At 59.0% G+C, this 114,602-nt stretch carries 115 protein-coding genes and 1 pseudogene (1 of these 116 running past the window's edge); 78 read left to right on the forward strand and 38 right to left on the reverse strand.

Translation table 11 applies throughout. The annotated features are described in order from the left end of the window. A partial coding sequence (locus TU86_RS20700; protein ID WP_048366193.1) for a beta strand repeat-containing protein occupies positions 1–4,085 on the forward strand: 4,085 nt, incomplete at its 5' end. Between the two features lie 168 nt (positions 4,086–4,253). On the opposite strand, the gene TU86_RS20705 is transcribed toward TU86_RS20700, so the two are convergent. Next, positions 4,254–4,652 carry a YbaN family protein gene (locus tag TU86_RS20705; protein WP_162207813.1) on the reverse strand — a complete coding sequence of 133 codons (399 nt, stop codon included), beginning with the start codon at positions 4,650–4,652 and terminating at the stop codon, positions 4,254–4,256. A 7-nt stretch (positions 4,653–4,659) separates the two neighbouring features. After that, positions 4,660–5,247 (reverse strand): UPF0149 family protein, encoded by a 588-nt coding sequence (locus TU86_RS20710; protein ID WP_048366194.1) that lies wholly within the window; start codon positions 5,245–5,247, stop codon positions 4,660–4,662. A gap of 271 nt (positions 5,248–5,518) precedes the next feature. Between TU86_RS20710 and recQ the strand changes: the two genes are divergently transcribed. Both recQ and TU86_RS20720 read left to right on the forward strand, forming a co-directional pair. Continuing rightward, positions 5,519–7,648: a DNA helicase RecQ gene (recQ, locus tag TU86_RS20715; protein WP_048366195.1), complete on the forward strand. Its 2,130-nt coding sequence runs from the start codon at positions 5,519–5,521 to the stop codon at positions 7,646–7,648. Between the two features lie 117 nt (positions 7,649–7,765). Next, a complete protein-coding gene (locus TU86_RS20720; protein WP_048366196.1) occupies positions 7,766–8,200 on the forward strand; it encodes a MarR family transcriptional regulator in 435 nt (144 codons plus the stop codon). A gap of 49 nt (positions 8,201–8,249) precedes the next feature. On the opposite strand, the gene TU86_RS20725 is transcribed toward TU86_RS20720, so the two are convergent. Then, positions 8,250–10,433, reverse strand: coding sequence for a patatin-like phospholipase family protein (locus tag TU86_RS20725; RefSeq protein WP_048366197.1), 2,184 nt, complete (start codon positions 10,431–10,433; stop codon positions 8,250–8,252). Positions 10,434–10,504: 71 nt separating this feature from the next. Here TU86_RS20725 and TU86_RS20730 point away from each other — a divergent pair, with 71 nt between their 5' ends. Next, positions 10,505–10,792 carry an Rdx family protein gene (locus tag TU86_RS20730; RefSeq protein ID WP_048366198.1) on the forward strand — a complete coding sequence of 96 codons (288 nt, stop codon included), beginning with the start codon at positions 10,505–10,507 and terminating at the stop codon, positions 10,790–10,792. On the opposite strand, the gene TU86_RS20735 is transcribed toward TU86_RS20730, so the two are convergent. The 3 genes from TU86_RS20735 to TU86_RS20745 all read right to left on the reverse strand — a co-directional run bounded on the left by TU86_RS20735 (position 10,786) and on the right by TU86_RS20745 (position 14,069). Next, positions 10,786–11,676: a DMT family transporter gene (locus TU86_RS20735; protein WP_048366199.1), complete on the reverse strand. Its 891-nt coding sequence runs from the start codon at positions 11,674–11,676 to the stop codon at positions 10,786–10,788. The genes TU86_RS20730 and TU86_RS20735 overlap by 7 nt on opposite strands. Before the next feature lie 76 nt (positions 11,677–11,752). After that, positions 11,753–12,505 carry a helix-turn-helix transcriptional regulator gene (locus tag TU86_RS20740; protein WP_048366200.1) on the reverse strand — a complete coding sequence of 251 codons (753 nt, stop codon included), beginning with the start codon at positions 12,503–12,505 and terminating at the stop codon, positions 11,753–11,755. Positions 12,506–12,614: 109 nt separating this feature from the next. Then, positions 12,615–14,069 carry a TrkH family potassium uptake protein gene (locus TU86_RS20745; protein WP_048366201.1) on the reverse strand — a complete coding sequence of 485 codons (1,455 nt, stop codon included), beginning with the start codon at positions 14,067–14,069 and terminating at the stop codon, positions 12,615–12,617. A gap of 119 nt (positions 14,070–14,188) precedes the next feature. Here TU86_RS20745 and TU86_RS20750 point away from each other — a divergent pair, with 119 nt between their 5' ends. Further along, on the forward strand, positions 14,189–14,749 hold the full coding sequence (locus TU86_RS20750; RefSeq protein ID WP_048366202.1) for an NAD(P)H nitroreductase: 561 nt from the start codon (positions 14,189–14,191) through the stop codon (positions 14,747–14,749). 80 nt (positions 14,750–14,829) lie between these two features. Here the strand turns inward: TU86_RS20750 and TU86_RS20755 are convergent, their stop codons facing one another. The 6 genes from TU86_RS20755 to TU86_RS20780 all read right to left on the reverse strand — a co-directional run bounded on the left by TU86_RS20755 (position 14,830) and on the right by TU86_RS20780 (position 18,920). Further along, positions 14,830–16,164, reverse strand: coding sequence for a sensor histidine kinase (locus TU86_RS20755; protein WP_048366203.1), 1,335 nt, complete (start codon positions 16,162–16,164; stop codon positions 14,830–14,832). 79 nt (positions 16,165–16,243) lie between these two features. Continuing rightward, entirely contained in the window at positions 16,244–16,675 is a 432-nt protein-coding gene (locus tag TU86_RS20760; RefSeq protein WP_048366204.1) for a Spy/CpxP family protein refolding chaperone, read from the reverse strand. A 135-nt stretch (positions 16,676–16,810) separates the two neighbouring features. Continuing rightward, positions 16,811–17,488, reverse strand: coding sequence for a response regulator transcription factor (locus TU86_RS20765; RefSeq protein ID WP_048366205.1), 678 nt, complete (start codon positions 17,486–17,488; stop codon positions 16,811–16,813). Between the two features lie 12 nt (positions 17,489–17,500). Next, the gene (locus TU86_RS20770) at positions 17,501–17,908 is read right to left on the reverse strand and encodes an SH3 domain-containing protein (RefSeq protein ID WP_048366206.1); all 408 of its coding nucleotides are present in this window, start codon (positions 17,906–17,908) and stop codon (positions 17,501–17,503) included. Between the two features lie 114 nt (positions 17,909–18,022). After that, entirely contained in the window at positions 18,023–18,322 is a 300-nt protein-coding gene (locus TU86_RS20775) for a YciI family protein (RefSeq protein WP_048366207.1), read from the reverse strand. A gap of 1 nt (position 18,323) precedes the next feature. Next, the gene (locus TU86_RS20780) at positions 18,324–18,920 is read right to left on the reverse strand and encodes a septation protein A (protein ID WP_048366208.1); all 597 of its coding nucleotides are present in this window, start codon (positions 18,918–18,920) and stop codon (positions 18,324–18,326) included. An 84-nt stretch (positions 18,921–19,004) separates the two neighbouring features. Here TU86_RS20780 and TU86_RS20785 point away from each other — a divergent pair, with 84 nt between their 5' ends. The 8 genes from TU86_RS20785 to arfB all read left to right on the forward strand — a co-directional run bounded on the left by TU86_RS20785 (position 19,005) and on the right by arfB (position 26,451). Next, entirely contained in the window at positions 19,005–19,868 is an 864-nt protein-coding gene (locus TU86_RS20785; protein ID WP_048366209.1) for a PHP domain-containing protein, read from the forward strand. A gap of 13 nt (positions 19,869–19,881) precedes the next feature. Continuing rightward, the gene (locus tag TU86_RS20790) at positions 19,882–20,511 is read left to right on the forward strand and encodes an L-threonylcarbamoyladenylate synthase (protein ID WP_048366210.1); all 630 of its coding nucleotides are present in this window, start codon (positions 19,882–19,884) and stop codon (positions 20,509–20,511) included. A 128-nt stretch (positions 20,512–20,639) separates the two neighbouring features. Further along, on the forward strand, positions 20,640–21,338 hold the full coding sequence (locus tag TU86_RS20795) for a segregation and condensation protein A (protein WP_165599927.1): 699 nt from the start codon (positions 20,640–20,642) through the stop codon (positions 21,336–21,338). 12 nt (positions 21,339–21,350) lie between these two features. Further along, positions 21,351–22,244, forward strand: coding sequence for an SMC-Scp complex subunit ScpB (scpB, locus tag TU86_RS20800; protein ID WP_048366212.1), 894 nt, complete (start codon positions 21,351–21,353; stop codon positions 22,242–22,244). A gap of 74 nt (positions 22,245–22,318) precedes the next feature. Next, positions 22,319–22,510, forward strand: coding sequence for a DUF1289 domain-containing protein (locus TU86_RS20805; RefSeq protein WP_048366213.1), 192 nt, complete (start codon positions 22,319–22,321; stop codon positions 22,508–22,510). Positions 22,511–22,654: 144 nt separating this feature from the next. Next, positions 22,655–23,851 carry a 23S rRNA pseudouridine(2605) synthase RluB gene (gene rluB, locus TU86_RS20810; RefSeq protein WP_048366214.1) on the forward strand — a complete coding sequence of 399 codons (1,197 nt, stop codon included), beginning with the start codon at positions 22,655–22,657 and terminating at the stop codon, positions 23,849–23,851. 673 nt (positions 23,852–24,524) lie between these two features. Beyond that, positions 24,525–25,946 carry an amino acid permease gene (locus TU86_RS20815; protein ID WP_048366215.1) on the forward strand — a complete coding sequence of 474 codons (1,422 nt, stop codon included), beginning with the start codon at positions 24,525–24,527 and terminating at the stop codon, positions 25,944–25,946. A gap of 91 nt (positions 25,947–26,037) precedes the next feature. After that, the gene (arfB, locus tag TU86_RS20820) at positions 26,038–26,451 is read left to right on the forward strand and encodes an alternative ribosome rescue aminoacyl-tRNA hydrolase ArfB (protein WP_048366216.1); all 414 of its coding nucleotides are present in this window, start codon (positions 26,038–26,040) and stop codon (positions 26,449–26,451) included. A gap of 28 nt (positions 26,452–26,479) precedes the next feature. Here arfB and TU86_RS20825 read toward each other — a convergent pair whose 3' ends face one another. The 6 genes from TU86_RS20825 to phhA form a co-directional block, all read right to left on the reverse strand. Next, the gene (locus TU86_RS20825; protein ID WP_048366217.1) at positions 26,480–27,658 is read right to left on the reverse strand and encodes an MFS transporter; all 1,179 of its coding nucleotides are present in this window, start codon (positions 27,656–27,658) and stop codon (positions 26,480–26,482) included. Between the two features lie 18 nt (positions 27,659–27,676). Continuing rightward, entirely contained in the window at positions 27,677–27,853 is a 177-nt protein-coding gene (locus tag TU86_RS23110; RefSeq protein ID WP_087148781.1) for a hypothetical protein, read from the reverse strand. An 88-nt stretch (positions 27,854–27,941) separates the two neighbouring features. After that, complete coding sequence (locus TU86_RS23530; RefSeq protein ID WP_255163946.1) at positions 27,942–28,073, reverse strand: hypothetical protein; 132 nt, start codon at positions 28,071–28,073, stop codon at positions 27,942–27,944. Between the two features lie 192 nt (positions 28,074–28,265). Next, entirely contained in the window at positions 28,266–29,465 is a 1,200-nt protein-coding gene (locus TU86_RS20830) for an amino acid aminotransferase (protein WP_162207814.1), read from the reverse strand. Continuing rightward, the gene (locus TU86_RS20835) at positions 29,462–29,818 is read right to left on the reverse strand and encodes a 4a-hydroxytetrahydrobiopterin dehydratase (RefSeq protein ID WP_048366218.1); all 357 of its coding nucleotides are present in this window, start codon (positions 29,816–29,818) and stop codon (positions 29,462–29,464) included. The genes TU86_RS20830 and TU86_RS20835 overlap by 4 nt, the downstream gene beginning before the upstream one ends. A gap of 64 nt (positions 29,819–29,882) precedes the next feature. Then, positions 29,883–30,674: a phenylalanine 4-monooxygenase gene (gene phhA, locus TU86_RS20840; protein ID WP_048366219.1), complete on the reverse strand. Its 792-nt coding sequence runs from the start codon at positions 30,672–30,674 to the stop codon at positions 29,883–29,885. Between the two features lie 350 nt (positions 30,675–31,024). Between phhA and TU86_RS20845 the strand changes: the two genes are divergently transcribed. The 23 genes from TU86_RS20845 (at position 31,025) to fliJ (ending at position 57,521) form a co-directional block, all read left to right on the forward strand. Then, the gene (locus TU86_RS20845) at positions 31,025–32,584 is read left to right on the forward strand and encodes a sigma-54-dependent transcriptional regulator (RefSeq protein WP_048366220.1); all 1,560 of its coding nucleotides are present in this window, start codon (positions 31,025–31,027) and stop codon (positions 32,582–32,584) included. A 235-nt stretch (positions 32,585–32,819) separates the two neighbouring features. After that, positions 32,820–33,560, forward strand: coding sequence for a flagellar basal body rod protein FlgF (locus TU86_RS20850; RefSeq protein WP_048366221.1), 741 nt, complete (start codon positions 32,820–32,822; stop codon positions 33,558–33,560). 44 nt (positions 33,561–33,604) lie between these two features. After that, the gene (flgG, locus tag TU86_RS20855) at positions 33,605–34,390 is read left to right on the forward strand and encodes a flagellar basal-body rod protein FlgG (protein WP_048366222.1); all 786 of its coding nucleotides are present in this window, start codon (positions 33,605–33,607) and stop codon (positions 34,388–34,390) included. 49 nt (positions 34,391–34,439) lie between these two features. Then, entirely contained in the window at positions 34,440–35,135 is a 696-nt protein-coding gene (gene flgH, locus TU86_RS20860; RefSeq protein WP_048366223.1) for a flagellar basal body L-ring protein FlgH, read from the forward strand. Between the two features lie 43 nt (positions 35,136–35,178). Beyond that, positions 35,179–36,288: a flagellar basal body P-ring protein FlgI gene (locus tag TU86_RS20865; protein WP_048366224.1), complete on the forward strand. Its 1,110-nt coding sequence runs from the start codon at positions 35,179–35,181 to the stop codon at positions 36,286–36,288. A gap of 10 nt (positions 36,289–36,298) precedes the next feature. Beyond that, positions 36,299–37,567, forward strand: a complete 1,269-nt coding sequence (gene flgJ, locus TU86_RS20870; protein ID WP_048366225.1) for a flagellar assembly peptidoglycan hydrolase FlgJ — start codon at positions 36,299–36,301, stop codon at positions 37,565–37,567. 10 nt (positions 37,568–37,577) lie between these two features. Further along, a complete protein-coding gene (gene flgK, locus TU86_RS20875; RefSeq protein ID WP_048366226.1) occupies positions 37,578–39,623 on the forward strand; it encodes a flagellar hook-associated protein FlgK in 2,046 nt (681 codons plus the stop codon). Positions 39,624–39,637: 14 nt separating this feature from the next. Then, positions 39,638–41,215, forward strand: coding sequence for a flagellar hook-associated protein 3 (locus TU86_RS20880; protein ID WP_048366227.1), 1,578 nt, complete (start codon positions 39,638–39,640; stop codon positions 41,213–41,215). 361 nt (positions 41,216–41,576) lie between these two features. Then, positions 41,577–42,503: a ketoacyl-ACP synthase III gene (locus TU86_RS20885; protein ID WP_048366228.1), complete on the forward strand. Its 927-nt coding sequence runs from the start codon at positions 41,577–41,579 to the stop codon at positions 42,501–42,503. 232 nt (positions 42,504–42,735) lie between these two features. Further along, on the forward strand, positions 42,736–44,481 hold the full coding sequence (locus TU86_RS20890; protein ID WP_048366229.1) for a flagellin N-terminal helical domain-containing protein: 1,746 nt from the start codon (positions 42,736–42,738) through the stop codon (positions 44,479–44,481). A gap of 71 nt (positions 44,482–44,552) precedes the next feature. Beyond that, positions 44,553–44,897: a flagellar protein FlaG gene (locus TU86_RS20895; protein ID WP_048366230.1), complete on the forward strand. Its 345-nt coding sequence runs from the start codon at positions 44,553–44,555 to the stop codon at positions 44,895–44,897. Positions 44,898–44,979: 82 nt separating this feature from the next. Then, positions 44,980–46,341 (forward strand): flagellar filament capping protein FliD, encoded by a 1,362-nt coding sequence (fliD, locus tag TU86_RS20900; protein ID WP_048366231.1) that lies wholly within the window; start codon positions 44,980–44,982, stop codon positions 46,339–46,341. A 138-nt stretch (positions 46,342–46,479) separates the two neighbouring features. Further along, positions 46,480–46,869 carry a flagellar export chaperone FliS gene (fliS, locus tag TU86_RS20905; protein ID WP_048366232.1) on the forward strand — a complete coding sequence of 130 codons (390 nt, stop codon included), beginning with the start codon at positions 46,480–46,482 and terminating at the stop codon, positions 46,867–46,869. Between the two features lie 27 nt (positions 46,870–46,896). Beyond that, a complete protein-coding gene (fliT, locus tag TU86_RS20910) occupies positions 46,897–47,190 on the forward strand; it encodes a flagellar protein FliT (protein WP_048366233.1) in 294 nt (97 codons plus the stop codon). 178 nt (positions 47,191–47,368) lie between these two features. After that, complete coding sequence (locus TU86_RS20915) at positions 47,369–48,844, forward strand: sigma-54 dependent transcriptional regulator (protein ID WP_048366234.1); 1,476 nt, start codon at positions 47,369–47,371, stop codon at positions 48,842–48,844. Between the two features lie 160 nt (positions 48,845–49,004). Next, the gene (locus TU86_RS20920) at positions 49,005–50,189 is read left to right on the forward strand and encodes a sensor histidine kinase (protein ID WP_048366235.1); all 1,185 of its coding nucleotides are present in this window, start codon (positions 49,005–49,007) and stop codon (positions 50,187–50,189) included. 5 nt (positions 50,190–50,194) lie between these two features. Beyond that, positions 50,195–51,598, forward strand: coding sequence for a sigma-54-dependent transcriptional regulator (locus TU86_RS20925; RefSeq protein WP_048366316.1), 1,404 nt, complete (start codon positions 50,195–50,197; stop codon positions 51,596–51,598). 200 nt (positions 51,599–51,798) lie between these two features. Then, entirely contained in the window at positions 51,799–52,128 is a 330-nt protein-coding gene (gene fliE, locus TU86_RS20930; RefSeq protein ID WP_048366236.1) for a flagellar hook-basal body complex protein FliE, read from the forward strand. Positions 52,129–52,143: 15 nt separating this feature from the next. Next, complete coding sequence (gene fliF, locus TU86_RS20935) at positions 52,144–53,928, forward strand: flagellar basal-body MS-ring/collar protein FliF (RefSeq protein ID WP_048366237.1); 1,785 nt, start codon at positions 52,144–52,146, stop codon at positions 53,926–53,928. Beyond that, a complete protein-coding gene (fliG, locus tag TU86_RS20940; RefSeq protein ID WP_048366238.1) occupies positions 53,921–54,943 on the forward strand; it encodes a flagellar motor switch protein FliG in 1,023 nt (340 codons plus the stop codon). The genes fliF and fliG overlap by 8 nt, the downstream gene beginning before the upstream one ends. Continuing rightward, positions 54,944–55,717: a flagellar assembly protein FliH gene (gene fliH / locus TU86_RS20945; RefSeq protein WP_048366239.1), complete on the forward strand. Its 774-nt coding sequence runs from the start codon at positions 54,944–54,946 to the stop codon at positions 55,715–55,717. Continuing rightward, positions 55,707–57,065: a flagellar protein export ATPase FliI gene (fliI, locus tag TU86_RS20950; RefSeq protein WP_048366240.1), complete on the forward strand. Its 1,359-nt coding sequence runs from the start codon at positions 55,707–55,709 to the stop codon at positions 57,063–57,065. The genes fliH and fliI overlap by 11 nt, the downstream gene beginning before the upstream one ends. 6 nt (positions 57,066–57,071) lie before the next feature. Beyond that, positions 57,072–57,521, forward strand: a complete 450-nt coding sequence (gene fliJ, locus TU86_RS20955) for a flagellar export protein FliJ (RefSeq protein WP_048366241.1) — start codon at positions 57,072–57,074, stop codon at positions 57,519–57,521. Here the strand turns inward: fliJ and TU86_RS20960 are convergent. Beyond that, entirely contained in the window at positions 57,515–58,423 is a 909-nt protein-coding gene (locus TU86_RS20960; RefSeq protein WP_048366242.1) for a DMT family transporter, read from the reverse strand. The genes fliJ and TU86_RS20960 overlap by 7 nt on opposite strands. Positions 58,424–58,783: 360 nt before the next feature. Between TU86_RS20960 and TU86_RS20965 the strand changes: the two genes are divergently transcribed. The 27 genes from TU86_RS20965 (at position 58,784) to TU86_RS21100 (ending at position 83,362) form a co-directional block, all read left to right on the forward strand. Then, on the forward strand, positions 58,784–59,089 hold the full coding sequence (locus tag TU86_RS20965; protein WP_048366243.1) for an STAS domain-containing protein: 306 nt from the start codon (positions 58,784–58,786) through the stop codon (positions 59,087–59,089). Beyond that, positions 59,086–60,801, forward strand: a complete 1,716-nt coding sequence (locus tag TU86_RS20970; RefSeq protein WP_420850459.1) for an ATP-binding SpoIIE family protein phosphatase — start codon at positions 59,086–59,088, stop codon at positions 60,799–60,801. The genes TU86_RS20965 and TU86_RS20970 overlap by 4 nt, the downstream gene beginning before the upstream one ends. 31 nt (positions 60,802–60,832) lie before the next feature. Continuing rightward, entirely contained in the window at positions 60,833–61,195 is a 363-nt protein-coding gene (locus tag TU86_RS20975; RefSeq protein ID WP_048366245.1) for an Hpt domain-containing protein, read from the forward strand. A gap of 77 nt (positions 61,196–61,272) precedes the next feature. Beyond that, entirely contained in the window at positions 61,273–62,607 is a 1,335-nt protein-coding gene (locus TU86_RS20980; RefSeq protein ID WP_048366246.1) for a flagellar hook-length control protein FliK, read from the forward strand. Between the two features lie 247 nt (positions 62,608–62,854). Next, the gene (fliL, locus tag TU86_RS20990) at positions 62,855–63,346 is read left to right on the forward strand and encodes a flagellar basal body-associated protein FliL (protein WP_048366248.1); all 492 of its coding nucleotides are present in this window, start codon (positions 62,855–62,857) and stop codon (positions 63,344–63,346) included. A 9-nt stretch (positions 63,347–63,355) separates the two neighbouring features. Then, positions 63,356–64,324 carry a flagellar motor switch protein FliM gene (fliM, locus tag TU86_RS20995; protein WP_048366249.1) on the forward strand — a complete coding sequence of 323 codons (969 nt, stop codon included), beginning with the start codon at positions 63,356–63,358 and terminating at the stop codon, positions 64,322–64,324. Between the two features lie 56 nt (positions 64,325–64,380). Beyond that, positions 64,381–64,848: a flagellar motor switch protein FliN gene (gene fliN, locus TU86_RS21000; protein WP_048366250.1), complete on the forward strand. Its 468-nt coding sequence runs from the start codon at positions 64,381–64,383 to the stop codon at positions 64,846–64,848. Further along, positions 64,849–65,289, forward strand: a complete 441-nt coding sequence (gene fliO / locus TU86_RS21005; protein WP_048366251.1) for a flagellar biosynthetic protein FliO — start codon at positions 64,849–64,851, stop codon at positions 65,287–65,289. Further along, a complete protein-coding gene (gene fliP, locus TU86_RS21010; RefSeq protein WP_048366252.1) occupies positions 65,289–66,032 on the forward strand; it encodes a flagellar type III secretion system pore protein FliP in 744 nt (247 codons plus the stop codon). The genes fliO and fliP overlap by 1 nt, the downstream gene beginning before the upstream one ends. 23 nt (positions 66,033–66,055) lie before the next feature. Next, positions 66,056–66,325 (forward strand): flagellar biosynthesis protein FliQ, encoded by a 270-nt coding sequence (gene fliQ / locus TU86_RS21015; RefSeq protein WP_047275932.1) that lies wholly within the window; start codon positions 66,056–66,058, stop codon positions 66,323–66,325. After that, a complete protein-coding gene (gene fliR / locus TU86_RS21020) occupies positions 66,326–67,108 on the forward strand; it encodes a flagellar biosynthetic protein FliR (RefSeq protein ID WP_048366253.1) in 783 nt (260 codons plus the stop codon). Positions 67,109–67,110: 2 nt separating this feature from the next. Further along, positions 67,111–68,247 (forward strand): flagellar biosynthesis protein FlhB, encoded by a 1,137-nt coding sequence (gene flhB, locus TU86_RS21025; protein ID WP_048366254.1) that lies wholly within the window; start codon positions 67,111–67,113, stop codon positions 68,245–68,247. A 104-nt stretch (positions 68,248–68,351) separates the two neighbouring features. Further along, positions 68,352–68,921: a hypothetical protein gene (locus TU86_RS21030; protein WP_048366255.1), complete on the forward strand. Its 570-nt coding sequence runs from the start codon at positions 68,352–68,354 to the stop codon at positions 68,919–68,921. 162 nt (positions 68,922–69,083) lie between these two features. Further along, positions 69,084–71,213: a flagellar biosynthesis protein FlhA gene (flhA, locus tag TU86_RS21035; protein WP_048366317.1), complete on the forward strand. Its 2,130-nt coding sequence runs from the start codon at positions 69,084–69,086 to the stop codon at positions 71,211–71,213. Between the two features lie 10 nt (positions 71,214–71,223). Next, positions 71,224–72,537, forward strand: coding sequence for a flagellar biosynthesis GTPase FlhF (gene flhF, locus TU86_RS21040; RefSeq protein ID WP_048366256.1), 1,314 nt, complete (start codon positions 71,224–71,226; stop codon positions 72,535–72,537). A 120-nt stretch (positions 72,538–72,657) separates the two neighbouring features. Beyond that, on the forward strand, positions 72,658–73,491 hold the full coding sequence (gene fleN, locus TU86_RS21045; protein ID WP_048366257.1) for a flagellar synthesis regulator FleN: 834 nt from the start codon (positions 72,658–72,660) through the stop codon (positions 73,489–73,491). After that, a complete protein-coding gene (gene fliA / locus TU86_RS21050; RefSeq protein ID WP_048366258.1) occupies positions 73,488–74,228 on the forward strand; it encodes an RNA polymerase sigma factor FliA in 741 nt (246 codons plus the stop codon). Before fleN ends, fliA begins: the two co-directional genes overlap by 4 nt. Before the next feature lie 204 nt (positions 74,229–74,432). Continuing rightward, complete coding sequence (locus TU86_RS21055) at positions 74,433–74,807, forward strand: chemotaxis response regulator CheY (protein WP_162207815.1); 375 nt, start codon at positions 74,433–74,435, stop codon at positions 74,805–74,807. A 21-nt stretch (positions 74,808–74,828) separates the two neighbouring features. Next, positions 74,829–75,617 (forward strand): protein phosphatase CheZ, encoded by a 789-nt coding sequence (locus TU86_RS21060; RefSeq protein WP_048366260.1) that lies wholly within the window; start codon positions 74,829–74,831, stop codon positions 75,615–75,617. A gap of 11 nt (positions 75,618–75,628) precedes the next feature. Then, entirely contained in the window at positions 75,629–77,788 is a 2,160-nt protein-coding gene (locus tag TU86_RS21065) for a chemotaxis protein CheA (RefSeq protein WP_048366261.1), read from the forward strand. A 49-nt stretch (positions 77,789–77,837) separates the two neighbouring features. After that, positions 77,838–78,977: a protein-glutamate methylesterase/protein-glutamine glutaminase gene (locus tag TU86_RS21070; RefSeq protein WP_048366262.1), complete on the forward strand. Its 1,140-nt coding sequence runs from the start codon at positions 77,838–77,840 to the stop codon at positions 78,975–78,977. After that, positions 78,977–79,717 (forward strand): flagellar motor protein, encoded by a 741-nt coding sequence (locus TU86_RS21075; RefSeq protein ID WP_048366263.1) that lies wholly within the window; start codon positions 78,977–78,979, stop codon positions 79,715–79,717. The genes TU86_RS21070 and TU86_RS21075 overlap by 1 nt, the downstream gene beginning before the upstream one ends. A 15-nt stretch (positions 79,718–79,732) precedes the next feature. Then, positions 79,733–80,623: a flagellar motor protein MotD gene (gene motD, locus TU86_RS21080; RefSeq protein WP_048366264.1), complete on the forward strand. Its 891-nt coding sequence runs from the start codon at positions 79,733–79,735 to the stop codon at positions 80,621–80,623. A gap of 51 nt (positions 80,624–80,674) precedes the next feature. After that, positions 80,675–81,463, forward strand: coding sequence for a ParA family protein (locus tag TU86_RS21085; protein ID WP_048366265.1), 789 nt, complete (start codon positions 80,675–80,677; stop codon positions 81,461–81,463). Between the two features lie 84 nt (positions 81,464–81,547). Further along, the gene (locus tag TU86_RS21090; protein WP_048366266.1) at positions 81,548–82,405 is read left to right on the forward strand and encodes a CheW domain-containing protein; all 858 of its coding nucleotides are present in this window, start codon (positions 81,548–81,550) and stop codon (positions 82,403–82,405) included. Positions 82,406–82,489: 84 nt separating this feature from the next. After that, complete coding sequence (locus TU86_RS21095) at positions 82,490–82,969, forward strand: chemotaxis protein CheW (RefSeq protein ID WP_048366267.1); 480 nt, start codon at positions 82,490–82,492, stop codon at positions 82,967–82,969. Continuing rightward, entirely contained in the window at positions 82,970–83,362 is a 393-nt protein-coding gene (locus TU86_RS21100; protein WP_048366268.1) for a DUF2802 domain-containing protein, read from the forward strand. Between the two features lie 87 nt (positions 83,363–83,449). On the opposite strand, the gene TU86_RS21105 is transcribed toward TU86_RS21100, so the two are convergent. Next, positions 83,450–83,713, reverse strand: coding sequence for an NUDIX domain-containing protein (locus TU86_RS21105; protein ID WP_053076078.1), 264 nt, complete (start codon positions 83,711–83,713; stop codon positions 83,450–83,452). Beyond that, entirely contained in the window at positions 83,710–85,059 is a 1,350-nt protein-coding gene (locus TU86_RS21110) for an FAD-dependent oxidoreductase (protein WP_053076079.1), read from the reverse strand. The genes TU86_RS21105 and TU86_RS21110 overlap by 4 nt, the downstream gene beginning before the upstream one ends. A gap of 396 nt (positions 85,060–85,455) precedes the next feature. Here TU86_RS21110 and TU86_RS21115 point away from each other — a divergent pair, with 396 nt between their 5' ends. Then, positions 85,456–85,758, forward strand: a complete 303-nt coding sequence (locus tag TU86_RS21115) for a hypothetical protein (protein WP_048366269.1) — start codon at positions 85,456–85,458, stop codon at positions 85,756–85,758. A 14-nt stretch (positions 85,759–85,772) separates the two neighbouring features. On the opposite strand, the gene TU86_RS21120 is transcribed toward TU86_RS21115, so the two are convergent. Next, positions 85,773–86,093 (reverse strand): EscU/YscU/HrcU family type III secretion system export apparatus switch protein, encoded by a 321-nt coding sequence (locus tag TU86_RS21120; RefSeq protein ID WP_048366270.1) that lies wholly within the window; start codon positions 86,091–86,093, stop codon positions 85,773–85,775. Further along, the gene (gene fliK, locus TU86_RS21125; protein WP_048366271.1) at positions 86,090–87,661 is read right to left on the reverse strand and encodes a flagellar hook-length control protein FliK; all 1,572 of its coding nucleotides are present in this window, start codon (positions 87,659–87,661) and stop codon (positions 86,090–86,092) included. Before fliK ends, TU86_RS21120 begins: the two co-directional genes overlap by 4 nt. Positions 87,662–87,852: 191 nt before the next feature. Here fliK and ccmA point away from each other — a divergent pair, with 191 nt between their 5' ends. From ccmA to TU86_RS21180, 11 genes are all read left to right on the forward strand, one after another. Further along, positions 87,853–88,488: a cytochrome c biogenesis heme-transporting ATPase CcmA gene (gene ccmA, locus TU86_RS21130; RefSeq protein ID WP_048366320.1), complete on the forward strand. Its 636-nt coding sequence runs from the start codon at positions 87,853–87,855 to the stop codon at positions 88,486–88,488. After that, entirely contained in the window at positions 88,485–89,153 is a 669-nt protein-coding gene (ccmB, locus tag TU86_RS21135) for a heme exporter protein CcmB (protein WP_048366272.1), read from the forward strand. Before ccmA ends, ccmB begins: the two co-directional genes overlap by 4 nt. Positions 89,154–89,238: 85 nt before the next feature. Then, positions 89,239–89,997: a heme ABC transporter permease gene (locus TU86_RS21140; RefSeq protein WP_193387795.1), complete on the forward strand. Its 759-nt coding sequence runs from the start codon at positions 89,239–89,241 to the stop codon at positions 89,995–89,997. Then, a complete protein-coding gene (gene ccmD / locus TU86_RS21145; protein WP_048366274.1) occupies positions 89,994–90,170 on the forward strand; it encodes a heme exporter protein CcmD in 177 nt (58 codons plus the stop codon). The genes TU86_RS21140 and ccmD overlap by 4 nt, the downstream gene beginning before the upstream one ends. Further along, complete coding sequence (ccmE, locus tag TU86_RS21150) at positions 90,167–90,640, forward strand: cytochrome c maturation protein CcmE (protein ID WP_048366275.1); 474 nt, start codon at positions 90,167–90,169, stop codon at positions 90,638–90,640. Before ccmD ends, ccmE begins: the two co-directional genes overlap by 4 nt. Next, on the forward strand, positions 90,640–92,628 hold the full coding sequence (locus TU86_RS21155; protein ID WP_048366276.1) for a heme lyase CcmF/NrfE family subunit: 1,989 nt from the start codon (positions 90,640–90,642) through the stop codon (positions 92,626–92,628). The genes ccmE and TU86_RS21155 overlap by 1 nt, the downstream gene beginning before the upstream one ends. Then, positions 92,625–93,161 (forward strand): DsbE family thiol:disulfide interchange protein, encoded by a 537-nt coding sequence (locus TU86_RS21160; RefSeq protein ID WP_048366277.1) that lies wholly within the window; start codon positions 92,625–92,627, stop codon positions 93,159–93,161. Before TU86_RS21155 ends, TU86_RS21160 begins: the two co-directional genes overlap by 4 nt. Further along, a complete protein-coding gene (locus TU86_RS21165) occupies positions 93,158–93,631 on the forward strand; it encodes a cytochrome c-type biogenesis protein (RefSeq protein ID WP_048366278.1) in 474 nt (157 codons plus the stop codon). The genes TU86_RS21160 and TU86_RS21165 overlap by 4 nt, the downstream gene beginning before the upstream one ends. Further along, positions 93,624–94,826, forward strand: a complete 1,203-nt coding sequence (ccmI, locus tag TU86_RS21170) for a c-type cytochrome biogenesis protein CcmI (protein WP_048366279.1) — start codon at positions 93,624–93,626, stop codon at positions 94,824–94,826. The genes TU86_RS21165 and ccmI overlap by 8 nt, the downstream gene beginning before the upstream one ends. Positions 94,827–94,897: 71 nt before the next feature. Next, positions 94,898–95,299: a hypothetical protein gene (locus tag TU86_RS21175; protein WP_048366280.1), complete on the forward strand. Its 402-nt coding sequence runs from the start codon at positions 94,898–94,900 to the stop codon at positions 95,297–95,299. 292 nt (positions 95,300–95,591) lie between these two features. Next, a complete protein-coding gene (locus TU86_RS21180) occupies positions 95,592–95,885 on the forward strand; it encodes a hypothetical protein (RefSeq protein ID WP_048366281.1) in 294 nt (97 codons plus the stop codon). Positions 95,886–95,984: 99 nt separating this feature from the next. Here TU86_RS21180 and TU86_RS21185 read toward each other — a convergent pair whose 3' ends face one another. From TU86_RS21185 to gcl, 7 genes are all read right to left on the reverse strand, one after another. Further along, positions 95,985–97,925, reverse strand: coding sequence for a DNA topoisomerase III (locus TU86_RS21185; protein ID WP_048366282.1), 1,941 nt, complete (start codon positions 97,923–97,925; stop codon positions 95,985–95,987). Positions 97,926–98,135: 210 nt separating this feature from the next. After that, the gene (locus TU86_RS21195) at positions 98,136–99,137 is read right to left on the reverse strand and encodes a sulfate ABC transporter substrate-binding protein (protein ID WP_048366284.1); all 1,002 of its coding nucleotides are present in this window, start codon (positions 99,135–99,137) and stop codon (positions 98,136–98,138) included. A gap of 93 nt (positions 99,138–99,230) precedes the next feature. Next, positions 99,231–100,052, reverse strand: coding sequence for an ion transporter (locus tag TU86_RS21200; protein ID WP_048366285.1), 822 nt, complete (start codon positions 100,050–100,052; stop codon positions 99,231–99,233). Positions 100,053–100,091: 39 nt separating this feature from the next. Continuing rightward, complete coding sequence (locus tag TU86_RS21205; RefSeq protein ID WP_048366286.1) at positions 100,092–100,991, reverse strand: urea transporter; 900 nt, start codon at positions 100,989–100,991, stop codon at positions 100,092–100,094. 76 nt (positions 100,992–101,067) lie between these two features. After that, complete coding sequence (locus tag TU86_RS21210) at positions 101,068–101,958, reverse strand: 2-hydroxy-3-oxopropionate reductase (RefSeq protein WP_048366287.1); 891 nt, start codon at positions 101,956–101,958, stop codon at positions 101,068–101,070. Between the two features lie 121 nt (positions 101,959–102,079). Beyond that, complete coding sequence (hyi, locus tag TU86_RS21215; protein ID WP_048366288.1) at positions 102,080–102,862, reverse strand: hydroxypyruvate isomerase; 783 nt, start codon at positions 102,860–102,862, stop codon at positions 102,080–102,082. A gap of 54 nt (positions 102,863–102,916) precedes the next feature. Next, positions 102,917–104,692: a glyoxylate carboligase gene (gcl, locus tag TU86_RS21220; RefSeq protein WP_048366289.1), complete on the reverse strand. Its 1,776-nt coding sequence runs from the start codon at positions 104,690–104,692 to the stop codon at positions 102,917–102,919. A 266-nt stretch (positions 104,693–104,958) separates the two neighbouring features. Between gcl and TU86_RS21225 the strand changes: the two genes are divergently transcribed. Next, entirely contained in the window at positions 104,959–105,399 is a 441-nt protein-coding gene (locus tag TU86_RS21225; RefSeq protein WP_048366290.1) for a GlcG/HbpS family heme-binding protein, read from the forward strand. 91 nt (positions 105,400–105,490) lie between these two features. Here the strand turns inward: TU86_RS21225 and TU86_RS21230 are convergent, their stop codons facing one another. Further along, entirely contained in the window at positions 105,491–106,096 is a 606-nt protein-coding gene (locus TU86_RS21230; protein WP_048366291.1) for a TetR/AcrR family transcriptional regulator, read from the reverse strand. Positions 106,097–106,227: 131 nt separating this feature from the next. Between TU86_RS21230 and TU86_RS21235 the strand changes: the two genes are divergently transcribed. After that, a complete protein-coding gene (locus tag TU86_RS21235; protein ID WP_048366292.1) occupies positions 106,228–107,169 on the forward strand; it encodes a DUF808 domain-containing protein in 942 nt (313 codons plus the stop codon). Positions 107,170–107,173: 4 nt separating this feature from the next. On the opposite strand, the gene TU86_RS23790 is transcribed toward TU86_RS21235, so the two are convergent. The 3 genes and pseudogenes from TU86_RS23790 to TU86_RS21245 form a co-directional block, all read right to left on the reverse strand. After that, positions 107,174–107,557 carry a CZB domain-containing protein gene (locus tag TU86_RS23790; protein WP_420865101.1) on the reverse strand — a complete coding sequence of 128 codons (384 nt, stop codon included), beginning with the start codon at positions 107,555–107,557 and terminating at the stop codon, positions 107,174–107,176. 9 nt (positions 107,558–107,566) lie between these two features. Further along, positions 107,567–107,845, reverse strand: a pseudogene (locus TU86_RS23795) (methyl-accepting chemotaxis protein); the annotation flags it as partial. Positions 107,846–108,404: 559 nt separating this feature from the next. After that, positions 108,405–109,610 carry an MFS transporter gene (locus TU86_RS21245; protein ID WP_048366293.1) on the reverse strand — a complete coding sequence of 402 codons (1,206 nt, stop codon included), beginning with the start codon at positions 109,608–109,610 and terminating at the stop codon, positions 108,405–108,407. A gap of 136 nt (positions 109,611–109,746) precedes the next feature. Between TU86_RS21245 and TU86_RS21250 the strand changes: the two genes are divergently transcribed. After that, entirely contained in the window at positions 109,747–110,358 is a 612-nt protein-coding gene (locus tag TU86_RS21250; protein ID WP_048366294.1) for a TetR/AcrR family transcriptional regulator, read from the forward strand. Positions 110,359–110,368: 10 nt separating this feature from the next. Here TU86_RS21250 and TU86_RS21255 read toward each other — a convergent pair whose 3' ends face one another. The 4 genes from TU86_RS21255 to TU86_RS21270 form a co-directional block, all read right to left on the reverse strand. Next, positions 110,369–111,154, reverse strand: coding sequence for an outer membrane protein OmpK (locus tag TU86_RS21255; RefSeq protein WP_048366295.1), 786 nt, complete (start codon positions 111,152–111,154; stop codon positions 110,369–110,371). A 348-nt stretch (positions 111,155–111,502) separates the two neighbouring features. Continuing rightward, complete coding sequence (locus TU86_RS21260) at positions 111,503–112,288, reverse strand: outer membrane protein OmpK (protein ID WP_048366296.1); 786 nt, start codon at positions 112,286–112,288, stop codon at positions 111,503–111,505. 126 nt (positions 112,289–112,414) lie between these two features. Then, positions 112,415–113,779 (reverse strand): nucleobase:cation symporter-2 family protein, encoded by a 1,365-nt coding sequence (locus TU86_RS21265; protein ID WP_048366297.1) that lies wholly within the window; start codon positions 113,777–113,779, stop codon positions 112,415–112,417. Positions 113,780–113,937: 158 nt separating this feature from the next. Beyond that, positions 113,938–114,602, reverse strand: the 3' portion of a protein-coding gene (locus TU86_RS21270) for a urate hydroxylase PuuD (protein WP_048366298.1). Its footprint extends 625 nt past the window's final position; 665 of the gene's 1,290 nt are visible here — the last part of the coding sequence; the start codon falls outside the window, past its right edge — the gene reads right to left on this strand; the stop codon is at positions 113,938–113,940.

Below are 114,602 nucleotides of genomic sequence, written 5' to 3' on the forward strand. Positions count from 1 at the left end.
CGCCAAAAACCACACCGGGTGCCGATAACGGCGCCAATGTGATTGATGGCCAAGAAAGTTTCACCTACCAAGCCACCGACGCACTGGGCAACACCACCACCGGCACGATCAAAATCAGCATCGTCGACGATGTGCCGCAGGCCACCAACGACACTGGCACCCTGATCGAAGGCGGCACCTCGACCCTCAACGTACTGGCCAACGACATCCTCGGCGCAGACGGCGGGGCGGCAGGCGGCGCAGTAGTGGCCATCAAAGCAGGCAGCAACGCAGCAGTCACCGTCACCAGCGGCGGTAGCACGGTGATCAACGGCACCTACGGCACCCTGACCATCTCGGCGGATGGCACGGCGGTGTACAAAGGCACACCGAATCTGGTGACGACGCCGACCGCCACCGACACCTTTACCTACACCATTCGCGATGGCGACGGTGACCAAAGCACCGCCACGGTGACCTTCACCCTGACCGACAGCGGCCTGAAAGTGGTCAGCGATGCGCAGGCTACCGTGTTCGAAAACGCGCTGGATTTGGTCAAAGATGGCGCCGATCTGGCGCAGGGCACCGTCATTGGCAGCACCCCGGCATCAACCGCTGAAACCGTGACCGGCAACCTGACGGCCAACACTTCGGGCGGTTCGGGTGCTGTGACGTTTGCCTTGCTCGGCAGCACCACGGGTGCCTATGGCCAAATCCAACTGAATGCCAACGGCCAATACACCTACACCCTGACCTCGGCGCCAAAAACCACGCCGGGTGCCGATAACGGCGCCAACACCGTGGCCGGTCTGGAGAACTTCACCTACCAGGCCACCGATGCACTGGGCAACACCACCACCGGCACGATCAAAATCAGCATCGTCGATGATGTACCGCAGGCCACCAACGACACTGGCACCCTGATCGAAGGCGGCACCTCGACCCTTAACGTACTGGCCAACGACATCCTCGGCGCAGACGGCGGGGCGGCAGGCGGCGCAGTAGTGGCGATTAAAGCCGGTAGCAACGCGGCGGTGACCGTGACCAGTGGTGGCAGCACGGTGATCAACGGCACCTACGGCACCCTGACCATCTCGGCAGATGGCACGGCGGTGTACAAAGGCACACCAAACCTGGTGACCACACCGACCGCCACTGACACCTTTACCTACACCATCCGCGACGGCGACGGCGATCAAAGCACCGCCACGGTGACGTTCAATTTGACGGACAGTGGACTAAAAGTAACCAGTGCGTCACAGACGACCGTCTTTGAAAATGCGCTGGATTTGGTCAAAGATGGCGCCGACCTGGCGCAAGGCACGGTGACGGGCAGCACGCCTGCGTCAACGGCAGAAACGGCTACCGGTGATTTGACGACCACCACCACCGGTGGCGTAGGGCCATTGACCTTCACCTTGCAGGGCAGTACCACGGGCACTTATGGCGTATTGCAACTCGGCAGCGATGGTAAATACACCTACACCCTGACCTCGGCCCCGAAAACCACGCCCAATGCCAATGACGGTCCCAACACGGTTGTGGGCGAAACGTTTAACTATCAGGCCAAAGACTCACTGGGCAACACCACCACCGGTACGATCCAGATCAACATCGTTGATGACGTGCCCAAAGCCGTCGCCGCCGAACGTTCGGTGACCACGGTCAAGGTGGATTCAAACCTGTTGCTGACCATTGACGTGTCCGGGAGCATGGGCGATCCGTCCGGTGTGCCGGGCTTGAACCGTTTGCAACTGGCCAAGCAAGCCATTAACGCGCTATTGGATAAATACGCAGGCATGGGCGATGTGATGGTGCAAGTCGTAGCCTTCAGCAGCTCGGCGACGGATGTCAGCGGTGGCTGGGTAACCGTGGCGCAGGCCAAGGCATTTGTGGCCTCGCTAAGCGCTGGCGGGGGCACTAACTATGATGCCGCCGTGGCAACCTCGCAGACGGCCTTCAATATGGGCGGCAAGCTGACAGGTGCGCAAAACGTCGGGTATTTCTTCTCTGATGGTGCGCCGACGGCAGGGCAGAACATCAGTGCCAGCGATGAAGTGGCCTTGAAAGCTTTCCTGGATGCCAACAGCATCAAAAACTACGCCATCGGCCTGGGCACCGGGGTCAGCAACGCCAACCTCAACCCGCTGGCGTATGACGGCAGCACCCACACCGACACCAACGCGGTGGTGGTAACGGATCTGTCGCAACTCAACTCGGTGTTGGCAGGCACCGTGATTGCACCGACGGTGACCGGCACGTTGCTGGAAGGCGGCTCATTTGGCGCCGACGGTGGTTTTATCAAGTCGATCACGGTGGACGGCGCCACCTACACCTATGATCCCAAAGCCAGCAATGGTGCGGGCGGGCTGACGTTTACGGGTACGGTGAACCACGGGACGTTCAATACGGTCGACAACACCCTGACCATCGCCACCAACAGTGGCGCCAATCTGGTGATTAACCTGGACACTGGCGCGTACTCTTACACGCCGCAAACTGTCGCGGCGACGCCGTTCAACGAAACCATCGGTTTTGTGGTCAGCGACAATGATGGCGATCTGGCAGGTTCCAGCGTGGTCATTCATGTCAATCCAAACGTCGCCCCCGTGGCGGGCAATGACAACATCATCACCAACATTCTGGCGCCGACGATTGCGGTGCCCGGTGATGTGTTGCTGGCCAATGACACAGACGCTAATGGTGATCCTTTGTCGGCAACACCTACCACGTTCACCACGCTGTGGGGCGCGAAGGGGGCAGGATTCACCAGCACCACGGGCACATTGCCTACAGGCACGTTCAACGCAACGGCGAATGCGCTGGCCAACCAGCAACTGACCGTTGATCGTTCGTCCTTCAAGATCAACACCAGCACCATGACCGCCGCGTTGTTGGTGAGCGGTTATTTGGGGGCCGTCACCAATGCGGCCGCTAACCCCAATGCCGAGGACGTGATCAGCGTCAGCCTCAAACAGGGCGAGACGCTCAATCTGGACCACAACCTGTTGGCTGGCAGGATTGGCATGGAGTACTCGTTCAACGGCGGTGCCTACACGGCCATCGCAGACGGCGGGACGTTTACCGCAGGGCAAACTGGCACTTATCAAATCCACATCACGAACATAACCAACCCTGATAACAGTAATGCGGCTGAAACCTACAACCTGAACATGACCATTGGTTACGGCAACACCACCGTGTCGCCGAACTTTTCGGGCAGTTACATCGCCAGCGATTCCCACGGTGGCAGTGACAGCGGGGGTGTAACGCTCACGTATCAAGCCGGGACATCATTGACCGGCACGGCGGGGGATGACGTGATGCTGGTGGCTGCCGGCAATAACACGGTGCATGGCGGCGACGGCAATGACGTGCTGTCAGGGACCACCGGCAACAACAACTTCTATGGCGATGCGGGCAATGACCTGTTGTTCAGCGGCTCGGGCAACGACCTGCTCGATGGCGGAACGGGCAATGACACTGCCAGTTATGCCCATTCGGCGGCCGGGGTCACGGTCACGCTGGCAAGCACGGCGCAGCAAAACACCGTCGGCGCGGGACTGGATACGCTGGTGTCGATCGAAAACCTGACCGGCTCCAACTTCAATGACGTACTGACGGGCGATGGCAATGCCAACGTGATCAATGGTGGCCTGGGTAACGACACCCTCAACGGCGGCGGCGGTGACGACATTCTGATTGGCGGGATGGGCAACAACACCCTGACCGGCGGCGCGGGTAATGACACCTTCCTTTACCAGCAAGGCAACACGGGGCGTGACACCGTGACCGACTTCACGTTTGGCTCGGACAAACTCGACCTGTCGCAATTGTTGCAAGGCGAGAATGCTACGGCCGCCTCGCTGGATGATTACCTGCACTTCAAAGTGACGGGGTCTGGAGCCACGTTGGTGAGCAGCATCGACATCAGCGCGGTCGCCGGAGCCACGCCGACCCAGACCATTGATCTGGCCGGGGTCAATCTGGCGACTCAGTACGGGGTCACACCGGGTGCGGGCGGGCTTATAGCGGGTGGGGCCGATACGGCCACCATCATCAACGGCATGCTCAATGATCATTCGTTGAAGGTGGACACGGTGTAATCGGCTACGCAGCTGCTAGGAGGTGGCGAGCCTGCGCTGCCGTTGGCGCAGGCGACGTGCGATTGCGCGGCGATCGTAAAAGCGGGTAATTGCGTGTTGCCAGAATGTCGCGAACCCAGGCGCTACGACGCCGTTGTCGCCTGCGGCAGTGGTTACGGGGTTTACAGCTCAGGGCTTTTCGAGGGTCTTTTGCCGAAGGATGTAAAGGCTCACCAGCACGGCACTGATCAGCATAAACCCGCGTGCCCACGGTAATGGCACCAGGTAACACGACACGCCAATGCTCAACCACATCAAGCCGATGGCGTAGACCTTGCCCTTGAGGGGGATGCCGTTGCCGTCCAGATAGTCGCGAATCCACGGCCCCAGGCGCGGGTGTTCAACCAGCCACTGATAAAAACGCGGCGAGCTGCGGGCAAAACAGGCGGCGGCCAATAGCAGAAAGGGTGTGGTGGGTAAAACGGGAAGGAAGATACCGATAACCCCCAGCGCTACACTCAGCCAGCCGATGGCGAACAGTGTGTAGCGCAGCAACCGGGGCCGGTTGCCGGGTAAGGGGTTAGTCACTGAACACTCAGTGATGGCGAGGCTTGAGAATCGCCGGTTTTTCGTCAGGTGCCTGGCACAGCAGATACAGAGCGGTCAGGGCTTCGGGGATTTGTACGATCATGTCGTCCATCAGGTTGGCATCTTTGGCGATGTCTTCGAATTCGGGCTGGTCATCGAACAGACCCGAACCGACCATGACGGGCAGCAGCATTTCGCTGACTTCGTCTTCGGCGGTTTCGAACCAGGCGGCTTCGCGCATAAACACGCCTTCCATGAACCCGATGCACCAGCCGCGCAAATCGGAGTCATCCGGTTCGTCGCCCAGGTCCAGATCACACGGCAGCTCGAACTCTTCGTCGGACGCCAGTTGGCGTGCGATGTGAGCTTTAAGTTGAATCAGTGTTTCTTCGATCTCTTTGCGTTGAGCGTCGTCAGCGTAGTGCGGCGGCTCGGAGAAGATCGCATCGATCCATTCACGCTCAGGCACTTGTTCGGAACAGATGGACAGGGCGGTCAGAAAACCGTGGGTGGCCACGTAGTCCAGCGCCTCGTCATGCAGTTCGTCAGCGTCGAGGAAGACTTGCAGGCGGGTTAGTTGCTCAGCGAAGGACATTAAGGACTACCTAGAAAATATACGATGCCGAATTCTAGGCTTTCTTGAGGCTACAGGCCAGCCGCAGGGTGCATTTGCCATCACTTCCCGGTGATCGGTCATGCAATCACAAGGCCCTGCGCAACAGAACGCTCGGGTATACTGCCGCGTTTTGTGATGCCCTGCGCTTAATGCAGCGGGTCCTGCGCCCTGCGCCCGAGCCTTTAACCAGGCTTGAGGCCGCGCCGGATACCGCCTGCGCAGGGGTGTTTCGGCGATTTCTGGAGTTTCTATGCTCGAACAGGCTCAACGCGTACTCAAAGACATCTTCGGCTACGACAGTTTCCGTGGCCGCCAGGGTGACATTATTGAGCGCGTGGCCAAGGGTGGCGACGCTTTGGTGCTGATGCCCACGGGCGGTGGCAAGTCCTTGTGCTTCCAGGTGCCTGCGCTGCTGCGTGACGGCCTGACGGTGGTGGTGTCGCCCTTGATCGCCTTGATGGATGATCAGGTGGCAACGCTTGAGGAGCTGGGGGTGGCCGCCGCCGCGCTGAACTCCACGCTCAGTGCCGACCAGCAACGCGAGCTGGCTAACCGGATCAAGCGCGGCGAAGTGAAAATGCTCTACCTGGCGCCCGAGCGTCTGGTACAGCCGCGCATGATGGCGTTTTTGCAGAGCCTGGACATCGCCCTGTTTGCCATTGACGAGGCGCATTGTGTGTCGCAGTGGGGCCATGATTTCCGCCCCGAATACCTGCAACTGGGGCAGTTGGCCGAGATGTTCCCCCATGTGCCGCGCATTGCCCTGACCGCCACTGCCGACAAGCGTACCCGCGAAGAAATCGTCACCCGCTTGCACCTGCAAAACGCCGAACGTTTTTTGTCGAGCTTTGACCGGCCCAATATTTTTTACCGCATCGTGCCTAAAGAGCAGCCGCGCAAGCAATTGCTGGCGTTTCTTTCGGAGCGGCGCAGCGATGCGGGCATCGTCTATTGCCTGTCGCGCAAAAAAGTCGACGAAGTGGCCAAGTTCCTCTGCGATCAGGGCTTCCCGGCCTTGCCGTATCACGCAGGCTTGCCGAGCGAAACCCGGGCCGCCAACCAGAAGCGCTTCCTCAACGAGGAAGGGCTGATTATGGTTGCCACCATCGCCTTCGGCATGGGCATCGACAAATCCAACGTGCGTTTCGTGGCACACCTGGACCTGCCTAAATCCCTTGAGGCCTATTACCAGGAAACCGGCCGCGCAGGGCGTGATGGCTTACCGGCGGACGCGTGGATGGCCTACGGCCTGCAAGACGTGGTGATGCTCAAGCAAATGCTGCAAAACTCCGAAGGTGACGAGCGCCACAAGCGTCTTGAGCATCACAAGCTCGACGCCATGTTGTCCTTGTGCGAAGAAACCCGCTGCCGCCGTCAGACCCTGCTGGCCTACTTTGATGAAGAGATGCCGCAACCGTGTGGCCATTGCGATAACTGTGTCGATGGTGTGCAAACCTGGGACGCCACCGAGCCTGCGCGTCAGGCGTTGTCGGCTATCTATCGCACCGGCCAGCGCTATGGCACGGGGCATTTGATCGATGTGTTGTTAGGGCGCGACAACGAAAAGGTGCGCAGTTTTGGGCATCAGCATTTATCTGTGTTTGGTGTGGGTAAAGACCGCGCAGAAGGTGAGTGGCGCACATTGTTCCGGCAATTGGTGGCGCGCGGTCTGGCGGATATTGATATCGAGGGCTACGGCGGTTTGCGCCTGAGCGACAGCTGCCGCCCCCTGCTGCGCGGTGAAGTGACCCTTGAACTGCGCCGTGAGCTCAAGCCACAAACCACGGTCAAAAGCAGTTCTGCCAGCCCGGCCAGCCAATTGGTGCGCGGCGAAGAGCGCGAGCAGTGGGAGGCGCTGCGTGCGCTGCGGCGCAAACTGGCCGAAGAGCATGGGGTGCCGCCTTACGTCATCTTCCCCGATTCAACGTTGCTTGAAATGCTGCGCAGCCAGCCGACATCGTTGTCGGACATGGCCAAGGTCAGCGGCATTGGCGCACGCAAACTGGAACGTTATGGCGAGGCGTTCCTTGAAGTGCTGGGCGGTCAGGCTGAGACCCCCAAAGTGGTGGCCGACATTCGTCACGAGTTGATCAGCCTGGCCCGTGCAGGTATGACGCCCATGCAAATTGCCGGTCAATTGCAATGCTCGGAAAAAAATGTGTACACGATGCTGGCCGAAGCCATTGGTCGTCAGGAACTGTCGCTGGAACAAGCGCTGGACTTGCCCGAAGAGCTGATGGAAGAAGTGCAGGATGCCTTCCTTGATGGCGAAGGCGAGCTGCCGAGCGTGGCCAGCATCGCCGAGCAATTCAAGGGGCGTGTACCAGAAGGTGTGCTGTATTGCGTGCGCGCTGCACTGCAATCGGAGTTCGAAATTTAAACGAAATGGCGATATGTAACGTTTCAGTGACTTTAGGGTCTTGCCTATTGACAAACTCCATGCTTAGCTGGCTAACAATTCCTATCACTCTATTTCAGTCTAATCATTGAGTTTTTTATGCCTTTAACCGATCAACACCGTTTCGGTATGCAATTGGCCCAAATGTCGCGGGGTTGGCGGGCTGAGCTGGATCGGCGCCTTGCTGGTTTGGGTCTGTCGCAGGCGCGGTGGCTGGTGCTGCTGCACCTGGCCCGTTTTGACGAGGCGCCCACTCAGCGCGAACTGGCACAAAGCGTCGGGGTAGAAGGGCCAACGCTTGCGCGCTTACTCGACAGCCTTGAGGCGCAGGGGCTGGTTCAGCGTCATGCAGTGGTTGAAGACCGCCGTGCGAAAAAAATCATCCTGAGTGAAACCGCGCGTCCATTGATCGCACAAATTGAAGCGATTGCCACGTCCCTGCGCCAGGAATTGTTTGTGGGCATTACCGAAGAAGAACAGCGCATCTGCATGCGCGTTCACAAGCGGATTCTGGACAACCTCGAAAAAAACTGAGGCTCCCTGTTTCGTAGGCGCTCGCGCAGGCTGCGCCTACTGTGGGAGGTCAGAATGTCTGGCCCAAATTCAGATACAGCGCCTTTTGATCATCATCGTTAAAGCCATAGCTGAAGTTGAGCGGGCCCAGGGGTGTGTCGAATCCAATGAAAATACTGGCCGCATTGATGTAGCCGCTGTCGAACTCGTTGTTGTTGTTCCAGGCGCGCCCGCGCTCAAGGGAGGCACCGGCATACAGCGGGAAGTCGAACGGCAAGTACGAGCGGGGGGTCAGGCGACGGTAATACACCGCGCGCATCAAACTGATGTTTTGCCCGGAGATGGCGTCTTGGCGGAACCCTGACAGTTGGCGCGCACCCCCCAGCAAGAAACTTGACGTCACGACCTCGGCCTTGTCCAGCGTACGGCCGTATCGCCCGCCTAAAATCCAGGTGTTTGGCCCGGCACTCAGCGCCTTGTCCAAGTGGAATTCCCATTGGCGGTAGCGATCATCAGAACCCAGCCCCGGCTCGAATTGCCGCACGCTGAGGCTGATGTCTTCACCTTCGTGGGGGAAATACACGTTATCCAGTGAGTCAAACGAGTACTTAATGTCATAAAAAGCCTCGTTGAAACTGGTGCTGGGCAAGTCGCGTTCGCCAATTCTGACGTCTGCCTTGCCCCATGCCTCGCCCACACCAAGACGAATCTCGCCGCTATTGCCGATCTGTCGGCCCAGGTTCAAGCCAAAGCCGTAGCGTTCCAGTCGATATTCGGCAATCGGGTCATTGTCGAGAATGGCTTCGACGTTCTGCGACTGAGCATGCAGGTAAGGCGCGATAAAGTAGCGCGAACCCGCGTCCAGCGGCTGATAGAACTCACTGTACAACTCTTGTTGATCGCCGATTTGCACCCGCGTCAGCCATTCTGCGCCCAGTGTATTAATGCCGTTGACCCGGTAACTGGCGCCGATGTTGAAAGCGCTGTCGCCGCGCATGTCGTCAGACAAGTTCAACCCAAGCCGCAGGTAATCGGTACCGCTGCGCTTGCCACGGGCACTGATCACCAGGGTTCGATCATTGCCTTTATGCACCACGCGGTATTGCACCTGCTCGAAGTAGTCCAGGCCGTACAGCGTGCCCATGTCGCGCTGCAAGCGTCCCAGGTCCAGCGGTTCACCCACCGGTTGGCGAATGTAATAGCGAATGACCGAGTCACCGATTTTTGAGTCGTTTTCAATTCTAATCGCCGTGATCACAGGGGTGCGCTCCTCGGGTGAGCGTGCTGCATTGAGCTGTGCATCTGACGGCTGGCGCAGGCTGCTCAAGCGATTGGCGAGGATCTGCGTGGCGCGGTAGCCTGCGTCGATGATTTCTTGCGAGCGGCCAAAGTCTGTGACGCCATAGCTGGCCAGCGCGGGCTGGATCAGCACGTCATCGGGCTTCAAGGAGGCCAGTTGCACTTCGGAGTTGCTGCGCGTCATGAGGGTGATGGACTGGTTGAGGATGTCGAACACGGTATTGAGCTGCTTGCGGCCGCGCAGCGGGGTGCCGATGTCGACCACAATGACCATGTCGACGCCCATTTCGCGGGCAACATCCACCGGAATGTTGTCGACCATGCCGCCGTCGACCAGCAACTGGCCGTTGATTTCCACGGGGGCAAATACGGCGGGGATCGACATGCTGGCGCGGATCACTTGCGGCAGATGCCCTTTGCGAAACACGACTTTTTCGCCGCTGACAATGTCGGTGGCTACTGCACGAAACGGGACCGGTAGCTTGTCGAAATCACGTACATCGCTGCTGTGCGCCAGCAGGCTTTCGAGCAACAACGACAGGTTTTGCCCCTGAATCACCCCCAATGGCAGGCCGAGGCTGCCGTCGTCGCGAAAGCTCAACTTTTGTTTGACCAGAAAATCACGGTCGTCCTGTTTACGCCTGAAGGGCACGTCTTCACGAGCAGGCGCATCGGACAACGCCTCTTGCCAATCGATGCCGAGGGCGAGTTTTTCCAGTTCGTCGATTTTGTAGCCCGAGGCATACAGCCCGCCAATCACCGCGCCCATGCTGGTGCCCGCGATGGCATCAATGTGAACGCCTTGCTCCTCCAATGCTTTGAGCACGCCGACGTGGGCCAGGCCGCGGGCAGCGCCACCCGACAGCACAAGGCCGATTTTTGGCTGCGGTGTTTGGGCTGCAAACAGCATCAGCGGGCACAGGCAAAGCAGTAGACAACAAAGCAGGCGGCGCATCTTGAATCTCTGGGCAAGCGACAAAGGCGGCTATTATAGCGGCGCCTTTCTCTTCAAGAGCTTTTGAAATCATGTCAGTCAGTAAGCCACACATTGTCATCACCTATTGCACCCAATGCCAGTGGCTGTTGCGCGCCGCTTGGCTGGCTCAGGAACTGCTCAGTACCTTCGCCGATGACCTGGGGCGCGTGGCGCTGGAGCCAGGAACAGGCGGGGTGTTTCGCATTACCTGTGACGAGGTGCAGATCTGGGAGCGTAAGGCCGATGGCGGCTTCCCGGAGGCCAAAGTGCTCAAGCAGCGCGTGCGTGACCAGATTGACCCCCAGCGCGACCTTGGGCATAACGACCGGGTTCAGTGAGCGGCGTCCAGCGCCGGTTTAACCGGTGAAGCGCCGCGGGCCATACGGCTTGACGCCACAATCGCGACGATGATCAGCGCGCCGCCCAGCAGCATGCGCAGCGTCGGGGTTTCGTGAAACAACAGCCACGCCAGGGTGATGCCATACACCGGCTCCAGGGCGAAGACGACCGCCGCCGTGCGGGCTTTGATCACCGCGAGGCTGGCGACGAACAGGCTGTGCGCGACGCCGGTGCACAGCACGCCAAGCAGGCCGATCCAGACCCAATCGAGCGGGCGCACGCTGCTGATCTGCGGCGCAGCGAAGGGCAACAGGCACAGCGCAACCACAGCGTTTTGCCACATGGCAGCCTGCACGGCGGGGACTCGTCCTGCGTTGGCGCGGTTATTGAGAGACAACAGGGAAAAGGTCAGGCCACTGGCAATCGCCCACAGCAGCCCTTCGGTGGCCTGGCTCGCCAGATCAAAGGTCGGGGTAACCAGAATCAGGCCGACGCTGACGAGCACCACCAGCATGATTTCGTTGAGGCGGATGCGTTCGCGAAAGATCAGCCCTTCAAGCAGCACGGTAAACGCCGGAAAACTGGCAAAGCCCAACGTTGCGATCGCCACGCCGGCGACTTTAACTGCGATGAAAAAGCTCACCCAATGCCCGGCCAGCAGCAAGCCGCTGACCAGCAGGCTGCGCACATCGCGCCGGTTCAACGCATGCCAGGGCGAACGGCGGGACACGGCGGCAAAGCAGGCGAGCGCAATGACCGCAAAACCTGCGCGGCCAAACACAATCACACTGGCTGAAGCTGCCGCGAGCTTGCCGAACACGCCGGTCAGGCCAAACAGTAAGGCGCCGATATGCAGGGCGCCCAAGGCGTTACGCGCAGTCATTGCAGTCCTTGGGGTGAGTCAGTCTGGCGTGCAGTCTAAGGCGTTCGGCGAGGCGCTGTCTGTCGCCAAACGGGCCTCAGTTGTCGCCAGACTCGCGGCGCAACACGCTGGGTGATGCACCGAACTCGCGCAACATGGCCGCCGAAAACGCGCTTTGCGAGGCGTAGCCAACGCGGCTGGCGATTTCGCCTACCGCGAGCGTGGTGTGACGCAACAGGTTCAAGGCGCTACGCAAACGGCGTTGGCGGATGTAGTCCATCGGCGTTTGGCCGCACTCGCTGAGAAAGCGACTGTGCAAGCGAGCGCAGGACAGGTCGGCAACGCGCGCCAGGTCGGCGACTTGCACAGGGTAGGCGGCGTGCTGGTCGATGTAGGTATCGAACTGAGGGAAGGGCAGGCGTTTACGCGGTACGGCTTGAGGGGTATTCAAGCTGGCCAGCAGCAGGATTGCCCCTTGCTGATCGATCAGCGGATCGGTCGCCGGGCTGGCCGCGAGCCAATCGACCAACTGGTGCTGGCGCGGGTCGAGCCGATGCTGCCCGACGGTATTGAGCCATCGGCGGCTGTGCTCGGCGTGGGCGCCCAACGTTTGCCCCAACCAGTGTTCGCTCGGCACATCCAGCACCAGGCACTGGCTGCCCTGTGCGCTGGCGCAGGTATGGTGTGCGCCAGCGGGGATGACCATCAGTTGCTGTTGGCGCAACAGACTGGCGCGGCCTTCAACCTCGACGTCGAGCGAGCCGGATAAGTTGATCACCACCTGCGCGTGCTCATGGCTGTGAGCAATCACCTCATCACGGTAGTGGCGCAGCGAAAGGAGGTGGCTCATGGTGATGCCCTCACGTAGGCGCTGGCGAAAGCTGAGGCCTTTCGATTTGTACGTAAAATCAAAAGCGCCCAGCCTTCGGCGGCGGCTACAGGTTTAGCCCGTGTGTATCTCAGTGCCGCCAGAATGCCGGGATGCACAACACGAACACGGTAATAATTTCCAGCCGCCCCAGCAACATGCCCAGCGACAGGATCCACTTGGCAGCATCCGGCAGCGTCGAGAAGTTGCCGGAGGGGCCAATGGTTTCGCCCAATCCAGGCCCCACGCCCGACACGGTACTCGCCGCGCCGGTGAGGGCGGTCATCCAGTCCAGTCCCAGCAGCGACAACGCCAGCGCAATCACGCAAATGGTGATGGCGAAGAAGAACGAGAACGTCAGAATCGAGCGAACGATTTCTTCGTCAAGGCGATGGCCGTTGTACTTCTGCTTGATCACTGCCCGGGGGTGAATCAACTGGTTAAGGTTGGCCTTGAGCAGGATATAGGCGACCTGGAAGCGGAAGATTTTGATCCCGCCCGCCGTCGAGCCGGAGCAACCGCCAATAAAGCCCAGATAGAAAAACAGCATCAGTGAGAAGTTGCCCCAAAGGCTGTAATCCCCAAGGGCAAAACCGGTGGTAGTGACCACCGAGGTCACGTTCAGTGCGACATGGCGGAACGCATCCCACCACGCCATGTTGGTGGTCCACCACAGCCAGGCGCTGAGCACCAGCCAGGTCACCAGCAGCAGGCCGAGCAATCCTTGCACCTGCTGGTCTTTGATCAGCGCCTTGCGATGGCCGCGCAGGGTGGCCACGTACAGCGTAAAGGGCAGGCTGCCCATGATCATCACCGCGATGGCGACCCAGTGCACCGCCGGTTGTGACCACTTGGCCAGTGACTGGTCGGAGGTCGAGAACCCGCCCGTGGAGATGGCCGACATGGCGTGGTTGATGGCATCGAACACGCTCATGCCCGCCCACCAGAACGCCAGGCTGCCGAGGATGGTGATGCCGACATACGTCGCCACGATCAGGCGCGCCACCATGTGCGAGCGTGGCATGACTTTTTCGGAGCGGTCTGACGATTCGGTCTGGAACAGGCGCATGCCACCGATACGCAGCAAAGGCAAAATCGCCACCGCCATACCGATAAAGCCGATACCGCCGAGCCAGTGCAGCATGGAGCGCCACATCAAAATGCCGGGCGACATGGTGTCCAGCCCGCTCAAAACGGTGGAGCCGGTGGCGGTGATACCCGACATGCTTTCAAAAAAGGAGTCGGTGTAACTGATGTGTTGGGTGAGCAAAAACGGCAACGCGGCGAAAATACACACGATCACCCAGCTCGACACGGTCAGCAGGTACATGTCGCGTGGTCGCAGGTGCACTTGTTCCGGGCGACCGGGGAGCACCAGCGCAAGGCCCGCGACAAACGTGATCAGGCTGGCCCACAAAAAGGACGGCAGATCGCCCAGATGGTCGTAAATCACCAGCGTGAGCATGGGCACGGCCATGCTGATCGCCAACGTAATCAGGAAGATGCCGATTACAAAACCGATGATGCGTAGGGTCGGCAACGCCATGAAGTCAGCTCGGGCATGAAAGAGGGGCGCCATTCTACCTGTGGGCCGGGGTATGTAAACCGCCAAGCCTTCGGCAGATACCGTTAGAATAGCCGCACATTTTCTTCAGGAGGTGGCCAATGGAGGCTCTCGACGCTTTGCTCAACCGTGTTTCTGCCCCGCGTCTGGTTGAACCGGCCCCCACGAGGGAGCAACGTGAAGTACTTTTTGCAGCCGCCCTGCGCGCACCAGACCACGGGCAACTGCGGCCTTATCGTTTTTTGAGCATTGAAGGGCAGGCCCGCAACCAGTTGGGTGAAGTGCTCGCGCAGGCCGTGCAGGCCCAAGGCGGTGATGTCACCGAGGCCGCGCTGGACAAAGCCCGCGCCATGCCGTTGCGGGCGCCGTTGGTCGTGGTGGTGATTGCGCGTTTGCAGGAGCACTTCAAAGTGCCGAAATCCGAACAGCTCATTACGGCGGGTTGCGCAGCCCATGCCATTGAGCTGGCCGCGTATGCCCAAGGGATTGGCGCGGTGTGGCGCACCGGGGAGCTGTCCCATGCGCCACGGGTGACGGCCGCTCTGGGACTGCAAGCGGGTGAAGAGATTATTGCGTTCCTGTACTTGGGCACACCGCTCAAAGAAATGCGGGATGCGCCCAAAGTCGACAGCGCAGAGTTTGTACAGGTGTGGTCCGCCTGAGCCACGGCAGTCGGTCTCTGTGGGCGGTCAGGCATCGTGCAGGTAAATCCTCTTACACAGTGCACGGTGCTTTGCCCGCGTTAAAGATTGCCATCCGGGGTGAGAGGGAGTTCAAGCGCGGCAATAAAGCCACCGTCGGGATGATTGGCCAGTGTCAATCGTCCGCCATGACGCTCTGCCGCGCGCCGCGCAATGGCCAGCCCCAGGCCGTGGCCCGCAGCCGTCTGGCCGGGCGCCCGGAAAAACGGTTCGCCTAACTGCGCCAAATGCTCCTCGGCCGCACCCGGCCCGTGATCGCGCACGCTGAGGGTGATGTGCTCGCCTTCACGCTGTGCTGTGAGTTCAATCGGTTGACCCGGCGGGTTGAACCGTTGCGCGTTACGCAGCAGGTTGTCGACGGCGCGCTCAATCATGGTGGGCCAGCCACTGAGGGCCAGGCCCGGTTCTGCATTCAGCTGTACCGGCTGCTCGGGCGCGCTGAGTGAGGCGTCTTTTTGCAGGTTATTGAGCAGTGCATTGAGTTCAACGTGCTCGGCGCTCGCCTGGTCGGCATCGACCCGCGCCAGTGTCAGGATTTCACTGATCAAAGACTCCAATCGGTCACATTCACGGGTCAGGCGCGGCCAGAGCTTTTCACGCGCCTCGGGGCTGGCGCGTTCGGCCAGTGCCAGAGCGATGCGCAGACGGGCCAGGGGAGAACGCAGTTCGTGGGAGACATCGCGCAGCAACTGGCGTTGGCTGCTGATCAAGCTTTGCAAACGCGCGCCCATGCGGTTGAAGTCAGTGGCCAGCACGCCAAATTCATCCCGTCGGGAGGCCAGTCGCGCCAAGCTGTTTTGTTGATAGGTGGTTTGCCCCAGATCATGCACGGCCACGCGCAAGCGGCTTAGCGGGCGGGTAATCGACAGCGTCACCAGCAAACTGAACAGCGTCAACACCACCAGCGCAATGCCCAGCGCACTCAGTGGCCAGATCAGGCTTTGTCGGTGCCAGGCATCCAGCTCGGGGTGCGGGATGCGGTAAATCAGCAGGTAGGTGTCGGCCGTCTTGGGGCTGGTGTACTCCACGGTCAGGCGTCGCCACGGCAGCGTGTCTTGTCCTGGATGCTGGCGCGCCTCCCAGGCGGCAGCCCGGCGCGGAAAGGTGCCGCGCACCAGCGGGTCGCCACTTTCGTTAAGCACTTGCACGTCAATGTGGTAACGGCGTTTGCGCCGCTCCAGAAAATCTTGGGCAGCGTCCGCGCCCTGGGTTTCATAGCGTTCGGTCCATTGCTGGGCCAGGTTTGAAATACCCGGATGACGGCTCAGGATCCAGGCGTCCTGATTAAGCATGTGTCCGAGCAGTATCGACAGCCCTGCGACCAAGGCTATCGCCAGCCAAAAGCTGGCCAGAATGCGCCAAAACAGTGATCGCACGGCAAATCCTCACGCTAAATGGGTTCAAACGAGCAAAGCCCAACGGCTGGGGGGCCGTTGGGCTGGGTGAATGTGCAGATTATTGCGCTTTTGGCGCCTGCTGTGCTTTCCAGTCTTTGAACTCTTGCCATTCAGCTTTACGTTCGGCGCGTTGTTTTTGCATCTCGTCGAAGCGCTTTTGCTGTTCTGGCTTGAGCAGCGCACGAATGTCTTTCTGGGTTTTTTCGTGCTTGGCGGCGATTTCGTCTTTCAACGCTTTTTGATCAGCCGCGGGCAGTTTTTGCAGGTACTTGTCGACCAGCTGCTTGCGCTCGTGCATTTGTTCGCCCATCAGCTTGCCGATTTGTTGGCGCTGCTCGCGGGTCAAGTCCAGTTGGCTGTAAGGCGCGTCGCCGCGACCATGGTGCTCACCGCCGTGACGTGGACCCATTGGGCCATCGCCACCGGGCATGGCCATTGCGACGGTTGGCAGAGCAGCAGCAAACATCAAAGCAATAAGAGTCTTACGCATGGTGTGTCTCCTTGTAGTACGTTCCGGTGAATCCGGATGCGCCCAGTTTAGGGAGATCAAGGTCAAGCGCTGTCAATCAAGCGTAAAGCTTAGGTAAAGAGGGGCGTGGCGCGGCTTTACACAGGCTGCGTCCCTTCAGGCGCTGTAGAAGTAGCCACGGCTGCGCAGTGCAACGATGCGCGGACGGCCATCGGGGTGCGGGCCGATCTTTTTGCGCAGGTTGCTGACGTGCATGTCCAGGCTGCGGTCGTACAACGTCAACTTGCGGCCCAGCGCCAGTTGCGCCAGCGCCTGTTTGTCCAGTGGCTCGCCGGGTTGACGCAGCAAGGCGTCGAGGATGCGGCTTTCGGAGACGGTCAGGGTGATGTCGTGCTCATTGATGGTGGCCACACCGCGCATCGGGCTGAAACACAGGTCGCCCAATTCGATCTGGCTGGAGGTGGCGGGCGGATGGCTGCGGCGCAGCACAGCGCGCAGGCGGGCGGTCAGCTCGCGGGGGTCGCAGGGCTTGGCCAGGTAATCGTCGGCGCCCAGTTCCAGCCCCAGAATGCGGTCCAGCGGCTCACCCCTGGCCGAGAGCATCAGCACCGGCAAGTCGGGGTGATCGCTGCGCAACTGCTTGAGCAGTTCCAGGCCGCTGCCATCGGGCAGCATCACGTCCAGCACTACAGCGTCAGGGCTGGACTCGGCCAGCGCGTTGCGGGCGCTCACGCCGTCGTAACACGCACGCACCTGGAAACCTTCCTGGCTCAGCCAACTGCTCAGGAGTTCACACAACTCCTGGTCATCATCTATCAGTAACAGGTCGCTCATGACTCACTCTATTTATAGCCATTGCCGACGCTGTTTACGTCCGCCGCTGGCGAAGATACCGCAGAGTAGGGCCAATAGGGCAACTGCGCCACCAATCACAAACCACTGTTGTGAGTCGGTCAGCAGGTGAAAGCCGGGGTTGGACTGCGCTTTGTCGAGCTGTTGCTTGAGGCGCAGGTTCTCTTGACGCAGTTGGCTCAACTGGCTGCTTTCGCGGGTGGCGTCGGCGTCTTTCAGGGCTTGGCTCAGTTCGCCGCGCAGGCGTTCACTCTCGCCAAGGCGTTGTTGCAAGTCCGTAATGCGCGCACCGGCGCTCAGTGACAATGGCACTGAGTTATCAGAGGAAGGAGCGTCTTCAGCGTGGGCGAGAGAGCCCAGCGATAACATGATTAACAGCAGACACAACAAACCTTGACGCATCGCAACTCCTCATTCCTGATGGGATTCGCAGAGGTTGTCGGCCGCTAAACCAGAATAATGAGCCATGCAGCGACGCGACGAACCCGATGAGCGGTTCCGTCGCGCAGCGAGGCTTTAAGGCAGGACTTGCTTGAACGGTTTGACCATGACATTTGCGTACACGCCAGCAGCGACGTACGGGTCCTCATCGGCCCAGCGTTGAGCATCGGCCAGCGAGTCAAACTCGGCGACGATCAGGCTGCCGGTGAAACCGGCTGCGCCCGGATCATTGCTGTCGATGGCCGGGTGCGGGCCGGCCAGCACCACGCGGCCTTCCTGTTTGAGTTGCTGCAAACGCTCAAGGTGTGCCGGGCGAGCAGCCAGGCGGGCTTCAAGCGAGTGGGCGACGTCAGTGGCAATGATTGCGTAGAGCATGTCAGTCCTCGGTTTTGGAGGTTGGAGTGTCGGAATCATGCAAGTGGCGCGACAGGTAAATGCCTTGGCCTACCAGAAACAGAACAGTCAGGCCCAGGCTGCCGAATACCTTGAAGTCGACCCAGATGCTTTGAAAGGTGAACGCAACAAACAGGTTGGCCGCCCCGCAGAACAAAAAGAAGGCGATCCAGGCCAGGTTCAGGCGCGTCCAGACCGCGTCAGGCAGGGTCAGTGCGTGGCCCATGACACGTTTGATCAGCAGCTTGTCACCGATAAAGTGGCTACCGGCAAACACCAGCGCAAACAGCCAGTTCACCACCGGCGCTTTCCACTTGAGGAAGGTTTCGCTGTGGAACGCCAGGGTCAGGCTGCCGAACACAATGCAGGCAATCAGGGTCAGCCATTGGCTCTTTTCAAGTTTGCGTTGCTTGAAAAACAGAATGCCGTAGACCACCACAGAACTGAGGATCAGCATCGCCGTAGCGCTGAAAATCCCGCCGAAGGTCAAGCTATGGCCTGCGATTTCGACGATACGGGGTTCGATTTTGTAGACGATGAAAAACAGTAACAGCGGGATGAAGTCGATGAATTGTTTCACAGTGGCAGCCAGAAGCAGGATGTGGCGGCATAATAACAAACATCAATGACAGCGAAAGCGTCAGCTAGAGGTTATTAAATCCCCGTGGAAATTGACTTGCATTGCCATAGCACCGCTTCCGATGGCGCTTTGGCGCCAGCGGTACTGGTAGCGCGTGCGTTCGAGAAAGGTGTGCGAGTCCTGGCCCTGACCGATCACGACACACTTGAAGGCCTGGAAGAAGCCCGCTCGGCGGCGCAGTCGCTGAACATGCAACTGGTCAACGGCATCGAACTCTCCTGCACTTGGGGGGGCGCGACCATTCATGTGCTCGGTTACGGTTTCGATACTCAGGCCCCTGCACTGGTTGGTGCCATCGCCGCACTGCACGATGGCCGCTGGCTGCGTGCCGAAGAAATCAGCCGCAAGCTGGCGCTCAAGGGCATGCCGGGCGCGCTTGAAGGTGCGCGGGCAATTCAGCAAGCGCTGGGTGACAGTGGCAATGCGCCAGCGCGCCCGCACTTTGCGGATTTTTTGGTCGGTGCCGGTTACGTCAAGGATCGCGCCGAAGCGTTCCGCAAGTGGCTGGGCGCGGGCAAGTTGGGCGACGTCAAACAGCATTGGCCCACCCTGGAAGACACCGTCGCCACGTTGCGTGCAGCAGGTGCCTGGGTCAGCCTGGCGCATCCATCGCATTACGATTTCACCCGCAGCAAGCGCCGACGCCTGATTGGCGACTATATTCAAGCGGGGGGGCACGCGATTGAGGTAGTCAATGGTTATCAGCCTGCAGAACAAGTAGGCGGCTTGGCGATTCTGGCGCGTGAGTTTGGTTTGCTGGTGACTGCCGGCAGTGACTTTCATGGCCCTGGCGGCTGGTCCGAGATTGGCGAGTACCGCGCGATCCCGGACGATCTGCCGCCATTGTGGCGTCGGTTCAAATTAGATCCGCCCATCGCCAACGTCTGAACAGGTAAATAACGTGAGTCAATTTTTCCAGATTCATCCGCAAAACCCGCAACCGCGTCTGATCAAGCAGGCGGTTGAGATCATCAAAAAAGGCGGGGTGGTGATCTACCCCACCGACTCGTCTTACGCCGTCGGTTGCCAGATGGGCGATAAGAGCGCGATCGACAAGATCAAGCGCTTGCGCAATCTGGACGACAAACACAACTTCACCCTGATGTGCAGCGACCTGTCGCAGTTAGGGCTGTTCGCCAAGGTCGACACCGGCACCTTTCGCTTGCTCAAAGCGCATACGCCGGGGCCGTACACCTTCATTCTCAATGCCACCCGCGAAGTGCCGCGCCTGCTGCTGCACCCCAAGCGCCGCACCATCGGCATGCGTGTGCCCCAGCACCCTCTGGCGCTCGCACTGTTGGCTGAACTCGGTGAGCCGCTGATGAGCGTGACCCTGATCCTGCCGGGCGAAAGCGAACCGCTTGAAGACCCGTACGCGATTCGCGATGCGCTGGAAAAACAGGTCGACCTGATCATTGATGGCGGTGATGGTGGGCGCAAGGCCAGCACTGTGATCAACCTGACGGGTGATGAGCCTGAAGTCGTACGTGTGGGCTGTGGTGATCCGACGCCCTTTATGGTCGAGGCCTGATGTCTGACGTAGAAGTGATTGACGCTGTAGACCCGCAGGCCGGTGCCCAGCAAGAACTGCCGTTTGCGATGGTGTATGGCCAGGCCGTCATCGAAATGCCGCAAGACCTGTACATCCCGCCGGATGCGCTGGAGGTGTTTCTCGATGCGTTCGAAGGCCCGCTCGACTTGCTGCTGTACCTGATTCGCAAACAAAATATCGACATTCTTGACATCCCGGTGGCTGAAATTACCCGCCAATACATGGGTTATGTCGAATTGATGAAGACGGTGCGCCTTGAATTGGCGGCCGAGTATCTGGTGATGGCGGCCATGCTGGCCGAGATCAAGTCGCGCATGCTGCTGCCGCGCTCGGTCGAGATCGAAGAAGACGAAGGCGATCCGCGTGCTGAACTGATTCGCCGCTTGCAGCAGTACGAGCGTTTCAAGGCTGCGGCTGAAGGCATCGACGGCCTCGAACGGGTCGGACGTGACGTGTTCGTGCCCAAGCTGGACGCTCCCCAGGCCCGTGCGCGCAAATTGGTGCCGGATGTGGCGCTGGAAGAGTTGCTGATGTCGATGGCTGAAGTGCTGCGTCGCTCTGACATGTTCGAAAGTCACCAGGTCAGCCGCGAAGCGCTGTCCACCCGTGAGCGCATGAGTGATGTGCTGGAACGCCTCAAAGGCGGCGGTTTTGTACCCTTTAGTGAGCTGTTTACCGCAGAAGAGGGGCGTTTGGGGGTGGTGGTAACCTTTATGGCCATCCTTGAGCTGGTCAAGGAGTCCTTGATCGAGTTGGTACAGAACGAGCCCTACGCGGCGATCCATGTGCGGGCGCGAGCCGAATAAAGAGCTGAAACCATGAATTTGACTGATCCCCGTGAGCTGGCCACGTTGCTTGAGGCCTTTCTGTTGGCCTCGGGAAAGCCTCAAAGCCTTGAACGGTTGTTTGAACTGTTTGAAGAGGGTGAACGCCCGCAGCCTCCGGTGTTCAAGAAGGCCCTGGAGTTGCTGCGCAAATCCTGCGAGGGCCGTTCGTTTGAACTTAAAGAAGTCGCCTCTGGCTATCGCCTGCAAATTCGCGACGCGTTTTCGCCGTGGGTGGGGCGTTTGTGGGAAGAGCGCCCGCAGCGTTACTCGCGGGCAATGCTCGAAACCATGGCGCTGATTGCTTATCGTCAGCCCATTACCCGGGGCGAAATTGAAGATGTGCGCGGTGTGGCGGTCAACAGCCATATTGTTAAAACCCTGCTGGAGCGCGAGTGGATTCGCATCGTCGGCTATCGCGAAGTGCCAGGGCGACCCGCAATGTTTGCCACCACCAAAGGTTTTCTCGATCACTTCAACCTCAAAAACCTCGACGACCTGCCGCCGCTTGCTGAACTGCGCGAGCTTGAGCCCGATCCGATTCTCGACTTCGACGATGCCCCGGTGCCTGATCACATTCAGGCGCTGGCGGATGAAAGCGCCGAGCCTGAGGAGCCGAAAGACGAAACCAGCTTCCGTAGCTTGCTCACGGAACTGGACTCGATGGAAGAAGGTCTTAAAACCGACTTCGATGATTTGCTGCGTGAAGACTTGGTTAAAGAGGCGCCCGCGCCTGAGGTGCCGGCGACCGATGCCGAACAGGCACGTAGCCAACTGCTGGCAGCCGTGGCGGCGCTTGAGCTGGCGCCTGGCATGAGCGATGAAGAGTTGGAAGCGCAAGCCCTGGCTGACGCCATCGAGCAAGAGCGACTTGAGCGCGAAGACTGACGTTGCCCACAGGCGCTGGCGCAGCCTGCGCCAGCGCCTACGGTATTTGCGTATTTTTCTGGAGGTCTCAAAGCATGAGTGCCCTCAAAGATCCCTGTATTGGCGTGTGTAAATTTGCCGATGACGTTTGCCTCGGCTGCGGACGTTCTAAGCGCGAAATCAAGGCCTGGAAGACACTCGACAAAGATGAAAAGCGTGCGGTACTGGCGCAAGCCGACTTGCGTTTGCTGACACTTGGCGCCACCGGTCGGCGGAAAAACAAGTAAGCCTGGCAGAACACGACTCGCCTTTGATGCGAAATGCGCAACATCAGCGTATGATTCGCGACCCTTTGCGGCGCAACTGCGTCACAAGGCCCATTTTTTACAGCTCAGGCGCTCGCCTGAATTGACACACCGGGAGGTGCCCAGATGAAAGATCTAGACCCTAAAGACAGCCAGGAAATTGGCCCAGCAGGCGAGAAACTGCAAAAAGTACTCGCCCGCATCGGCGTTGGCTCGCGTCGCGACGTAGAAAGTTGGATCAGCCAGGGCCGCATCAAGGTCAATGGCAAGGATGCAACCCTGGGTCTGCGCGTTGACCTGCACGACGCCATCTCCATTGATGGCAAGGTGATCAAGCGCGAAGAGGCCGCCGAATCGGTGCGCCGCGTGATCATGTACAACAAGCCTGACGGCGAAATCTGCACCCGTGACGACCCTGAAGGCCGTCCAACCGTATTCGACAAGTTGCCGCGCCCTAAAGAAGGTCGCTGGATCAACATCGGTCGTCTCGATATCAACACCACCGGCTTGCTGATGTTCACCACTGACGGTGAGCTGGCGAACCGTCTGATGCACCCCTCCTACGAAATGGACCGTGAATACGCGGTACGTGTACGTGGCGAAGTGGATGACGAGATGATCGAGCGCCTCAAGGCGGGCGTGGTGCTGGAAGACGGCCCAGCGCGTTTCACCGACATCAAACAGGCGCCGGGCGGCGAAGGCTTTAACCATTGGTACCACTGTGTGGTGATGGAAGGCCGTAACCGTGAAGTACGTCGTTTGTGGGAATCTCAGGGTCTGGTGGTCAGCCGTCTGAAGCGCGTGCGTTTCGGCCCGGTGTTCCTCAACTCTGACCTGCCGATGGGTCGCTGGCGTGAAATGGGTCAGTACGAGGTGGACATTCTCAGCGCTGAAGTCGGCCTCACGCCGGTTGCCATGCCAGAGATGAATGCCAAGAACAAAGACAAGCTTGAGCGTTTGCAGCGTAAGTCCTCGCGCCCTGTGGCCCGTGCCGACCGTGTTGCACGCACTGTGCGTCCGGCCGAGGGTGCGCCATTGGCACCGCGTCCAGCGCGCCAGCCGCACATCGAAGGTGAGCGTCCAGCACGTCCGGCGCGTGATGAAGCCGCGCGCCCGGCACGCAAGCCAGCGGGCCGTACTGACCGTGTGCCAGCAGGTCGTGGTGCACCGGTTGCCGAGCGTCCAAGCGAAATGAACAAGCGCCCGGGCAAGCCGACGCGTCAAGGCCCCAAGCTGGTTGACGATGCACCGTCCGGCAAGCGCCGCGGCGCACCGGCCGGTTCCGGTCAGCGTCCAGGCTTCGGTCGTCGCAAGCCGCAGTAAGCGTGTAGCGCGGTAAACAAAACGCCAACCCTCGGGTTGGCGTTTTTTTATGCGTGTAAAACCTGATGGCGTCGTCAGCGCAGCCTGCGCATCTTGTCAGGGGCTACAGATACTCATTCAAAATCAAAGGATTAGGGCTGCGACAATCAGTCGCCCGCGTGCATGTAGTGTTTATGGTGGAAATAATTCTTTACGCTTAGTCAATAAATCGTGACGAATACTGCCTCTTTTACCCCTTGGAGCGAGGAAAGCACGGTTGTGTATAGAAAGTTTTCCGCGTTTTACAGATTTGTGACGTTTACGGGCCGAACTGCGGCTTGTTTCGTCTTGCTATCGGCTGTGTGATGGGATCTTGCCTACGAGCGGGTGTACAATGCGCGGCGTTTTAACTGTGACTCAATGGCGTAACCGCGCTTTTTGCGCCGCTCGGCGATGTGCTGATTGGCCAAAACCTCAAGGCTAACCCGCCTTGTTAACTCCGCAATGCCATAAGCCTTGCGGGTTCGATTCCGTCACAGATAAAAACAAACAGGTGACGCATGACTCGTGAAACAACCATGGATTCCTGGCGTCTGCGCTGGGGTTTGATTTGTGTTGTAGACCCTTCGATCACTGCCGGTGCTCAAGCGAAAACGCACTGAATGCCATCAAACCTTGTGTGGAACCCTTTTTAATGAGTGGACAAACCTCGCATTCGGGCGAGCTTAAACGCGGCCTGAAAAATCGCCATATCCAGCTGATTGCCCTGGGTGGCGCGATCGGTACTGGCTTGTTCCTCGGCTCGGCCGGGGTACTGAAATCTGCCGGCCCGTCGATGATTCTGGGCTATGCAATCTGCGGCTTCATTGCCTTTATGATCATGCGCCAGCTCGGCGAAATGATCGTTGAAGAGCCGGTAGCCGGCTCCTTCAGCCACTTCGCGCACAAATACTGGGGCGGCTTTGCCGGCTTCATGTCGGGCTGGAACTGTTGGGTGCTGTACATCCTGGTCGGCATGTCGGAACTGACGGCCGTGGGTAAATACGTGCACTACTGGTGGCCCGAGATCCCGACCTGGGCGTCGGCGGCGGCGTTCTTCGTGCTGATCAACGTAATCAACCTGACCAACGTCAAAGTGTTTGGCGAGGCCGAGTTCTGGTTCGCGATCATTAAAGTGGTGGCCATCGTGGGCATGATCGCCCTGGGCAGCTACTTGCTGGTCAGCGGCAGTGGCGGCCCGCAAGCATCGGTCAGTAACCTGTGGGAGCACGGGGGCTTCTTCCCGCATGGCATTACCGGCCTGGTGATGGCAATGGCCTTCATCATGTTCTCGTTTGGCGGTCTGGAGATGCTCGGTTTCACCGCAGCAGAAGCCGACAAGCCGCGCACGGTGATCCCTAAAGCGATCAATCAGGTGATCTACCGCATCCTGATTTTCTACATCGGCGCTCTGGTGGTGCTGTTGTCCCTGACGCCGTGGGATGCGTTGCTCGAAACGCTCAACGCCGGTGGCGACAGCTACAGCAGCAGCCCGTTTGTGCAGGTGTTCTCCATGCTGGGCAGCAACACTGCTGCGCACATCCTCAACTTTGTGGTCTTGACCGCGGCATTGTCGGTGTACAACAGCGGCACCTACTGCAACAGCCGCATGTTGCTGGGCATGGCGCAGCAGGGCGATGCTCCCAAAGTGCTGGCCAAAATCGACACGCGCGGCGTGCCGGTAAACTCGATCCTGGCCTCGGCCGCGGTGACGGTGATTGCTGTGCTGCTCAACTATTTGATGCCGCACGACGCGCTGGAACTGTTGATGTCGCTGGTGGTGGCCACCTTGGTGATCAACTGGGCGATGATCAGCTTCTCGCACTTCAAGTTCCGTCAGCACATGGACAAAACCGCACAAACCCCGCTGTTCAAAGCGTTGTGGTACCCGTACGGCAACTACATCTGTCTGGCGTTTGTGGCGTTCATTCTGGTCATCATGCTGATGATCCCGGGCATTCGCGTGTCGGTGTACGCGATTCCGGTGTGGGTGGCCTTCATGTGGGTGTGCTTCTTGATCAAGGGCAGGCGCGAAGCGCACGCTTCGACCGCAGCTTACGGCTCGGCCGGCAAGTAAGCGTTACCCTGACTAACAACCAACCCGGCCATGGCGCCGGGTTTGTTGTTTGTGGGGTATCCTGCACGCCCTGAAAACGGACCCTTTTGTAATGCTGGTGATTTCCAACAACGTGCACATCCCCGACGCCGAGATCGAACTCACGGCGATTCGCGCCCAAGGCGCGGGCGGTCAGAACGTCAACAAAGTCTCAAGCGCCATGCACTTGCGCTTTGACATCCCCAACTCGTCGTTGCCGCCGTTTTACAAAGAGCGGCTGCTGGCGCTGCGTGACAGTCGCATTACCAGTGATGGCGTATTGATCATCAAGGCGCAGCAATACCGCACCCAGGAGCAGAACCGCGCCGATGCGCTGGAGCGTTTGCTGGCGTTGATTGTGAGCGCGACCAAGGTCGAGAAAAAGCGCCGTCCCACCAAGCCGACGCTGGGGTCAAAAAAACGTCGGCTCGAATCCAAAACCAAGCGCGGCAACATCAAGGCGGGGCGCGGCAAAGTGGATTTTTGATCCCGTTGCCGGGGTCGACGTAGAGACCCTAGGTTGCGCGGGCCTGGCGGTAGAGGTACACGCTCAGCATCAGCCCGCTAAACGCGGCCAGTGCGGCGAACAAGAAGATCGAGGCAAAACCAAAGCCTGCCGCCACGGCGCCCACCAGTGGCCCGGTGATACCCAGCGATAAATCGATAAACAACGAATACGCCCCCACGGCGGCCCCGCGGCTTGAGGCAGGCACCAGATTCACCGCTTCAACCCCCAGCGCCGGGAAGACCAGCGAGAAGCCAAATCCGCTCAGCGCCGCACCGGCCAGCGCCAGTTGCGGGTTGGGTGCCAGCCATAACCCCAGCAGACCCACGGTTTCGACGCTCAAGCAGGCAATTGCAACACGGAAGCCGCCGATGCGATTTATCAGGTTGCCGAACAGCAGTCGCGCACCGATAAAACTGGCGCCGAACAGGCTGAGGCACAGCACGGCGTTTTCCCAATGCTGGGTTGCGTAGTACAGGGTGATGAACGTGGCGATGGTGCCAAACCCGATAGAACCCAGCGCCAGCCCGGTGCCGTGGGGCAGGACGCGGCCCAGAACATGCAAAAACGGCAGGCGCACGCCACTGACGATCGGCGCCGCCAGCTTGGGCCACGCCAACAATAAGCCCAGCACCGCCAGCGCAATGATGCTGGCACCCATGCTCCACATGCCCCAGTGGTTGACCATCAGCACGCCCAGCGGAGCGCCGATGGCGATTGCCCCGTAACTGGCGATGCCGTTCCACGAGATCACTTTGGCGGTGTTGTGCGCGCCTACGCGGCCGATGCCCCAGCCAATCGAGCCTGAGCCGACCAGGCTTTCGGCGCTGCCCAGCACCAGTCGCCCGAGCAGCAGGCTGGCAAGGCTCAGGGCGGGCATCGCCGACAGCCAACTGGAGAGCAGCATAAATACGCCGCTCAGACCGCACCCGGCCAGGCCGTACATGACCGCGCGCTTGCTGCCCAGGTTGTCGATGATGCGGCTGGCGTACGGGCGACTCAGCAGCGTGGCCAGGTATTGCACGCTGATCACCAGCCCGGCGATGACGGTGCCGTAACCCAGGTGGTTGTGAACGTAGCCGGGTAATACCGCCAGCGCAATGCCGATGTTCAGATAGCCAATGAAGGTAAACAGCACGATGGACATCACTTGCAGCGTGATTGCCAGGGGGCGTTGTGTTTCAGGCATGGGCGCAGGTCCTGCGGATTAAAGCGGTGCAACCAGGCGGGTTGCAATCAGGGCGGCCAGGGCGTTTTCCTGGGTGCCGAAACGCTGGAGCAGGGTGGCTTGTTTTTCGGGGGTCAGGCGCTCCCACAGCTCGATCATTTTTTCGGCTGTGCCGATCAGTACGCTGGCTTGGGTGTCGCTGAAAGAATCAGTCACGCGGGAATCCGGGGTTGAGAACGGTGCGGCGATTGTGTCAGGCGGTATGAAAAGCTGAAAGCTTTTCGCACCGCCTGAGTGCGAACCGTCAGTCTTCGCTGTCGGCCTTGAGGCTTTCAGGGGCCTCGTCCAGTGCGGGGTTTTCGCCACTGGTGTGTTGCGGGGTCGGCTGCTGAGTTTCATGCAGGCTTGGGAAGGGGAGGTTTGGGATTTCGTGCATCGTCGCGCTCCTCGCAAGGTGTGTTTTTAAATCGCTGGGTACATCGGCGCTTTTAAAAAGCTTGGGCAGGATACATGACCGGGTGTGACAATTTGTCTTTTTTTACGTCTGGCGGGGCTTTGTGGCGAACTTTTCATGTTGCTGTTGTCGTGCAAGCAGGCGCGAGCAAGCCCGCGCCTGGCGTTGCCACCGTTAGTGCGTACACACCTGCGCAATCGCCTTGGCCAGCAGGCTCAGGCGGGTGCCGTCGACGCCTGCCATGTTGGCGCGGCCTGAACCGACCATGTACACGCTATGTTTCTCGCGCAGCAATTGCACTTGTTCGGCGTTGAGGCCGGTGTAGGAGAACATCCCGCGCTGTTGGTTGATGTGGGCAAAGTGTTCGGCCAGACCAAACGGCGTCAGCGCTTCGACCAAACCGCTGCGCAGTTGCGCGATACGACTGCGCATGGCTTCCACTTCGCCGGCCCACAACGTCTTGAGTTGCTCATCACCCAGGATGGTCGCCACCACAGCCGCGCCGTGGTCCGGCGGATTGGACCACAGGTTACGGGCCAGATAGGCCAGTTGGCTGCGGATGTCCGTCAGTTTTTCGGCGTCGCTCGCGCACACGATCAACGCCCCGACACGTTCGCGGTACAGGCCGAAGTTCTTTGAGCAGGAGCTGGTGATCAGCAGTTCGGGCAGTTCGCTGGCAAACAGGCGCGTAGACCACGCATCCTGCTCCAGGTCGTCACCAAATCCCTGGTAGGCAAAGTCGATCAGCGGCAACAGCTCGCGGCGCTTGACCACATCCAGCACCTGGTGCCAGTCCTCCTGTGACAAGTCAAACCCGGTCGGGTTATGACAGCAGGCATGCAGCAGCACCACATCGCCTTTAGGGGCTTGTTCCAGGGCAGCCAGCATCGCGGCGACGTTGAGCGTGTTGTCGCTGCCCACGTACGGGTAGTGGCTGATCTTCAAACCGGCTGCCGCGAAAATGGTTTCGTGGATCGGCCAGGTAGGATCGCTCAGCCAAATGCCGCGCCCCGGCAGGCACTGTGCAATAAAGTCGGCACTTAAGCGCAAGGCGCCTGTGCCGCCGGGCGTCTGTGTAGCGCCCGCACGTTTGTCGGCCAGCAAGGGCGACGCCTCACCCAGCACCAGTTCGCTGATCAGTTGCCCAAAACGGCTGTCGCCATGACCGCCGATGTAGGTTTTGGTCTGCTGCTGCTCAACCAAGCGCTGTTCGGCCTGTTTGACCGATTGCAGGATCGGCGTCAGGCCCTTGGCGTCCTTATAGACGCCCACGCCCAGGTCGAATTTGTTCGGGTTGGTGTCCTGATTGTAGGCGTCCATCAGGCCCAGAATCGGGTCGCCCGGCACCCGGCCAATGGCCGCGAAGTGCTTCACTTGCGACCTTCGGCGGTTTTGGCTACGTCGTCAGTGCGCGCGGCCATGATGAAGTCATTGCGATGCAGGCCCTTGATGGAGTGGCTCCACCAGGTAACGGTCACTTTGCCCCACTCGGTGAGCAAACCCGGGTGATGGCCTTCGGCTTCAGCGATCTCGCCAACGGCGTTGGTGAACGCCAGTGCAAATTTGAAGTTTTTGAACAAAAAGACCTTTTCCAGCTGCATCACGCCGTCGCGCACTTCGATGTTCCAGTCCGGGATCTGTTTGATCAGCACCGGCAGTTCTTCGTCGCTGACCTGGGGGGCATCGGCGCGGCAGGCTTCGCAGTGGGCTTGGTTCAGTGCGTTCATGGTGTGTTCCTGAAGTCAGTTTTTCTTATGGGTACAAAAGAAAGAAGGTTTCAAAAAAGACGTGTTACGCCGCTTTGGGTTTAGGCGGGAACTTGGGCGCATGCAGGCCCATCTTCATGCCTGTTTCGACCATGCCCATGATGTCTTCGTGGGCCAAATCGAACAGTCGCTTCAAGTCCGGCAGGACAAAATACAGCGGCTGCAAAATATCGATGCGGTACGGGGTGCGCATGGCTTCTAGTGGATCGAAGGCGTGATGTTCCGGTTCTGAAGACAGGCTGTAAACCGTTTCTTTGGGCGATGAAAGAATACCGCCGCCGTAGATGCGCTGGCCTTCTGGGGTGTCGACCAGCCCAAACTCGATTGTCATCCAGTACAGGCGGGCCAGATACACGCGCTGTTCCTTGGTGGCTTGCAGGCCGAGCTTGCCGTAGGTGTGGGTAAATTCAGCGAACCACGGGTTGGTCAGCAGTGGGCAGTGGCCGAAAATCTCATGGAAAATATCCGGCTCTTGCAGGTAATCGAGTTCTTCGGGCGTGCGAATAAAGGTCGCTACCGGGAACTGCTTATTGGCCAGCAATTCGAAGAAGGTTTGAAACGGGATCAGTGCCGGTACGCGGGCCACTTGCCAGCCGGTGGTTTCAGCCAGCACTTTGTTGATCTCGCCCAGCTGCGGAATGCGGTCATGGGGCAGGCCCAGCTTGTCGATACCTTCCATGTATTCAGGGCAGGCACGCCCTTGCAGCAGCTTGAGTTGGCGGGTAATCAGCGTGTTCCACACCGCGTGCTCGGCCGGTGTGTAGTCGATAAAGCCATCAGCATCAGGCTCGCGGGCGACGTATTTCGTTTGCTTCATGGGACTCTCCGCAAGGAAATCGTTTTTATTATTCGGTGTGTGGCGATGACTAAGTGATACCTCAAGCGATTGCGTCGTGCAGCTAGCCTAAAGCCACTAATGCTGGGATGATGCGTCATATTCGTAAACTATTCGTTACGACTTGCGGGCCATGCTGAGAGTATTGCTGTCGACGAAGGTCAAACTGTCACAAAAACGTGACATTGAAATGCGCGGCCCGCTAAATATCCGCTCTTTGCAAGCGCTGGCACGGGTTGCGAGCGTTTAGCGGTCAGCGGTCAGCGGATCGCAGCCTGTGGCAGCTCCTGCGGGAGGTGTGTGGTGTTTAATTCTTTTTTGAGCCTTTCCCCATGCGTATCAAGGTCCATTGTCAAAACCGGATTGGCATTCTGCGCGACATTCTCAATCTGCTGGTCGCCTATGGCATCAACGTCAAGCGTGGTGAGGTGGGCGGCGATCAGGGCAACGCGATCTATCTGTATTGCCCCAACCTGATCAATTTGCAGTTCCAGGCCCTGCGCCCCAAGTTTGAAACCATCGCCGGGGTGTTCGGTGTCAAGCGTGTAGGTTTAATGCCTAGCGAACGTCGGCATATGGAACTCAACGCCTTGCTGGGTGCGCTGGAATTTCCGGTTCTGTCCATCGACATGGGTGGCTCCATCGTGGCGGCCAATCGCGCTGCGGCGCAATTGCTCGGTGTGCGTGTGGATGAAGTGCCGGGCATCGCGCTCGCGCGTTACGCCGAAGACTTTGACTTGCCGGAGTTGGTGCGGGCCAACAAATCGCGCATCAACGGCATGCGGGTCAAAATCAAAGGGCACGTGTTTCTGGCCGACATCGCGCCGCTGCAACTGGACAGCGATGACAGTGAGGCCATGGCGGGGGCGGTACTGACATTGCACCGTGCCGACCGTGTAGGCGAGCAAATCTACAACGTGCGCAAGCAAGAGCTGCGCGGTTTTGACAGCATCTTCCAAAGCTCCAAAGTGATGGCTGCCGTGGTGCGCGAAGCGCGGCGTATGGCGCCGCTGGACGCCCCTCTATTAATAGAGGGCGAAACCGGCACCGGCAAAGAATTGCTGGCGCGCGCTTGCCACCTCGCCAGCCCGCGCGGGCAGTCTCCTTTAATGGCGCTCAATTGCGCAGGCTTGCCGGAGTCGATGGCCGAAACCGAACTCTTTGGTTACGGGCCGGGGGCTTTCGAAGGGGCGCGGGCCGAGGGCAAGCTCGGGTTGTTGGAGCTGACGGCTGGCGGCACGTTGTTTCTCGACGGCGTGGGAGAGATGAGTCCGCGTTTGCAGGTCAAACTGCTGCGCTTTTTGCAGGACGGCTGCTTTCGTCGCGTGGGCAGCGATGAAGAGGTGTACCTCGATGTGCGTGTGATGTGTGCCACGCAGGTGGATTTGTCCGAGCTGTGTGCCAAGGGTGAGTTCCGTCAGGATCTTTACCATCGCTTGAACGTGTTGTCGCTGCACATTCCGCCGCTGCGTGAATGCCTGGACGGATTGGCGCCGTTGGTCGAGCACTTTCTGGATCAGGCCAGCCGCCAGATCGGTTGCCCGCTGCCGCGTCTGGCGCCTGCGGCGATGGACCGTTTGAGTCACTACCATTGGCCGGGCAACGTGCGCCAGTTAGAAAACGTGCTGTTTCAGGCGGTGTCGCTGTGCGAGGGCGGGGTGGTCAAGGCTGAGCATATTCGCTTGCCCGATTATGGTGTGCGCCAGCCCTTGGGCGAGTTTTCAATGGACGGCGGACTGGACCAAATTGTCGGCCGCTTCGAGAAAACCGTGCTTGAACAGCTGTATGCCGAGTACCCGAGCAGCCGATTGCTGGGCAAGCGGCTCGGTGTGTCTCACACCACCATCGCCAACAAGCTGCGCGAGTACGACATTCTCAAGCCCACACATTAATCCGTAACAGCCTGCCAGCCTGGCGGGCCCGTCGCCTGACAGGCCACGCCTTGCCGCCTTCGGCCTGTTCGCGCCGTTTTTACGTCTTTTACGCCGTCCGACGTTTCCTCTGATGGGCCTCAAAACCCCGCAAAGCCGGGGTTTTTCGCCGTCAAAAAAAAGTTGGTGCGCAAATTGCTTAGAGGACTTCAGTACAGCGGTGGGCGGCAAACGTCCGTCAGGCAGAGGAAAGACTGTGGACAAGTACCTTTATGTGGCAATGACCGGCGCCAGCCAGAACGCACTGGCGCAGAAGGCGCATGCCAACAATCTGGCGAACATCTCAACCAATGGTTTTCAGCGTGACCTGGAGCAGGCGCGTTCGATGCCGGTGTTCGGTGACAGCTTTCCGGCGCGTGCCTTTGCACTGTCGGAACGCCCGGCCACGGATTTCACCGCTGGCGCGTTGGTCGAAACCGGTCGTGACCTGGACGTAGCCGTGCAGGGCGATGGTTGGTTGGCGGTGCAGGCGCCTGACGGCAGCGAAGCTTACGTGCGCACCGCGAGCATGAATGTGGATGCCTTGGGCATTCTGCGGGCCGGTAACGGCATGCCGATCATGGGCAATGGCGGGCCGATTGCCGTGCCGCCGCAGCAGCAGATCGAAGTCGGTGAAGACGGCACCATCAGTATCCGCGCCATGGGCGAAGGCCCGCGGGTGATGGCCGAAGTTGACCGGATCAAGATGGTGCAGCCAGACCTCAAGAACATGACCAAGGGCCTCGACGGTCTGATTCACACCAAAGACGGCCAACCGGCTGTGGCCGACGCCAACGTGCGTGTGGTCTCGGGCTTTCTGGAAGCCAGCAACGTGAACGCGGTGGACGAGATGACCTCGGTGTTGGCCCTGGCCAAGCAGTTCGAGTTGCACATCAAGATGATGAACACCGCCAAAGAAGACGATCAGGCCATGACGCGCGTCCTGTCCATCAGCTAATTATTTAACGCGGCGCCGAAAAACCGGCGCGCGAGGAGAACTGCATGCTTCCGGCACTCTGGGTTGCAAAAACAGGTTTGGCTGCACAAGACACCAACCTGACCACCATTTCCAACAACTTGGCCAACGTGTCGACCACCGGTTTCAAACGTGATCGTGCCGAGTTCCAGGACTTGCTCTACCAGATCAAACGCCAGCCAGGCGCCCAGTCGACTCAGGACAGCGAGCTGCCATCGGGCCTGCAAGTGGGTACGGGTGTGCGCATCGTCGGCACGCAAAAGAACTTCGCGGCCGGTAGCCTGCAAACCACCGAGCAGCCGCTGGACCTGGCCATCAATGGCCGTGGGTTCTTCCAGATCATGCAGCCGGACGGCACCACGTCCTATACCCGTGACGGTACTTTCCACCTGGACTCCAACGGCCAGATCGTGACCGCCAATGGCTTTGCCCTGGAACCTGCCATTGTGGTGCCTGCGGATGCGCAGACCTTCACCGTGGGGCAGGACGGCACTGTGTCGGTGACCATCGCCGGCAACCCGGCGGCCCAGGTCATCGGCAACTTGCAGACGGCGGACTTCATCAACCCGGCGGGTTTGCAGGCGCAGGGCGGTAACCTGTTCCTTGAAACCGCGTCCAGCGGTGCGCCACAAATCGGCACGCCGGGCCTCAATGGCTTTGGTCTGACCATGCAAAGCATGCTCGAAAACTCGAACGTCAGCACCGTGGAAGAAATGGTCAACATGATCACCACGCAGCGTGCCTACGAGATGAACTCCAAAGTCATCTCCACCGCTGACCAAATGCTGTCCTTCGTCACGCAAAATCTGTAATCACGTCGACAAGGCGGCCCCAAGGTCGCCTGCAACTGCGGGAGAGGTCATGAAACGCTTGTTTTCTGTTCTGGTACTGGGCGGTATCACCGTATTGGCGGGCTGTGTCAGCCCGCCACCACGGGCCAACGATCCGTACTACGCGCCGGTGTTGCCGCGCACGCCGTTGCCGGCGGCGGCCAATAACGGTTCGATCTATCAGGCAGGCTTTGAGCAGAACCTGTACAGCGACCGCAAGGCGTTCCGGGTGGGTGACATCATCACCATCACCCTGAATGAGAGGACGCAGGCGAGCAAAAACGCCAACTCGCAGATCGGCAAGAACAGCAACACCAGCATCGGCCTCACGTCGTTGTTCGGCAGCGGCCTGACCACCAACAACCCGCTGGGCAGTGGTGATTTGAGCTTGAATGCCGGTTACAGCGGCAGCCGCGCCAGCAAAGGCGACAGTAAAGCCGGGCAGGGCAACAGTTTGACCGGCTCGGTGACCGTGACGGTGGCCGATGTCTTGCCCAACGGCATCATCGCAGTGCGCGGCGAGAAGTGGATGACCTTGAACACCGGTGATGAGCTGGTGCGTATTGCCGGTTTGGTGCGCTCGGACGATATTTCGACCGACAACACCGTGTCTTCGACCCGTGTGGCAGATGCGCGCATCACCTACTCGGGCACCGGTTCGTTTGCCGATGCGAGCCAACCGGGCTGGTTTGACCGTTTCTTCCTGAGTCCGCTGTTCCCGTTCTAAGCGAACCCTTTTTAAGTGCTCCTCTTTAAGTGATGGCCCCACCATGTTCAACCTCAAGCATCTGCTGGCAGCCGTACTGCTACTGTCCACAACCCTTGGCGCCCACGCCGAGCGGTTGAAAGACATTGCCAGCATTTCGGGCGTACGGACCAACCAATTGATTGGTTATGGCTTGGTGGTCGGGCTTAACGGCACGGGCGACCAAACCACGCAAACCCCGTTCACCCTGCAAACGTTCAACAACATGCTCTCGCAGTTCGGCATCAAAGTGCCGCCAGGCTCGGGCAACGTGCAGTTGAAAAACGTGGCAGCGGTGTCGATCAGCGCCGATTTACCAGCGTTTGCCAAGCCGGGTCAGGTGGTGGACATCACCGTGTCCTCCATTGGTAACTCCAAAAGCCTGCGCGGCGGCACGCTGTTACTGACCCCGTTAAAAGGCATTGATGGCAACGTCTACGCCATTGCGCAGGGCAACCTGGTGGTCGGTGGTTTTGATGCCGAAGGCCGCGACGGTTCCAAAATCACCGTTAACGTGCCCTCGGCCGGTCGCATCCCCGGTGGTGCCTCGGTTGAACGTGCGGTACCGAGTGGCTTCAATCAGGGCAACAGCCTCACGCTGAACCTCAACCGTTCGGACTTCACCACTGCCAAGCGTGTGGTCGACAAAATCAACGACCTGCTCGGCCCTGGCGTGGCGCAAGCCATTGACGGCGGTTCGGTGCGTGTCACCGCGCCACTGGACCCAAGCCAGCGGGTCGATTACCTGTCGATTCTGGAAAACCTCGAAGTCGATCCGGGGCAGGCGGTGGCCAAGGTCATCATCAATTCGCGCACCGGCACCATCGTGATTGGGCAAAACGTCAAGGTGTCGCCTGCTGCCGTGACCCACGGCAGCCTGACCGTGACCATTACCGAAGACCCGATCGTCAGCCAGCCGGGGCCTTTGTCCAATGGCCAGACGGCAGTGGTGCCGCGTTCGCGGGTTAACGCTCAGCAAGAAGCCAAGCCGATGTTCAAGTTTGGTCCGGGCACCACGCTGGACGAAATTGTGCGTGCAGTGAATCAGGTAGGCGCAGCGCCAGGTGACTTGATGGCGATTCTTGAAGCACTCAAACAGGCCGGCGCCTTGCAAGCCGACCTGATCGTGATCTGAGGCCTGCGTCATGGATATACGTAAGAGTGGTGTGGTCAGTGGCAGCGATTCGGGCGCGTATACCGACCTCAATCGTCTGAATAACTTGAAGGTGGGCGACCGCGAAAGCGAAGGCAATATGCGCAAGGTTGCGCAGGAATTTGAGTCGTTGTTCCTCAACGAAATGCTCAAGTCCATGCGTTCCGCCAACGAAGTGCTGGGTAAGGACAATCCACTCAACACCCCGGCCGCCAAGCAGTATCAGGAAATGTACGACCAGCAACTGTCGGTGACGTTGTCCCGTCAGGGCGGAGGCATTGGTCTGGCTGACGTATTGATGCGGCAAATGTCGAAAAACAAGTCAGCCGTGCCGGGCGATACGCCGCCTGCCACGGCGCTCACGGCCGAGGCCAAAGCGGCCACGCCGACCGCCGCTGTGACTCCGGCAGACAGCCCGTTCGTGCGCTCCAACGGTCAGCGACCGCTGTGGGCCTCGCGTGTGGCGCTGGCACCGAGCGCCGCGCAGGGCGGGCATCAGAATGACATGGCGCTGCTCAATCAGCGGCGTCTGGCGTTGCCGACCAAGCTCACGGACCGCTTGCTGGCTGGCATCGTGCCATCGGCTGACCCGGCGCGCTCCACGCTCAATACCGATGCGGTGCCGGGGCGCACCAGTGCCTCGATGGACGCGGTGCTTAAAGGCAGTCGCCAGCCGATGCTCAGTGCAGCGGGTGCTCAAGGGCGGATGCAGGTCTACGGCCGTGCCGTGGCCCAGCCGCCGTTGGCACCGGCGAAAAAAGCCTTCGAGTCGCCAGACGCCTTCGTGGCCACCATGTTGCCGATGGCGCAGCAAGCGGCCGCCCGCATTGGTGTCGATCCGCTGTACCTGGTGGCACAAGCTGCACTGGAAACCGGTTGGGGCAAGTCGGTCATGCGTCAACAAGATGGCACCAGCAGTCATAACCTGTTCGGCATCAAGGCCACGGGCAGTTGGCAGGGCGCTCAGGCGCGCGCCATCACCAGTGAGTTCAAAGGCGGGCAGATGGTCAAGGAGACGGCGGACTTCCGTTCCTACGATTCGTATCAAGACAGCTTCCACGATTTGGTGACGCTGTTGCAGAGCAACAATCGTTATAAAGAAGTGCTGAACGCGGCCGATAAACCAGAACAATTTGTACGCGAGCTGCAAAAGGCCGGTTACGCAACCGATCCGGCGTACGCCAGCAAGATTTCGCAAATAGCCAAACAGATGAAGACCTACCAGAGCTATGCCTCGACAGGTTCTCTCACGCATTTATAAGGTTTGAACCATGGCGAGTTTGATCAACATCGGGATGTCGGGGCTGAACGCCAGCCAAGGGGCATTGGCCACGGTCGGCAACAACATTGCCAACGCTAACGCGGCGGGTTACTCGCGCCAGCAAATCGTGCAGGGCACGGCGGGTTCGCAGCAATCGGGCGGTGTGTTTATTGGCACCGGCACCACGCTGGCGGACGTGCGCCGTGTTTACAACGCCTACCTCGACGCCCAGTTGCAAACCACCACCTCGCTCAATGGCGACGCGCAAGCCTATCTCGATCAGATCGGCCCTATCGACAAATTGCTGTCGGATAAAAGCACGGGTGTGTCCGCGGCCCTGAGCAGCTTTTTCGCCTCGCTGCAAGCCTCGGCGGGTGCGCCGGGTGATGCGTCCGCGCGTGATTTGCTGCTGGGCAACGCCAAAACCTTGAGCAACCGTTTCAATTCGATTGCCAGCCAGCTCAATCAGCAAAACGAAGGCGTCAATAGCCAGCTTGAAACCTTGACCTCGATGGTCAACCAGCACTCGGCCACCATTGCCTCGCTGAACAAGCAAATTGCCCAGGCGACCACGTCGGGTAACACCCCCAATGACCTGCTGGATGCGCGCAACGAGGCGGTTCGCTCGCTTAATGAGCTGGTCGGCGTGACGGTTCAAGAACACGACAACGTGTACGACATTACCCTGGGCACCGGTCAGGCACTGGTGCTGGGCAATACCAGCAACACCTTGTCGGCGGTGCCGGGTAAAACCGATAAAAGCCAATTTACGATCCAGATCAACACCCCGTCTTCGAACTCGGACGTCACCTCTGCGTTGTCCGGTGGCAAGATCGGCGGCCTGATTCGCTACCGTGACGAGGTGCTCGCACCGGCGATCAATGAGCTGGGGCGCACCGCTCTGGTGGTGGCAGACGCCATCAACAAGCAGTTGGGACAGGGCCTGGATGCCAACGGCGAGTTCGGCGCCTCGCTGTTCAACAACATCAACAGTGCCAAAGCCATCAGCGAGCGCAGCCTGGCTGCCACCGGCAACAGTGCTGGCTCGGGCAATCTGGATGTCACGATCACCGACAGTGGCGCGTTGACCACCTACGACTATCAGGTGACGTTCAGCAGTAACAATGACTACAGCGTACGGCGCTCCGATGGCACCGACATGGGGTCGTTCAAGCTGGATCAGAAGCCTGCGCCCCAGATTGACGGCTTCACCATGAGCCTCAACGGCGGTGCGCTGGACAAGGGCGACAGCTTCAAAGTCAGCCCCACCCGCAGCGGCGCGACCAACATCGGCGCGCAGATGAGCGACTCCAGCAAATTGGCGTTTGCCGGGCCGTTGGTGGCGAGCAAGGGCGGCTCAAACAGCGGCACGGGCGTGGTCAATGGCCTGGACCTGACGCAAGCACTCAACATCTATGGCGGCGCGGGCCTGGGCCTGGCGCAAAGTGAAATCGAGGGTGCCATGCCCGTGCGCATTGCCTTCGACGAAGCGGTCAACGGTGTGCAGGGTTATCGCGTGCTGAACGAGCAGGGCGACGAAATCGGCAAGGGCACCGTGGTGCCGGGGCAGGACAACAAGGTCACGATCAACGTGCCCGTGCTGGACGCTGCCGGTCAGCCGGTGTTGAACCCGGACGGCTCGAAGAAAACCGTCGATTTCAATACCACCATCAGCGGTTCGCCGGGCAAGGGCGACACGTTCGACATCAAGTTCAACAAAGACGGCAAGTCGGACAACACCAACGCCAACAAGATGCTGGATTTGCAGACCAAACCGACCGTGGGCGTAAACAGCGGCGGCGGTGGCGTGAGCATGGCCACCTCGTACAGCCAGTTGGTGTCCAAGGTCGGCGGCAAGGCCAGTCAAGCGGCGGTTGATGGCACGGCCACCAATGCGGCGCTGTCTTATGCGGCTGCCAGCCGCAGCTCGGTGTCTCAGGTCAACCTGGATGAAGAAGCGTCCAACCTGGTCAAGTTTCAGCAGTACTACACGGCTTCGTCGCAAATTATCAAAGCGGCGCAAGAAACTTTCAGCGTGCTGATCAACAGCCTTTAAGGGAGTCGCCGACGATGCGTATTTCTACTGCCCAGTTCTTTGAGACCAGTGCGTCCAAATACCAGAACAACTTCGCTTCGGTGATCAAGACCCAAACCCAGATCGACTCCGGCGTGCGCATTCAATCGGCCGCGGATGACCCGGTGGGTGCCGCGCGTTTGCTGCAATTGCAGCAGCAAAAAGACATGTTGGCGCAGTACACCACCAACATGAACGGCATTAAATCGTCACTGGCCAACCAGGAGTCAGTGTTGACCAGCATCGACAACGCCATGCAGAAAGCCTACGAGCTGGCATTGCAGGCAGGCGGTGGCGTGGTCAGTGATGCGGATCGCACCTCGATTGCCAATGAGCTGGGCAACATTGAAGAGCAGGTGTTCAGCCTGCTCAACAGCAAAGACGCCAACGGCGACTACATGTTCTCCGGTTCCAAGACCGACACCCCGCCGTATGCGCGTAACAATGACGGCACTTACACTTATCAGGGCGATGACACGCAACTGAACCTCAAAGTGTCTGACACGCTGACCATTGCGGGCAGTGACACCGCAAAAAGTATCTTCGAAGGCGCGACCAACACCGGTCGCACCCAGGCCGAACTCACCACCAAGCCGCCCTTGGCCGCTGATGGCACGGTTTCGGTGTCGGCAGGTTTGATCACCTCAAGCCCAGTGTTTAACAAGAGCTTTGCTGACGGTCAGCCGTACGAGCTTGAGTTCACCAGCAGCACGCAGTACATCCTGCGCGACCGGACCGGCAAAGACGTGACCTCTGAAGTGCCCGGCACCGGCACTTTCGATGCTACCAAGGAGGGGGCGCACAGCATCAGCCTGCGCGGTGTGCAGTTTGACATCAACCTGAACCTCAAGGATATCGCGCCAGCGGATCAGGACGATGCGGTCAAGGGTCACATCTTTACCCTGCAAGCCAAGCCGGACTCGTTCAGCGCAGCGCGCAGCCCTGGCAATAACTCCACGTCGCAAATCACCAGCAGTACCGTGGATGACGCCAAGGCTTATGGCGACAGCTTCCCGGCCAGTGGCGCAGTGATCAAGTTCACCAGCGACACCGAGTACGAGATTTATGCCCAGCCAGTGACGGCCAACAGCAAATCGATTGCCAAGGGCACCATGACCGGCGATTCGATCACCGCGATGGGGGTCAAGTTTGACTTCACCGGCGCGCGCGAGGCGGGCGACCAGTTTGTGGTCAAGGGCAATAACCACCAGAGCCAGAGTGCGCTGGACACCATCAGTCAACTGCGCCAGGCATTGGCTACACCGACGGATGAAAACCCGGCCGCCAAGCAAAAGCAGACGGACATTATCAATGCGTCGGTGGGCAACCTTAAAAACGCCATGGCCGGTGTGGATAACGCACGCGGTTCAATCGGTGCGCGATTGAAAGCGGTGGATGTACAGACCAACGAAAACGAAAGCATGCGCCTGGCCAACGACTCCACCACGGCCGCCATCGGCAACACGGACATGGCGGGTGCATCTATTGACCTGGCCTTCCAAAAGGCCATGCTCGAAGCCTCGCAGCTGGCGTTCGTGAAAATCTCCCAGTTGAGCCTGTTCAACAAAATCTGATCCCGCTCTGAACCCTGCGCCAGACACCTTCGGGTGCGCTGGTGCAGGGCTTCGCTCGCAACGACCACCTCTGTTTTCAGCGCCTGCACAAGCCCGCTACGCAGCTTTGTGTTCGCTTATCTGAAAGTCGGCTTGAAACGTTTTGTATAAACCACACAAAATAGAGTGACCTATGGGTCATAATGCGCATCTTCACTGTATCGTGTGCAACGTTCGGGCGGATGCCGGGCCTTTTAAGGCTGTTTTGGGTATTTTCAGGCATCCACTTTCGCCGCTTTTATGCGCGACGAAGCCCTTTTATTGTCAGCGCCCCTCGTTCGTGAGCGGGTGATCTCCAGCTATTGAGTATTGGGAAGCCACAATGATTGGCATTAAAAGCATCGCCAGTTACGTGCCGGCAAACGGCGTAGACAACTACGCCCAAGGCGCGAAGTTCTCCAAGGACGAAGAATTTATTCTGGGCAAGATTGGTTCGGCATTCCTGCCGCGCAAAGATGCTGACCAGGAAACCTCGGATCTGTGTGTCGAAGCCGTCAACGCGCTGTTCGCCAACAACCCGCAGCTCAAGCGCGAATCCATCGACGCGCTGATCGTCATCACCCAAAACGGTGATGAAGAAGGCTTGCCTCATACCTCGGCCATCGTGCAGGACAAACTCGGCCTGCCGACCCACGTGGCTGCGTTCGATATTTCGCTGGGGTGCTCGGGCTACGTTTACGGCCTCTACGCGATGAAAGGCTTCATGGAGGCCACGGGCCTGAAAAACGGCCTGCTGATCACGGCTGATCCGTACTCCAAAATCGTCGACCCTGAAGACCGTAACACCACCATGTTGTTTGGTGACGCCGCCACGGCCACCTGGATGGGTGAAGACGCGCTGTGGCAGTTGGGCAAAGCCAAGTTCGGCACCGACGGTTCGGGTGCGCCGCACCTGAAAGTCAGCGACGGGGTGTTCTTCATGAACGGCCGTCAAGTGTTCAACTTCGCGCTGCTCAAAGTCCCTGCGCACCTGCACGAGTTGATTGACGAATCTGACCTTAAAGCCGAAGACATCGACGCGTTCTGCATTCACCAGGGCAGTGCGGCAATTGTTGACGCGGTGGCGCGCCGTTTTGAAGGCGAGCCTGAGAAGTTCATCAAGGACATGGTCGAGACCGGCAATACCGTGTCGTCGAGCATTCCATTGTTGCTCGAAAAACACGCGCTGGACACCACCTGGAAGCGCGTGGCACTCAGCGGCTTCGGTGTGGGCCTGTCGTGGGGTTCGGCGATCATCCATCGCCCGTAAGCTTTTTCACGCAATCCTCAAGCGCCCGTGGCCTAAAGCCATGGGCGTTTTGCATTCTACGGGGTGTGTAAACCCCTGAAATGCAAGGGATGGCACCCGGCCAGTAAAAAATTTCAAAAAAGCCCTCAAGCAACTTGCTTTCACGACGATAACTATTACGAAGGTTCTCTAGGCCACACCCGGCGGTTGCCAGGGCCGGAAGCCGCAGTACTCAATCCACGAGGAATTCGTCATGTCCATGTCAGTAAACACCAACATCACTTCGTTGAGCGTTCAGAAGAACCTGAACAAAGCCGGCGATGCCTTGAGCACCTCGATGAACCGTCTGTCCTCCGGCCTGAAAATCAACAGCGCCAAAGACGACGCTGCCGGCATGCAGATCGCCAACCGTCTGACCTCCCAGGTTAAAGGCATGACTGTTGCTATCGCGAACGCCAACAACGGCACCTCGATTGCTCAGACTGCTGAAGGCGCAATGCAAGAGTCGACCAACATTCTGCAACGTCTGCGTGAACTGGCTCTGCAGTCCGCTAACGGTGACAAAAGCGACGCTGACCGTGCATCCCTGCAACAAGAATTCACAGCCAAAACCGGTGAGCTGACCCGTATCGCTCAAACCACTACTTTCGGTGGTCGTAACCTGCTGGACGGTTCGTTCCAGAACGTTGGCTTCCAGATCGGTTCTGACGCCAACCAGACTATCTCGTTCGGTATGACCGACATCAGCGCCACGGGCCTGAAAGGTACTTACAGCGAAGCCAGCGTCAAGGGTGACACCACTCAGCTGTCGGCCTCTGTGACGGCTAAAGCGATCGAACTGCCAGGCGCCAAGCCAGCAGTTATGACCACCAGCAACTTTGTTCAGACCGGTGCTAATTACACGGCTCCAACGGGTACTGACCAGACCTTCCAGATCAATGGTAAAGATGTAACCGTTAAAGTCGGTGACGACATCGACGCCGCACTGCTGGCCATTCAAGGTGCAGGCATCACCGGCGTAACTGCTGCTAAAGCAGGTACCACGCTGACGCTGACTTCTGCTTCCGCTATTGATATCACCGGTACTAACACTGTATTTGGTGCTGCAACGGCTTCGGGCGGCGTAACGACGATTGCTACTCCTGCCGTGACTGGCAAGCTGGACGCTGCTGCATCGATCAACATCAATGGCACCAACGTCAAATTCGCAGCGGGCGAAGACCTGGCCGCTATCGCGGGCAAAATCAACACGGCAAACACGGCTAGCAAGTTCGGCGTGACCGCCGCTGTATCGTCCGAAGGCCGTCTGGAACTGACGTCGACTGACGGTAAAGCTGTCAAGTTGGGTAACGGTACAGGTCCGGTTGCTGAAGGCGGCGCTGGCGCACTGGCTAAGTTGGGTCTGTCGGCGGGTACCACTGAAGCCAAGCTGGCTTCGGACACCTCTATCAACCTGAACGGTACTGAAGTCAAGTTCACCGCTGGCTCGACCATGGCTGACATCGTGTCGTCCATCAACAGCGCAAGCACCGGTGTGACTGCCAGCGTTGATAAGTCGGACAACAGCCTGAAGCTGTTCTCCACCAAAGACATCACCATTGCTGATGGTAGCTCGGGCAAAGGCTTGGCCACTCTGGGCCTGACCGCTGCTGCTGCTGCACCGACTACCGCTGTGAAAATGGACACCTCGGTTGCTGATCTGAGCATCCTGAAGTCCGAATCGGCTCAACAAACCATCCAGGCTCTGGACGGCGCGATTCAGCAGATCGACACTCAGCGTTCGCAGCTGGGTGCTGTACAAAACCGTTTCACCAGCACTGTGTCTAACCTGCAAAGCATCACCGAGAACTCGACGGCTGCCCGTAGCCGTGTTCAAGATGCTGACTTCGCTTCCGAAGCCGCTGAACTGACCAAGCAACAAACCCTGCAACAGGCTTCGACTGCAATCCTGTCCCAGGCTAACCAACTGCCATCCGCTGTACTGAAGCTGCTTCAGTAATCTAGCGCTTGGTTGATAACGGAAGGGCGCGTTTACGTGCCCTTTCGTTTTTTCAGTGTTGAGGTGATGACATGGACATGAGCATCAAGCTGAATGCGGCCTATCCGGCCACAGCAGGGCAATCCAACCCGACGCCTGCGCACGTTGCACCCCCCAAGGCTGACGTTGACGCCGAGCCAGGTAAACAACCTGAGCGCGCAGAGCTTGAAAAGGCCGTCAACGATATACGCGAATTCGTACAGTCTACTCAGCGCAAGCTGGATTTTTCGATTGATGACACCACGGGCGTGGTTGTGGTCAAGGTGATCGCCACCGATAGTGGTGAGGTGATTCGCCAGCTCCCTTCTGAAACGGCATTGAAACTGGCGCAGAGCCTGACAGACGCTAACAGTCTGTTGTTTCGTACCAATGCCTGAAGGTGGCATGAATTGTGAAGCTGTCTGCGGACTCGGCGTTGTGCGCCAATAAAGCGGCAGCCAGCGGAAAAGGAGAAAACAGATGGCTAGTTCAACGATTACCGGCATTGGGTCGGGCTTTGACACTCAAGGTATTGTGAAAGCGCTGGTGGCGGCGGAACGCGCACCCAAAGACTCGCAAATCCTCAAGCAGCAAACCACGGCCACCACGCAGCTGTCGGCTGTGGGGACGGTAAAAGTCGCGCTGGAAACCTACCGTGCTGCGCTGACCAAGCTCAACACCGCGACCAGTTTCAGTGGTTTGACCGGTACCTCGTCTGAAGAAAAAACTGCCAAGGTCACCATTGATGACGCGGCGTCGACCGGTAAATACCAGCTGGAAGTCACGCAGCTGGCCACGGCAGCCAAAGTCAGCTCTGCGGTGTTTGCAGGCGGCAGTTCGGCCAAGGTCAACCCGAGCGATTCGGCGACCACGTTGACCATTTCCCAGTCGGGCAAGGATTACAACGTGTCGATCCCGGCCGGGGCGACCATGCAGGAAGCGCGTGAGGCCATTAACACGCAGCTGGAATCCAAAGGCATCAGCGCCAACGTGTTGAGTGATGCCAAAGGTGCGCGCCTGGTCATTACCTCGACCGACACTGGCGAAGGTTCGGACATCACCCTGAGCGGTGAGTCAGAGTTGGCCAAAGGCTTTACCACCGGTGATCCGCCGCAGAATGCCAAGTTCAAGATTGATGGCTTCGAAATGGAGTCCAAGAGCAACAAGGTCACCGCAGCGATCAGTGGTGTGACGCTTGAGCTTAATCGCGTCGACAAAGACCCGATCACCATTAACGTGGGCGTGAACAACGACACCTTGAAAACCTCGGTGCAGTCGTTTGTCTCGGCCTACAACGCGTTGATGACCACAATTAACGCGCAGACCAAAGTCACGGCCACAGGCGATGCGTCGACCACCACCGCAGGTGCCTTGACCGGGGATGCCTCCATGCGTCAATTGGTCAACAGCATGCGCGGTGAGTTGGTGCAGGGCAGCGGCTCGTTCAATGTCATGGCTTTGTCGCAAATGGGCATTACCACAGACCAGAAAACAGGTTTGCTGAGCCTGGAGGACAAAGCCTGGAACAAGGCAATGGAGAAGAACTCGGGTGATGTGTCCAAGGTGTTTTTGGGCAAAGACGGCCTGATTTCGCGGATGAACAAGAGTACAGAGTCCTACGTTGGCTCGACGGGCCTGCTGGCCACGCGCAGCAACGACATCAACACCAAGTTGACCGATTTGACCAAGCAAAAATTGGATCTGGATCGACGCATGGACAGCATGCAAACAGCCTTGAGCGCCAAGTACACGGCGATGGACACCATGATCGCCAAGATCAACGCCGGCAGCTCCAGCATCATGACCACCTTGAATGCGCTCAATAACCCCAAATCCAGCTGATCACGGGTAAGCCTTCACGGTCAGGCTGACCCTTATCGGGTCAGCCAGGCGTGTTGTTCTTAAAGTTTTTGCTGATGCAGTCGACATACCTATCAAGACTCACCTATTTTCGGCTGCCCCCTGTTACGAGGTTAAAACATGAACCCGATGAGAGCCCTTCGTCAGTATCAGAAGGTTAATTCCCACGCCCAGATCTCCGAAGCCAGCCCGCATCGTCTGATTCAGATGCTGATGGAGGGGGCGCTTGATCGCATGGCACAAGCCAAAGGCGCGATGAGTCGCAACGACCTGCCGCAAAAAGCACTGCTGATCACCAAGGCCATCGAAATCATTACGGGTCTGCGTCAGGGCCTGGATGAAGAGAAAGCCGAGGACAAGGACGCGATGCAGCAACTGGACAGCTTGTACGAGTACATGACCGTACGCTTGACCCAGGCCAATGCGGCAAACGACCCTGAACTGATCGACGAAGTCGCCCGCCTGCTGATCACCGTAAAAAGTGGTTGGGATGCGATCGCGCCGCAATAAGCTGCCCGCCGCCCTGAGGATTGCGCCATGAGCCAATTGCAACGAATTCAAGAAACCCGTGAGGCGCTGATCGATGCGCTGGCTGAGCGCAACTGGGACGCTATCGGCGAACTGGATACCGCCTGTCGGGTTTGCGTTGAGAATGTGCTAGCCGAAAAGCCGGTCGACGAAGCCACGCTGCGCGAAAATCTTGAGGGCTTGTTGGTGGTTTATCGCATGTTGCTGGAGGCTGCCACCGGGGAACGCCAGCTCGTGGTGGACCAGATGGCACAGATCAACCAAGCAAAAAATGCTTCAAAGGTTTACCATCTGTTTGGTTAAGACCTAAAAATTTTGTGGTTAAGTGCGTTTTGCCGCGCCATAAAATTGACTGTGTACAGTTTTTTGACTTAACTAGTGCTGTTTTCTGATTTCAGTCGTCTTAGATATCCAAACGGGTCAAGGCGTCTAGCTTGCCCCACCATCAGGGCATTGAGTTGACTAGGGAAGTTGCTATTGCATGTGGCGTGAAACCAAAATTCTGCTGATCGATGACGATAGCGTTCGCCGCCGCGATTTGGCGGTGATTTTAAATTTTCTGGGCGAAGAAAATTTAGCCAGCGCGAGCAACGACTGGCAGCAGGTGGTCGGTTCCCTGGCCTCCAGCCGCGAAGTCCTCTGCGTGCTCGTCGGTGACGTGAGCAGCGCAGGCGGTACCTCGAGCTTGCTTAAGACCCTGGCCACATGGGATGAGTTCCTTCCCGTTCTACTTTTGGGCGATATTTCTTCGGCAGACCTGCCGGAAGACCAGCGCCGTCGTGTGTTGTCCAGCCTCGAAATGCCCCCCAGCTACAGCAAATTGCTTGATTCGCTGCACCGTGCCCAGGTCTATCGCGAGATGTATGACCAGGCCCGCGAGCGCGGTCGTCATCGTGAACCCAATCTGTTCCGCAGCCTGGTCGGCACCAGCCGCGCGATTCAGCATGTGCGCCAAATGATGCAGCAAGTGGCTGACACTGACGCCAGTGTGTTGATCCTGGGCGAGTCCGGTACCGGCAAAGAAGTGGTCGCGCGCAACCTGCATTACCATTCCAAGCGCCGCGACGCGCCCTTTGTGCCCGTTAACTGTGGGGCGATTCCGGCAGAACTGCTCGAAAGCGAGCTGTTCGGTCACGAAAAGGGCGCCTTCACCGGTGCTATCACCAGCCGTGCCGGGCGTTTTGAACTGGCCAATGGCGGTACGCTGTTCCTCGACGAAATCGGCGACATGCCGCTACCGATGCAGGTCAAACTGCTGCGGGTATTGCAGGAACGCACCTTTGAGCGTGTGGGCAGCAACAAAACCCAATGCGCTGACGTGCGCATCATTGCCGCCACCCACAAAAACCTCGAAAGCATGATTGAAGTCGGCGCCTTCCGCGAAGACTTGTACTACCGCCTCAATGTGTTCCCGATTGAAATGGCCCCGTTGCGCGAGCGTGTCGAAGACATTCCGCTGCTGATGAACGAGCTGATTTCGCGCATGGAGCACGAAAAGCGCGGCTCTATCCGTTTCAACTCTGCTGCCATCATGTCGTTGTGCCGCCACGGCTGGCCGGGCAACGTACGTGAGCTGGCCAACCTGGTGGAGCGCATGGCCATCATGCACCCGTACGGGGTGATCGGCGTGGCCGAGCTGCCGAAGAAGTTTCGTTACGTCGATGACGAAGACGAGCAGTTGGTCGACAGCTTGCGCAGTGACATGGAAGAGCGCGTGGCCATTAATAACGCCACGCCGGATTTCACCGCCACCGCCATGCTGCCGCCCGAAGGTCTGGACCTCAAAGACTACCTCGGTGGTCTGGAGCAGGGCCTGATTCAGCAGGCGCTGGACGACGCCAATGGCATTGTGGCGCGCGCCGCAGAGCGGCTGCGTATCCGCCGCACCACGCTGGTCGAAAAGATGCGCAAGTACGGCATGAGCCGTCGCGAAGGGGAAGAACAGGCGGAGGATTGACGCCTGTTTTTTAACCTACTGATTTTAAAGTGATTTTTTTTCGGCACGGGTATTGCTAAGTCTCTGCTAACGAACCGTTTAATGACGGTCAGCCACGCGAGAACGTACCATGCCCCAGTCCGCCCAGCAGTCCTCCCTCCCTGATCTCGCAGGGCAGGCCATGTCCCTTGTTGCTGCGCCGGTCAATTCGGTGGAGCAAGCCAGTCGGGAAGGGCTTGAGCAAGCGTTCTCGCTGTTCAACCAGATGTCGACTCAGTTGACCGATTCCTACAGCCTGCTTGAAGCACGGGTTACCGAGCTTAAAGGCGAGTTGGCGGTGGTCAGCGCGCAGCGGATGGCCGAGCTGGCGGAAAAAGAGCGCCTGGCCAACCGGCTGCAAAACCTCCTTGATCTGTTACCGGGCGGGGTCATCGTGATTGATGATCGCGGCCGTGTGCGCGAGGCCAACCCGGCGGCCAGTGAATTGCTCGGCCTGCCGCTGGTGGGCGAGCTGTGGCGTCACGTCATCTCCCGCTGCTTTGCTCCGCGTGAAGACGATGGGCACGAGATTTCGTTGATTGATGGTCGGCGCTTGTCGATTTCCACCCGCTCGCTGGATGCTGAACCTGGGCAGTTGGTGTTGCTTAACGACCTGACAGAAACCCGGCGCCTGCAAGATCAGTTGGCACGGCACGAGCGTTTGTCGTCGCTGGGGCGCATGGTGGCCTCGTTGGCGCACCAGATCCGCACGCCATTGTCGGCCGCGTTGATTTACGCCAGTCATTTGACTGAACAGGTGCTGCCGGTCGAAACACAGCAGCGTTTTGCCGGTCGCCTTAAAGAACGCCTGCACGAGCTGGAGCACCAGGTGCGCGACATGCTGGTGTTTGCACGCGGCGAGTTGCCGTTGACCGATCGGGTCACGCCCAAGGCGCTGATGCAATCGCTGCAAGCTGCTGCGCAGACCCATGTCGAAGGTATTGCGATGCGCTGGCAGTGCGATATCCACGCCGGTGAAGTGCTGTGCAATCGTGACACGCTGGTGGGCGCGCTGCTGAATCTGATTGAAAACGCGTTACAGGCCGGTACGCCTCAGGTGCGCCTCAAGGTGCATGTGTACGCGCGCGATAACACCTTGCGCCTGTGCGTAAGTGACAGCGCCAGTGGCATCGAGCCTCGGGTGCTGGAACGTTTGGGTGAGCCGTTTTTCACCACTAAAGCTACAGGCACCGGGTTGGGGCTGGCCGTGGTCAAGGCGGTGGTGCGGGCGCATCAGGGCGAGCTGCAATTCCATTCACGGCTGGGTCGCGGCACCTGCGCGTTGCTCAGCCTGCCGCTGATTCCTGGCGCGGCGGAGGCGAACTGATGGTAATGCGAATCAAAGTGCTGCTGGTTGAAGATGACCGCTCCCTGCGCGAAGCCCTGGCCGACACCTTGTTATTGGCGGGGCATGGTTTTCATGCAGTTGGCTCGGCTGAAGAAGCGCTGGAGGCGGTGGCGGCCGAACCCTTTAGCCTGGTGGTCAGCGACGTGAACATGCCGGGCATGGACGGGCACCAGTTGCTGGGTCTGCTGCGGGCGCGGCAACCGCAACTGCCGGTGCTGCTCATGACCGCGCACGGGGCGGTGGAGCGGGCGGTGGATGCCATGCGCCAAGGCGCAGCGGATTATCTGGTCAAGCCGTTTGAACCCAAGGCTTTGCTTGATCTGGTGGCGCGCCATGCGCTGGGTTGTCTTGGTGTAGCAGAAGCCGAAGGCCCGGTGGCCATCGAGCCTGCCAGCGCGCAGTTGCTGGAACTGGCGGCGCGGGTAGCGCGCAGTGATTCCACGGTGTTGATCTCGGGCGAGTCCGGCACGGGTAAAGAAGTGCTGGCGCGCTATATCCATCAACATTCGCATCGGACCCGTCAGCCCTTTGTCGCCATCAACTGCGCGGCGATCCCGGACAACATGCTCGAAGCCACGTTGTTCGGTCATGAAAAAGGCTCATTCACCGGTGCGATTGCGGCGCAAGCGGGCAAGTTTGAGCAGGCCGATGGTGGCACGTTGCTGCTCGACGAGATTTCCGAAATGCCGTTGGGCTTGCAGGCCAAGTTGTTGCGGGTGCTGCAAGAGCGTGAAGTGGAGCGCGTGGGTGGCCGTAAGCCGATTGCCCTGGATATCCGCGTGGTGGCCACCACTAACCGCGATTTGGCGGGCGAAGTGGCGGCGGGGCGCTTTCGCGAAGACTTGTACTATCGCCTTTCGGTGTTTCCGTTGGCTTGGCGCCCGTTGCGCGAGCGCACCGCCGACATTCTGCCGCTGGCCGAGCGCTTGCTGGCCAAGCACATCAGCAAGATGAAACACACGGCCGTGCGTTTTTCGCCCGCCGCACAAGCGTGCCTGACCGCTTATGCCTGGCCTGGGAATGTGCGAGAGCTGGACAACGCGATTCAGCGCGCCCTGATCTTGCAGCACGGGGGCTTGATCGAGGCGGCGGATTTTTGTCTGGCGGGCCCGGTGGCGTGCGCGCCGTTGCCGGCTATCAGCAGCGCCAGTTTGTCGGCGCCCGTCGAGAGCGTGGCGGGGCCCGCAGGGGAGTCCGCAGGCGCGCTGGGCGATGACCTGCGTCGCCGTGAGTTTCAGATGATCATTGACACCTTGCGCACTGAGCGCGGACGGCGCAAAGAAGCGGCCGAGCGCCTGGGCATCAGCCCGCGCACGTTGCGCTACAAACTGGCACAAATGCGCGATGCGGGCATGGACGTTGAAGCGTACCTGTTCGCCTCAAGCTGACCCCATGCCTGCAGGCACTGAAGCAGGTTGCGGCAGCGCCTACAGGAAGGGTGTTTTTATAAACATCCCGTTTGTCTGGCTGGGACCTTTTGTTACGCAATTTGTTCCAGATCAACAAACAACTGGCACCCTTGTTGCTAACACCTGAGTAGATGCTGTGTGAGTGTCAAAAAATTGCGGGCCGTCGGAGAGAGTAGTCCATGAGCCAAGGTATTGAATTTAATCGAATGATGTTGGACATGCGGGCCATGCAAATGGACGCTATGGCCCAGAAATCAGCGGTGCAAGCGCCCGCTGAAGTGGGCGCCAGCAGCTTCTCCGACATGCTGGGCAACGCGATCAATAAGGTCAGCGATACCCAACAGGCGTCGAGCCAGTTGTCGAACGCCTTTGAAATCGGCAAAAGCGGTGTTGACCTGACTGACGTGATGATCGCATCGCAGAAAGCCAGTGTTTCTTTTCAGGCATTGACCCAAGTACGCAACAAGCTGGTTCAGGCGTACCAAGACATCATGCAGATGCCGGTTTAAGGACGATATTAGGTCATGGCAGAAGCAGTTGCTGATAACGTCCCGGCCAAGGCAGGCTCAACAGATGGCAAGCCGCCACTGTTCGGGCTGTCCTTTCTGGAAAACCTTTCCGAGATGACCATGTTGCGTCAGGTTGGCCTTATGGTCGGTCTGGCGGCGAGCGTGGCGATTGGTTTTGCCGTCGTGTTGTGGTCGCAACAGCCCGATTACCGGCCGCTGTATGGCAGCCTGGCCGGTATGGATGCCAAGCAGGTCATGGAAACCCTGGCCGGCGCCGACATTCCTTACACCGTTGAGCCCAACTCCGGCGCATTGCTGGTCAAGGCTGATGACGTGGCCCGTGCGCGCCTCAAACTGGCCGCCGCCGGTGTGTCGCCGACCGACAGCAACATCGGTTTCGAGATTCTGGACAAAGACCAAGGGCTTGGGACCAGCCAGTTCATGGAGGCCACGCGCTATCGTCGTGGCTTGGAAGGCGAATTGGCCCGCACCATTTCCAGCCTCAATAACGTCAAGGGCGCACGCGTTCACCTGGCCATTCCTAAAAGCTCGGTGTTTGTGCGCGATGAGCGCAAACCCAGCGCCTCGGTGTTGGTGGAGTTGTATTCGGGCCGCTCACTGGAGCCGGGTCAAGTACTGGCCATTATCAATCTGGTGGCCACCAGCGTTCCCGAACTGACCAAGTCGCAAATCACCGTGGTCGACCAAAAAGGTAACTTGCTGTCGGATCAGGCGCAGGACTCTGAACTGACGATGGCCGGTAAACAGTTTGATTACAGCCGCCGCATGGAAAGCATGCTCACACAGCGCGTGCACAACATTCTGCAACCGGTGTTGGGCAACGACCGCTATAAAGCCGAAGTGTCGGCCGATGTGGATTTCAGCGCGGTAGAGTCCACCTCCGAACAGTTCAACCCCGACCAGCCGGCCTTGCGCAGCGAGCAATCCACCAGCGAGCAGCGCACCGCCAGCAACGGTCCGCAAGGTGTGCCGGGTGCGCTGAGCAATCAGCCGCCTGCGCCTGCGTCGGCCCCGCAGCAAACCGGGCAGGCGACAGCCGCCGCCGGTATGGTGCAGCCGGGTCAGCCGCTGCTCGATGCCAACGGTCAGCAAATCATGGACCCGGCCACGGGCCAGCCGATGCTTGCGCCGTACCCGGCTGACAAACGTTCGCAATCGACCAAAAACTTCGAGCTTGACCGCTCCATCAGCCACACCAAGCAGCAGCAAGGTAAAGTCAATCGCCTGTCGGTTGCCGTGGTGGTCGATGATCAGGTCAAGGTCAACCCGGCCAACGGGGACATCACCCGTGAGCCGTGGAGCACCGATCAACTGGCGCGCTTTACCCGTCTGGTGCAAGACGCCGTAGGCTTTGATGCCAGCCGTGGCGACAGCGTGAGCGTGATCAACGTGCCGTTCTCGGCCGAGCGTGGCGAAGTCATCGCCGAGATCCCGTTCTACTCGCAGCCGTGGTTCTGGGACATCGTCAAGCAAGTGCTCGGTGTGTTGTTCATCCTGGTGCTGGTGTTTGGCGTGTTGCGTCCGGTGTTGAACAACATCACCGGTCACGGGCGCAGTAAAGAATTGGCCTTGGGCAGTGATTCCGAGCTGGGTGGCATTGGCGGGCTGGACGGCGAGCTGTCCAACGACCGTGTCAGCCTGGGCGGGCCGCAAAGCATTCTGTTGCCGAGCCCAAGCGAAGGCTATGACGCTCAGTTGAACGCAATCAAGAGTCTGGTAGCAGAAGACCCGGGCCGCGTGGCTCAGGTCGTGAAAGAGTGGATCAACGCTGATGAGTGACAACCGAGCCGCCACCAATCCCAAGCTGACACGGGTCGACAAAGCCGCGATCCTGCTGCTGTCGCTTGGCGAAACTGACGCGGCCCAAGTGCTGCGGCACATGGGGCCCAAAGAAGTGCAGCGCGTGGGTGTGGCGATGGCGCAAATGCGCAACGTGCACCGCGAGCAGGTTGAACAGGTGATGAGCGAGTTCGTCGAAATTGTTGGCGACCAGACCAGCCTGGGCGTCGGTTCAGACGGCTACATTCGTAAAATGCTCACCCAGGCACTGGGTGAAGACAAGGCCAACGGCCTGATCGACCGCATCCTGTTGGGTGGCAACACCAGCGGGCTGGACAGCCTGAAATGGATGGAGCCGCGTGCGGTGGCGGATGTCATCCGCTTCGAACACCCGCAAATCCAGGCCATCGTGGTGGCATACCTCGACCCTGATCAGGCGGGCGAAGTGCTCGGGCACTTTGACCACAAGGCGCGGCTGGACATCATCCTGCGCGTCTCGTCGCTGAACACCGTGCAGCCGGCAGCGCTCAAAGAGCTGAACCAGATCCTTGAGAAACAGTTCTCCGGCAACTCCAACGCGGCCCGTACCACCTTGGGCGGCATCAAGCGTGCTGCCGATATCATGAACTTCCTCGACAGCTCGACCGAAGGGCAGTTGATGGACTCGATCCGCGAAATCGACGAAGACCTGTCCGGTCAGATCGAAGACCTCATGTTCGTGTTCAACAACCTGGCCGACGTCGACGACCGTGGCATTCAGGCACTGTTGCGCGAAGTGTCTTCGGACGTGCTGGTGTTGGCGCTCAAAGGCTCGGACGACAACGTTCAAGACAAGATTTTCAAAAACATGTCCAAGCGTGCCTCCGAACTGCTGCGCGACGACCTGGAGGCCAAGGGCCCGGTACGTGTCAGCGACGTCGAAACGGCGCAGAAAGAAATCCTCACCATCGCTCGCCGTATGGCCGAAGCCGGAGAAATTGTTCTCGGCGGGAAGGGCGGCGAAGAGATGATCTAAGTGAGCAATGCCAAGGGCGAGTCGCCCAGTGATGTGATCCGCGCCCGTGATGTCGGCGGTTTTGACGTGTGGTCCTTGCCCAGCTTTGACCCGTTTCGTGAAGAACCGGAGCCTGAGCCTGAGCCGGTCGAAGAGCTGCCGCCCGAAAGCGAAGAAGTCCCGCTGGAAGAAGTCCAGCCGCTGACCCTTGAAGAACTCGAAAGCATCCGTCAGGAGGCTTATAACGAAGGCTTCGCCACGGGTGAGAAAGAAGGTTTCCACAGTACCCAGCTCAAGGTGCGCCAAGAAGCCGACGCGGCCTTGAATGCCAAACTCGGCAGCCTTGAACGCTTGATGGGCAGCTTGTTTGCGCCGTTGGACGGGCAGGATGTGCAGCTTGAAAAGGCGATGGTGGGGTTGGTTGAGCACATGACGCGGCTGGTGATCCAGCGTGAGCTGAAAACCGATTCCAGCCAGATCGAGCAGGTGCTGCGCGAGAGCTTGAAGCTGTTGCCGATGGGCGCCGAAAACATTCGGTTGTTCATCAATCCGCAAGACTTCGAACAGATAAAGGCGCTGCGCGAACGCCACGATGCCAGTTGGCGGATTCTCGAAGACGACACGTTGCAAGCCGGTGGCTGCCGCGTCGAAACCGAACACAGCCGGATTGATGCGAGCATCGAGACCCGTATCAAACAGGCCATGAGCCAGTTGTTCGACCAACTTCACGAACAGGCGCTGCACCCGTCTGCGCCGGACATCGACGTCGACCTGGACCAGCCGGATGCACCTTAAACGCACCAGTTTCGCCAAGCGCCTGAGCGGCTACGCGCCTGCCATCACTTTGCCCGGTCAGCCGATTGTGGAAGGCCGCTTGCTGCGCATGGTCGGCCTCACACTGGAGGCCGAAGGTTTGCGTGCAGCGATGGGCAGCCGCTGCCTGGTGATCAACGACGACAGCTTTCACCCCGTCGAAGTTGAAGCGGAGGTGATGGGCTTTTCGGGCAGCAAAATCTTCCTCATGCCGGTGGGCAGCGTTGCAGGCATTGCGCCGGGTGCCCGCGTGGTACCGCTGGCCGATACCGGGCGTTTGCCGATGGGCATGAGCATGCTCGGTCGCGTACTCGACGGCGCGGGCCGTGCGCTGGACGGCAAAGGCGGGATGAAAGCCGAAGACTGGGTGCCGATGGACGGCCCCACCATCAACCCGCTCAAGCGTAACCCCATCAGCGTGCCGCTCGACGTAGGCATCCGCAGCATCAACGGTTTATTGACGGTCGGGCGCGGTCAGCGTTTGGGCCTGTTTGCCGGTACGGGCGTGGGTAAGAGTGTGTTGCTGGGCATGATGACCCGCTTCACCGAAGCCGACATCGTGGTGGTTGGGCTGATTGGTGAGCGGGGCCGTGAGGTCAAGGAATTCATCGAGCACATCCTCGGCGAAGAAGGCCTCAAGCGCTCGGTGGTGGTGGCGTCTCCGGCCGATGATGCGCCGCTGATGCGCATGCGTGCCGCCATGTACTGCACACGCATTGCCGAATACTTTCGCGACAAGGGCAAGAACGTCCTGTTGCTGATGGACTCCCTGACCCGCTTTGCCCAGGCGCAGCGGGAAATTGCCTTGGCCATTGGTGAGCCGCCCGCGACCAAGGGCTATCCGCCCTCCGTGTTCGCCAAACTGCCAAAACTGGTGGAGCGTGCCGGTAACGCAGAGGCGGGCGGTGGTTCGATCACGGCGTTCTATACCGTGCTGAGTGAAGGTGACGACCAGCAAGATCCGATTGCCGACTCGGCACGGGGCGTGCTCGACGGCCACATTGTGCTGTCGCGGCGTTTGGCCGAAGAAGGCCATTACCCGGCCATCGACATCGAAGCCTCCATCAGCCGGGTCATGCCCTCGGTGGTCACTGAAGAACACATGCGCCGTGCGCAGCAATTCAAACAGTTGTGGTCACGCTTCCAGCAAGCGCGGGACTTGATCAGCGTGGGCGCCTACGTACCGGGCGGGGATCGCGAAACCGACACGGCGATTGCCCTGCAACCGGCGATGGTGGCGTACTTGCGCCAAGGCTTGAACGACAACATCAGCCTGGCTGAAAGTGGCGGTCATCTGGGTTCCATCTTTGCCCCCGCGCCGGGCGGTTAATCCTTTATGGCCAGTGGCAGAGCGGCGCGTCTGGCGCCCGTGGTCGAGATGGCCGAGAGTGCCGAAAAAGCGGCGGCGCAACGGTTAGGCCACTTTCAAGGGCAAGTCAACCTGGCCAACAGCAAGCTGGGTGACCTGGAAAACTTCCGCGCCGAATACCAGTCGCAATGGATTGGTCGCGGCAGTCAGGGCGTGTCTGGCCAATGGTTGCGCAGCTACCAGTACTTCCTCAACCAGCTTGAAACAGCCGTCTCCCAACAGCGGCAAAGCCTGGTGTGGCATGAAAACAACCTCAACAAGGCCCGCGAAACCTGGCAGCAGACCTATGCCCGGGTCGAAGGGTTGCGCAAATTGGTGCAGCGCTACGCCGACGAAGCCCGGCAACTGGAAGACAAACGCGAACAAAAGCTGATGGACGAACTGTCCCAGCGATTACCGCGCAGGGACAGTTACTGACAGGGCAGGGTTCGCTGTTTGCGTGACAGCGGTATGACGTGATTGGAAAAGAGCAGCCCCAACACGATTAAAACCCCGCCATACACGGTAGAGATTCCGGGCACTTCACCCATAACGATGAAGGCAAACACTCCGGCAAATAGAGGTTCACTCAGTTCAATGGTTTGCACTTGACTGGGTTTGAGTAACTCAATGGCTTTGGTGGTGCAGAAAAAGCCGAGCAGTGTGGGAAAGATCGCCAAGAGTAATAGAATAATCGCGCTGTCCACCGATAACGTGATCGACAGTGCCTGCTCATTGATTGCGGGTACCGCTAAATACAGTGCGCCAAACACTAAAAGTTGTCGGGTAAACAAGAGTCCGCCTTTAGCCTTCATTTTCTTCATACACACTGAAAAAGCGCCATACCCCAGTCCTGCTAATCCGGCGTACAACACCCCGAGACTATTCAACTCTGTTGTCAGGTTCTTTTGGAAAATAACAGCCATTCCAATGATCGCCAGAACAGCGCCCAGCAGCATGTTCCGATCAATGCAATCGCCCAAGAAAAACCTGCCAAGCACAATGGCTGACAGTGCCGCAGACGCCATCAATACCACCACCGCGGTCGCCGCATCCGTGTGCTGATAGGCGCGGGTTTCAAAGAAGAACAACATGAAAATGCCCAGCATTGAACACACGGCTGCTTGCCACCACTGTGCGCGACAGCCCGTCCAGCGCGGCGCGTGTTTAAGTAACAGTAAAACGAACGACACCACGATGACCGCGACGGCTGTTTTATAAAAGGCAATTGCGCTGGTGGTTAAGCCGGCGCTTATTAATAACTTGCTCAATGCGCCGATTGTGGCATTGAGTGCCGCTGCGCAGACAGCAAAACAAATGCCTGAAAGATGACGTGGCATGGTGAGGTCTCATCGTGGTTGGGGGTGTAACCCTGAAGAGGAGTTGGTGGCGCCCTTTATTAATGGGGTCGGTTGAATAAATAATTGTCAGGGTTTCCTGAGAAATGTTTTTTATCATTGGTGTTGTTGGTTTGCAAACAACCAGTCAGTCTTGTTTAAGAAAAGGATGACAGAGTGCATGTAAGAGCAGCGGCTAATGGTTTGAATAATCAAACATATTTTTAGACAAGTGGGTGTTGGCGCAGCCGAAGGCTGCGATTTTTTTGATCCGCTCAGGGTGAGCGCGCAGCGTTGGCAGGTGCGAAATCAAAATCCGGGTCTATAGTCTGAGCACCCGAACTCAGAGAAGGATGCGTACTTATGGCTGTGACATCTGAACTGTCGCCGGAAGGCACTGCGCTGACCCTTAGTATTAAAGGCCGCTTTGATTTCGCCAAACATCAGGACTTCAGGGGGGCGTACGAAAAGCCTATGACCAAGCCCGAGCTGTTCGTGGTTGATCTAAAAGAGACGACCTACGTAGACAGCTCCGCCCTGGGCATGCTGCTGCTGTTACGAGAATATGCCGGTGGCGATGAGTCCGATGTGAGGGTCGTTAATTGCAATAGTGATGTGCGAAAAATTCTCGCCATCTCCAATTTCGATAAGTTGTTCGACATCAGTTGAACACGCCATTGCCGCACGCTCAGACGCTGACGGTGTTGATCGCCGAAGACAGTGCGGTCGACCGTTTGCTGCTGTCGCGTATCGTGAGCAAACAAGGCCATCAGGTGCTGTTGGCCGGTAATGGCGCCGAAGCGGTGGCGCTGTTTATTGAGCTGCGTCCGCAATTGGTGTTGATGGACGCCTTGATGCCGGTGATGGATGGTTTTGAAGCGACGCGCCAGATCAAAGCCCTGGCCGGTGAGGTGCTGGTACCGATTATTTTTCTGACCTCGCTTGAACACGCCGACGCCTTGAAACGGGCGCTGGAGGCAGGGGGCGATGATGTGTTGATCAAACCCTATAACCCCTTGGTGTTGGCGGCCAAAATCACCGTTATGGACCGCTTGCGGCGTTTGCAAGACACGGTACTGCAACAGCGCAACCTGATTGCTCAACACAACAGTTATTTGCTTAACGAACAGCGGGTGGCCAAGGCGGTGTTTGATCGGGTGGCGCACTCGGGCTGTTTGAGTGCGGCCAATATCCAGTATTTGCAATCGCCGTATGCGTTGTTCAATGGCGACTTGTTACTCGCCGCGTATACGCCGACTGGCGACACCCATGTATTGCTCGGCGACTTTACCGGCCACGGGTTGCCCGCCGCGATTGGCGCCATGCCTTTGGCAGAAGTGTTTTACAGCATGACGGCCAAAGGCTATGGCCTGCCCGAAATGCTGCGTGAGATGAATGCCAAGCTCAAGCGCATCCTGCCGGTGGACATGTTTTGCTGCGCAGCCCTGGTGTGCGTCAGTGCTCAGCGGCGCATCGTCGAAGTGTGGAATGGCGGCATGCCCGATGGTTATCTTCATGTTCGCAAGGGCGGGGTGCGTACGCCCCTACCGTCGCGGCACTTGCCGTTGGGTGTGTTAAAGGCCGAGGCTTTTGACGACACCACCGAGGTGTTGCCGATGGTGTCGGGCGATCACCTGTTTTTGCTGTCTGACGGGGTGATAGATACCAGCGATCAGCAGGAGCGGTTGTTCGGGGTTGAGGGGTTGCAGCGGGTGTTTGACCGCAACACTGAGCCTGCGCGGCTGATTGATGAGGTGGTGCAGGCGCTGCGAGATTTTCAAGGCCGCAAGCGCGATGACGTGAGCATGGTGCACATCACCTCGCAGCGGCCGCAAGCGTTGGGAATGCCTGCCACCCAGTACTCCGACAGCGGGCGTTGCAGTCCGCTGGACTGGTCGGCGAGCTTTGAATTTCGTGCCCCCTCGTTACAGCAGTTCAACCCGCTGCCTTACCTGCTGCAACTGCTCATGGAGGTGCATGGTCTGCGTGCGCAGGGCGCGGTAATCCACGCGGTATTGGCCGAGCTGTATGCCAATGCGCTGGAGCACGGCGTATTGGGGCTGGACTCACGGCTCAAGCGCGATGCGCAAGGGTTTTCCCGCTACTACCAGTGCCGTGACCAGCGGTTGGCGGCGCTTACCGAGGGTTTTGTCCGGGTGCATGTGCGGGTTGAACCTATGCTCAACGGGGGGCGCTTACAGCTACAGGTTGAAGACAGCGGTGAGGGGTTTGACGTAAGCCGGGTACTGGAGCGGCCATTGGATCGAGGCCGCCTGTCAGGGCGCGGCGTGAGTCTTGTGCGCCAACTGTGCCCCTCTGCGCGCTGGGCTGACGATGGTCGGACTGCGTACGTAGAGTTTTCATGGGAGGCTCTGGCATAATCCGGCCCATTCTTGATCAAGGAGTGAACAAGTGTCCTACATTCATATGGACCAGGCGGTAGTGAATGCGCTGCGTGACGTAATGGAAGGTGGGTTTGCGGACCTGTTGGATACCTTTATTTCAGATTCGGACAAGTGCGTTGTGGTACTCAACAGTGCGCAACAGGCGACTGCCCTGGGGGCGGTTGCGCACAGCTTCAAAGGCAGTAGCAGCAACATGGGTGCCATTCGTTTGGCGCATTTGTGCGGCATTCTTGAAGATCGTGCAAAAAAAAGTCCGTTGGTGGGGATAGACGAACTGGTCTCGAAAGTCACCTCTGAGTACAAAATGGTAAGGCGGCTGTATGTGCAAGAACGCGAGCGCTGCCCCCGCCCTCTTGTGGTTTCTCATTGATTTTGCCAAAGCTGGCCCGAACCTTGCTCTAGTTCTCTGACCTGTACCTACGCCAGCCGTACAGTGGAGACCTTTACATGCCTCTTGCCGCCAACTCGCTTCTTCAGACTCCTGCCGCTGCTGCATCCAAAGCGGCGGCCGCCAATGCTTCGCAGCCTGCTGCCGAGCCCGCTAAAGCCGGGGCTCAGAACTTCTCGAAGGTGTACGCCAAAGCGTCGCAAGACCCGGCGAGTGCGGCTGACAAAGTGGCCAAGCCTGCGCGGGACAAGGCGGCGGATGCCGCGCCAAAGCCCGATGTGCGCAACGACAAGGTGGGCGACCAGGCGCCAGCTGTTGCCGATAGCGGCAAACCCTTGCCCGGCGGCAAGAACAAAGACGCTGCGGGTGACGATCAGGACGACACGGCGGCCAAGCCGACTGACGATACGGCGTCTGGCGATCCGCTGGCGGTAGCGCCGCCCGTGGTGCCGACGGTGCCGGTGGTTGAGCCGCAACCCGAAGCCGTACCGGTTCAGCCCGAGGTACAAACCCCACCGCTGGCCGCGGCGGCTGCGAATGCGGCCCAAGCCGTTCAGCCGCAGCCGGTGGCTGACGAACATTTCGATCCGCAGGCGGACCCGCTTGACGACCTGCCAGCGGTGCGCCTGGCGATGGAGCAGGGTGGGCATGTGTCCGCCAGCAGTCAGACCCCCGTCAAAAACACCCCCACTGAAACCACTGGCCCTGTGGCTCAAACCCAGGCCCAGGCCAGCGGCATTGCCATGCTGATTGAGCCCAAGACTGATGGGGACGCCAGCGGTGAGGGAGGCGAAAAAGCCTTCAAGGGGCTGGTGGATGATGGCCTCAAAGACCTCAAAAGTGCGTCGAGCGACACCCGGGTCGATGACTTCGCCAATCGTCTGGCGGCGCTCACCCAGGCGGCCGTGCCCAAAACGGCGAATGCACTGCCGGTCAACCAGCCTTTGGCCATGCACCAGAGCGGCTGGTCTGAAGAAGTGGTCAATCGGGTGATGTACCTCTCCAGCGCCAACCTCAAGTCGGCAGACATCCAGTTGGAGCCGGCCGAGTTAGGGCGTTTGGATATCCGGGTCAACCTGACGGCTGACCAGCCTGCGCAGGTCAACTTCATGAGTGGGCATGCGGGCGTACGTGAAGCCCTGGAAGGCCAAATGTTCCGTTTGCGTGAGATGTTTGCGCAGCAGGGGATGGGGCAGGTCGACGTCAACGTGTCAGATCAGTCGCGCAACTGGCAAGGTCAAGGTCAAGAACAGCAGAACCAAAGCCGCGCTAACAGCACGGGCAATGGCGGGCGACTTGACGGCGGGGCGGATGACGAGGGGGCGGTGGCAGGCGTTGAAGCGGCTGCGCCCAGCGTGATTTTGGGCTCCAGCGCCGTCGACTATTACGCCTGACTCTTGTCAGGTCGTCGCTGACGCGTCGTGCGAGGCTGCGAGCGGGTGCGTTGCGCCCGCACTCTCATTCCCCCACAGACCTGAAGCACCTTACTCACCGGGTTTGCGCCGGCTGCGCGCCCGATCGCCGCCTCGTCCCGCAGCAGCACCTGCAAGGTCGATTTCAACGATGCCCTCACTTCTGGCATAACACTTGCTCTTGCCTTGCCGTGCACCTGTGAAAATCGAATAGTGACGGATTATTGGCATGGCGAAGAGCGACGCAGTGAAAGACCCCGCCCAGAAAGGCAAATTCAAGCTGATCATCCTGATCGTGGTAGCGCTGCTGCTGGCGATTGGCGTGTCGGTGGGTGCTACCTGGTATTTCATGCACAGCGCGCAGAGCAAGCCTGAAGCCGTGATCGACCCTAATGTGAAAGTCGCGGCCATTTATGAGCCGATGGCACCCGCGTTTGTGGTCAATTACAACGCCAATGGCCGCCAGCGCTACATGCAGCTCAGCATGACCATGCAGGCCCGTAACCAGGCCGATCTTGATGCACTCAAAGTGCACATGCCGGTGATCCGTAACAACCTGGTGATGCTGTTTTCCGGTGAGACCTTCGACAGCATCGCCACACCGGTCGGCCAGGAAATGCTGCGTCAAAAAGCGACTGCCAGCGTGCAGGCCGTGGCGCAAAAAGAGCTCGGCAAAGTGGTCGTCGATCAGGTGCTCTTTACTAACTTCGTATTGCAGTAGGATCACGACATGGCCGTGCAAGACCTGCTGTCCCAGGATGAGATCGACGCGCTGTTGCATGGCGTTGATGACGGTCTGGTACAGACCGAAATGGCTGCCGAACCCGGCAGTGTCAAAAGTTACGACCTGACCAGTCAGGACCGTATTGTTCGTGGGCGCATGCCGACCCTCGAAATGATCAACGAGCGTTTCGCCCGTTACACCCGCATCAGCATGTTCAATATGCTGCGCCGCTCCGCTGACGTGGCGGTGGGCGGGGTACAGGTGATGAAGTTCGGTGAATACGTGCATTCGCTGTACGTGCCCACCAGCCTCAACCTGGTCAAGATCAAGCCGTTGCGCGGCACCGCGCTGTTTATCCTGGACGCCAAACTGGTGTTCAAGCTGGTCGACAACTTCTTCGGTGGCGACGGCCGCCACGCCAAGATCGAAGGCCGTGAGTTCACCCCGACCGAGTTGCGGGTGGTGCGCATGGTGCTGGAGCAAGCGTTCATTGATTTGAAAGAGGCTTGGCAGGCGATCATGGAAGTCAATTTCGAGTACATCAACTCGGAAGTGAACCCGGCCATGGCCAATATCGTCGGTCCGAGCGAGGCGATTGTGGTCTCCACGTTCCATATCGAACTCGACGGCGGTGGCGGCGATCTGCACGTGACCATGCCGTACTCAATGATCGAGCCGGTGCGTGAAATGCTCGACGCCGGTTTCCAGTCCGACCTCGACGATCAGGACGAGCGCTGGAGCAAGGCGCTGCGCGAAGACGTGCTGGATGTCAGCGTGCCGCTCAGTGCCACGGTGGCGCGCCGTCAATTGCGCCTGCGTGACATCTTGCACATGCAGCCCGGTGACGTGATCCCGATTGAATTACAGGACGAGCTGGTGATGCGTGCCAATGGCGTGCCATCGTTCAAGGTCAAACTGGGCTCGCACAAGGGCAATCTCGCCCTGCAAGTGGTTGAGCCTATCGAGCGGCGTTAAGCGCCGTCTTCAAGAATTCGCTATGTAACTGATTGACTGCCCGCCGAGGACAAATGATGGCTGACGAACACGATATAACTTCTGCCGAAGACCAGGCGCTCGCCGATGAATGGGCGGCTGCGCTGGAAGAAACTGGCGAAGTGGGCCAGCACGACATCGACGCCTTGCTGGCGGCAGATGCGGCCAAGGCCCCGGCTTCCAATCGCTTGCCGATGGAAGAATTTGGCAGCGTGCCGCGCAATAACGACCCGGTGACGCTGGACGGCCCCAACCTGGACGTGATTCTGGATATTCCGGTCTCGATCTCCATGGAAGTGGGCAGCACCGACATCAACATTCGTAACCTGCTGCAACTCAACCAGGGATCGGTAATCGAGCTGGACCGCCTGGCCGGCGAGCCGCTGGATGTGCTGGTCAACGGCACCCTGATTGCGCACGGTGAAGTGGTTGTGGTCAACGAAAAGTTCGGCATTCGCCTGACTGACGTGATCAGCCCAAGCGAACGCATCAAGAAGCTGCGCTAAGTGAAGCGGTTACTCGGCGGTTTACTGGCGTTCCCTTTAAGCGTGCTGGCGGCCGAGCCGGCTGCAACGGCCACCGCTGCTGTCGCGCCCGTGGTGGGCAGTGGCATCGGCGGGCAGCTCACGCAACTGGTGTTGGGCTTGCTGCTGGTGCTGGGCCTGATCTTTGGTCTGGCCTGGCTGCTGCGCAGGGTTCAGCACGCCGGGCCGCGTCAGGGGCAGGTGATCGAACTCATCAGCTCGCGTGCGCTGGGCGCGCGTGACCGGTTGGTGCTGGTGCAGGTGGGCAATGAGCAAATTTTGTTGGGCTTGACGCCGGGGCGTATCACGCCGCTGCATGTGCTCAAGGAGCCGGTGCAATTGCCGGAGTCTTCGCAGCCTGCAACGCCGGAGTTTGCCAAGCGCCTGATGGAACTGATGGGTAATCAAAAGGACAAGCCGTAATGCGTTTAGTCATTGCGCTGTTGTTAGCGCTGGCCGCGCCGTTGGCGTTCGGCGCCGACCCGTTGTCGATCCCGGCCATTACCTTGGGTACCGGTGCCAACGGGCAGCAGGAATATTCGGTCAGCTTGCAAATTCTGCTGATCATGACAGCGCTGAGCTTTATCCCGGCGTTCGTCATGCTGATGACCAGCTTTACGCGCATCATCATTGTGTTTTCCATCCTGCGTCAGGCGCTGGGCTTGCAGCAAACGCCGTCAAACCAGATTTTGACGGGCATGGCGCTGTTTTTGACTATGTTCATCATGGCCCCGGTGTTCGACAAAATTAACGAAAACGCCTTGCAGCCTTACCTGGCGGAAAAGCTCTCGGCGCAGGATGCGATCCTTAAGGCAGAAGGCCCGATCAAGGACTTCATGCTGGCTCAAACCCGCACCAGTGACCTTGAGCTGTTCATGCGTTTGTCCAAGCGCACGGACATCGCCACCCCGGATGCGGCGCCTTTGACCATTCTGGTGCCGGCGTTTGTGACCTCCGAGCTTAAAACGGCGTTTCAGATCGGTTTTATGATCTTCATTCCGTTCCTGATCATCGATCTGGTGGTGGCCAGTGTGCTGATGGCCATGGGGATGATGATGCTGTCGCCGCTGATTATTTCGCTGCCGTTCAAGATCATGCTGTTTGTTCTGGTGGATGGCTGGGCGTTGATTATCGGTACGCTGGCCAGCAGTTTTGGCGGAGTGTGAGTCATGCCCGGGAGTAATGCGCAATGACCCCAGAAGTCGCGGTTGACCTGTTTCGCAGTGCTTTGTGGCTGACCACCATGATGGTGGCTGTGTTGGTGGTGCCCAGCTTGTTGGTGGGTTTGATGGTGGCCATGTTTCAGGCCGCCACCCAAATCAACGAACAAACCTTGAGCTTTTTGCCACGCTTGCTGGTGATGCTGGTCACCTTGATCGTGGCGGGGCCGTGGTTGGTGCAGACCTTTATGGAATACATCCTGTCGTTGTACGGCAGCATTCCGCAGTTGATCGGCTAAATGTCGCTGCTTGCCCTGACGGACGCGCAGATCAGTACCTGGGTCGCCAGCTTTATGCTGCCGCTGTTTCGGGTAGGCGCAGTGTTGACCACCATGCCGATCATCGGCACCACCCTGGTGCCCAAGCGCATCAAGCTGTTTTTGTCGATAGCCATCACTTTGGCCATCATGCCGAGCTTGCCGCCGCTGCCGACGGTAAACCCGCTGGACCTCAGTGGGTTGATGTTGATTGCCGAGCAAATCATCATCGGCGCCTTGCTCGGGTTTTCGCTGCAATTGTTTTTTCAGGCGTTTGTGGTGGCCGGGCAAATTGTGGCGATCCAGATGGGCATGGGCTTCGCCTCCATGGTCGACCCGGCCAACGGGGTCAACGTAGCGGTCATCGGGCAGTTCTTCACCATGCTGGTGACGTTGTTGTTTCTGTCCATGAACGGGCACCTGGTGGTGTTTGAGGTGCTCACCGAAAGCTTCACCACCTTACCAGTGGGAGGCGGGTTGCTGACGCATCACTTCTGGGAAGTGGTTGGCAAGCTCGGTTGGGTGCTGGGTGCCGCCTTGCTGCTGGTGCTGCCAGCGATCACCGCGCTGTTGGTGGTCAACATCGCATTCGGCGTGATGACCCGTGCGGCCCCGCAATTGAACATTTTCGCCATCGGCTTTCCGCTGACCCTGGTGCTGGGCATGGTGATCCTGTGGATCAGCCTGGCGGACATTCTCAATCAGTATCAACCGCTGGCCACCGAGGCCTTGCAGTTTTTACGTGACTTGGCACAGGCGCGCTAGCGATGGCCGAAAGCGAGAGTGGCGCCGATAAAACAGAAGACCCCACGGAGAAACGAAAAAAAGACTCCAGGGAAAAGGGCGAGATCGCGCGCTCGAAAGAACTCAATACGCTGGCAATCATGCTCGCAGGCTCCATCGGCTTGATCATCTTCGGCGGTGCGCTGGCGCAGGACATGATGGAAATCATGCGCTACAACTTCAGCATCAGCCGTGAAGTGCTGCTCAACACTGACTCGATGGGCGCCTTCCTCCTGCATTCAGGCAAGATCGCCCTGGTGGCGTTGCAGCCGGTACTTATTACCTTGTTGATTGCAGCGTTGATCGGGCCTATTGCACTGGGCGGCTGGTTGTTCGCGGCGGGCAGCCTGGCCCCCAAATTCAGCCGCATGAATCCTGCGGCGGGCATCAAGCGCATGTTCTCGGCCAAGGCGCTGGTCGAGCTGCTCAAGGCGTTGGCCAAGTTTTTTATCATCTTGATTGTGGCGTTGTTGGTGCTCAAGTCCGACATCGACGACTTGCAGCGCATCTCCCGTGAACCCCTTGAATCGGCCGTCATCCACAGCTTGCAAGTGGTGGCGTGGAGTGCCTTGTGGATGGCTTGCGGGTTGATCCTGATTGCGGCCGTGGACGTGCCGGTGCAGTTGTGGGAAAGCCACAAGAAACTGCTGATGACCAAGCAGGAGGTGCGCGATGAGCACAAGGATCAGGAAGGTCGCCCGGAAGTTAAGCAACGAATCCGCCAGACCCAGCGTGAGATGAGTCAGCGCCGGATGATGAGCGCCATCCCGGATGCCGACGTCATCATCACCAACCCGACCCACTTTGCTGTCGCTCTGAAATACGACCCGGAGAAGGGCGCTGCGCCCATGCTGCTGGCCAAGGGCAGCGACTTTCTGGCGCTCAAGATCCGTGAAATTGGCGCCAAGCACGACATCCTGCTGCTGGAGTCGCCCGCGTTGGCGCGCTCCATCTACTACTCCACCGAGCTGGATCAGGAAATCCCCGCAGGCCTGTACTTGGCCGTGGCGCAGGTCTTGGCCTACGTCTACCAGATCCGCCAGCACCAGGCGGGCAAAGGCAAGCGGCCTGATCCTCTGAGCGATCTGCCGATCCCGCCGGATTTACGTCGCGACGAGTAACGTGGCGCAGGCTGTCAGCTTTGGCAGTATCGGGTTGGCGCAAACCTGCTTAACTGAACCTTGAGCGCACCCTGGCGTTTCGTCGTTTGCAATGGAGATGCACGATGCCTATCGAGTTGACCCTCATCCCTGACGGTTCAGTCAAAACCTATGCGTTAAGCGGGTCTCACGGGTTGGCTATGGCTGAGCTGGAGGGCTTGTTTCCGTCATTTCCTGTGCTGGATGCCACCTTTGCGATTTTCTGGCTGGATCAAGCGCCCGATCAGCATGTGGTGGGTTTTAGTACCGAAGGTGAAGATTTGCTGGCGGTTATTTCATTGCCCACGGTACCGCAGGGGTACGGGCGCGAAGACTACTACGCCGCTGTGCTGGAGCGCTGTGAAAAAGAGCGCGAGACCCTGTTGAGCTTTCTGCGTAAGTCGTTGAGTTTCGAAGGCATTAACGGGATGTGCGCGCGCAGCTTCATTCTGTGCAATCTGGTGCGTCAATTGAAGCTTGAGAGTGTGCCGGTGTGGAAAGATCGACCGCATACCCGAGACGGGCGTTGCGGCGATATTTTGATTGGGGGTCGAGGTTCGAAGGGTTATGAGCCTAATCGCAAGATCGATGTGGTGTTTGGCGTTAGCAGTAGCGCCTGCCTGGTGATTGATTTGGGTGAGTGGCGCTGGAACTGAGCGGTTTAGGCCTGCGTAACGCCCCGGCCCTCACCCAGAGGGCTGGGGAGTGGGTTTTCGAATCTGATGTGGCCATTTGCCAAAGTTGGAAGGGTTCTTGCAAAGGCAGGCTTCACGGCGCATATGGCGTCAAAAGTTTGCTAAAGGTTTCTTGCAATGTCATTGGATCGTTCTCAGTTAATCAACACCGCACGCAACGGTCTGGCCGGTCTGGGTCAGGGGCAGTTGGGTGTGCCGCTGTTGTTGCTGGTAATGCTGGCAATGATGATGTTGCCGATCCCCGCGTTCCTGCTGGACGTGTTCTTTACCTTCAATATTGCGCTGTCGATTGTGGTGTTGCTGGTCTGTGTGTACGCCTTGCGCCCACTGGATTTCGCGGTGTTCCCGACCATTTTGCTGGTCGCCACGCTAATGCGTCTGGCGCTCAACGTGGCTTCGACGCGGGTGGTGATGCTTCACGGTCAAGAAGGTCACGGCGCCGCCGGTAAGGTGATTCAGGCGTTCGGTGAGGTGGTGATCGGCGGCAACTACGTGGTCGGTATCGTGGTGTTCGCGATTTTGATGATCATCAACTTCGTGGTGGTGACCAAGGGGGCCGGGCGTATCTCCGAGGTGAGCGCACGTTTCACCCTCGATGCCATGCCCGGCAAGCAGATGGCGATCGACGCCGACCTTAACGCCGGTTTGATCGACCAGAACCAGGCCAAGTCGCGCCGTCAGGAAGTCGCCCAAGAGGCTGAGTTCTACGGTTCGATGGACGGTGCCAGCAAATTTGTACGCGGTGATGCCATCGCCGGTCTGTTGATTCTGTTTATCAACCTGATCGGTGGCATGGCCGTGGGCATGTTCCAGCACGGCATGACGTTCGGCGAAGCGGGCAAGGTGTATGCCTTGCTGACGATCGGTGACGGTTTGGTGGCGCAATTGCCTTCCCTGCTGCTGTCCACCGCGGCCGCGATCATGGTGACCCGTGCCTCTGGCTCCGAAGAGATGGGCAAGCAAATCAGCCGCCAGATGTTTGCATCGCCCAAGGCGCTGGCAGTCTCGGCCGGTTTGATGGGGGTGATGGGCGCCGTGCCGGGCATGCCGCACTTCGCCTTCCTGAGTTTGGCCGCCGTCGCGGGCGGCGCTGCCTACTTGATGTGGAAGAAGCAAAACGTGGTCAAGACTCAGGCCCTGCAAGAAGTGCAGCGCCAACAGGAGCTGCTGCCTTCACCGGCCCGCGCACAAGACACCAAAGAGCTGGGTTGGGATGACGTGACCCCCATCGACATGATCGGCCTGGAAGTGGGCTATCGCTTGATCCCGCTGGTGGACCGCAATCAAGGCGGGCAATTGCTGGCGCGGATCAAGGGCGTGCGTAAAAAGCTGTCTCAGGACTTGGGCTTTTTGATGCCCACCGTGCACATTCGCGACAACCTCGATCTGGCGCCCAGCGCCTATCGCCTGACCCTGATGGGAGTGATTCTGGCCGAGGCCGAGATTTACCCGGACCGCGAGCTGGCGATCAACCCGGGGCAGGTGTTCGGCACCCTCAACGGGATTACCGCCAAAGATCCGGCCTTTGGCCTGGAAGCGGTGTGGATCGAGGTCAGCCAGCGCAGTCAGGCGCAATCATTGGGCTACACCGTGGTGGACGCCAGCACCGTGGTCGCCACGCACCTGAACCAAATTTTGTACAAGCACTCCCATGAGCTGATCGGGCATGAAGAAGTGCAGCAGTTGATGCAGTTGCTGGCCAAGGCCTCGCCAAAACTGGCTGAAGAGTTGGTGCCGGGTGTGTTGACCCTGTCGCAACTGCTCAAGGTCTTGCAGGCCCTGCTGGCTGAACAGGTGCCCGTACGCGACATTCGTAGTATTGCCGAAGCCGTCGCGAACAATGCGCACAAGAGTCAAGATACCGCCGCTTTGGTGGCCGCCGTGCGGGTTGGTTTGTCCCGCGCCATCGTCCAAAGCATTGTAGGCGTTGAGTCTGAGCTGCCAGTTATCACGCTGGAGCCAAGGTTGGAACAGATATTGCTCAATAGTCTGCAAAAGGCAGGACAAGGTCAGGAAGAGGGCGTTCTGCTGGAGCCAAGCATGGCTGAAAAGTTGCAGCGTTCCTTGATCGATGCCGCCCAACGCCAAGAGATGCAAGGCAACCCGGTGATCCTGTTGGTCGCCGGTCCGATACGCGCGATGCTTTCGCGGTTCGGCCGCCTGGCCGTGCCCAACCTGCATGTGCTGGCGTACCAGGAAATCCCTGACAACAAGCAAGTCACCATCGTTGCGACAGTAGGCCCGAACGGCTGAGGTTTGGTTTATGCAAGTGAAGCGTTTTTTCGCCGCCGATATGCGTCAGGCCATGAAACTGGTTCGTGATGAGCTGGGGGCTGATGCCGCCATTATTGGTAACCGCCGCATTGCCGGTGGTGTTGAGTTGACCGCCGCGCTGGACTACAAGTTGTCCGCGCTGGCACCGCGTGTGCCTAACGTTGAGCTTGAAGAAGAGCTGCGCAAGACCCAGTCGCGGATCGTTTCGGCCCAGGCTGAACTGAGCCTGCGCGGTGAAGGCGAGGCTGACGTGAGCCGGCAGTTGTTTGCCGGGTTGCCGCTGACCGCCGCCGAGCCGTTGATCGAGCCAACCTTTGATGAACCGCCACGTCCGGCTGCGCCCGCCGCGCCGAGCATGGACCAGCGTGCCTTCGACACCATGCGCTTTGAGCTCAATGGTTTGCGCGAACTGCTGGAAGTGCAGTTAGGCTCGTTGGCATGGAACCAGCTGCAAGGCAGCAAACCGGCGCAAGCCAACCTGTGGCGTCGTTTGCAGCGCATTGGCTTGTCGGGTCCGCTGTCGCGCGATTTGCTGGAGCAAGTCGCCGAGATCGAAGAGCCGCGCCAGGCGTGGCGCATGTTGTTGGCGTACCTGGCCCGCATGATCGCAACCCCGGAAATCGAGCCGCTCGAAGAGGGCGGCGTGATTGCGATGGTCGGCCCGGCGGGCATGGGTAAAACCACCACGCTGGCCAAGTTGGCCGCGCGTTACGTGCTCAAGTACGGCGCGCAGAACATTGCGCTGGTGAGCATGGACAGCTTTCGCATTGGTGCTCAGGAGCAACTCAAAACCCTGGGCCGCATCCTCAATGTGCCGGTCACGCATGTAGCGCCGGGTCAGTCATTGGGCCAAACCCTTGAGCCACTGTTGCGCAAACGCGTAGTACTGGTTGACACGGCGGGCCTGCAAGCCAGCGATCCGGCCCTGCGCCTGCAACTTGAAAGCCTGGCTGGGCGCGGCATCAAAGCCAAAAATTACCTGGTCTTGGCCACCACCAGTCAGAAACAAGTGCTGACGGCGGCTTACCACAGCTATAAACGTTGCGGGCTTGCCGGTTGCATCCTGACCAAACTGGATGAAACCGCAAGCCTTGGCGAAGTATTGAGTCTGGCCATCAGTCACGAGCTGCCAGTGGCCTATCTCACGGACGGTCCGCGTATTCCCGATGACCTCCATCTGCCGCGTCGCCACCAATTGGTGAGCCGTGCGGTCAGTGTACAAATGCAGGAAGAACCCAGCGAAGAGGCCATGGCCGATATGTTCGCTGATATCTACCACAGCCCCTCCAAACGGGTTGGCTGAGGTAGTGACGATTACGTTGCAATGTACCTACATTGATGGTCTGCACAGTCCTGTTCCCGTTGAGGAACCCGCAGCCAGCGTATGTAGCCGCGTCTAAGTAAGACAAGGTAAAGAAAGATCATGGGCAGCATGCATCCCGTACAGGTGATCGCAGTGACCGGCGGCAAGGGTGGCGTCGGTAAAACTAACGTTTCAGTCAACTTGTCGCTGGCGCTTGCCGAGTTGGGCAGGCGCGTGATGTTGCTGGACGCTGACCTGGGGTTGGCGAACGTCGACGTTCTGTTGGGCCTGACGCCCAAATACACCCTGGCCGATGTGGTCGAGGGGCGGTGTGAGCTGCGCGAAGTATTGCTGCAAGGCCCTGGCGGGATTCGAATCGTGCCAGCGGCCTCGGGCACTCAAAGCATGGTTCACCTGAGCGCGGCGCAACACGCGGGCCTGATTCAGGCGTTCAGCGAAATTGGCGACAACCTTGATGTGCTGGTGATCGACACGGCCGCGGGTATCGGCGAATCGGTGGTGAGTTTTGTGCGCGCCGCCCAGGAAGTGCTGCTGGTGGTGTGCGACGAACCCACCTCGATCACCGACGCCTACGCGCTGATCAAACTGCTGAACCGCGATTACGGCATGAACCGTTTCCGGGTGCTGGCCAACATGGCCCAAAGCCCGCAAGAGGGGCGCAACCTGTTCGCCAAATTGACCAAAGTCACGGACCGCTTTTTGGACGTCGCCCTGCAATACGTAGGCGCTGTGCCGTACGACGAATGCGTGCGCAAAGCGGTGCAAAAACAGCGTGCCGTTTACGAAGCCTTCCCGCGTTCAAAATGCGCACTGGCGTTCAAGGCCATTGCACAAAAAGTTGACACCTGGCCTTTGCCAGCTAATCCACGTGGGCACCTGGAGTTCTTTGTTGAGCGCCTGGTGCAGCAAACCAGTGCGGGAACGGCCCAATGACAGCCAGCGGCTATCGCATGTACAGCAAGTCGTCGCGTGACAGCCAATATGAGCTGATCGAACGTTACGCGCCTTTGGTTAAACGCATCGCGTATCACCTGCTGGCGCGATTGCCCGCCAGCGTGCAGGTAGAAGACTTGATCCAGGCCGGGATGATCGGCCTGCTTGAAGTCTCGACCAAATACGATGCGAGCAAAGGGGCGAGTTTCGAAACCTACGCGGGTATTCGTATCCGTGGCGCGATGCTGGATGAAGTGCGAAAAGGCGACTGGGCTCCCCGCTCGGTGCACCGCAACACACGTATGGTCAGCGACGCCATTCGGGCAATTGAAGCAAAAACCGGTTGTGACGCTAAAGATCACGAAGTTGCGGCCGAACTCAATTTAAGCCTGGATGATTATTACGCCATTTTGAATGACACCTTGGGCAGCCGGCTCTTCAGCTTTGACGACCTGTTACAGGATGGCGAGCATGAAGGGCTGCACGAGGACGGCGCCAGTGCGCACCTTGAGCCATCGCGAGACCTGGAAGACGAGCGCTTTCAGGCCGCGTTGGCCGAGGCGATTGCGAACTTGCCCGAACGTGAGCGATTGGTGTTGGCGCTGTACTACGACGAAGAGCTCAACCTCAAGGAAATCGGTGAGGTGCTGGGCGTCAGTGAGTCGCGCGTCAGTCAGTTGCACAGCCAGTGCGCCGCGCGGTTACGCGGGCGACTGGCCGAGTGGCGAGCGCGCTGATTTCTGTAGCAGCTTAATTACTGTAGGAGCGAGCGTGCGCGTGATGCGGGCGATGGGTGTTGAGGGATACACCGCATCGTTTTTATCGCGCGCACGCTCGCTCCTACAGGTTCATGGCGTGTAACACAAACCGAATTGATTGAATGGCGCGTTCAGGTGCTGAGCGCGTTTTAAGACTGCTTGGAGGTCGAATTGGACAAGAATATGAAAATCCTCATCGTTGATGATTTTTCAACGATGCGGCGGATCATTAAAAACCTGCTGCGTGACTTAGGGTTCACTAACACCGTGGAAGCCGATGACGGCATCACGGCGATTCCGATCCTGAACACCGGCAGCATCGACTTTCTGGTCACTGACTGGAACATGCCGGGCATGACGGGCATCGACCTGTTGCGCCACGTGCGCGCGGACGAAAAGCTTAGAAGCCTGCCTGTGTTGATGGTGACCGCAGAAGCCAAGCGCGAGCAAATCATCGAAGCCGCCCAGGCGGGGGTTAACGGCTACGTCGTTAAGCCGTTCACGGCGTTGGCTCTCAAAGAGAAGATCGAAAAGATCTTTGAGCGTATCGGCCACTAATGGGGTCGTCACGGGGGCGCTATGGAGCATAAAGAATCTACACAGGGCGATTTTGAATTGACCCTGAAAAAACATGCCCGCGAGTTGGTCGACAGCCTTGAAAAAGGTCAGTTTGGCGATGCGGTGCAACTGATTCACGAATTGAACCAGACCCGCGATCGTGGCTTGTATCGAGAAGTCGGTAAGCTGACGCGTGAGTTGCACAGTGCGATTGTCAATTTCCATATCGACCCGCACATGCCACAAGCCGAAGAAGTGTCGCAGATCACGGATGCGACCGAACGTTTGTCGTATGTTGTGCGCTTAACGGAAGCTGCGGCCAACCGCACCATGGACCTGGTGGAAAACAGTACGCCACTGGTCAATGGCCTGGGGGCAGAAGCCAAAGCCCTGAGCGCAGATTGGGGGCGCTTTATGCGTCGCGAAATCGGTGCTGAGGAGTTTCGTGAGCTGGCCCGTCGGGTTGACGGTTTTCTGACGCGCAGCGAAGAAGAAAGCCATAGGGTCGCCGCCAACCTCAATGACATTTTGCTGGCCCAGGATTACCAGGACCTCACCGGCCAGGTGATCAAGCGGGTCACGCAGCTGGTGACAGAAGTTGAAAGCAATCTGCTCAAACTGGTGCTGATGGCCAGTCAGGTTGACCGTTTTGCGGGGATCGAACATGACCGCGAAGCACTGCGGGCAGAAAATAATCCGCAAAAAAACCTGGCGCAGGGTGAAGGTCCGCAGATTCATGCCGATAAGCGTGATGACGTCGTGTCCGGTCAGGACGATGTAGACGATTTGCTTTCAAGTCTTGGATTTTAAGGAGCACGTACATGAGCTTCGGCGCCGATGAAGAAATCCTTCAGGATTTCCTGGTTGAAGCCGGCGAAATTCTAGAGCAGTTATCCGAACAATTGGTTGAGCTGGAAAGCCGACCGGATGATGCGGACCTGCTCAATGCAATTTTTCGCGGTTTTCACACTGTAAAAGGGGGCGCCGGCTTCCTCCAGCTCAACGAGCTGGTGGAGTGCTGTCACATCGCCGAGAACGTGTTCGACATCCTGCGTAAGGGTGAACGTCACGTCGACTCGGAGCTGATGGACGTGATCCTGGAAGCGCTCGACGCGGTCAACGGCATGTTCAGCGAAGTGCGTGAACGTGCACCGGTCACCGCCGCCACGCCTGAGTTGCTGGCGGCATTGGCCCGTCTGGCTGAACCTGCCGCTGCCGTGGTCGCCGCGCCTGAACCTGAGCCGGTGGTGCAAGCCGCTGTGACCGCCGACGGCGGTGATATCACGGATAACGAATTCGAGCTGTTGCTGGACTCGCTCAATGCGGGCAAGGCCGCGGCCGATGCACCCGCCGCCAGCGAAGACATCAGCGATGCCGAGTTCGAATCGTTGCTCGATCAGTTGCATGGCAAAGGCAGCTTTGCGCCCGACGCCGTTGCGTCTGCGCCCGCCGCAGAGCCTGCTGCTGCGGCGCCGGCCAGCAATGAAATCACTGATGACGAATTTGAAGCGTTGCTCGATCAGTTGCACGGCAAGGGATCGTTCAGTGCCCAAGCACTAGAGGCGCCTGCCGCCGAGCCTGACGCTGCGGCCAAACCCGCCAGCCCGGATCACATCACCGATCACGAGTTTGAATCACTGCTCGACGAGTTGCACGGCAAGGGCCAGTTCTCTGAAGTGGCGACGCCAGCCGTTGCGGCTAAACCGGCCCCGGCCCCGGCAGCTGCGGTAGCCAAAAAGCCTGAACCCGCACGCCCTGTGGCACCTGTGCGTGCCCAGGCTGCGCACCCGGACAAACCGGCGGCCTCTGAAGCTGAAACCACGGTGCGGGTCGATACCGCGCGCCTGGACGACATCATGAACATGGTCGGCGAGTTGGTGCTGGTGCGTAACCGTTTGGTGCGCCTGGGCCTCAACAGCAATGACGAAGCCATGTCCAAGGCTGTGTCCAACCTTGATGTGGTGACCGCTGACCTGCAAACCGCGGTGATGAAGACCCGGATGCAGCCGATCAAAAAAGTCTTCGGTCGCTTCCCGCGACTGGTACGTGACTTGGCGCGTCAGCTGAAAAAAGAAATCAACCTGGAGCTGGTGGGCGAAGAAACCGACCTGGACAAAAACCTGGTCGAGGCCCTGGCCGATCCGCTGGTCCACTTGGTGCGTAACGCGGTCGATCATGGCTGCGAAACCCCGGAAGAACGCGAAGCGGCTGGCAAGGCCCGTTGCGGCAAGGTGATCCTGTCTGCCGAGCAGGAAGGCGACCACATTTTGCTGTCCATCTCCGATGACGGCAAAGGCATGGACGCGAACGTGTTGCGCGCCATCGCCGTGAAAAAAGGCTTGATGGACAAGGACGCCGCTGACCGTTTGAGCGAGTCCGACTGCTACAACCTGATTTTCGCGCCGGGGTTCTCGACCAAAACCGAGATTTCCGATGTGTCGGGCCGAGGCGTGGGCATGGACGTGGTGAAAACCAAAATCGCCCAGCTCAATGGCTCGCTGAACATTTACTCGACCTTGGGCCAAGGCTCGAAGATCGTGATCAAAGTACCGCTGACGCTGGCAATCATGCCGACCCTGATGGTGATGCTGGGCAATCAAGCCTTCGCGTTCCCGTTGGTCAACGTCAACGAGATTTTCCACCTCGACCTGTCACGCACCAATGTGGTTGACGGCCAGGAAGTGGTGATCGTGCGCGATAAAGCGCTGCCGTTGTTCTACCTCAAGCGCTGGTTGGTGGCCTCGGCCGCCCATGAAGAGCAGCGCGAAGGGCATGTGGTGATTCTTTCGGTGGGCACCCAGCGCATCGGCTTTGTGGTCGATCAGTTGGTCGGTCAGGAAGAAGTGGTCATCAAACCGTTGGGCAAAATGCTCCAGGGCACGCCTGGCATGTCGGGTGCCACCATTACCGGTGATGGCCGTATTGCCTTGATTCTGGATGTGCCGAGCATGCTCAAACGCTACGCCGCACGGCGTATTTGAATCTGGTGGAGCGGGGCGCTAGCGTCTCGCGCCGCCTAACGGAGTGTTTATGGTAGTCAAGGTCCTGGTGGTGGATGATTCGGGTTTTTTCCGCCGCCGCGTCTCGGAAATTCTGTCGGCTGATCCGACGATCCAGGTGATCGGCACTGCCACCAATGGCAAAGAGGCGATTGATCAGGCGCTGGCGCTCAAGCCCGATGTGATCACCATGGACTACGAAATGCCGATGATGGACGGCATCACTGCCGTGCGTCACATCATGCAGAAGTGTCCGACCCCGGTGTTGATGTTTTCTTCACTGACCCACGAAGGTGCCCGCGTCACGCTGGATGCACTGGACGCAGGGGCCGTGGACTTCTTGCCGAAAAACTTCGAAGACATTTCGCGCAACCCCGATAAGGTCAAACAGTTGCTGTGCGAGAAGGTGCACACCATTTCGCGCAGCAACCGCCGTTTTTCCAGCGCACCGCAGCCCTCGGCGCAACCTTCAGTGGCGCCCTCGCGGCCCGCGGTCAGCGGTTTTGCACCTGTCGCCACGGCGCCTGCGCCAACCCCGGCACGCACCACGCCGATTGCCAGTCGCAGTGCGCCTGCGGCCGCGCCGTCTTCACCGGCGCCAAAACGTAAGGCCTACAAGCTGGTGGCGATTGGGACATCAACCGGTGGCCCGGTAGCCTTGCAGCGCGTGTTGACGCAACTGCCGGGCAACTTCCCGGCGCCTATCGTGCTGGTTCAGCACATGCCAGCGGCCTTTACCAAGGCGTTTGCCGAGCGGTTGGACAAGCTGTGCCGCATCAGCGTCAAAGAAGCTGAAGACGGCGACATTCTGCGTCCGGGCCTGGCCCTGCTGGCGCCGGGTGGCAAGCAAATGATGATCGACGGCCGTGGCACGGTGAGAATTCTGCCGGGCGACGAGCGTTTGAACTACAAGCCGTGTGTGGATATCACCTTCGGTTCTGCGGCCAAGTCTTACGGCGACAAAGTGTTGGCAGTGGTGTTGACCGGCATGGGCGCAGACGGCCGCGAAGGCGCGCGTCTGCTCAAGCAGGGTGGCAGCAGTGTCTGGGCGCAAGACGAAGCCAGTTGTGTGATTTACGGCATGCCAATGGCCATCGTCAAAGCCAACCTGGCGGACGCGGTGTACAGCCTGGATGACATCGGCAAGCACTTGGTCGAGGCGTGTCACTGATGGATGTACTGAGCCTGATCGGCATCATCATGGCCTTTGTGGCCATCATCGGCGGTAACTACCTCGAAGGTGGCCACCTGGGCGCGTTGGCCAATGGTCCGGCCGCGTTGATCGTGATCGGCGGCACCGTGGGTGCCGCGTTGTTGCAGTCGCCCATGAGCGCCTTCAAACGCGCCATGCAAACCGTGATCTGGATTTTCTTTCCGCCCCATATCGACCTGGCTGGCGGCGTTGACCGCGTAGTCAACTGGAGTCTGACGGCGCGCAAGGAAGGCTTGCTCGGCCTGGAAGGCGTCGCCGACGCCGAACCTGACGACTACTCGCGCAAAGGCTTGCAATTGCTGGTCGACGGCGCGGAACCGGAGGCGATCCGCAGCATTCTTGAAGTCGATTTCATGACTCAGGAAAGCCGCGACATCGAAGCCGCCAAGGTGTTTGAAAGCATGGGTGGCTACGCGCCGACCATTGGCATCATCGGCGCGGTGATGGGCTTGATCCACGTGATGGGTAACCTGGCCGACCCCAGCCAGTTGGGCAGCGGCATTGCCGTGGCGTTCGTCGCCACCATTTATGGCGTGGCCAGTGCCAACCTGATTCTGTTGCCGATCGCCAGCAAGCTGAAGTCGATTGCCATGCGCCAGTCGCGTTACCGCGAAATGTTGCTCGAAGGCATATTGTCGATTGCCGAGGGCGAGAACCCGCGCTCCATTGAGTTGAAGCTTCAGGGCTTCATGGATTAATGGAGAGTTTGCGCTATGTCCCGTCGCCGTCGGCAGCCTGAAGAACACGTCAATCACGAACGCTGGCTGGTGTCCTACGCGGACTTCATCACCTTGCTGTTTGCGTTTTTCGTGGTCATGTACTCGATCTCTTCGATCAACGAAGGCAAATACAAGGTCATCTCCCAGGCGCTGGTGGGGGTGTTCAACGACGCTGAACGCACCATGAAGCCGATTCCGGTCGGTGATGAGCGGCCGTTGACCACCAAGCCTGCCGAGCCGCTGGTCAAAGACAGCGACCAGACCGACGCAGGCATTGGTCAAATCACCCGCGACCCGCTGAAAACCATCGCCGATGACATCACCCACGCGTTTGGCGATTTGATTGCGTCCAATCAGTTGACGGTGCGTGGCAACGAGTTGTGGGTTGAGATCGAACTCAATTCCAGCTTGTTGTTTGGCAGTGGTGACGCGATGCCCAGTGACGTGGCCTTCAACATCATCGACAAAGTGGCGACGATCCTTAAGCCGTTCGACAACCCGATTCACGTTGAAGGTTTCACCGATGATTTGCCGATTCGCACGGCGCAGTACCCCACTAACTGGGAGCTGTCCTCGGCGCGCTCGTCGAGCATCGTGCGCATGCTGGCCATGCAAGGGGTCAACCCGGCGCGCATGGCGTCGGTCGGTTACGGCGAGTTTCAGCCGGTGGCCAATAACACCACGCCAGAAGGCCGGGCGCTGAACCGGCGTGTGGTGTTGGTGGTGTCGCGCAACCTCGATGTGCGCCGCAGTCTGACCGGCACCGGCTCTGCGCATGCCACCCCGGATGCGGCGTTGAAGCGAGCTGGCACACAAACTGCACCGCCGGTGACAAAGCCGCCGGTTCGGGCGAATGCCGTCAATTCTCCGTCGCCGGCCCTATAACTGAATGTCAATTCTCGGCCAAGCGGTCATGCCGCCGGGAGGAACACGCTAATGAGAGTCTGGGCAGTAGCCAATCAAAAAGGTGGTGTCGGTAAGACCACCACCTCCATCGCTCTGGCCGGTTTGCTGGCCGAGGCGGGCAAGCGCGTGGTTGTGGTCGATCTGGACCCCCACGGCTCCATGACCAGTTACTTTGGTTACGACCCCGATACGCTTGAGCACAGCAACTACGACTTGTTCTTGCACAAGGGCCAGGTGCCAGAAGGCATGCCCGCCCAATTGTTGCTGGCCACCAGTAACGAGCGCATCTCGTTGCTGCCTTCGAGCACGGCGTTGGCCACCCTTGAGCGCCAGTCGCCGGGGCAGAGTGGCCTGGGGCTGGTGATTGCCCGTGCGCTGGCGCAACTGTGGCAAGACTACGATTACGCGATCATCGACAGCCCGCCGTTGCTGGGCGTGTTGATGGTCAATGCCTTGGCGGCGAGCCAGCAGTTGGTGATCCCGGTGCAAACCGAGCACTTGGCGGTCAAGGGGCTGGAGCGCATGGTCAACACCCTGGCGATGATCAACCGCTCGCGCAAACAAGAGTTGCCGTACAGCATCGTGCCGACCTTGTTTGACCGGCGTACCCAAGCGTCCATGAGCACCTTGCGGGTGTTGCGTGACCTGTATCCCGAAACGATTTGGCAGGGTTATATTCCGGTCGATACACGTTTGCGTGACGCCAGCCGCGCCGGTCTTGCGCCGTCGCAGTTCGACCCTAAAAGCCGTGGTGTGGTGGCGTATCGCGCCTTGCTCAAGCATTTGCTGAGCCGCCAACTTGCACCGCAGGTGGCGTGAAGTGGGTGTGCATTCAAGTATCAAAGTTGTGCGGCCGATAACCTCTACAGGTCTCGGGTGTGAAGGCTGGGCGTGGGCCACTCTATGAAGCAACCTGTATTGATACCGACGCGCCCGCAATTGGCGTTGCAGTCCTACCTCGACGGCCTGTTGCAAGAGGCCACTGAGGAGCTATTGGCGGCTGAGCCTGAACCGGTCATGCCGTTGGTCATGCCAGAGGTTGAAACCGTCGGGCTGGACGATTTTGCGGCGGCGGTGCTGGAAGAGCAGGTGCGTGACGCGGTGGTGCCTGCACCTGCACCTGCACCCGCAGTGGTGGTGCCCATCCGTGCCCCGGCAGCGCTGGCGGTTGAGTGGCCTGAGGGGGGGCAGGTGGAGCAAGCATTGGCTCGGCCACTGGTCGATGTGCATTTGCCGACGGCGCCCGGTGGGCGTTTGCCTGCCCTCAGTGATGGTCGCCCGGCGTGGGCAGCCGAACCGTTCGAATGCTTGTTGTTCGACGTGGCGGGCCTGACGCTGGCCGTGCCGCTGGTGTGTTTGGGGTCGATTTATTCGCTGGCCGGGCGTGAGCTGACGCCGCTGTTCGGTCAACCGGAATGGTTCCTGGGGATCTTGCCGAGCCAGAGTGGCAACCTCAAGGTGCTCGACACCGCACGCTGGGTCATGCCCGACCGTTACCGCGATGACTTTCGCGAAGGGCTGCAATACGTTATTTCGGTTCAGGGCTATGAATGGGGCCTGGCAGTGCATCAAGTCAGCCGTTCGCTGCGCCTGGACCCCAACGAAATCAAATGGCGCACCCAGCGTGGGCAGCGTCCCTGGTTGGCGGGCACGGTGATTGAACACATGTGCGCGCTGCTGGACGTGGCGGAGCTGGCCGAATTGATCGCCAGCGGCGCGGTCAAGCATATGGCCAAAGCCGTACCCGCGCCGCAGGCGTAAACAGACAAAACAAACGGCCGGGCCAATGGCGCGGTCAGACAGCACACACACCGTTTTAGCGGTATTTAGCCAGGGGTTTGGGGTATGAATCAGTCAAGTGCAAAGGGTTCCGAAGATCCGATCCTGCAATGGGTCACCTTCAAGCTGGACAACGAGTCTTACGGCATCAACGTGATGCAGGTACAGGAAGTGCTGCGCTACACCGAAATCGCCCCGGTTCCGGGTGCGCCTTCCTACGTGCTGGGCATCATCAACCTGCGTGGCAACGTGGTAACGGTGATCGATACCCGTCAGCGCTTTGGCTTGATGAACGCTGAAATCACAGACAACAGTCGCATCGTGATTATCGAAGCCGACAAACAGGTGGTTGGCATTTTGGTCGACAGCGTGGCGGAAGTGGTTTATCTGCGTCAGTCCGAGATCGAAACCGCGCCGAATGTGGGCAACGAAGAATCCGCCAAGTTTATCCAGGGCGTGTGCAACAAGAACGGCGAGCTGCTGATTCTGGTTGAGCTGGACAAAATGATGAGCGAAGAAGAATGGTCGGATCTGGAGAACATCTGATTGATGCTTGAGGTGGCGGTAATAGTCCTGGGCCTGCTCTGGGTGCTGACGGTGTGGATGTTCGTGTCCTACGTACGCAGCCAGCGCTTGATTGCGGCGCAGCAAGCAGCGGGCGATGCCCTGCGCGATCAGCGCATCAAAGAGCTGGGTCGACGGTTGGACACCTACCAGAACGGCAGCGTGCAAATGGGTGAAGACCTGCACGAGTTGCGCGCGGTGGTGGCGCCGCTGCCTGAAAAACTCACGCAATTGGAACAGCGCGACCCGACCAGCCTGTCATTCTCCCAGGCTGCGCGCCTGGTTGGCATGGGGGCCAGCATCGACGAATTGACCGAGTCCTGTGGCCTGACCCAGGCTGAGGCCGAGTTGATGAGCAAGATGCACAAAGGCTGAGTTTTTAGTCGGTAATTGCGTAAACGGATCACGTGAAAAGGGCCACTGCAACCTGTGTTGCAGCGGCCCTTTTTGTTGGGTGCGGTTTTAGCCGGCAGCGGTTGGTGCGCTGGCTGCACGCTCTTTCAAGGCGTGCAGTTGCGCGCCCGGTTGTTGAATGATCTGTTTAAACCAGGCCGTAAATAGCTCGGGTTGATTGGCCAGTTGAGCGTTCAGGGTTTCTAGGTCTATCCATTTCCAGGCGCACGCCTCGTTGGGGTCAGGTCGCGGCTCACCCTCATATCGCCCCACATAGACGTAATCGAACTCATGCTCGATCAACTCGTTGGACACGCGTGCGTGATAGGTCAATAGGGGGGAGTGTCATGGGAGGACGCCCTTCGCACGGATGATTTGGCCCGCCAGGCAGACGAGCAGGCCATGCCCGCTATGCGCATGACTATAGACGGGTGAAAGAGTGCATAGGGCGATGCGACTTGATGCATGACCTTGAGCTGAAGTTCCCTGGCGAACGTGTTGTGGTTAGAGAGTGTGTAGAACATGCCGACATAGGCCATCATGAATCGCTTGAAAAGAGTGCGCTTGCCTTCGACGCGTGAGTGACGAAGGTCTTCAATTTCAGCCATGTCCCAAGGCATGCGCGAGACACGCGCCAGTTTTTTTTGCAGCGTCCGTGCGGGCAGCCCTTGAGTGAGGTGTTCACGTAAAACCTTGACGTGGCTGGCGCACATCGTCAGGCCTTGGGCGAAGAATGGATTGAGGTTGCAAAAGGCGGCCCCCACCACCAACAACCCGTCCGGGAAGTGGCTCATTTTTTCATAGTGGCGCCAGGTGCTGCCCCCAAATTTAAAACTTGAGAGTTCAGACACCGGAACGGCTTGCGCGATGAAGTCACTGATATCGGGCTGCGTGAGTGCGCTGATAAAGGCCTTGTAGGCGGTCACATCATGTGTGGGATTGGACTCAAAGCAGCCAGCGGCTGAAATGAGCCATGTGTTCTTTTCAATCGGAAACATCAGCCCCACATCATATTTGTTACTGCCCTGGTCCCAGATCATGACCGCTTTTCTGTCCACGGCGCCTGTGCTGCGGTACAGCTGCGATGAATAGTGGGTGTGTTTTTTAAGGGTGCTGATTTGCACGTCACCCAAGCCATTGGCCTTTAGCCACTGCGGTGTTTTAGTGCCAAAGCCGCTGCAATCCACCACTAATTCGCAGCGCAGTGTTCCATCAACCCCGTCTCGACTGAGCGTGACCCCTTCAACCCGGGTGCCATTGCAGATCAAGCCGCTAACCCTGGTATGGCGGCTGACGGTGACGCGCGGGTTACTGAGGATGCGTTGGCGCAAGGTTTTGTCCAGCAGTGAGCGACTGAACACCATCGATGAAAGCCCGCTGAGGTAAGGGACTTTCCATTCGCCGCCCTGAAACCAGCGTAGATCGCGGCCCAGATTGAGCGGCACGCCGCCCTCAGCATTCAGCGCATGTGTAATGCCGGGGAAGATGCTTTCAATGATGTCCATGCCCTGTTTAAGCACCAGATGCAGATGGTGCTCTTGAGGGACGCCTTTTCGGGGCGCCGTCGTGGCGTCAAATTGATCCTTTTCCAGGATCACCACCTCGCTGAAGTGTGCTGACAGCACTTGTGCCACGAGGCAGCCTGACAGGCTGCCGCCAATCACCACGGCTTTTTTCACTGGGTTTTTTCCCTTAATAGGGGCAAGGTGAGCCCCATGTTCAAGCCTGCCTGTGCAAATAATGGCCCGACTGTAACGGGCGCCACCCAGGCACGCCACTGTCAGAAGTGACAGTAGTGCAAAGTGTGGGGCGGGATAATAATCAGCGCGAGGCGGCTTTTAACAGGGTCGTTCAGGGGCCAGTGAATGATTGATAGTCAGAGTTCGGCATGACGCGTCATTTGAGTCGATGCTCTGAAAAGAGGGCGCTTTATAGCGTGTTCTTTTGAATGTTGAATGCGCCGGTTTATTAGAACCGCGCGCATCACTCATGACGGGAGTTCAATGATGGTTGGGCCAACGGCGGTTCCCCTTGCACCGATAGTTCCCGATGCCGATGCTCAAGGTGTCATACCTATGCGCCCGGTGACGCAAGCCATTGACGTTGAGATTGTGCTCGGGGTGGATGTAAGCCCCGGCTACAGCTACCGGTTGTGTTGGGACCGTAGACTGATGGTGGGCGAGCCAGGCTTGGCAATAACGATTACAGATGAGGCGCCAGGCAGTGTGATCCATTTGTCATTCTTGCCCCGCTGGTTTCAATACACGCCCACCTTCGAACTCAGTTATCTACTGACGCTGGAGGCTGAACAGTCTCTATGGTCTGAAGGCATTAACCTGACGCACACGATTGATCCGAATGCCGAAGGCTCGTTCTGACCCTGTGACGTTAATTATCGCGGCGTTACATCCCGCTCTACCGGCTGCGCATCCGGATCAAATCCCGCCGGGAACTTGCCCTTCAACTGCCAGGCAAAAGCAATGATCTCGGCCAGCGTTCGGTAAAGCTCCTGGGGGATGCTGTCACCCAGTTCCATGCGCGCTAACAGTTTCACCAACTCGGCGTTTTCATAGATCGGCACGTCGTACTCGCGGGCGAGTTTGAGAATGGCTTCGGCCAATTCATCGTCGCCTTTGGCCGTGAGGGTGGGAGCCTGTTGGCCGTCATATTTGAGGGCAATCGCCTGGCGCGGCGGGGGAGTGGGCGTTTTCATGCGGTTTCGTCGACCCAGCGTTGTTCCAGTGGGCTATGGCCACCCTGCGGCGGTGTGCCCTGGTGGCAGTCGAGATCGGTCACACTCAGCCCGGCGTCTTTCAGACGCTGGCGCAGGTGAACCAGTTGGCTTGCGATCAGTTCGGCGGTGAAGGCGTGTCGGGCCCAGAGCTGGCCCGACAGGTTGCCGCGCAGCAATTGCGCCTGCACGTGCAGCGGCCCCAGAGGCGAGAGGTCGAAGGCCAGTTCCACACGCCAGAGTGGGTCTTTGACTTCGCGGGTTTCGCGCTTGTCTTCAGGGTCTTTTTCGGGCGGGTCTTCGCGTTGGAACTTCACTTGCAGCGGGACGATGTCGTGGGCGTTACGCATCGGGATTTCCAGCTGCCAGGTGGTCAACAGCCCGCCGTCGGGGGTGCGCCCGCTTTGCTCAAGGCTGGACAATTGATGGCTCTGTAAGCGCGAGATAGCGGCGGCGGCGAGCTTGAGCAGGCTTTGCAGGCTGTCTTCACCTTCGTCGTTGTGCGGGGTCCGCGTGGGCAACGGGAAGCCCGTCGGCTGCGGTTTGGCGCTGACTTGCCCCAGCATGCCCAGCGCGTTGCGCACGAACGTGGGCATGGCTTGCGCCTGAGCACTGGCGGCAGCGCCAGGGTTGAGGCTGGTATTGGCGGGTACGCCGGGCAAAATGTGCGCAATCAATCGCAATAAAGTGGCCTTCATGTCTGGCGCCAACGCTTGCGGTTGACCGCCCAGCAGTTTGGCCTCCAGAAACGCGCCGCTATTGAGCAGGGCGTCGCTCAACCCTTTTGGGGTGCCCAGTTGGGCGGGGGTAGGCAAACCTGCCAATAGCGAATCGATTGATGCGCGCAACTCGGCAGGCATGCGGGTGCTAGACGGCAGGTTTTGCAGGGCGTTTAACAGCCCTTCCAGCGAGCCTTGGCGGCTTTGTTGTGTGACCAATTGTTGCGCGATAGCCAGTTGATCCTGCCGCCCGCTCAGGGGCACGAAGTTGAGGCTTTGCGCACCTTGCACTTGTGCCGTCAGCAGGCTGCCCAGACGCAAGGGTTGTGGGCTGTCGAGCGCCAGGGTGCTGCCACTCAGAGCGGTATTGAGCAGGGTGACCAGCGAGCGATACACCGCCGGTTGCCCCGCAGGTTGTGGCAATACCTGGGTCGTTAGCACCTTGCCTTGCAACAGGGTGCCCAAGGGCAACTGCTGGGTGTCGAGGCGGGTGAGCGTGGCGACACTGCTGCTCAACGCCTGCTGCACGCTGATGGCCAGGTTGCCGGCGCTGGGCTGGGTCACGGCCAGTTGCGTACCCAGCGGCAGCGGGAAATTGCTGTTGGCTTGCACGTTGGTTTGGCGCCCGCCCGCCAGGGTCAGCTTGAGCAGCAATTGAAACGCCTGGTCGTCTTGCTTGAGCGACAGCACTTCAGCCTTGGCACTTTGGCCGGGGCTGATCAAGCCGTCGAGGGGTTGTAATAACTTGAGCAGCTCACCCCCGACCACGCCGGAGCGTGCACCGTTTGGTGCCGTTGGCAGGAGCGGGGGAATATTCATGTCGCCTTTCATCGTTACAACCTGTCGAAATTGCCCTCTTTAGAGTAGGACATGGCATGTATAATGCCGCCCCGTCGTTCAGAGGGCAGCAAAACATTACGAATGTTTGATCCAGCTCGCTGAATCAGGCCGCAAATGCATTTATCCTGCATCACTTTAACGGCCACGCCCGCGCCGACTTGAACCGTGAAGGCCTCAATTACGTGACCAGCCCTCTTCTAGAAGCCGTAGCGCTCGCCTGTGAGCGTGACTGGCGGATGTTGTTCGAAAACCTCGAATTGCGCCTGACCAGCGGTGACATGCTGCAAATCAGCGGCCCCAACGGCAGCGGCAAAACCAGCCTGCTGCGTTTGTTGGCGGGCCTGATGCAGCCGACGGCGGGTGAAATACGCCTAAATGGCGAGCCTTTAAGCCAACAGCGCACTGAGCTGGCCAACACGCTGTTGTGGATCGGGCATGCGGCGGGCATCAAAGACCTGCTCAGCGCCGAAGAAAACCTCAGTTGGCTGTGTGCGCTGCATCGTGCGGCGTCGCGCGAGGCCATTTGGGCCGCGCTGGCAGCCGTGGGTCTCAAAGGTTTTGAAGACGTGCCGTGTCACACCTTGTCGGCGGGGCAGCAGCGACGTGTGGCCCTGGCTCGCCTGTATCTGGACAGCCCGGCGCTGTGGATTCTTGACGAGCCCTTTACCGCGCTCGATAAACAAGGGGTTGCGCAACTGGAAGAGCACCTGGCCCGTCATTGCGAACAGGGCGGCATGGTGGTGCTCACCACGCATCACACCTTGACCCGCTTGCCTGGCGGTTATCGCGATATTGATTTGGGGCGTTGGGCTGTATGAGTGTGTTTGCCGTGTTGCTGGCGCGTGAGGCGCGTTTATTGTTTCGTCGTCCGGCCGAGTTGGCCAACCCGCTGGTGTTCTTCGCGATCGTGATTGCAATGTTCCCGCTGGCGGTCGGTCCTGAAACTCAATTGTTGCAAACCTTGTCTCCGGGGCTGCTGTGGGTGGCCGCCCTTTTATCGGTTTTGCTCTCGCTGGACGGGCTTTTCCGCAGTGATTTCGAGGACGGATCGCTGGAGCAGTGGGTCCTTTCGTCGCACCCCCTTGCTCTACTGGTGTTGGCCAAAGTGCTGGCACACTGGGCGTTTTCCGGGCTGGCGCTGGTGATTCTGTCACCGTTGCTGGCATTAATGCTGGGGCTACCGGTGGCGTGTCTGCCAGTGTTGCTGATGTCGTTGCTGCTTGGCACGCCGGTACTGAGCTTGCTCGGTGCCGTGGGGGCTGCCTTGACGGTGGGTCTCAAGCGCGGCGGCCTGTTGCTCGCCTTGTTGATTCTGCCCCTCTACATCCCGGTGCTGATCCTGGGCAGTGGTGCCTTGCAGGCGGCGCTTATGGGGATGCCCGCGACGGGTTATTTGCTGTGGCTGGGTAGCCTGACCGCCCTTGCAGTAACCCTTACACCGTTTGCTATAGCCGCCGGCCTGAAAATCAGCGTCGGCGAATAATGAGGTCTGGCCATTTATTGGCCAGTAAAGACCCTGGCTGGCATGACACTCACCCTGTCGTGACCGGCACCGTGATGGAAACAGCGTGATGAACTGGACTTGGTTTCACAAACTCGGCTCGCCCAAATGGTTCTATGCCATCAGTGGCCGCCTGCTGCCGTGGTTGAGCATTGCCGCCGTCTTGCTGATTGTCAGCGGGGTGGTCTGGGGCCTGGCGTTTGCGCCACCGGACTACCAGCAGGGCAACAGTTTTCGGATCATTTATATCCATGTGCCTGCCGCGATGCTGGCGCAGTCCTGCTACGTGATGCTGGCGGTCTGCGGCGTCGTAGGGCTGGTGTGGAAGATGAAAATCGCCGACGTGGCACTGCAAGCCGCCGCACCGATTGGCGCGTGGATGACCGCCGTGGCGCTGGTCACTGGCGCCGTCTGGGGCAAACCGACCTGGGGGTCGTGGTGGGTGTGGGATGCGCGCCTGACCTCGATGCTGATTCTGCTGTTTCTGTATTTCGGCCTGATCGCGTTGGGCAATGCCATTACCAACCGTGACAGCGCGGCCAAGGCTTGCGCCGTGCTGGCGATTGTCGGTGTGATCAATATCCCGATCATCAAATACTCGGTGCAGTGGTGGAACACCCTGCACCAAGGGGCAACGTTCACCCTGACTGAAAAACCGGCCATGCCAATGGAAATGTGGCTGCCGCTGCTGCTCACGGTGGCGGGGTTTTATTGCTTTTTTGGCGCCGTGCTGCTGCTGCGCATGCGGCTTGAGGTGCTAAAACGCGAGGCCCGCAGCAGTTGGGTCAAAGCTGAAGTGCTCAAAGCACTGGAGGGTGCGCGATGAGTTTTGCTTCTTTTGGCGACTTTATCGCCATGGGCCATCACGCGGTGTATGTCTGGACCTCTTATGGCATTTGCCTGGCGGTCCTGGCGTTGAACGTGGCGCTGCCGGTCCTGGCGCGTCGGCGTTATCTGCAACAAGAGGCGCGTCGTTTGCGCCGGGAGAACACGAAGTGAATCCGCTGCGTAAAAAACGTTTGATCATCATCCTGGCGATTCTGGTCGGTGCCGGGGCTGCCGTGGCATTGGCCTTGAGCGCCTTGCAGCAGAACATCAACCTGTTTTACACCCCGACCCAGATCGCCAACGGCGAAGCGCCGGTCGACACGCGCATTCGTGCCGGTGGCATGGTGCAAGACGGCTCGCTCAAGCGCAGCGGCGACTCGCTGGACGTTGAGTTTGTGGTCACCGATTTCAATAAAGCCGTCACCATTCAATACCGCGGCATTCTGCCGGACCTGTTCCGCGAAGGGCAGGGGATCGTTGCGCTGGGCAAGCTCAACGCCCAGGGCGTGGTAGTGGCGGACGAAGTGCTGGCCAAGCACGACGAAAAATACATGCCGCCTGAAGTCACCAAGGCGTTGAAAGAGAGCGGCCAATCCGCGCCTGCACCGGGTAATCCTGCACCGGCCAAAGAGGTTAAGTGATGACGTTTGGATTGTTTATCCCGGAGTTGGGCCAATTGGCCATGATTCTGGCGCTGTGCATTGCCATTGTGCAGGCCATCGTGCCGTTGCTCGGGGCCTGGCGTGGGGACAAATTATGGATGAGCCTGGCGCAACCGGCCGCCTGGGGCCAGTTCGCCTTTCTGCTGTTTGCGTTCGGTTGCCTGACCTGGTCGTTCATGGCCGATGACTTCTCGGTGGCCTATGTGGCCAGTAACTCCAACAGTGCGCTGCCGTGGTACTACAAATTCAGCGCGGTGTGGGGTGCCCACGAAGGCTCGCTGCTGTTGTGGGCCATGATTCTGGGCGGTTGGACCTTCGCCGTGTCGATCTTCTCGCGCCAATTACCGCAGGTGATGCTGGCGCGGGTGCTGTCGATCATGGGCATGATCAGCGTCGGCTTCCTGCTGTTCCTGATTTTGACGTCCAACCCCTTTGCGCGGCTATTGCCGCAGATTCCGGCCAATGGCAACGACCTTAATCCGCTGTTGCAAGACATCGGCCTGATCGTTCACCCGCCGATGCTGTACATGGGTTATGTGGGTTTCTCGGTGGCGTTTGCGTTTGCCATTGCCGCCTTGCTCGGCGGGCGTCTTGATGCCGCGTGGGCGCGCTGGTCGCGTCCGTGGACCATCGTGGCCTGGGCCTTCCTCGGTATCGGCATCACGCTGGGCTCGTGGTGGGCCTATTACGAGCTTGGCTGGGGCGGCTGGTGGTTCTGGGACCCGGTTGAAAACGCGTCCTTCATGCCTTGGCTGGTGGGCACGGCGCTGATTCACTCATTGGCGGTGACAGAAAAGCGCGGTGTATTCAAAAGCTGGACCGTATTGCTGGCCATTGCTGCGTTTTCGTTGAGCCTGCTGGGCACCTTCCTGGTGCGTTCGGGCGTATTGACCTCAGTGCACGCGTTTGCCTCTGACCCTGAGCGCGGCGTGTTCATCCTGATTTTCCTGCTGTTTGTGGTGGGCGGTTCGCTGACGCTGTTTGCACTGCGCGCCCCGGTGGTGAAAAGCCACGTCGGATTCAACCTGTGGTCGCGTGAAACCTTGCTGCTGGGCAACAACCTGATTCTGGTGGTCGCCGCTTCGATGATTCTGCTGGGCACGTTGTACCCGCTGATTCTGGACGCCATCAGTGGCGCCAAAATGTCGGTGGGCCCGCCGTACTTCAACGCGCTGTTTATCCCGCTGATGGCGTTGCTGATGGTGGTGATGGCGGTGGGTGTGCTGGTGCGCTGGAAAGACACCCCGGTTAAATGGCTGTTGGGCATGCTGACCCCGGTGCTGCTGGGCAGTGCCGCATTGTCGGCGATTGCTGGCGTGGCTTACGGCGACTTTAACTGGGCGGTCTTGACCACCTTTATGCTGGCCGCCTGGGTGCTGCTGGCCGGGGTGCGCGATATCGGCGACAAAACCCGTCACAAAGGTCTGGTCAAAGGCCTGCGCAGCCTGACCCGCAGCTACTGGGGCATGCAAATTGCCCACCTGGGCATAGCGGTGTGCGCGGTAGGGGTGGTGTTGTCGAGTCAGAACAGTGCCGAGCGCGACCTGCGCCTGGCACCGGGCGAGTCGATGGAGCTGGGCGGTTATCACTTCATCTTTGAGGGGGCCAAGCACTACCAGGGCCCGAACTTTACGTCAGACAAAGGCACCGTGCGCGTGGTGCGCAATGGCAAGGAAGTCAGCGTGCTGCACCCTGAAAAACGCCTGTACACGGTGCAGAGTTCGATGATGACGGAAGCGGGCATCGATGCCGGTTTCACCCGCGACCTGTATGTGGCGCTCGGCGAACCGTTGGGCGAGGGTGCCTGGGCGGTTCGTGTGCACGTTAAGCCGTTTGTGCGCTGGATCTGGTTTGGTGGGTTGCTGACGGGCTTTGGCGGGTTAATGGCCGCGATGGACCGTCGTTACCGGGTCAAAGTAAAAACCCGTGTGCGTGACGCGCTGGGCATGACAGGAGCTGCGGCATGAGACGTTGGTTGATGCTGATTCCACTTGCGGTGTTCTTGGGCATGGCGTGGTTTCTTTACAAGGGCTTGTACCTGGACCCGACCGAATTGCCGTCGGCCATGATCGACAAACCATTCCCGGCCTTTAGCCTGCCGTCGGTGGAGGGTGACAAGACCCTGACCGAGGCCGACCTCAAGGGCAAGCCAGCTTTGGTCAACGTGTGGGCGACCTGGTGCATTTCGTGCCGGGTCGAGCACCCGGTGCTGACCAAACTGGCCGAGCAGGGCGTGGTGATCTACGGCGTCAATTACAAAGACGACAACGGCGACGCGAAAAAATGGCTCAAGGATTTTCACAACCCGTATCAGTTGGACATCGACGATGCGGACGGCTCGCTGGGCTTGAACCTGGGCGTATACGGTGCCCCTGAAACGTTCATCATCGACAGCCAGGGCGTGATTCGTCACAAGTTCGTGGGCGTGATCGATGAAACCGTGTGGCGTGAGCAACTGGCGGGCAAGTATCAGGCGCTGGTTGACGAGGCCAAACCATGAGGCGCTGGTTAACCGCGATCGCCTTTGGCCTGACCCTCACGGGCGTGGCCCATGCTGCCATCGACACGTACGAGTTTAAAAATGACGCCGAGCGTGACCGTTTTCGTGATCTGACCAAAGAGCTGCGGTGTCCAAAATGTCAGAACCAGGACATTGCCGACTCCAACGCGCCGATTGCCACTGACCTGCGCCGCGAGATCTTTCGCATGCTGGGTGAGGGCAAGGACAACCAGCAGATCATCGACTTTATGGTCGACCGTTACGGTGACTTCGTGCGTTACAAACCGGCGCTGACCGGCAAAACCGCGATTTTGTGGTTCGGCCCGCTGGGCTTGCTCGTTGGTGGTCTGGTAGTGATTGGCGTGATCGTGGGCCGTCGTCGCAGCCAACGCGCCACACAGGTAGACACCCTTTCTGCCGAGGAGCGTCAGCGCCTCGACACTTTGCTGGATAAAACCAAAGATGATTGATTTCTGGCTTGCAGCCGGTTTGCTGCTACTGATCGCCCTCAGCTTTATCTTGATCCCGGTGTTGCGCGCCCGTCGCGCCCAGCGTGAGGAAGACCGCACCGCACTGAACGTGGCCCTGTATCAGGAGCGCGTGGCTGAGCTGTTGGCTCAGCGTGAAGACGGGGTATTGACCGACGCCCAACTTGAAACCGGGCGTGCGGAAGCCGCGCGCGAACTGTTGGCCGACACCGAAGGCGCCGCCCCGGCGCGGGTGTCCAGCCTGGGTAAAGCCGTGCCGTTGCTGGCTGCCGTCATGGTGCCGGTGTTGGGCCTGGGGCTTTACTTGCACTACGGTGCGAGCGACAAGGTTGAGCTGACCCGCGAATTCTCTCAGCCGCCGCAATCGCTTGAAGAAATGGTCGCGCGGCTGGAGCGTGCGGCCGCCGCACAGCCTGACTCGGCTGAAGGTTTGTACTTCCTGGGTCGCGCTTACATGGCGCAAAACCGTCCGGCAGACGCGGCCAAGGTGTTCGAAAAAACCGTTGCGCTGGCCGGTCGTCAACCCGAGTTGCTGGGCCAATGGGCGCAGGCGCAGTATTTTGCGGACAACAAACAGTGGAGCGCCACCACGCAAGCGCTGACCGATGAGGCCCTCAAGGCCGACCCTAAAGAAGTCACCAGCCTGGGGTTGCTGGGCATCGCAGCGTTCGAGGCCAAGCGTTATCAGCAAGCTATCGGCTACTGGCAGCGGCTGATGAACGAACTGCCTGAAGGCGACGCGTCCCGCGCAGCGCTCGAAGGCGGTATCGAAAAAGCCCGTGAGCAATTGCAGGCCAATGGGGTCCAGGTTGAGGCTGCGCCTGTGGCCAAGGCTCAGGCATCGATCAAGGTCAGTGTCGATCTGGCGGACGCGGTGAAAGCCAGTGTATTGCCGACCGACAGCGTGTTCATTTTCGCCCGTGCCGTGACCGGGCCACCGGCGCCGTTGGCGGTTAAGCGCGTAACCGTGGCCGACTTGCCCATTACGGTTGAACTGGCGGACAGCGATGCGATGATGCCGCAATTGAAACTGTCGAACTTTCCTGAAGTCCAACTGGTTGCACGCATCTCCCGTGCTGGCCAGCCGACTGCTGGCGAATGGGCAGGGCGCAGCAAACCGCTGTCCAGCAGCACCACAGCGCTGCAACAGCTGACCATCGACAGCCCGGATAAATAACCGGTCAATACTGTCGCGTACAGGCGCGAGCAAACGTGCGCCTGTACGCGATTAACGACAAGAGAACCCTCATGCATCCGCTTGCTCGCATCACCCTGCTCAGTTTCGCGTTAGGCCTGAGCGCCTGTGCGGTTCATCAGCCTTCGGATCAAACCGCCCCGACCACGCCAGCCCCGGTGCCGCAACCGTCGTCGCAGCCGGCTGGCAAGCCGTTGCCGGACATGCCGATTCCCAAGCCGCCAAAGCCATTGCCACGCACCTCGGCGACCTTTGCACCGCCACCCGGCGGGCCGAGTCATTGGGATGCGCGCTTGGGCGTTTATGTGCTTGAAGAGCAACCCGACACGTTCTACCGCCAGCGCACCTATTACCGCTGGAGCAACGGCTGGAGCCGCTCCGTCAGCCCGAACGGGCCGTGGGAAGAGACTGATATCAGTGGTGTACCGCCGGGCTTGAGCCGGCAGTTCAAGTAAAAACCGGTCACTGGCACTGAAGGTAAATACCTTCAGTGCCAGCGCTTGGCGCTGTTTGTCCATCCACCCTGTTGCCCGCTATCAAATATGGCCCTTAGATGGGTGGTTGGGGCGTACTTAAATTGATCATTGAATACCGTCATCTGAAGGGGCTGGAGGGACGGTTGTAGTTTGGATTAACCGCGAGTGTTATTAGATTAAAAACGTATTAAAAGCTGTCAGCTCTAACAGTGTACGCCCCTCTCATTGCCCTCTAGATTTAAATGACTTTCCCCTCAAAGAGGCAATCAATATGAATCGTTTAATGTGCGTAATGGTATTCCCGATCTTGATGCTGGGCGTACAGCAGATGGCGGTTGCTGATGAGTGCATGGATGCTTGGTATATAAGCAGCGCTGAGGAAAGTTGTAGGATCGTGAATGCGGAGATTACGAAAAACGAAAAAACAGGAAAAGAACAGTGCTATGTCAACGCTAGATGTACGCTTCATGTCGGCAAATACTCTAACCCCACTTCTGGCTACTATGAACCTTCCGATGTGCCAAAACTTGAAAATATCAAGGGTGAACTTAGCGTCGGGAAATAAGTGCCTTGTGGGGTTGGATGTTAGAGGTGGGGTGAACCACGCCATGAGCGCGTGATTGATACACGTTGACGCGGTGCGCCCGCACTGTGCTTTAGGCAATCACGCCTCTTTACTCGAACTTCGCACTGCGCGTTTAGGCTTGGTTTTGGCCGTGGAGCTTTTGCGTTTTTTCTTCCAGGCCGGTGCGCCGCCTGCCGGGCTGGCAGGCCCGCTGATGGTCATTTGCAGGCCGCTGCACCGCTCGATGTGCTTGCTCATCCACGCCGCCTGCTTGGAGACAAAGGTCTCAAGGCTCATTTCACCGCTTTGCACCATGTCCAGTGCTTGCTCCCAGATGGCGGTGGTGCCCGGATCGGCGATGGCGCGCGGCACCGCGTCGATCAGGCTGAAGGCGGGCGCAGTGGCGGCCAGCGCTTTGCCGTTTTTGCTCAGGTAGCCGCGGTCCAGCAAGCCTTGAATGATGCCGGCGCGGGTGGCTTCGGTGCCGATCCCGGTGGTGTCCTTGAGTTTTTGCTTGAGCAGCGGGTCTTGCACCAGCTTGGCGACGTTTTTCATGGCCTTGATCAAATCGCCCTCGGTGAAGGGTTTGGGCGGTTGGGTCCACAGGTCTTTGAGCAGCACGTCGGTAATCGCACAATCCAGACCTTCGCGCAGCAGGGGCAGCGGCTGCGGCGCCGGGGCTTGGCCTTTGGCGGGGGCCAGGGCGTGGGGCAGTGCGCGTTTCCAGCCGGGTTCAACGATTTGTTTGCCCACTGCGCGCAAGGCCTGGCCCGCGCAATCGAAATCGGCCTGGGTGCGGTCGTACTCATGATTGGGCAAGAATTGCGCCAGATAACGTGCGCGTATCAACGTATAGACAGCCCTCGGTTTGCCCGTCAGACGTTCAAGGTTTTTGGCTGCCGCCGTGGGGATGATGCCGTGGTGAGCGCTGACTTTGGCGTCGTTCCAGGCCCGTGAGCGGCGTTGAGGGTCCAGATGAGTGGCTAATGCGCCAAGGCTGGGGTCGGCCTGCTGCAACGCGTGGAGGATGGACGCGGCCTCAGCGTGCTGGCTTTGTGGCAAGTAGCCACAATCGCTGCGCGGGTAGGTGATGACTTTGTAGGTTTCGTACAGCGACTGGGCGATGTCGAGGGTTTCTTGGGCGCCCAGCCCCAGCTTTTTTGAACACACTTCTTGCAACGTCCCGAGGTCGAAGGGCAGCGGCGCGACTTCGCGCATGCGCTCTGTGCGCAGGTTGACCACGCGTGCCTGGCTGGCGTTTTGCATCGCCGTGGCGGCCTGCCGGGCGTGAGCCTGATTCAGGCAGCGGTCCTGTTCGTCACAGGTGTGCGGGTCGGCGCGCCATTGCGCGGTGAACACTTGGCTGTCGTGCTTGAGGTGTACCTCAATGGCCCAGTACGCCACGGGCACGAAGTCGCTGATGCTGCGGTCGCGGTCGACCACCAGGCGCAAGGTCGGGGTTTGTACGCGACCCACCGGCAGCACGCCCTGATAACCGGATTGACGCCCCAGCAGGGTAAACAGACGGCTCATGTTCATGCCGATCAGCCAGTCGGCGCGCGAGCGTCCCAGTGCGCTGTGGTACAGGTTGAAGGTCTCTGCACCGGGTTTGAGTGCGGCCAGCGCTTTACGAATGGAAGCGTCGTCCAGCGCAGACAGCCACAAGCGTTGAATCGGGCCGCGATACCGGCAGTGATCGACCAGTTCGCGGGCGATCATTTCGCCTTCGCGGTCGGCGTCGGTCGCGATCACCAGTTCGCTGGCTTCACCCAGCAGACGCTTGACGGCTTTGAACTGGCTGGCGGTTTTGGGTTTGACCCGCATCTTCCATTTATCCGGAATGATCGGCAGGTCGGCCAGCACCCAGCGCTTGTAGCGCTCGTCGTAGGCGTCTGGCGGGGCGGTTTCGAGCAAGTGGCCAATGCACCAGGTAACGGTGGCGTTAGGCCCCGTCCAGCAGCCATCGCCGCGTCGGCTGGCGCCGAGCACGGCCGCAATATCCTTGGCCTGGGAAGGTTTTTCACACAAAAACAGCCGCATCGCTTCACTCGTTCATGCTGCGCAGAAGGTGCACAGCATGGCAGAGATTAAAACGAGAGCAACTGTTTTTACTGTGTTTATGTACAGCTTGTTGCGGTGTGCGTTAAGTCACGTCGCCGCTGTCGAGGGACTTTACGACGGCTTCGCCGCCGCACGCAGCTTTCGGCAGCGGCGACGCGGGTGCGGATTTGCGACCCAGGCTGGGTCGGGTTACTTGGCCGGGTAGATCTGATCAAAGACCCCGCCGTCGTTGAAGTAGGTTTTTTGCACGTCACGCCAGTTGCCGAAGGTTTTTTCCACCGACAGGAAGTCAACTTTCGGGAAGCGGTCCTGGTATTTAGCCAGCACGGCCGGGTCACGTGGGCGCAAGTAGTTGTTGGCGGCGATTTGCTGACCTTCAGGCGACCACAGGTATTTGAGATAAGCCTCGGCCACCGCACGCGTGCCTTTTTTGTCGACCACTTTATCGACCACGGCCACCGGCGGCTCAGCTTCGGCCGACACGCTTGGGTAGATCACTTCGAACTGGTCACGACCAAATTCGCGGGCAATCATTTCGGCTTCGTTTTCGAAGGTCACCAATACGTCGCCGATCTGGTTGGTCATGAACGTGGTGGTGGCCGCACGGCCGCCGGTGTCCAGAACCGGTACGTGGGCGAACAGCTTGCCAACGAAGTCCCGGGCCTTGGTTTCGTCCCCGCCGTTTTTCAGCACGTAGCCCCATGCCGAGAGGAAGGTGTAACGACCATTACCGGACGTTTTGGGGTTGGGCACGATGACTTCAACGCCATCTTTGACCAGGTCTGACCAGTCTTTCAGCGCTTTTGGATTGCCTTTGCGCACGATGAAAACCGTGGCGGAGGTGAACGGCGCGCTGTTGTCGGGCAGCAGCGTGACCCAGTTTTCAGGCACCAGCTTGCCGTTGTCTGCCAGGGCGTTGATGTCGGTGGCCATGTTCATGGTGATGACGTCAGCGGGCAGACCGTCGATGACCGAGCGCGCTTGCTTGCTGGAGCCGCCAAACGACATTTGAATGTTCTGTTTTTCTGTGTGCTCGGCTTCCCAGTGTTTCTGGAAAGCCGGGTTGTATTCCTTGTAGAAGTCGCGCATGACGTCGTACGAAACGTTCAGCAGCGGCTTGGGCGCGGCGTGGGCAACACCGATAAAGGTCAGGCTTGCGGCCAGGACAGAAGCGCTAAAAAGTTTTTTCACGGCTCATTCCTTGTTATAGGGGGCAAATGGGGCAATTTGCCAGCAACTATAGCTGCTGGCGCTTAGTGCTTAAAAGATTAAAAAAAGCTTTGCTTATGCATTTTTGGTGAATAACGCGTTACCGCATCGCGAGCAAAACGAGGCCGTGGGTTCGTGGCGTTCTTTCTTGCAGGTGGGGCAGCTGTGCTTGAGTTGCTCACCGCGCATGGCATTGGCCAGTTCGGCGGTGAAAATACCGGTGGGCACGGCAATGATCGAGTAACCGGTGATCATCACCAGCGCCGAGATGATTTGCCCGACCGGGGTTTTGGGCACGATGTCACCGAAGCCCACAGTGGTGAGGGTGACGATAGCCCAATAGATACTGATTGGAATGCTGGTGAAGCCGTTTTCGGGCCCTTCGACCACGTACATCAGGGTGCCAAACACGGTGACGAGCGTGGAAACACTGACCAGAAAGACGATGATTTTTTGCTTGCTGCCTCGTAACGCCGAGAGCAGGTAATTGGCCTGACTCAAGTAAGGGGCAAGCTTGAGCACGCGAAAGATTCGTAGCATGCGGATGATACGAATAATCAGCAGGTACTGTGCGTCGCTGTAATAGATCGCCAGGATGCCGGGCACAATGGCCAGCAAATCCACCAGCCCGTAAAAGCTGAAGGCGTAGCGCAGGGGTTTGGGCGAGCAATACAGGCGCAAGCCGTATTCAACCGCAAATACGAAGGTGAAGCCCCATTCGATATAGGCCAGCACGCTGGCGTAGTCGCGATGAATGCTGTCGATGCTGTCGAGTATCACCACCACCAGACTGCACAGAATGATCAGCAGCAGCGTGGTATCGAAACGGCGTCCGGCGGGTGTGTCGGCCTGAAAGACCATGACGTACAAACGCTGACGCCAATCGTTGTTATCCATGTGGGTAGCTCGAATCTCAAAGGTAAGAAGATTCGTGGATTAGCGTTCAATGCGCAACCCGGATCGCGCCCCCGCAGGCCTAATGATGCGAATGCTGGCGTGCACCAGCCAACAACTGAGAATAAAGGGCGCCGTCAGCGCAGGCAGGCCGAGGGCGGCGAAGCCGGGTGTCAGCAGCAGGGCCAGTGCAATGCCCGCCAGTGGCCGCCAGGGTTGGCGTGTGCCCTGGCTCAGGGCCAGTGCGGCGAGTGCGGCGTTGTAACCGCCCAACCCACTCAGCGCGGCCATCGGTTCGTGCTCAAGCAGACTAAAACCCAGGCCGGCCAGTGAACCTGCCAGCGCCCACAGCGCGGCACGCCAATGGCTGAGCCACAGCCCCATCACGATCAGCAGCCCGGCGATCGGTGACGGCAACAACATGACTTGGCCCAGGCCGCTGAACAGCCCTTGCAGCAGCGTGTGTGCAGTGACCGGCGGCGTGGCGCTCAGGCTGGCAGCGGGTGCGGCATTGAGACTGAGCAAGAGCCAGCCGAGCGCGACAAAGGGCGCGGTGTAGGCCATCAGGCTTTGATCGCGGTGGGCACGTTTGAGCCACTGATGAATCAGCATGGTACTCAGGCCAGCACTGGCGATGATCAGCAGCGGCAGCATGGGCGACCACGGCAGTTGATGGCTCAGCAACAAGCCCAGTAATACGCCGTTGTAGCTGTAAAGCCCGGCCTGACGCTGGGCTTTCGGGTAGCCGCGCCGCTGGGCGGTTAACAGACCGCTCAGACCGCCGAGCAGGGCGCCGCCGACCAGGGCGGGTGCGCTGACCACAATCGCGAGTAAGCAAAACACGCCACACAAGGGGTGACGTTGCAAAAAAATCTGGCTGAAACCGTTGCACAGAGCAGTCGCCCAATCCGGGCAATGCTGGCTGAGGGGGGAGGCGTGCATGGTGGCGACACACTTCAGAGGCGGGTGAGAGGTGTAGCCGTTGCCCGAGGCGGGGCAGCGGCTATAAGCACAGCGATTATTTGTCGCGGATCGAGAAGTTGGCCATGTGCTCCAGGCCCTTGATCAGCGCCGAGTGATCCCAGTTGCTGCCACCGATGGCGGCGCAGGTGCTGAACACTTGCTGGGCGTTGGCGGTGTTGGGCAGATTGATGCCCAGCTCGCGCGCACCGGCCAGTGCCAGGTTGAGGTCCTTCTGATGCAGGCTGATGCGAAAGCCCGGATCGAAAGTGCCTTTGATCATGCGCTCGCCGTGCACTTCAAGGATCTTGGATGACGCAAAGCCGCCCATTAATGCCTCGCGCACTTTGGCGGGATCGGCGCCGTTCTTGGCAGCAAATACCAAGGCTTCAGCCACCGCCTGAATGTTCAGGGCGACGATGATCTGGTTCGCGACTTTGGCGGTTTGACCGTCGCCATTACCGCCGACCAGCGTGATGTTCTTGCCCATGCTTTGCAGCAGAGGCAGGGCACGCTGGAAGGTTTTTTCGTCACCGCCGACCATGATGCTCAGGGTGCCGGCCTTGGCACCGACTTCGCCGCCAGAGACAGGTGCGTCGAGGTACTGCGCGCCTTTTGCGTTGATTTTTTCGGCGAAGGCTTTGGTGGCGGTTGGCGAGATCGAGCTCATGTCGATCACCACTTTGTTGGGGCTAAGGCCCGCAGCAATCCCGTCTTCACGGAACAGCACGTCATCGACCTGCGGGGTGTCGGGCACCATCACGATGATGAATTCGGCTTCCTGGGCGACTTCTTTCGGGTTGGCCAGTGCGACGGCGCCCGCGGCAACCAGTTCGGCAGGGGCGGCACCGTGGTGAGTGGATAGGAACAGGCTGTGCCCGGCCTTTTGCAGGTTGCTGGCCATGGGTGAGCCCATGATCCCGGTGCCGATAAATCCGATTTTAGCCATGACAAATCCTCTTGTTTTTATTGGATGAACAGCCGTAGTCGCTGCCCAAGGTTGAGAAGGGCGGCGCAGCAACCTTTTAAAGGCTGCCCGCTTTGGCAGCGACGAAGAGTCGCGCTATCGCTTAAACCGCGTTATGCGTCTTGAGCCAATCCAGCCCGGCTTCCGTGCTGGTCAACGGTTTGTACTCGCAGCCGACCCAGCCCTGATAGCCAATGCGGTCCAGGTGTTCGAACAAGAAGCGGTAGTTGATCTCGCCGGTGCCCGGTTCGTGGCGCCCTGGGTTGTCGGCCAACTGGATATGGTTGATGTGTGGCAGGTGCGTTTGCATCGTGCGCGCCAGATCACCTTCCATGACTTGCATGTGGTAGATGTCGTATTGCAGGAACAGGTTGGCGCTGCCCACTTTGTCCTGAATCGCCAGCGCCTGAGACGTGTTGTTCAGGTAGAAGCCCGGAATGTCGCGGGTGTTGATCGCTTCCATCACCAGCTTGATGCCCACCGCTTGCAGTTTGTCAGCGGCGTATTTGAGGTTGGTGACGAAAGTTTTTTCGATCACGGCCTCGTCAACGCCTTGTGGGCGAATACCCGCCAGGCAGTTGATCTGGTCGTTGCCCAACACTTGCGCGTAAGCGATGGCCAGGTCGACACCGGCACGGAACTCTTCAACACGGTCCGGCAGGCAGGCGATCCCGCGCTCCCCTTTGGCCCAATCACCGGCTGGCAAATTGAACAGCACTTGGGTCAGTTTGTTGGCATCGAGCTGCGCCTTGATATCGGCAGAGCTGTAGTCGTACGGAAACAGGTATTCAACGCCGTGGAAACCAGCGTTGGCAGCCGCTTGAAAACGGACAAGAAAATCCTGTTCGGTGAACAGCATGGACAGGTTGGCGGCAAAACGCGGCATGGCGAACTCCAGCTTTTGAGCCCTCTCCCTGTGGGAGAGGGGCAGGACGATTAGTTAGTCGAGCATCGAAATGGCAGTCGGTGCATCGTTGCCCACCAGCGCCAGGTCTTCAAACTCATTCACGGCGTTGATTTCGGTGCCCATCGAGATATTGGTCACGCGTTCGAGAATAATCTCCACCACCACCGGGACGCGGAACTCTTTGATCAGCGCTTGCGCCTGGCGCAGTGCGGGCTGGATCTGGCTCGGCTCGAAGACGCGCAGCGCTTTACAGCCCAAACCTTGTGCCACGGCGACGTGGTCAACGCCATAACCATTGAGTTCCGGTGCGTTGAGGTTGTCGAAAGACAGTTGCACGCAGTAGTCCATTTCAAAACCGCGCTGCGCCTGACGGATCAGACCCAGGTAGGAGTTGTTCACCACCACATGGATGTAGGGCAGGTTGAACTGTGCGCCGACGGCCAGTTCTTCGATCATGAACTGGAAGTCATAGTCGCCGGACAAGGCAACCACGTTGCGATTTGGGTCAGCTTTGACCACGCCCAGCGCAGCAGGAATGGTCCAGCCCAACGGGCCTGCCTGACCGCAGTTGATCCAGTGGCGTGGTTTATAGACGTGCAGGAATTGCGCGCCGGCAATTTGCGACAAACCAATGGTGCTGACGTAGCAGGTGTCTTTGCCGAATACCTGGTTCATCTCTTCGTACACGCGTTGCGGCTTGACCGGCACGTTATCGAAGTGGGTTTTGCGATGCAGGGTGGCTTTGCGCTGCTGGCAGTCTTGCAGCCAGGCGCTGCGGTTTTTCAGTTTGCCCGCGGCTTTCCATTCGCGCGCCACTTCAAGGAAGACCTTGAGCGCTGAACCTGCATCCGAAACGATGCCCAGATCAGGGGTGAACACACGGCCGATTTGGGTCGGCTCAATGTCGACGTGAATGAATTGACGACCTTCGGTGTACACCTCGACCGAGCCGGTGTGACGGTTGGCCCAGCGGTTGCCGATGCCCAGCACCACGTCCGATTTGAGCAGGGTGGCGTTGCCGTAGCGGTGCGAGGTTTGCAGGCCGACCATGCCCACCATCAGAGGGTGGTCGTCGGCAATCGTGCCCCAGCCCATCAGGGTCGGGATGACCGGGATGCCGGTCAGTTCGGCAAATTCCACCAACAGTTCGCTGGCGTCGGCATTGATCACGCCACCGCCGCTGACCAGCAACGGGCGCTCGGCCTTGTCGAGCATGGCCAGGGCTTTTTCGACTTGCACGCGGGTGGCTGACGGCTTAGCCAATGGCAGCGGCTCGTAAGCGTCGATGTCAAATTCGATTTCAGCCATTTGCACATCAAACGGCAGGTCGATCAGTACCGGGCCAGGGCGCCCGGAGCGCATTTCGTAAAAGGCTTTCTGGAAGGCATAAGGCACTTGGCCCGGCTCCAACACGGTGGTCGCCCATTTGGTCACGGGTTTGACGATGCTGGTGATGTCGACGGCCTGGAAGTCTTCCTTGTGCATGCGCGCTCGTGGCGCCTGGCCGGTGATGCACAAAATCGGGATGGAGTCGGCGGACGCGCTATAGAGACCGGTCACCATGTCGGTGCCTGCGGGGCCGGAGGTGCCGATGCACACGCCAATATTGCCGGCCTTGGTACGGGTGTAGCCCTCGGCCATGTGCGAGGCGCCTTCCACGTGGCGAGCAAGTACATGATCGATGCCGCCGACCTTTTGCAAGGCCGAGTACAGCGGGTTGATGGCGGCGCCCGGGATACCGAATGCGGTATCGACACCTTCGCGACGCATCACCAGAACGGCAGCTTCGATTGCTCTCATTTTGCTCATTGCTTTGTGCCTCTTACGTTTTGTAATTGTATACAAGTGGCTGTGTGGCGAGTGTATTCATCCTCCGTGGTTCAGGTCAATGGGTTTTGGTTAATCTGTGGAGCTTGGCCTTGAAGGCGTGAAATAGAGGGATTGCAACTTTATCAGGCGATTCGCATGCGTAAAATTGTATACAAAGTTAATATTTATTGTGTTCTATTGGTTGTATCAGGTCGTCTATCAAGACGACCCAAAGGGTTTCCAATAACAAGATAAGGACGGCAACCATGAGTGCTTTAACCTTGAAACTCGCGTTAAACCTGGCCACTCACGCGCTGGCAGCCGGGCGCCAGATCTCAGCCGCACCGTTGGCGGTGGCGGTGCTGGATGGCGGAGGGCATCTGGTGGCGTTACAGCGTGAAGATGGCGCCAGTCTGTTGCGGCCCCACATAGCAATTGGCAAGGCATGGGGCGCGATTGCGCTGGGCAAGGGTTCGCGCTTGCTGGCGCTGGATGCGCAGCAGCGCCCCGCGTTTTTTGCAGCGCTCAATGGCATGGGCAAAAGTGAGGTGGTGCCGGCGCCGGGTGGGGTGTTGATACGCGATGAGCATGGGCAGGTGATTGGCGCGATGGGGATCAGCGGCGATACCTCTGACATCGATGAACAGTGCGCGATCAGCGCCATAGAAGCGCAAGGTTTGCGGGCGGATGCAGGCGTGGTGGTCTGAGTCTTGTGCTGTCGTCGCTGCCGCAGGCGGCGAGCCTTTGATGTTTTAAAGACTCGCCGCCTGCGCCAGCGACTACAAGCAGTGTTCAGCTTCAGTCCGGTGTGCAGCCTTTGAGTACCAGCCGGATGATCGTCTGGGTCGCCGCTTCGTAGTCGTGGTCGTCGAGTTTGGCTTTGCCGGTGATGGCCGAGATTTGCCAGTCGAAGTCTGCGTAGGTCTGGGTCGCGGCCCAAATGCTGAACATCAGGTGGTGCGGGTCGATGGGGGCAATTTGCCCGCGGTCGATCCAGATTTGAATGCACTCAATGTTGTGCTTGGCCTGAGCGTTGAGCAACTCGACCTGTTTTTCACTCAAGTGCGGCGCGCCGTGCATGATTTCGCTGGCAAAGACCTTGGACGCAAACGGCAGGTCGCGGGAAATCAGGATTTTTGAGCGGATGTAGTTGCTCAGTACTTCGTTCGGTTCGCCGTCGGCATTGAATGGGGTCGAGGCCCGTAGAATCGGGTCGATGATGCTTTCGAGCACCTCGCGGTAGAGGTTCTCCTTGGACTTGAAGTAGTAATACACATTGGGCTTGGGCACGCCTGCCTTGGCCGCGATGTCGCTGGTTTTGCTGGCGGCGAAACCCTTGTCAGCGAATTCTTCGCTGGCGGCGCGCAAAATCAGCTCTTTATTACGTTCGCGGATGCTGCTCATAAACCCGTATTTCCTTGCCTGCTTGGGCGGTCGGGCATGGTAGCACCGGGCTTGCGGGCGGCTCAAGATTGCCGCTTGAGGGCTGGCACACGCTATGCTTAGCGTCTTTCAATCTGGAAGGGACAACCCCCATGGCAGGCAGCAGTTTGCTGATGTTGCTCGACGACATCGCCGCGGTACTTGATGACGTCGCGCTGATGACAAAAATGGCCGCCAAAAAGACTGCCGGGGTGCTGGGTGATGACCTGGCGCTGAATGCGCAACAGGTCAGCGGGGTGCGCGCCGAGCGCGAACTGCCGGTGGTGTGGGCGGTGGCCAAGGGCTCGTTTCGCAACAAGCTGATCCTGGTACCCGCGGCGTTGGCCATCAGCGCGTTTGTACCTTGGGCGGTGACGCCGCTGTTGATGGTGGGTGGCGCGTATCTGTGTTTTGAAGGCTTTGAAAAGCTGGCGCACAAGTTTTTGCACAGCAAGCACGCCGATCAACACGATCGGGCCGCGCTGTCGGCGGCCGCAGCGGATGCTGAAGTCGACCTGGTGGCTTTTGAGAAAGACAAAATCAAGGGCGCCGTGCGCACAGACTTTATTCTGTCGGCCGAGATCATTGCGATCACCCTGGGCACTGTGGCGGATGCGCCGCTGATGCAACAAGTGGTGGTGCTGTCCGGCATCGCCATCGTCATGACCGTCGGGGTTTATGGCGTGGTGGCGGGCATCGTGAAGATGGATGACGGCGGTTTGTACCTGACCCAAAAGACCGGCGATGGCACCTGGCCGCGGGTTCAGCGCAGTTTCGGCCAAGGCGTGTTGAATGCTGCGCCGTACATGATGAAGGCGCTGACGGTCATTGGTACGGCGGCGATGTTTATGGTCGGTGGCGGGATTCTGGTCCACGGCGTGCCGGTGCTGCATCACTGGGTTGAGGCGTTGGCTCAGAGCAGCGCGCCTTTTGTGGGGCCGCTGTCGGTGATTGTGCCGACGTTGCTCAACGCCGTGGCCGGCATCATTGCCGGCGCTGTGGTGTTGGCGGGGGTGATGGCGGTCAGCAAAGTGTGGCGCGCCATCAAGGGTTGAGCGGTCAGTGACTCAGGTTGTCGAGCATGGCGCTGACCGTGAGGCTGGCGCTTTCCATGTCGTTGATTTGCAGTAGCACCTGGCTCCAGTTTTTCTCCTGGGCTGCCTGCAGGGCGTTGTGCGCGGTTTGGTGCACAACCCGGTGCGGCTCGTTGAGTTGCTGGAAGTCGCGGTTGTCGGCATAACGCGCCTGGGTTTCTGGCGCCAAATACCATTTGCCGAGGCGGCAGGTGGTGTGGGTCGACAGTTGCAGGTTCTCGTCCTGTTTAAACAAGCGTTGATAGACCATCAACTTGAACAGCAAGTGATCGAGCTTCACTGACTCGCAGAATGAGCGCAGGGCAATGCCTTCGATCAACTGACTCATGTGCTCGCCCAGGGTCATCATCTCGTCGAGGGTTTCAGCCGAGCGCGAGACATCGCCAGACAGCCGTGAGGCTTCATCCGACAACACACCAATGGCGGTGCTGGCGGCTTCGGTTTCCTGGTTGATACTCGACACCAGTTGGCTGATTTCCTGGGTTGCGCCATTGGTACGTTGTGCCAGCGCGCGCACTTCATCGGCCACCACGGCAAAGCCGCGGCCCTGTTCACCCGCGCGGGCCGCTTCAATGGCGGCGTTGAGGGCCAGCAGGTTGGTTTGGTCGGACACGGCTTTGATCAGCTCGACGATGCGACTGATCTCGCCCACGCGCTGGCGCAGCACGCCGACGCTTTCGACACTGCTGACGCCTTGACCGGCCATATGCCCCAGCGAACTGGAGAAGCCGGCCAGCAGGGCTGACGTTTGCGCAAATACATTGCTGTTGTCGCGCAAGTGAACCACTTCACCTTGCAGGCTTTCGGCCTGTGCGACCACGCCATCGCGGGTTTTTTGCAACGATTCGTCAAAACGCTCCAGCTTGCTGTGCAAGTCTTGTTGGTAGCGTTCGTAGTGTTCCAGCACTTGCTGCTGGTCGCGGTCTTGAATGACCTGTGCACGCAGGGCTTGAACCTCCTGTTCAAGGGCCTGTTTGTCCTGCTCTAACGCATTTAATTGCGTTTCAAGGTTGGCGCAGCGTTGGCGCCATCGGCGGTTGAACATCCGTTTGTACTCCCGAGGCTTGAGACAGAGCGTCTTCTGAAAAAATATTGCACTGTCTGTATCGGCCGCCGGGCGCGAAACATAATAGCCATAGAAAGCGCATTGCCATTATATGGCCACTACCCGCGCGGGCGCGGGCAGGCAGGCTCTGTCAGGCGAAGCTGGCGGTGCGGGGCAGGGTGCTGTTGTGCAGCAGGCGATAGCCGAGCACGGCGAATAACAGCACGCCTGTGCCTGCGCCCAACGACACGGCAAAACCTGCCTGCGCGCCGTAAGCGTCAATCACCCAGCCACCGAGCACAGCACCCAGTGCTACGCCCATGCCCAGGCCAGTAATCATCCACGTCAGCCCTTCGGTCAGCTTGGCCGCCGGGACGATGTTTTCTACCAGGCCCATCGCCGTGATCAACGTCGGCGCGAAAAACAGCCCGGCGACAAACATGGCGCCCGCCAGGGTTGCGATGCTGTTGACCCACATCAGCGGCACCACGGTGATGGCGGTGGCCAGTGCGCCGATCAAAAACTGCTTGGGCAAGGGCATGTTCAGTTTTAGCGTGCCGAAAATCAGCCCCACCACGCAGGAACCCAAGGCGTACACCGACAGCACAATGCTGGCGGCCGCGGGTTGACCCTGTTGTTGGGCGAAGGCGACGCTGACCACGTCCACGGTGCCGACGATGGTGCCCATACCCAGCAATACCAGCAGCAAAATAACCACTGCACCTTGGCGTAGCACGGTCCCGCCGTGTTCGGTGCTGCGCGGGTGAATCGGTGGCTCGGTCTGGCGTTGCAGCACAAACGCGGTCACGCCAATGGCCAGCAGCCCGGCGGCAACCAGTGGGCCAGCCTGTGGGAACACGGCCACGCTCAGGCCCACGGAAATGGGCGGGCCGATAATGAAGCTCACTTCATCGAGCACCGATTCGAGCGAAAACGCGGTGTGCAACTTGGGCGAGCCGCGGTACAGCTCGCTCCAGCGTGCGCGCACCATGGCGGGCATGCTGGGTATGAACCCGGCCAATGCGGCAAATACGAAGAGTGTCCAGTCGGGTGTGCCCAGATAACTGCACAGCAACAAGGCCAGCAGTGCGCTGACCCCGATGGCGGTGACGCCAGGCAATACGCGGCCTTGCCCGTAGCGGTCCACCCAGCGTGAAATTTGGGGTGCGATGAGCGCCATCGCCAGCGCGAAGGTCGCGGCGACGGCGCCCGCCAGCCAATACGACCCGCGTAACTGTGCCAGCAGGGTGATGATGCCGATCCCGGTCATGGAAATCGGCATGCGTGCGATCAGGCCCGCGGCGCAAAAAGCCATGCTGCCGGGGGCGCTGAAAATCTCGCGATAAGGGTTTGCCATACAAGCTCCGCAACGATAAGTGGGCCGCGATGGGGCCTTTTTGAAACCTGACATACGCGGCGTATGCAGAAATATACGCATACGCGCCGTATGTCAATTAACATACGCCGCGTATCCAAAAATAAAGGAGGCGGACATGGCGCCCAAAGCGCGTTCACAAATGATAGAAGAAACCCGTGCCAAGCTGCTCGACGCGGCGCGTCAGGCGTTTGGATCGGTGGGCTATGCGCAGACCTCGATGGATGAGCTGACCGCCTCGGTGGGTTTGACCCGTGGCGCGCTGTATCACCACTTTGGCGACAAGAAGGGCTTATTGCAGGCCGTGGTGCAACAGATTGACGCTGAACTGGACGCCCAGCTGGCGCAGGAATTCGAGCAGGCGAGCAGCCCGTGGGAAGGGTTCAGGGGACGTTGCCGGGTATTTTTGCAGATGGCCCTGGAGGTTGAAGTGCAGCGCATTATGTTGCGCGATGCTCCCTCTGTCTTGGGTTCGGAGTACCTGCAAAGCAGCCAGTCTGATTGCAGTGCGTCGCTGGCGGCGATGTTGCGCGACTTGATTGAGGCCCAGGTGATTCAGCGCACCAATCCCGAGGCGTTGGCGCGTTTGATTCAAGGCGGCTTGATGGATGCCTCGTTCTGGATCGCGGCCGATCAACAACCGCCACAGCGCCTGACGGCGGCGCTGGACAGTCTGGACTTGATGCTGCGCGGGGTGCTGCGAGTGCCTCAGCCGGGGCAAACAGGCTGAGGCCGGTGCATCAGAAGTGGTATTTGACCAGCAGGCTCGCGGTGTCCTGATTGGTTTTGAAGGAACCGCTGTCTTCGATGCCGTATTTGTTTTTCCAGTAGTCGTATTCGAGACCGACGTACAGCTGTTTGGCGCCCCAGTTCAACGCTTTGCCCAAGTCATATTTGACCTGCGGGTTGAAGTGCAGGTTGGCGTGGTAGGTGCCACGGGCGTTCTGGTCGTTGTCGACCACCCAGTCCATGTAGCCGTCGATCAGCACGTCAGAGTTGCCCACGGGCAGGGTGTAAGACCATACCGGTGTGATCTGCCACACGCCTTTGCCGGCGCGGTTGCCTTCCGGGAAGCGCTGGTAGAAGTTCAGTTGCACGAAGTCGAAGCCCGGCACATCAAGGTCAAAACCTGGGCCAATCAGGTAAGCCTCGGTATCGCCTTCACCAAACTCGTAGGTCATGGCCAACAGCACGTCTTTAATCGGGCCAAATTCAAACTTCTGGCCGAAGATTTTGCCCAGTGACAAGCGCGGTGTGAACTCGCCGTAATAGGTGTTCGGGCCGACGTTACCGTCTTCTTTACCGTTGTAAAAAATACGGTCGAGGAAGAAGAAGTTATCGCCGTACTTCCAGCTGTCTGCGTGTTCGAAGGTCAGGGTTTGTTGAATCGATGGATTCACCTGGAAGTTCTTGCCCCACAAGTAAGTCAGGCTGTTGGTTTGCCATTGCATCAGGTCGCCGGCGACGGCCGGTGCCCCGCCCAGCACGCTCCCCGCGAGCATCAGGCTGGTCAGTGTGCGCTTCATTCGGTTGCTCCAAAAAGTAAAGTGTGACGCGGTGAATGGAACGTAGCGCTCTGTGTTGGCACTTTGGTTCCGTGTTTAAAAGTTGGCTCTTCGGTCAACTTTAATACCCTGAGCACGTGTTGGGCCACACTTGGCAATTGGCCAAGGGGATGCGCTCAGCTGTATCGGACAGTTGAGTCATTTGGCGTGTAACTACTTGATCTGAATGTATTAAGTTGGCTTGTAAGTCAGCTTTGAAACACCGCTCAAGTGTGAGCGGCCGCGCAGAATACTGTCTCTGACTGTTCGGCTCAAGTGCTCCGTCATCGCCACCGGGCAGGCCATGACGGAGCGTGCACGCAAAGGGTGCTAGAAGTGGAATTTAACCAAGGCGCTGGCCGTGTTCTGGTGGGTGTCCAGGCGGCTGCTGTTTTCGATGCCGTATTTGTTTTTCCAATAGCTGTATTCGAAGCCGACATACAGTTGTTTTTCACCCACATTCAACGCTTTGCCCAAGTCATATTTAACCTGGGGGTTGAAGTGCAGGTTGGCGTGATAGGTGCCGCGTGAGTTTTGATCGTTGTCGACCACCCAGTCCATGTAGCCGTCGATCAGCACATTGGAGCGCCCCATGGGGAGAGTGTAGGAAAACGACGGTGTGATCTGCCAGACACCTGTGCCGGGGCGTGGGCCTTCGGTGTGACGGCGGTAGAAGTTGAGGGTGAAGTAATTGAACCCGGGCACGGCCAGATCAAAACCGGGGCCGATCAGATACGCCTCACTGTCACCTTCGCCGTACTCATAGGTCATGGCCAGCAACACGTCTTTGATCGGGCCGAACTCCAGTTTGCGGTCCAGGATTTTACCGAACGACAAGCGCGGGCTGAACTCGCCGTAATAGGTGTGAGGGCCTTTGTTGCGATCGGGTTTGCCGTTGTAGAAGATCCGGTCCACGAACAGGAAGTTATCGCCGTACTTCCATTTGTCGGCGTGCTCAAAGGTCACGGTTTGCTGGATCGAGGGGTTGATCGCAAAGTTCTTGCCGTAGAGGTAGGTCAGGCTGTTGGTTTGCCATAAAAACAGATCCCCGGCCATGACCTGACCGGCAGCCAAAAACCCACCCGCGAGCGTAGCGCCCCAGTGTGTGCACTTCATGGGTAACTCCTTTTTTATTATTGTTTTAAAGCAAAAGCCCTCACCCCAACCCCAACCCTTTGCACAGGGAGAGGGTTGGGGTGAGGTGACAGCTTTAATCAGCCCCCAGTGGGTGAAGGCGTGTGATCAGTGCTGATGCACATGGCCACTCAAGGCTGCACGCTCGGCGCCGCCCAATACGTTGAACAGCAGGTTGAGGCACACCGCACTGACGGCAGCCATCGCGATACCGCTGTGGGTGATGGGGCCCATCCACATCGGCAAGTGGGCGAAGAACTCGGGGCGCACCACAGGAATCAGGCCCATGCCGATACTGACCGCGACCAGTAACTGATTGCGGCGGTCGGCGATATCGGCTTCTTGCAGGATTTTGATGCCGGTCGCCGCCACCATGCCGAACATGGCAATGGCTGCGCCGCCCAGTACCGCTGGCGGAATCGAAGCCACCAAAAAGGCGGCTTTGGGCAGCAAGCTCAGGGTGATCAAAAACACCCCCGCCATGATCGTCACCGAACGGCAGCGCACGCCGGTCATCTGCACCAGGCCGATGTTTTGGGCGAAGGAGGAATGGGTGAAGGTGTTGAAGAACCCGGCCAGAAAGGAGGCACCTGCGTCACACAGCAAGCCGCGACGCAGCATGCGCGGGGTGACTTCCTGACCGGTGATTTTGCCCAGCGCCAGAAACATCCCGGTGGACTCGACAAAAATGATCACCACCACCAGGCACATCGACAAGATCGGCGCCAGATGGAACTCAGGCATGCCGAAATGCAAGGGTGTGACCACCTGGAACCACGGCGCGTTACCCATGCCGTTGAGGTCAACCATGCCCATCGCACCCGACAGCACATAGCCCAGCGCCATACCGATCAACACTGAAATATTGACCCAGAAGCCGCGCATGAAGCGGTTGATCAGCAAGATGGTGCCCAGCACCAATGCCGCAATGCACAGAAACACCGGCGAGCCGAATTGTGCAGCGCTGCTGCCACCGCCCGCCCAGTTCACGGCGACCGGAAACAGCGACAAACCAATTGAGGTGATGACCGTGCCGGTCACCAGCGGCGGGAAGAAGCGCACCACTTTGGACATGAAGGGCGCAATGATCATCCCGAAGAAGCCGGCTGCAATGGTGGCACCGAAAATGCCGGTCATGCCGATACCCGGCATACCGGCCATCGCTACCATGCTGCCCACCGCAGCAAAACTGGCGCCCATCATCACCGGCATACGGATGCCCATAGGGCCAATGCCCAGCGACTGCACGATGGTTGCGATCCCCGCCACCAACAAGTCGGCGTTGATCAGAAAAGCAATTTCCTCACGACTCAGGCCAGCGGCTTGTCCGATGATCAGCGGCACGGCCACGGCGCCCCCGTACATGAGCAACACGTGCTGCAAACCCACCAGAATCAATTGCAACATCGGCAACCGCTGAATAGGCGGTGGGGCGGTCACGGCGGGTATGCGCGCTTCAGTTAAATCGGACATGCAACACCTCGGTCATTTTTATTGTTGTGAGCTAGTGGTGTGGTTTTGTAGCCGCTACCGAAGACTGCGACAGGTTCGACAGACTGCAAGACGTATCGAACCGGGCACCCCGGCGAGGGGTGATCGCAGCCTTCGGTAGCGGCCACAAACAGTGTGTATCAGTTAGTTTGAGCTCCTGTGTTGATCCAGGAACCGATGAGTTCACGCTCTTGTTGGGTCATTTGCGTAATGTTGCCCAACGGCATGATTTGACTGGCGACGGCCTGCGCCTGAATGCGTGGCGCCATCAGCTGGATTTGTTGTGCCGTGTCAAACATCACGCCAGCCGGTGCTGCGCTGAACAGCGGGCTGGTGGGTTTTGAGGAGTGACACACGGTGCAGCGTTCCTGGATCACGGCATGCACTTGTTCGAAATCAACTGTGGCCACCGGTTTTTCAGCGGCGGCGGGCGCCGTGACCGGAGCGGGATGGGCATCTGGCTTGACGCCGCTGACGGCGGTTTCCGGGATTGGCTGATACTTGATCACCTTGGCCGCTTGCGGGGCTGCTGGTGTCGGGGTCGGGCCGGTGACGTACGCCAGGCAAATCATGCCCAAGGCTGCGACCGGTAAGGTCCAGGCATATTTATGGCTGTTGTGGCGGGTGTTGAAGTAGTGACGCACCAACACGGCCAACACGGCGATCCCGGCCAGGATCAACCAGTTGTACTGGCTGCCATAGGTACTCGGGAAGTGGTTGCTGATCATGATGAACAGCACCGGCAGGGTGAAATAGTTGTTGTGACGCGAACGCAGCAAGCCTTTGGCCGGCAGTGCCGGATCGG

Origin of the sequence: Pseudomonas weihenstephanensis, from assembly GCF_001043055.1 — a bacterium.
Lineage (GTDB): Bacteria > Pseudomonadota > Gammaproteobacteria > Pseudomonadales > Pseudomonadaceae > Aquipseudomonas > Aquipseudomonas weihenstephanensis.

Bases quoted from the DNA above. Each gene is read 5' to 3' on its own strand.
- flhF (WP_048366256.1), top strand. From the start codon at position 71,224: ATGCAAGTGAAGCGTTTTTTCGCCGCCGATATGCGTCAGGCCATGAAA.
- TU86_RS20805 (WP_048366213.1), top strand. From the start codon at position 22,319: ATGAGTGCCCTCAAAGATCCCTGTATTGGCGTGTGTAAATTTGCCGAT.
- TU86_RS20710 (WP_048366194.1), bottom strand. From the start codon at position 5,247: ATGTCCTTCGCTGAGCAACTAACCCGCCTGCAAGTCTTCCTCGACGCT.
- fliG (WP_048366238.1), top strand. From the start codon at position 53,921: ATGAGTGACAACCGAGCCGCCACCAATCCCAAGCTGACACGGGTCGAC.
- fliI (WP_048366240.1), top strand. From the start codon at position 55,707: ATGCACCTTAAACGCACCAGTTTCGCCAAGCGCCTGAGCGGCTACGCG.
- TU86_RS21245 (WP_048366293.1), bottom strand. From the start codon at position 109,610: ATGGCAAACCCTTATCGCGAGATTTTCAGCGCCCCCGGCAGCATGGCT.
- fliP (WP_048366252.1), top strand. From the start codon at position 65,289: ATGCGTTTAGTCATTGCGCTGTTGTTAGCGCTGGCCGCGCCGTTGGCG.
- fliN (WP_048366250.1), top strand. From the start codon at position 64,381: ATGGCTGACGAACACGATATAACTTCTGCCGAAGACCAGGCGCTCGCC.
- motD (WP_048366264.1), top strand. From the start codon at position 79,733: ATGTCCCGTCGCCGTCGGCAGCCTGAAGAACACGTCAATCACGAACGC.
- TU86_RS21155 (WP_048366276.1), top strand. From the start codon at position 90,640: ATGACGTTTGGATTGTTTATCCCGGAGTTGGGCCAATTGGCCATGATT.
- TU86_RS20770 (WP_048366206.1), bottom strand. From the start codon at position 17,908: ATGCGTCAAGGTTTGTTGTGTCTGCTGTTAATCATGTTATCGCTGGGC.
- TU86_RS21085 (WP_048366265.1), top strand. From the start codon at position 80,675: ATGAGAGTCTGGGCAGTAGCCAATCAAAAAGGTGGTGTCGGTAAGACC.
- TU86_RS21160 (WP_048366277.1), top strand. From the start codon at position 92,625: ATGAGACGTTGGTTGATGCTGATTCCACTTGCGGTGTTCTTGGGCATG.
- TU86_RS21210 (WP_048366287.1), bottom strand. From the start codon at position 101,958: ATGGCTAAAATCGGATTTATCGGCACCGGGATCATGGGCTCACCCATG.
- recQ (WP_048366195.1), top strand. From the start codon at position 5,519: ATGCTCGAACAGGCTCAACGCGTACTCAAAGACATCTTCGGCTACGAC.
- fliS (WP_048366232.1), top strand. From the start codon at position 46,480: ATGAACCCGATGAGAGCCCTTCGTCAGTATCAGAAGGTTAATTCCCAC.
- fliQ (WP_047275932.1), top strand. From the start codon at position 66,056: ATGACCCCAGAAGTCGCGGTTGACCTGTTTCGCAGTGCTTTGTGGCTG.
- fliR (WP_048366253.1), top strand. From the start codon at position 66,326: ATGTCGCTGCTTGCCCTGACGGACGCGCAGATCAGTACCTGGGTCGCC.
- fliL (WP_048366248.1), top strand. From the start codon at position 62,855: ATGGCGAAGAGCGACGCAGTGAAAGACCCCGCCCAGAAAGGCAAATTC.
- ccmB (WP_048366272.1), top strand. From the start codon at position 88,485: ATGAGTGTGTTTGCCGTGTTGCTGGCGCGTGAGGCGCGTTTATTGTTT.
- TU86_RS21065 (WP_048366261.1), top strand. From the start codon at position 75,629: ATGAGCTTCGGCGCCGATGAAGAAATCCTTCAGGATTTCCTGGTTGAA.
- rluB (WP_048366214.1), top strand. From the start codon at position 22,655: ATGAAAGATCTAGACCCTAAAGACAGCCAGGAAATTGGCCCAGCAGGC.
- TU86_RS20920 (WP_048366235.1), top strand. From the start codon at position 49,005: ATGTCCCTTGTTGCTGCGCCGGTCAATTCGGTGGAGCAAGCCAGTCGG.
- TU86_RS21185 (WP_048366282.1), bottom strand. From the start codon at position 97,925: ATGCGGCTGTTTTTGTGTGAAAAACCTTCCCAGGCCAAGGATATTGCG.
- TU86_RS21200 (WP_048366285.1), bottom strand. From the start codon at position 100,052: ATGGATAACAACGATTGGCGTCAGCGTTTGTACGTCATGGTCTTTCAG.
- TU86_RS21095 (WP_048366267.1), top strand. From the start codon at position 82,490: ATGAATCAGTCAAGTGCAAAGGGTTCCGAAGATCCGATCCTGCAATGG.
- TU86_RS20835 (WP_048366218.1), bottom strand. From the start codon at position 29,818: ATGAACGCACTGAACCAAGCCCACTGCGAAGCCTGCCGCGCCGATGCC.
- TU86_RS21165 (WP_048366278.1), top strand. From the start codon at position 93,158: ATGAGGCGCTGGTTAACCGCGATCGCCTTTGGCCTGACCCTCACGGGC.
- TU86_RS21090 (WP_048366266.1), top strand. From the start codon at position 81,548: ATGAAGCAACCTGTATTGATACCGACGCGCCCGCAATTGGCGTTGCAG.
- TU86_RS20720 (WP_048366196.1), top strand. From the start codon at position 7,766: ATGCCTTTAACCGATCAACACCGTTTCGGTATGCAATTGGCCCAAATG.
- flhB (WP_048366254.1), top strand. From the start codon at position 67,111: ATGGCCGAAAGCGAGAGTGGCGCCGATAAAACAGAAGACCCCACGGAG.
- TU86_RS21175 (WP_048366280.1), top strand. From the start codon at position 94,898: ATGCATCCGCTTGCTCGCATCACCCTGCTCAGTTTCGCGTTAGGCCTG.
- scpB (WP_048366212.1), top strand. From the start codon at position 21,351: ATGAATTTGACTGATCCCCGTGAGCTGGCCACGTTGCTTGAGGCCTTT.
- TU86_RS21205 (WP_048366286.1), bottom strand. From the start codon at position 100,991: ATGCACGCCTCCCCCCTCAGCCAGCATTGCCCGGATTGGGCGACTGCT.
- flgK (WP_048366226.1), top strand. From the start codon at position 37,578: ATGGCGAGTTTGATCAACATCGGGATGTCGGGGCTGAACGCCAGCCAA.
- TU86_RS20880 (WP_048366227.1), top strand. From the start codon at position 39,638: ATGCGTATTTCTACTGCCCAGTTCTTTGAGACCAGTGCGTCCAAATAC.
- TU86_RS20865 (WP_048366224.1), top strand. From the start codon at position 35,179: ATGTTCAACCTCAAGCATCTGCTGGCAGCCGTACTGCTACTGTCCACA.
- TU86_RS21115 (WP_048366269.1), top strand. From the start codon at position 85,456: ATGCGCCCGGTGACGCAAGCCATTGACGTTGAGATTGTGCTCGGGGTG.
- flgG (WP_048366222.1), top strand. From the start codon at position 33,605: ATGCTTCCGGCACTCTGGGTTGCAAAAACAGGTTTGGCTGCACAAGAC.
- TU86_RS20765 (WP_048366205.1), bottom strand. From the start codon at position 17,488: ATGAGCGACCTGTTACTGATAGATGATGACCAGGAGTTGTGTGAACTC.
- fliK (WP_048366271.1), bottom strand. From the start codon at position 87,661: ATGAAAGGCGACATGAATATTCCCCCGCTCCTGCCAACGGCACCAAAC.
- fliT (WP_048366233.1), top strand. From the start codon at position 46,897: ATGAGCCAATTGCAACGAATTCAAGAAACCCGTGAGGCGCTGATCGAT.
- TU86_RS20845 (WP_048366220.1), top strand. From the start codon at position 31,025: ATGCGTATCAAGGTCCATTGTCAAAACCGGATTGGCATTCTGCGCGAC.
- TU86_RS20980 (WP_048366246.1), top strand. From the start codon at position 61,273: ATGCCTCTTGCCGCCAACTCGCTTCTTCAGACTCCTGCCGCTGCTGCA.
- fliA (WP_048366258.1), top strand. From the start codon at position 73,488: ATGACAGCCAGCGGCTATCGCATGTACAGCAAGTCGTCGCGTGACAGC.
- TU86_RS20750 (WP_048366202.1), top strand. From the start codon at position 14,189: ATGGAGGCTCTCGACGCTTTGCTCAACCGTGTTTCTGCCCCGCGTCTG.
- TU86_RS21225 (WP_048366290.1), top strand. From the start codon at position 104,959: ATGAGTGCTTTAACCTTGAAACTCGCGTTAAACCTGGCCACTCACGCG.
- TU86_RS20925 (WP_048366316.1), top strand. From the start codon at position 50,195: ATGCGAATCAAAGTGCTGCTGGTTGAAGATGACCGCTCCCTGCGCGAA.
- TU86_RS20885 (WP_048366228.1), top strand. From the start codon at position 41,577: ATGATTGGCATTAAAAGCATCGCCAGTTACGTGCCGGCAAACGGCGTA.
- flgH (WP_048366223.1), top strand. From the start codon at position 34,440: ATGAAACGCTTGTTTTCTGTTCTGGTACTGGGCGGTATCACCGTATTG.
- TU86_RS21235 (WP_048366292.1), top strand. From the start codon at position 106,228: ATGGCAGGCAGCAGTTTGCTGATGTTGCTCGACGACATCGCCGCGGTA.
- TU86_RS20895 (WP_048366230.1), top strand. From the start codon at position 44,553: ATGGACATGAGCATCAAGCTGAATGCGGCCTATCCGGCCACAGCAGGG.
- TU86_RS21180 (WP_048366281.1), top strand. From the start codon at position 95,592: ATGAATCGTTTAATGTGCGTAATGGTATTCCCGATCTTGATGCTGGGC.
- TU86_RS20740 (WP_048366200.1), bottom strand. From the start codon at position 12,505: ATGAGCCACCTCCTTTCGCTGCGCCACTACCGTGATGAGGTGATTGCT.
- TU86_RS20965 (WP_048366243.1), top strand. From the start codon at position 58,784: ATGGCTGTGACATCTGAACTGTCGCCGGAAGGCACTGCGCTGACCCTT.
- TU86_RS21075 (WP_048366263.1), top strand. From the start codon at position 78,977: ATGGATGTACTGAGCCTGATCGGCATCATCATGGCCTTTGTGGCCATC.
- fleN (WP_048366257.1), top strand. From the start codon at position 72,658: ATGGGCAGCATGCATCCCGTACAGGTGATCGCAGTGACCGGCGGCAAG.
- fliJ (WP_048366241.1), top strand. From the start codon at position 57,072: ATGGCCAGTGGCAGAGCGGCGCGTCTGGCGCCCGTGGTCGAGATGGCC.
- TU86_RS21255 (WP_048366295.1), bottom strand. From the start codon at position 111,154: ATGAAGCGCACACTGACCAGCCTGATGCTCGCGGGGAGCGTGCTGGGC.
- TU86_RS20960 (WP_048366242.1), bottom strand. From the start codon at position 58,423: ATGCCACGTCATCTTTCAGGCATTTGTTTTGCTGTCTGCGCAGCGGCA.
- TU86_RS21120 (WP_048366270.1), bottom strand. From the start codon at position 86,093: ATGAAAACGCCCACTCCCCCGCCGCGCCAGGCGATTGCCCTCAAATAT.
- ccmI (WP_048366279.1), top strand. From the start codon at position 93,624: ATGATTGATTTCTGGCTTGCAGCCGGTTTGCTGCTACTGATCGCCCTC.
- TU86_RS20890 (WP_048366229.1), top strand. From the start codon at position 42,736: ATGTCCATGTCAGTAAACACCAACATCACTTCGTTGAGCGTTCAGAAG.
- TU86_RS20825 (WP_048366217.1), bottom strand. From the start codon at position 27,658: ATGCCTGAAACACAACGCCCCCTGGCAATCACGCTGCAAGTGATGTCC.
- TU86_RS21060 (WP_048366260.1), top strand. From the start codon at position 74,829: ATGGAGCATAAAGAATCTACACAGGGCGATTTTGAATTGACCCTGAAA.
- TU86_RS20775 (WP_048366207.1), bottom strand. From the start codon at position 18,322: ATGCTCTACGCAATCATTGCCACTGACGTCGCCCACTCGCTTGAAGCC.
- TU86_RS21070 (WP_048366262.1), top strand. From the start codon at position 77,838: ATGGTAGTCAAGGTCCTGGTGGTGGATGATTCGGGTTTTTTCCGCCGC.
- flgJ (WP_048366225.1), top strand. From the start codon at position 36,299: ATGGATATACGTAAGAGTGGTGTGGTCAGTGGCAGCGATTCGGGCGCG.
- TU86_RS20730 (WP_048366198.1), top strand. From the start codon at position 10,505: ATGTCAGTCAGTAAGCCACACATTGTCATCACCTATTGCACCCAATGC.
- TU86_RS20745 (WP_048366201.1), bottom strand. From the start codon at position 14,069: ATGGCGTTGCCGACCCTACGCATCATCGGTTTTGTAATCGGCATCTTC.
- fliF (WP_048366237.1), top strand. From the start codon at position 52,144: ATGGCAGAAGCAGTTGCTGATAACGTCCCGGCCAAGGCAGGCTCAACA.
- fliE (WP_048366236.1), top strand. From the start codon at position 51,799: ATGAGCCAAGGTATTGAATTTAATCGAATGATGTTGGACATGCGGGCC.
- TU86_RS21260 (WP_048366296.1), bottom strand. From the start codon at position 112,288: ATGAAGTGCACACACTGGGGCGCTACGCTCGCGGGTGGGTTTTTGGCT.
- gcl (WP_048366289.1), bottom strand. From the start codon at position 104,692: ATGAGCAAAATGAGAGCAATCGAAGCTGCCGTTCTGGTGATGCGTCGC.
- TU86_RS23790 (WP_420865101.1), bottom strand. From the start codon at position 107,557: ATGATGACCCTGGGCGAGCACATGAGTCAGTTGATCGAAGGCATTGCC.
- hyi (WP_048366288.1), bottom strand. From the start codon at position 102,862: ATGCCGCGTTTTGCCGCCAACCTGTCCATGCTGTTCACCGAACAGGAT.
- TU86_RS20725 (WP_048366197.1), bottom strand. From the start codon at position 10,433: ATGCGCCGCCTGCTTTGTTGTCTACTGCTTTGCCTGTGCCCGCTGATG.
- phhA (WP_048366219.1), bottom strand. From the start codon at position 30,674: ATGAAGCAAACGAAATACGTCGCCCGCGAGCCTGATGCTGATGGCTTT.
- TU86_RS20735 (WP_048366199.1), bottom strand. From the start codon at position 11,676: ATGACTGCGCGTAACGCCTTGGGCGCCCTGCATATCGGCGCCTTACTG.
- TU86_RS20815 (WP_048366215.1), top strand. From the start codon at position 24,525: ATGAGTGGACAAACCTCGCATTCGGGCGAGCTTAAACGCGGCCTGAAA.
- TU86_RS23530 (WP_255163946.1), bottom strand. From the start codon at position 28,073: ATGCACGAAATCCCAAACCTCCCCTTCCCAAGCCTGCATGAAACTCAG.
- TU86_RS21055 (WP_162207815.1), top strand. From the start codon at position 74,433: ATGAAAATCCTCATCGTTGATGATTTTTCAACGATGCGGCGGATCATT.
- arfB (WP_048366216.1), top strand. From the start codon at position 26,038: ATGCTGGTGATTTCCAACAACGTGCACATCCCCGACGCCGAGATCGAA.
- TU86_RS20915 (WP_048366234.1), top strand. From the start codon at position 47,369: ATGTGGCGTGAAACCAAAATTCTGCTGATCGATGACGATAGCGTTCGC.
- fliM (WP_048366249.1), top strand. From the start codon at position 63,356: ATGGCCGTGCAAGACCTGCTGTCCCAGGATGAGATCGACGCGCTGTTG.
- TU86_RS21250 (WP_048366294.1), top strand. From the start codon at position 109,747: ATGGCGCCCAAAGCGCGTTCACAAATGATAGAAGAAACCCGTGCCAAG.
- TU86_RS21230 (WP_048366291.1), bottom strand. From the start codon at position 106,096: ATGAGCAGCATCCGCGAACGTAATAAAGAGCTGATTTTGCGCGCCGCC.
- ccmD (WP_048366274.1), top strand. From the start codon at position 89,994: ATGAGTTTTGCTTCTTTTGGCGACTTTATCGCCATGGGCCATCACGCG.
- TU86_RS21030 (WP_048366255.1), top strand. From the start codon at position 68,352: ATGCCTATCGAGTTGACCCTCATCCCTGACGGTTCAGTCAAAACCTAT.
- fliD (WP_048366231.1), top strand. From the start codon at position 44,980: ATGGCTAGTTCAACGATTACCGGCATTGGGTCGGGCTTTGACACTCAA.
- TU86_RS20760 (WP_048366204.1), bottom strand. From the start codon at position 16,675: ATGCGTAAGACTCTTATTGCTTTGATGTTTGCTGCTGCTCTGCCAACC.
- TU86_RS21265 (WP_048366297.1), bottom strand. From the start codon at position 113,779: ATGTCCGATTTAACTGAAGCGCGCATACCCGCCGTGACCGCCCCACCG.